The sequence below is a fragment of the Streptomyces sp. NPDC087420 genome, assembly GCF_044744165.1.
GTDB lineage: Bacteria > Actinomycetota > Actinomycetes > Streptomycetales > Streptomycetaceae > Streptomyces.
In genome coordinates, this window is sequence record NZ_JBIUXU010000002.1 from 341,634 (window position 1) to 455,423 (window position 113,790).

Genomic DNA, 113,790 nt, shown 5'->3' on the forward strand with positions numbered 1-113,790 from the left:
CAACACGGTCGCGCGGCTCGCGGTCGTTTCTCCCGTACGACCGGGCGGGCAGTCCCAGTTCATCGAGACACCGCTGCCGCCGGAGCGCGGCACCTCGCTCGCCCCCACGCGCGTCTGGGCACTCGAACACCTCGATCGCCCGCTCACCCTGGCCGACCTCGCCGGTCATGCCAGGACGAGCGTGCGCACCCTCAGCCGGCGCTTCCACGCGGAGACGGGGCTGACCCCGCTGCAATGGCTGCTGCACCGACGCGTCGACCGGGCCAGAGAGCTGCTGGAGACCACCGGGCTGCCCATGGACCAGGTGGCCAGGAAGAGCGGTCTGGGCAGTGCGGACTCCCTGCGCAAGCACCTGGTCGGCCGGGTCGGACTGACCCCCACGGCCTATCGCGCGAGCTTCAACAGAGCGCCCGCCGGGGCCTCCCGCTGAGACGGGCCGGCTACGCGTTCTTGTGCGCGGGGATGTTGTGGTTGATACGGAAGGTGTTGTCGGGGTCGTTGAGCGCCTTGACGCAGCGGAGCCGGTCGTACACGTCCGGTGCGTAGGCCTTGCGGTCGGGGGCCGGATCGCTCGGATCCATGCTGAGGGAGCCGAATGCGGTGAGGGGTTTCTCCGAGACGGTGTCCATCAGCACGGGAGCGGCCCGGCGCAGCGGGGCGATCAGCGCCTTGCCCGTGTCCTGCGGTCCCAGGTAGGACAGGCGCAGGGACACGGCGAGTTTTGCCCCGCAGGCACTCGGGAGGGGGGGCAGCAGCGGGGGGAGGCTGACAGGGCGACGCCGGAACTCATCTCGTCCGGAGCGGTCGTGGTGAAGCGCCGGTAGGCCGGATCGTCAGCTCCGCGCTCGCCCTCACCGACGACACCCGGTTCCACTACTGGGCGGTCGGCTACGCACAGGAGGACACCCCCGGCTACAGCCCGTTCTACGTGTCGTACGCCCACGTCATGCGCGAGGCATGGGCCTCGGGGCGGAGCTGGGTCGAACTGGGCCGGCGCAACCCGACCTTCAAACGGAGGTACGGGCTGGAGCCGCGCACTCTGCGGGCGTACGTCGCGGACGTGGCCGCGTAAGAGAGGACGGAAGCACGCGTACGGGTCCTCCGCGCCCGGCCGCGGACCTTTAGTGACTTTGATGGGCGGGCATCCCACCGGCATACGCGGCCCCAGGCCGTCTCTTTCGGATCTTGTTCGGATCTTGCCTGACCCGCGAGATCCGAAAGAGACGACCTCGGCCGGGAAGGAGAGGGACCGGGTATGGCCCGCAGCGCTCCCAACACTCTCCTCGCCGCGCTGCTCGTGGAGGCCCGGTGGAGTGCCGGGGAACTGGCCCGCGCGGTCAACGCCCTGGGCACCGCGCACGCGTTGGAGCTGCACTACGACCGTACGTCCGTGGCGCACTGGCTCTCCGGATCCCGGCCGCGTCCGCCCGTACCCGACCTGGCCGCCGCCGCCCTCACCGCCCGTACCGGCCGTCTGATCACCGCCCAGGACACCGGGCTGACCCCGCTCGCCCGCGACCGGGGTCAGCCCCCGCAGGTCTGGCCCGGGCGCACCGATCCGGTGGCGCGGCTGGCCGCCCTCTCCCGCAGCGACACGGACCCCGCCCGCCGGGCCTTCCTCCTCCGGTCCGCCGACACCCAGCCCGCCTATCCGCTGACCACCGTCAACCGGCTGGCCTGGCCCGACAGACCCCCGGTCGCGGCGTCCTGGGCGGGCCGGTCGCGCCGCGCCACCACGGCGGACGTGCAGCGGCTGCGGGACATGACCCAGGTGTTCACCGACCTGACCGAGCATCATGGCGGCGCCCACGCCAGATCCGCGCTGGCGGCCTATCTCGCCGACGACGTCAGCCTGCTCCTCAAGCGCAGCGCCCCCGACCGGCTCCGCGGCGACCTGCTCACCGCGGGCGCCCAGCTCACCCACATCCTGGCCGCCATGACGGCCGACACGGGCCACCTCGGACTCGCGCAGCAGTACTACCGCACGGCCCTGAGCCTCGCCCACGCGGGCGGCAACCGTTCCACGTACGCGATCACCCTGCGTGCCATGAGCACCCAGGCGCTGCGCCTGGGCCACTACCGGCCGGCCCTGCAACTCCTGGACATCGCCCTACGGGCGGCGGGACCGGCCGCCCCGCCGGCCACCCTCGCCTTCCTGTACGTCCAGCGCGCGCTGGCCCGCGCCCACGACCGGCAGCGGCACGCCGCCCTCGGTGACCTCAGCGCGGCGGAGACCCAGCACGAACAGGCCTCAGGGCCGCCCGGCCCCTTCACCGCGTACCCCCGCGTCGGGCTCGACTACCAGCGCGCCCAGACCCTGCTCACCCTCGGGCGCGCGGCGGACGGCCTGTCGACGCTGCGGGACTCCGCCGCCCACCGCGCCCCCGGCCAGCGCCGGGCCTTCGCCCTCACCCAGGCCAGCCTCGCCGAGACGCTCCTGACCCTGGGGCACCTGGAGGAGGCGTGTGTCCACTGGCACGCCTTCCTCGACCACTACCCCCATCTGAAGTCCGTCCAGACCGAGCAGTCCCTCGCCCGGCTGCGCGCCCGCCTGCGCCCCTACCGCCGCCAGCGGCACGCCGCCGCCGTCTGGGACCGCGCCCGGCTCCTCACCGCCTCGCCGGGCGGCGGCGGATAACAGAACGGGACCGAGAAGATGAAGTACTGAGGGATCGTCCATGCCTTCTGTATATGCCAGACGCATAACTCCGGCGCCGTCTCTCGCACCGCCGCTCCCCAAGATCCACCAGGGAAACAATTCTGCTTGACCCACCTGCCCGCACCGCCAGGGGGTACGGCTCGACTTGCCGGTCGTCGGGAAGGGTGCAGCGGGGTGTCGGCGCAGGTCGGAGGGGCCTTTTGCGAGGGTGTGACGGCTGGTGCGGGGGATCGGCCCGGGGGCCGGTTGGACCGTACGAGTGGTGTTCATCCGAAGAACTGCGCAGCTGCGGCGTCGCTCCGTGGATTCCCGAGATGCGTACACATCATGAGGAAGGTATGTAGATCGACCAACCCGACATCGCACCATCGGAAAGCAGAAAGAGGGGTCATGGCCGCCATCAAGGTCAAGAAGTTGTGGGCCGTCTTCATCACCGCGTTCTTCGCGGTGCTCGCCTCCCTGGGACTCACGTCCCCCGCGACGGCCGCCGGCAGCGCCGTGGCGGCGCAGCCCGCCGAGCAGCCCGCGCCCGCGCCGGCTCCCGCCGTCGCCGTCGAGCCGCGCGGGCTCGCCGAACCCGCGCCTACGAGGGCGGTGTTGCCGGTCGCGCCGCCGCGGGGCCGGGCCCTGCCGCCCACCATCAAGCAGCGCATCACCGCCGAGGCGCACGGTTCCTCACCGTCGGTCCGTCACCTGCCCGCCGTCCTGCCGACGGAGACCGGGTCGGGCCTCGAGTCGAGTCTTCGGTCGGGCCCCGGGCCGGACAGGGCGTCGGAGCCGGGCGCGGACCGTACCCAGGAGAACGCCTACGCCGCCGGCGCGGCCCTCGTCGCAGCGTGAGGCGCCGGAAGCCTTTCGGTCTTCCGGCGCCCGCCATCGCCGCGGCCGAACCGCGTGATCAGCCCCGGTCGTCCCGGTCTTCACGCTTGTCCCGCTCGGCGGCCTCCGCCTCGGCCTGCTTCGCCTGGACCTCAGGATCCAGCGGGTCAACCGCCTCCCGGCTGCCGTCCACCGACGTCAGCGGCGCGCGGTCGGACAGCTCCGTGGCGGCCGGCGGTTCCACCAGCCAGTCCGGGTTAGCCTGCTTGTCCCACCACTTCCAGGCGGCGAAAGCGCCACCGGCCACCGCGCCGAGGACCAACAGGCCCTTGGCGAGACGTCCGGCCCTGGCCCGCCGCTGGTGCTTCTTCACCAGCTGTCGTACTTCCTTCGCGGTGATCTGTCCGCGCAGAGCGGCCAGCGCGGCCGCCGAACGCGCCGCGGCCTCCTGGGCCACGGGCTGTGCGGTGGCCACCGCCTGCTCGACCCGCGGCACCGTGTAGTCCGCCGCCTGACGGGCGGCCTTCCGGGTACGCGCCGCGGCCTGGTGCGCGGCGTCATCGAACTTTGGGGGCACATGGGGCGCCACATGGGCGCCGTACTGGATACGAGCTTGCTGAGCGGCCTTCGACACGGTCGGGGCCAGTCGTACACGCGCCTCGTGCGCGTACAACGCGGCCTGCTCCTTGGCCGTACCGGCGTAAGGCGCCACCGCTTCCGCGGCGTGCTGCACGCTCTCCTTCGCCGAACCGGTAGCGGCGCGCACGCTGTCCATGCGGGTCACAGGATCATCCTCCTCGGTGGCGTTCCGTATATCGCCTATCCACCCTTTTCGAGATCATGCCCGCTGGGCTCGGTCTCGGCATGCGATGCGGGCATCCGGGTCATGGAAGGCGACTTGGGTGATGCTCGGGCATTGCGGTCCTTTGGGACCTCGTGCACGACAATGCCACGCTTCGCTTCGGCATGCGCCTGTCCCGGCGGGACCTGGCGAGCCTTTTTTCGGCGTGAGTACTGCGCGTGTACTTTTCCGCGCCTGTCCGCCGAAGTGCCTCCGTACACCTGTGCCGTGCACCCGGCTCGTACCCGTCCGGTTCGTACCCCCGGTTCGTACCCCCGGTTCGTACCCCCCGCTCGTACCCCTTCCTCCGTGCCGTGTCTTCCGTGCGAGGATCGCGGGAGTCAGCGAAGACACACGGAAGGCAGATCGTGGCCGAGCAGCTTTACGCCACCCTGAGGACCAGCCAGGGGGACATCGAGATCCGGCTCCTGCCGTATCACGCGCCCAAGACGGTCAAGAACTTTGTGGAGCTCGCCCAGGGCGGGCGCGAGTGGATCCACCCGGCGACCGGCAGGAAGTCGAACGATCCTCTGTACGACGGCACGGTCTTCCACCGCGTCATGAGCGGATTCATGATCCAGGGCGGGGACCCGCTGGGCAACGGCACCGGGGGACCGGGGTACGAGTTCGCCGACGAGTTCCACCCGGAGCTGGCCTTCGACAAGCCGTACCTCCTGGCCATGGCCAACGCGGGCCCCGGCACCAACGGCTCGCAGTTCTTCATCACCGTGTCGCCGACCACCTGGCTGAACCGCAAGCACACTATCTTCGGCGAGGTCAGCGGCGAGGCAGGCAAGAAGGTCGTGGACGCCATCGCCGGTACGCAGACGAATCCGCGCACCAACCGCCCGTTGCAGGACGTCGTCCTCGAGTCGGTCGTCATCGAGAAGCGCTGACCCCGTCGGGAACCTTCGTGCCCTGTCCGTCCGTAGTGGTTACATGACGGGCCCGGCGGCCCGGCGCGCTCCGTGCCGGCCGCCATCAGCAGGCGGGAGGGGACCGATGGACCAGCCGCGCGAAGGCGTGCCCAGCTGCTACCGGCATCCTGGGCAGGAGACCGGTGTCCGCTGCACCCGGTGCGAGCGGCCCATATGCCCCGCGTGCATGGTCGACGCCTCGGTCGGGTTCCAGTGCCCGGAATGTGTGCGGGAGGGTTCCGGTACGGGGCAGCCGCCGGCCGCCGGCCGGCCGCGGACCGTCGTCGGCGCGACCGTCGCCCGCGACCCCCGGCTGCTGACCAAGATCCTGGTCGCCCTCAACGTCGTGGTGTTTGTCATCGCCTGGCAGAGCGCCGGCTTCGTCAACCGCTTCGACCTGGTCGGCGCGGCCTTCGACCCGGAGCTGGGCCACCAGGTGGGGGTCGCGGACGGGCAGTGGTACCGGCTGGTCACGGCGGTGTTCCTGCACGAGCAGGTCTGGCACATCGGCTTCAACATGCTGAGCCTGTGGTGGATCGGCGGACCGCTGGAGGCGGCGCTCGGCCGCGCCCGCTACCTCGCGCTCTATCTGATCTCGGGACTGGCGGGCAGCGCACTCACCTATCTGCTGGCCGCGCAGAACGCTCCCTCGCTGGGCGCGTCCGGTGCCATCTTCGGGCTCTTCGGCGCCACGGCCGTCCTGATGCGCAAGCTCAACTACGACCTGCGGCCCGTCATCGGACTGCTCGTGGTGAACCTCATCTTCACCTTCAGCATCCCGGACATCGCCTGGCAGGCGCACATCGGCGGCCTGGTGGCGGGCACCGTCGTGGCCGTCGGCCTCGTCCACGCGCCCCGGGAACGGCGGGCCCTCGTGCAGTACGGGACGGCGGCGCTGGTGCTGGCGGCGACGCTCGCGATCATCGTGCTCCGTACGGCCGTACTCACCTGAGAGCGCGGCCGCCGCTCCACGGGCCGAGTTGTCCACAGTGCGTGTCGGATCTTGTGCATGCTGTGGGGAACATCAGTGCCCCTTGTCGCTGATGTGGGTCTGACCAGCAACGACAAGGGGCGGCTGTGGAGCGGGAACGGCGGACGCAGTCACACCGGCGTCAACATTCCGCGGAGTTATCCACAGATCTTCTGACCTTTTCCCCTGCTGTGGACAACGCTGTGGATAAGCCTGGGGAGAGCTTGACGCCCGGGGGGTGGAGCGGCTATTTCCACGGTGGAGCGGCTACTTCCACTGGGTGGAGACACCGAAGCCGATGGCGATGAAGCCGAAGCCGACCACGATGTTCCAGTTCCGGAAGCTCTCCAGCGGCAGACTGCCGTCGGTCACATAGAAGAGGACGATCCAGACCAGGCCGATCAGGAACATGGCCAGCATGACCGGAGCCACCCAGCTGCGGTTCGTCAGCCTTATGTTGGTCGCCTGCTTCGCGGCCGGCGGCGGCGTGAAGTCGGCCTTCTTGCGGATACGTGACTTCGGCACGAGGAACTCTCCTGTCGATGCGCTGCGTGACCGCGCAGGGGACTGAAACGGGGTGCCGGGCGGGGAACAGGGGGAACGCTGCCTCCCCAGGCGTCCGTTAGCGTAGTGCTTCCGTGGCGTCTAAGGAGATAAGGGTACGTTGAGCAATTCCGCCGACTCTCCGCCAGGGGCCCCCGAGGGGACTCCCGGGGGCGCGCCAGAGGGGCCGCGCCGCCGCCTGGTCCCCCGGCCGGTCAGGCTGCTCACGGCCGCCGTCTTCGCCCTCGCCGGCCTGATCTTCGTGACCAGCTTCAACACGGCCAAGGGCACCAACATCCGTACGGACGCCTCGCTGCTCAAGCTCTCCGACCTGATCCACGAGCGCGACCGCAAGAACGCGGACCTGGGACACTCCACCGCGGAGGTACGGCGTGAGGTCGACGCCCTCGCCAGCCGTGACGACGGCTCCACCGAGGCCGAGGACGCCCGGCTGCGCGCCCTGGAGAACGCCGCGGGCACCGAGGCGCTCACCGGCTCCGCCCTCACCGTCACGCTCGACGACGCCCCGCCGGACGCCACCGCCAACCCCGGCTACCCCGAGCCGCAGCCCAACGACCTGGTCATCCACCAGCAGGACCTCCAGGCCGTCGTGAACGCCCTGTGGCAGGGCGGGGCCCAGGGCATCCGCGTGATGGACCAGCGGCTGATCTCCACCAGCGCGGTGCGCTGCGTGGGCAATACGCTCATCCTCCAAGGACGCGTCTACTCGCCGCCGTACCGGATCACCGCCGTGGGCGACCAGGAGAAGCTGTCCAAGGCCCTCGCGGACTCCCCGGCCATCCAGAACTACCAGCTGTACGTGAAGGCGTACGGCCTGGGCTGGCAGGTCGACGAGCACAAGCGGGAGACCCTCCCCGGATACACCGGCACGGTGGACCTCCACTACGCGAAGCCCACCGGATAGGGCGGGGCTCCGGCGGAGCCGGAGACGGGCTTCGCCGGAGCCGGAGACGGGCTCCGCCGGAGCCGGACAGTCCGTTACGTGGCGGGTCCGCGCCGCGTTCACGGCGGCCGCTGTGACGAACGGCAAACTCGAACCTCCGTACAGCTGGCCGGTGCACCGCCCATGTGTCCCCGCCGCCCTTTAGTCTGTTGCTGTACCGGCTGGTGCGGTACCGAACGGAAGGGACAGCATGTACGGCTGGATCTGGCGGCATCTGCCGGGCAACGTGTGGGCGCGGGCGGCCATCTCGCTCGTGCTGGCGCTGGCAGTCGTCTACGTGCTCTTCCAGTACGTCTTCCCGTGGGCGGAGCCCCTGCTTCCGTTCAACGACGTGACGGTCGACGGATCGGGGTCGGCCGGATGAGCGCCCGCATCCTGGTCGTGGACAACTACGACAGCTTCGTCTTCAACCTCGTCCAGTACCTGTACCAGCTCGGGGCCGAGTGCGAGGTGCTGCGCAACGACGAGGTCACCACCTCGCACGCGCAGGACGGCTTCGACGGCGTCCTGCTCTCCCCCGGCCCGGGGACCCCCGAAGAGGCCGGTGTCTGCGTCGACATGGTGCGCCACTGCGCCACGACCGGGGTGCCCGTCTTCGGCGTCTGCCTCGGTATGCAGTCGATGGCGGTGGCGTACGGAGGTGTCGTGGGCCGTGCCCCCGAGCTGCTGCACGGCAAGACCTCGCTCGTCACGCACGAGGGCCAGGGCGTCTTCGCCGGGCTGCCGTCGCCGTTCACCGCGACCCGGTACCACTCGCTGGCGGCGGACCCCGCGGAGCTGCCGGCGGAGCTGGAGGTCACGGCACGGACCGCCGACGGCATCATCATGGGCGTACGCCACCGTGAACTGCCCGTGGAGGGCGTCCAGTTCCATCCCGAGTCGGTGCTCACCGAGCACGGCCACCTGATGCTGGCGAACTGGCTGGCGCGGTGCGGGGATCCGGGTGCGGTCGGCCGGTCGTCGGGCCTCGCACCGGTGGTGGGCAAGGCGCTCGCGTGACGGCACTCCGCCCGGAACACGACGCGGGCGGCCCGGGGGCCCCGTACGCGCGCGAGGAGGCCGTCGATGCCGCGGCTGTCGAGGCCGCGGCGGCGGAGGCCGCGCTGAGGGCGGCGGTGGGCGGCCTGGCGGACCCGCTGAACGATCCGCTTCCGGGGCAGGCGCCGGGTCCGGTTCCGGGCCCGGTCCCCGGTCAGCCGTCGGGCCGGCCGGGGTCGGGCGGTGGGACGGCGGCTCCCCGGGCGCGTCAGGGCCGTCACCGGGGGCCGGAGAGCCGGCAGGAGGCGGGGCGGGCTCCTGTTGTCCCAGAGGCCCTTGGGGCCGCCGGACAGGCTCCTGTGGCCCCCTCGGCCCCTTCCCTCTCCTCTGCCCCGGTGGGGCCTTCCGTCTCCGCCGCCGCACCGGTGTCCGTACCCCTGACGCCCGAGCGGCCGGTGGCCGATCAGGGTCAAGGCAAAGGTCAGGGTCCGGAGTCCGTACGGGAAACCGCGCCCGCCCCCGCGACGCCCGCCCCCGCGTCCGTACCGGGAGCGCTGGACGAGACCCTCATATCCGGGCCCCTCCCCTTCATCCCGCCGGTCCGCACCCCGGCCGACCTTCCCGACGACGCGACCATCGGCCTCCGTACGGACGATCTGCGCCGCGCGACCGCGGCACGGTCCGCCGAGTCCGCCACCGCAGGCCAGGAGCGGGGCGGGCGCGCGGAGCGCCGTAAAGCCGCCAAGGGCGGCCGGGGACGCAGGCGTCAGGAGCCGGGGGCGGCCGAGGCCGAGAACGGCCCCGGGACGGCCGCGCACGGGTCCGCGCCGGCCAAGCCGCTCTCCCGCGTCGAGGCCCGCCGCGCCGCGCGCGCGGCGAAGGACAGCCCCGCGGTGGTCGTGAGCCGTGTGGTCGGCGAAATGTTCATCACCTTCGGCGTGCTGATGCTGCTGTTCGTCACCTATCAGCTCTGGTGGACGAACGTCCGGGCCGACCAGTACGCCGGCAAGGAGACGAACAAGATCCAGGACAGCTGGGCCAAGGGTCGCAAGCCCGGGGTCTTCGCCCCGGGCCAGGGCTTCGCCATCATGCACATCCCCAAGCTGGACGTCGTGGTGCCGATCGCCGAAGGCATCAGCAAGTCGAAGGTCCTCGACCACGGCATGGTCGGGCACTACGCGGAGGGCAAGCTCAAGACGGCGATGCCGGAGGACAGGCAGGGCAACTTCGCGGTGGCCGGCCATCGCAACACCCATGGCGAGCCGTTCCGTTACATCAACCGGCTGCAACCGGGCGACAAGATCATCGTCGAGACGCAGGACGCCTACTACACGTACGCCATGGCCAAGGTCCTGCCGCAGACCTCTCCGTCCAATGTGAGCGTGATCGACCCGGTGCCCCCGCAGTCGGGGTTCGCGGCGCCCGGCCGCTACATCACGCTGACGACCTGTACGCCCGAATTCACCAGTACGTACCGGCTGATCGTGTGGGGCAAGATGGTGGACGAAAGGCCCCGCAGCAAGGGCAAGCCGGACGATCTCGTCGGCTGAGCCCGTCGGGGGGCCGACTGGACTTGGACGGGGGCGGGTGCGGTGGCAGCGAGAACCGAACACGACGAGCAGACCGGCGCACCACCGCCTTCGGGACCGGACGCGCCCGCCGCGCCGCCCGACCCCTCGCCGGGCCGGCGGCCCAGGAGCCGTCTCGCGTCGGTGGTCAGCGTCTTCGGCGAACTGCTCATCACCGCGGGCCTGGTGCTCGGCCTGTTTGTCGTCTACTCGCTGTGGTGGACCAACGTGCTCGCCGACCGCGAGGCCACCAAGCAGGGCAACGAGGTACGCGACAACTGGGCGCAGGGCGGCACGGGCACGGGCGGCGACGGCAAGCCCCCGGCCTTCGACCCGAAGGACGGCATCGGCTTCCTGCACGTCCCGGCGATGAACAACGGCGAAGTGCTCGTCAAGAAGGGCACGGAGGCGAAGGCCCTGAACAACGGGATCGCCGGGTACTACACCGACCCGGTCAAGTCGGCGCTGCCCTGGGACAAGAAGGGCAACTTCACGCTCGCGGCGCACCGGGACGGCCACGGGGCGAAGTTCCACAACATCCACCAGGTCGAGGTGGGTGACGCGGTCGTCTTCGAGACCAAGGACACCTGGTACATCTACAAAGTCTACAAAGAGCTGCCGAAGACGTCGAAGTACAACGTGAACGTCCTGCTCCCGGTCCCCAAGGAGTCGGGCAAGAAGAAGCCGGGCCGCTACCTGACCCTGACGACCTGCACGCCGATCTACACCTCGGACTACCGCTACATCGTGTGGGCGGAACTGGTCCGCACGGAAAAGGTCGACAAGAACCGCACCCCGCCGCCGGAGCTGCGCTGAGAGTCGCGTGGTAGCCGGATCCGTACGCGAGGAAGCCCTGGCCCCCCAACGTGGGGCCAGGGCTTCCTGGGTGTTCGACGCGACGTGCGGCGGTCAGTCCTCCGTACGGAAGGCGACTCCGGACGCTCCTCCGAAGAAGCCTCCGTCGTTGCCTCCGTCGCCGTCGCCGCCGCCGTTGTTTCCGCCGTTCTGGCCGGAGGGGTCGGCCACCGTGCGCAGGACGACGGCCGAACCCTTGTCGACCTGCGTGCCCTCGTTCGGGTCCACCTGCACGACGATGGCGTTGTCGTCCTGGGGTGAGTTCGGGGCGAACGTCGCGCTGAGCCCCTGGCTCCCGAGGATCCCCTTGACCTCGCCGACCCGCTTCGTCACCAGTCCGCCCGGGACGGCGACCTTCTCCTGCTGCGGGCCCTTGGAGACCTGGAGAGTGATCTGGGTGCCCTTGGGGGCCTTGGTGCCGCCCGAGGGGTCCTGTTTGATGACGATGCCCGCGGGCTGATCGCTGTCCACGTCCACCCGCTTGACGGTGAAGCCCAGCGTGTCCTCCAGCTGCGACTTCGCGGCGTCGAACTGCTGGCCGTTGGTCACATCGGGGACGTCGACCTGGGCCTGCTTGGCGATGGTCAGCGTGACCTCGGCGCCCTTCTCGGCCTGCGTGGCGCCCTCCGGGTCCTGCTCCAGGACCGTGCCGGGGTCTTCGTCCGACTCGATCTGCTTGGGGTCGCCGACCTTGAAGCCCTTGTCCTCCAGGAGCCGGGTCGCGTCCTTGAAGTCCTTGTCGGTGACGTCGGGGACCTCGACCTTCGGCGCGCCCTCCGAGACGACGACGTTGATCGTGTCGCCCTCGTTCATCTCGCCGGCCTCCGGGGCCGGGATCTGGCTGCAGATGGCGTTCTTGGGCTGGTCGCAGCGTTCGCTGCTGGACTGGGCGACCTTGACCCCGGCGTTGGCCGCCAGTGTCTCGGCCTCCGTGAGGGTCTTCCCGACGAGGGTGGGGATCGGCACCTTGCTCTTGGCGTCGTCGTCGCCGCTGAAGACCGCCTGGCCGATCAGGATCGCGCCGACCAGGACCAGCACACCGGCGACGATCAGCAGGATCGTCGACGTGTTGGACTTCTTGGGCTGGCGCCGCCGGCCGGGGCCGCCCCCGTCGTAGCCGCCTCCGCCGAAGCCCCCGTCGTTCGGGTTCATCGGGGGGAGCATCGACGTGGCCGGGTCGGCCGTGCGCAGCGCCGTGGTCGCGTGGTCCTCGGGGCCGCCGTACCCGCCGCCGTAGCCGACCGAGCCCATGGCGGCGGTCGCTCCGACGGGCTGGCCGTCGAGGCAGGCCTCGATGTCGGCACGCATCTCGTCGGCGGACTGGTAGCGGTAGTCCCGGTCCTTGACGAGGGCCTTGAGGACGATCGCGTCCATCTCGGGCGTGATCTCGGGGTCGTACACGCTGGGAGGCTGCGGCTCTTCCCGTACGTGCTGATAGGCCACCGCGACCGGGGAGTCCCCGACGAACGGCGGCCGGACCGCGAGCAGCTCGTAGAGCAGGCAGCCGGTGGAGTACAGGTCGGAGCGCGCGTCGACCTGTTCGCCCTTGGCCTGCTCCGGGGAGAGGTACTGGGCGGTTCCTATGACGGCGGAGGTCTGCGTCATCGTCATGCCGGAGTCGCCCATCGCACGGGCGATGCCGAAGTCCATGACCTTGACCTGGCCGGTGCGCGTGAGCATGACGTTGGCGGGCTTGATGTCGCGGTGGACGATCCCGGCGCGGTGCGAGTACTCCAGCGCCTGGAGGATCCCGACGGTCATCTCCAGCGTGCGCTCGGGCAGCAGCCTGCGCCCGGAGTGCAGCAGCTCACGCAGGGTCGAGCCGTCGACGTGCTCCATCACGATGTACGGGAGGGAGACGCCGTCGACGTAGTCCTCGCCGGTGTCGTAGACCGCGACGATCGCCGGGTGGTTGAGCGAGGCGGCGGACTGGGCCTCCCGGCGGAACCGGGCCTGGAACGACGGGTCACGGGCCAGGTCGGCCCGGAGCGTCTTCACAGCGACGGATCGGCCGAGCCGGGTGTCGTGCGCGAGGTACACCTCGGCCATGCCACCACGGCCGAGCACCGCGCCCAGCTCGTACCGGCCGCCGAGGCGACGCGGCTCTTCCATAACTGTTCCGGCCCTCTCCGTCAGTCCCGATCGCACCGGTGAGTGGTCTCCGGCGATGTGCTGTACGCGCCTACGCTACCGGGCACGCCCCGTGCGGTCCGCCTGTACCAGTCACCTGATACGCGACCGGTATCGCAATGTGCAGATATGGACGTGAGCCGTGACCGGCGTCACCTCTTGCTGTCGATGACCGCCTTCATCACGTCCTTCGCGATGGGGGCGGCGAGGCCGCCGCCCGAGATGTCGTCGCGGCTGGCGTCGCTGTCCTCGACGACGACGGCCACGGCGACCGGGGATCCGCCGTCGGTCTTGGCGTAGGAGATGAACCACGCGTACGGGTTCTTGCTGTTGTTCTCGCCGTGCTGTGCCGTACCGGTCTTTCCGCCGACCGTCACGCCGTTGATCTGGGCGTTCGTGCCGGTGCCTTCCTTGACGACCGTCTCCATCATCTGCTGGAGCATCTGCGCGTGCTCCTGCGTGAGGGGGCGGCTCAGCTCCTCCGGCTCGGTCTGGCTGAGCTGGTCCAGGTTGGGCGCCCGCAGCTGGTCGATCATGTACGGCTTCATCAGCTTGCCGTCGTTGGCGATCGCGGCGGCGACCATGGCCATCTGGAGCGGGGTGGTGCGGGTGTCGAACTGGCCGATGGAGGAGAGCGCGGTCTGGGACTCGTTGATCTTCTCGGGGAAGACCGACGCGTTGGCCCGGACCGGCACGAACTGCTCGGAGTTGAAGCCGAACTTCTTCGCGGTCTCCAGCATCTTGTCCGCGCCGACGTCCACACCGAGCTTGCCGAAGACCGTGTTGCACGAGTACTGGAGCGCCACGCGGAGCGTGGCGTTCTTGCAGGGGATGTTCCCCTCGTTCTCGAGCGGTCGTGTCGTGCCCGGCATGATGTACGGAAGGGGCGAGTCGGTCTTGTCGTCGATGCCGGTCACGACGCCGTGCTCCAGGGCCGCCGCCGCCGTGACCACCTTGAAGGTGGAACCGGGCGGGTAGGTCTCACGCAGCGCGCGGTTGAGCTTCGGCTGGTCCTTGTCCTCTTCGAGCTTGCTCCACGCTTCGCCGTCCTTGTCGCTGTTGCCGGCGATCGAGGACGGGTCGTAGCTGGGGGTGGAGGCCAGGGCGAGGATCTTGCCGGTCTTCGGGTCGATCGCGGCGACCGCGCCCTTCTTCGTCCCGAGGCCTTCGAAGGCGGCCTTCTGGGCGGCGCCGCTGAGGGTGGTGACGACGTCGCCGCCCTGCTTCTTCTCGCCGGTGAACATCGCCAGGGTGCGGTCGAAGAACAGCTGGTCGTCGGTGCCGGTGAGGATGCCGTCCTCCAGCTTCTCGATCTGGGTGGCGTCGAAGGCCTGCGAGGCGAAGCCGGTGACGGGGGCCCACATGGGGCCGTCCACGTAGGACCGCTTGTAGGCGAAGTCGCCGACCTTTGTCTTGACCGACCCCGTTATCGGCTTCCCGTCGACGATGATGTTGCCGCGCTCGTGCGCGTAGCGCTCGATCAGGACCCGGCGGTTGTACTTGCTGGAGTTCAGCTCGTCCGCGCGTACGTACTGGAGCCAGTTGTCACGGACCAGGAGCGCCAGGATCAGCAGGCCGCAGAAGATCGCGACCCGTCGCAGGGGTTTGTTCACGGTCGGACCACCTGGGTCATTTCGGCGTCGGGTGACGGGGCGGGGGCCGGCGCGGGCCTGCGGGCGGTGTCGCTGATACGGATCAGGATGCCGATCAGTGCCCAGTTGGCGATCACCGAGGAACCGCCGGCGGCCAGGAACGGCATCGTCATGCCGGTGAGGGGGATGAGACCCATCACGCCACCCGCGACGACGAAGACCTGGATGGCGAAGGCGCCGGAGAGGCCGATGGCGAGGAGCTTGCCGAACGGGTCGCGGGCGGCGAGGGCGGTCCGTACACCGCGCTCCACGATCAGTCCGTACAGCAGTAGGAACGCCATCGTGCCCGCGAGGCCCAGTTCTTCACCGACGGTGGCGAGGATGAAGTCCGAGTTGGCGGCGAAGCCGATGAGGTCGGAGTGGCCCTGGCCCCAGCCGGTGCCGAGCGTGCCGCCGGAACCGAAGGCCATCAGGGACTTCGCGATCTGCTCGCTGGCCGCGATCTTCCCGTACCCGGCGAAGGGGTCGAGCCAGGCGGTGACGCGGTCCTGGACGTGCGGTTCGAACGTGGCGACGCCCACCGCGCCGCCCGCGGACATCAGGAGGCCGAAGACGATCCAGCTGGTGCGCTCGGTGGCGACGTACAGCATGACCACGAACATGCCGAAGAACAGCAGGGAGGTGCCGAGGTCGGTCTCGAAGACCAGGATCAGGATCGACATGGCCCAGACGACCAGGATGGGTCCGAGGTCGCGGCCGCGCGGCAGGTAGAGGCCCATGAAGCGGCGGCTGGCCAGGGCGAGGGCGTCGCGCTTCACCATCAGGTAGCCGGAGAAGAAGACCGCGATGGCGATCTTCGCGAACTCGCCGGGCTGGATCGACTTTCCGGCGATCTTGATCCAGATCCGGGCACCGAACTGCGCGGGGAAGAAGACCGGGAGGATCAGCAGGACCAGGGCCGCGAACATGGAGATGTACGTGTACCGCTGGAGGATGCGGTGATCCTTGAGGAGCAGCAGGACGGCGACGAAGAAGGCGATGCCGAGAGCCGAGTACATGAGCTGGTTCGTGGCGCCGGGGACGAAGTTCTGCGTCGACTGGAAGAGCTTCGACTGGTCCAGCCGCCAGATCAGCACGAGGCCGAGACCGTTGAGGAGTGTCGCCAGCGGGAGCAGCAGCGGGTCCGAGTACGGGGCGAATTTACGCACCACGAGGTGCGCGATGCCCGCGAGCAGGCCGAGGCCGAGCCCGTAACCGAGCATCCCCGCCGGCACTTCGTCATTGATCGCGAGACCCACGTTCAGGTACGCGAAGATCGGGATGGCGACCGCGAAGGCCAGCAGGGCCAGTTCGGTGTTGCGGCGGCTCGGCGCCTCGATGGCGCCGATGGTGGTGGTGTTGGTGACAACGCTCATGGTGGTGAAGAGGCCCCCTCGGCCGCTACTGCTTCCCGCAGTTCGAGGCCACTTTCTGCTCCTCTTCCGAGAGGCTGGGGCCCGGATTGGGAGTGGCTTTGTCGGGCTTGGTGGTGTCGGTCGGACCGGTCGAGGGCTTGTCGGTCGGCTTGGTGCCGCCCACCTGCTCCTCGCTGTCGGCCACGTCGGCCGCCCGCTCGGCGGCGCGGCGCTGCTCGTCCTTCTTGCAGGCCGAGGCCTGGACGGCGAGCGCGTCGATCTTCTTGCCGGCCTCGCTCAGGTTGCCTTCGGTGATGGTGCTCTCGACCTGCTTGCGCTGGTAGTCGGGGAGGTACTTGAGTTCGATCTCGGGGTGGTCCTTGTGGACCTTCGAGAGCGAGACCCAGGCCAGGTCCTGGCTGATGCCCCGGTAGAGCGCGACATGCTGCTTGTTGGAGCCGACGTAGTACTGGGTCTGGGTCCAGCGGTAGCCGCCGTACAGGCCGCCGCCGACCACGGCGAGCGCCAGGACGACGTAGAAGGATCTCTTGGCCCACTTGCGGCCGCCGCCGGGTTTGACGAAGTCGTCGTCGCTGTAGGTCCCGTACCCGCCCTCGGGCGGCATGCCGCCGTAGCCGGGGTCGTCGCCGCTGCCGGGCGGGCCGAAGCCGCCGGCGGGCTGCTGCGGTACGGCGCGGCCGAGGCCGGCCGCGCGGCCCGCGGGGGTCTGCATCGCGGCGGCGTTCTCCGCGGCGCTGGGCGGGAGCTGGTTCTCGGCGACGGCGCCGACGACGACGGGCGTGTCGTTGAGCTGGGCGGCGAGGGTGTCGTTGGCGTCGACGTCCAGGACGTCGGCGACGATGCAGGTGATGTTGTCGGGCCCGCCGCCGCGCAGGGCCAGCTCGATGAGGGTCTGGATGGTCTCCTGCGGGCCCTGGTAGCCGGCGAGGGCCTCTTCCATGGTCTGGTGGGAGACGACGCCGGAGAGACCGTCCGAACAGATCAGGTACCGGTCGCCCGCCCGTACCTCGCGGATGGAGAGGTCCGGCTCGACGTGGTCGCCGCTGCCCAGCGCGCGCATCAGCAGGGAGCGCTGCGGGTGGGTGGTGGCCTCTTCCTCGGTGATCCGGCCCTCGTCGACCAGGCGTTGCACCCAGGTGTGGTCCTGGGTGATCTGGGTGAGGACGCCGTCGCGCAGGAGGTACGCGCGGGAGTCGCCGACGTGGACGAGGCCGAGGCGCCGGCCGGTCCACAGGAGGGCGGTGAGCGTGGTGCCCATGCCCTCCAGCTGCGGGTCCTCCTCGACCATCAGGCGGAGCTGGTCGTTGGCGCGCTGGACCGCCGTGCCGAGCGAGGTGAGGATGTCGGAGCCCGGCACGTCGTCGTCGAGCTGCACGAGGGTGGAGATCACCTCGGAGGAGGCGACCTCACCGGCGGCCTGGCCGCCCATGCCGTCGGCGATGGCGAGCAATCGGGGGCCGGCGTAGCCGGAGTCCTCGTTGCCCTCCCGGATCATGCCTTTGTGCGACCCGGCGGCGAAGCGCAGCGACAGACTCATGCGCACCTCGCCCGTCGGCTCGCCGGTCGACTGTCGCGCCAGCCGGTCTCGAGCCACACTGCCCACCCTCCGGTCGGGAGCCTGCTCCGGTCCGCTGTCGGGACCGCTGCGGCTCGCTCGCTCCGCTCGCTCATTGTCGTACTACTTCCGCAGCTCGATGACGGTCTTCCCGATGCGGATCGGTGAGCCCAGCGGAATCGGTGTCGGGGTCGTGAGCCGGGTCCGGTCGAGATACGTGCCGTTGGTGGACCCGAGATCCTCGACGATCCACTGGCCGTCACGGTCCGGGTAGATCCTGGCATGCCGGCTGGACGCGTAGTCGTCGTCCAGCACGATCGTTGAGTCGTGCGCGCGGCCCAGCGTGATGGTCTGCCCCTGGAGCGCGACCGTGGTGCCGGTCAGGATGCCTTCGGAGACGACCAGCTTGGTGGGTGCGCCGCGGCGCTGCCGGCCTCCCTGCTGCTGGCGTTGCGGCGGCGGGGCCGCCGCGGTCTGGCGTGCCTGTTGCGGTCTGGCGTCCGCGTTGCGGCGTGAGCCGCGCTGGGTGACGCGTGTTCCGAACAGGTCGCTGCGGATGACCTGGACGGCCACGATCACGAACAGCCACAGAACGGCCAGGAAACCTAGCCGCATGACCGTCAGGGTCAGCTCTGACATTGCCCCCGCTTCACCCTTCGGCTTGCCGGTAAACGATGGTGGAATTGCCCACGACGATCCGCGAGCCGTCGCGGAGCGTAGCGCGGGTGGTGTGCTGTCCGTCTACCACGATGCCGTTGGTGGACCCGAGATCCTGGATAGTCGAGGGCGTACCGACCCGGATCTCGCAGTGCCGCCGCGATACGCCGGGGTCGTCGATCCGTACGTCCGCCTCGGTGCTGCGGCCGAGCACGAGCGTCGCGCGGGAGATCTGGTGGCGGGTGCCGTTGATCTCGATCCAGCGTCTTACCTGGGTGCCCGGCAGTCCGCCGGGTCCGGCAGCGGGGCCCGGTCCGGCCGCGTGGCCGGGTCCTGGTCCCTGCCCCGGGCCTCCGGGCGGCGGCTGGTGGGCGCCGGGCGGGGGTGCGGCGGGCATGGGGGGCGCGGCGGCGGGCGGGTAGCCGTAGCCGCCCTGGGGGGCCGCGGGGGCGGGCCCCGAGGCCTGGGACGTACTCGACGCCAGGGTGCGGCTGCGCACCCGGTACAGGCCGGTGTCGAGGTCCTCGGCCTTCTCCAGGTGGACCTTGATGGGGCCCATGAAGGTGTAGCGCTGCTGCTTCGCGTAGTCGCGGACCAGCCCGGACAGTTCGTCCCCGAGCTGTCCGGAGTACGGGCTGAGCCGCTCGTAGTCGGGCGTGCTCAGCTCGACGATGAAGTCGTTGGGCACGACGGTCCGCTCGCGGTTCCAGATCGTCGCGTTGTTGTCGCACTCCCGTTGGAGGGCGCCGGCGATCTCTACGGGCTGGACCTCGGACTTGAAGACCTTCGCGAAGGTGCCGTTGACCAAACCTTCGAGACGCTGTTCGAAACGCTTCATGACTCCCATGGGGCACCTCCTCGGTCGTTGCTGTCCTGGTACTGCTTACTGATCGTATCCACGCGCCGGGAAATAGGCTGGTTCCCCATGTCCGCCCCGTTGATGAGTGTCACCTCTCACACGGATCGTAGAGGCGGCCTCCTGACAGTGTCCCGCACCCCGGGTGCACTGAGGAGGAGTGGGGGCCGCCCCCGTTCGTTCCCTGTTCCGGGACCGGCCCGGCCAAACAAACGGATGTGATTCGACCCCCTCCAGCGTGCTAATCTTCTCGATGTCGCCAGGAGCGCACACCAGCAGGTGAGGCACCGGACGGCACACCCAATGCGCGGGTGGCGGAATAGGCAGACGCGCTGGATTCAGGTTCCAGTGCCCGAAAGGGCGTGGGGGTTCAACTCCCCCCTCGCGCACAGCGGGACACCGACGGAAGGTGTCCGGTTGCACAGACGGAGCAGGCAGCATCATGATCATGATGCTGCCTGCTCCGTCGTTTCTGGGCATGAGGACGCGGACGATCGTCGGGCTGTCGGGGCCCGCTTGTCGTCCGCGTTTCGTTGTGGATCTTTGATCGTTCGGGACCGGGTCGTGCCCTGGAGCTCCCTTTGGTGTGAGCTAGATCTCAAGGTTTGTTGGGGCCCTCGGGTGCCGGGTGCCCCGTGGCTTGGTTGTGGGGCGGCGGCGGGGCGGTTGTTGTGGAGGGCGATGGCGTCGGCCCGGGCGGTGAGCTTGCGGCGATTGGCGGCGGCGAGTTGGAAGGCCAAGGCAAGAGGACGGTCTGGGCAGCGATGCGCGGATACGGCGAGTACCTCCTGATTCAAGGCGTTCGTGGGTCCTCAAGGAGCTTGAGGTCAAAGGTGTGTACGCGGTAGGCGCGGTCGGCATCCACTGTTCCGTAGGGCCGGCGGAACGCGCGTTCCACGTTCCCGAGGTTGATAAAGCTCTCCAGCCCCCATGCCGCGACCCGCGCGTGTTCCTCGACCTAGCGCTGCGGTGCCTACTGTGGGAAAACCCGCTGGACCTGTTGCAGGAGGTGCTGGTGGTCGGCATCCGTGTCTAAGAAGTCATCTCATTTGGATGACTCGGTAGAGTGTTGGCCATGGTGGGGATCGTTGAGCGGCTGGTGCCGGACGAGTTGTGGGAGTTGTTCCAGCGGGTGGTGCCGGCGGCACCGTCGCGCCCGCAGGGTGGTGGTCGGCGTCGGCACGGCGACCGGGAGGTGCTGGCCGCGATCGTGTTCGTGGCTACTTCAGGTTGTACCTGGCAGCAGGTGCCGTCGGCTTCGTTCGGCCCGTCCGGAGCGACTGCCCACCGGCGGTTCTCGGAGTGGTCGAAGGCCAGGGTGTGGGCCAAGCTTCACCGGCTGGTCCTCGACGAGCTCGGTGCCCGCGGCGAGTTGGACTGGTCGCGGTGCGCGATCGACTCGGTGAACATGCGGGCCCTGAAAAGGGGGACCTGACGGGTCCGAATCCTGTCGACCGGGGCAAGTTCGGCTCGAAGATCCACCTGATCACGGAACGGTCGGGTCTGCCCATATCCATCGGCATTTCCGGGGCCAATCTGCACGACAGCCAGGCCCTGATCCCACTCGTGAAGGGCATCCCGCGGATCCGCTCGCGCCGCGGCCGGCGACGGCGCATGCCCGGCAAGCTCCACGCCGACAAGGGCTACGACTACGCCCACCTGAGGCGATGGGTTACGCGAGCGCGGCATCACCCACCGCATCGCCCGCAAGGGAGTCGAGTCCCCGCAACGGCTGGGCCGCCACCGCTGGACCGTGGAACGCACCATGGCCTGTCTCGCCGGCTGCCGCCGCCTCCACCGACGCTACGAACGCAAAGCCGACCACTTCCTCGCCTTCACCAGCATCGCCTGCACCCTGATCTGCTACCGCAGGCTCACCAAATGAGATGGCTTCTAAGTCCATGGCGATCGCGCCCTGGTCGGTGGCGTGCAGAGCGACCTCCGCCATCAGATCGGTCTTGGCGACTGCCTATTTGAGTCTTCCCTTGTGCGGTCTTCCTATACTTGGACCAGGGTCGGCCCGGCCGCGCCGTCCTCGTCGCGCTCCTGTGGCACAGCGATCGGACTTGGCCTGACCTCAAACCAGATCGAGACCTTTGGGAGCGTATGAGGGGCCTCGGAGGACGCGCCTGTCGCCGCAGGTAGGGCGTCCTCTCTGGCACCGAGCCCGCCGCAAACCTGGAAGCCGTCAGCGCCCACCCTTCTCTTTCCGGCGCGGCGCCTCAAGGACAACTTGCAACCCGCCTTCGATTTCATACGTGACCCCCTGAGTGGCATGGTCCACGCCGGCGCCACTCGCGGATGGGCTCGTTGAGCGCGGTGTCACGGTGGCCACCGACATGAATACCGCTGCGCACAGCACTCCGGTCGCCGTCGTGAAGCGGGCCGCCGTGGCACGGCAATGCCTATCCGGCGGGCGCGCATCTATTCAAGCTTCTGCGGCAGCTCATCGAGTTGATCAACGAGACTCTTAAGGTGCAAATCGGCCTGAATGGCATGGAGGTAAGACTCCTGCAGGGGGTGTGGCCCGCGTCCTGTGCCGGATTCTCGCGCTCACCACTACGACAAGACCGAACAGCCAGTGAAGCAGTCACTGACCGCCTACGATCACTGACCGCAACGTCAGCCCTTGAACACCTATTCGTCTAGTCTGACGAACGTACCCGCTGATGCATCACCGTTGCCGCGATGCTACCGATGAACGGAGAGCCCAACTAAATGGCGAGAATCAGGCCGGACCAGCTCGTTGCCGCATCACACGTTATTGGCCAGAACCAGGTGAAGACTCGCCCGCGGTCGAACTTGCAGAAACTTCTGGTGCTCAAGTATCTGGGGCTCGACGCAGGCGGGGCGATCACCATCACCGCACAACAGATCATTACGGCGTGCGAGTACCTGTTCGGCGTCTCCGGGCACCCGTTGTACGGTTGGTTCGATCCGATCACCCAAGGTTGGCAGACCAACCAAGCTAACGGTGGCTGGCCTGTTGGAACTGTGTGGACCCAGATCCTTCGTCCCAGCCAAGGTATGCGCGACCTGATCAGCGTCAAAGCTGAGCGCGGCAGCGCCACTGTTAGCCTAACTAACAACTACCTCAACGCGTTGGGCAGTCAACTTTCCGGACAGGCTCTGCCTGAACGACAGATGGCGATCTGGTTGGCGCGGAATCGGGAAGATCTTGAGCCGGGACCTGTTGACGTCGCAGCCTTGATCAGGGAGATGAAGGCTCAGCTAAGGCTTGACAAAGCCGAAGCCGGACTACTGCTTCAAGACTTCCTTGTCGAATACGACGCAGTTGATGCAGTCGGGCACTGGAGCGGGGCGACTTTGGCGGCTCTTCTGCCGTCCCCTCCCCTGCAGCCAGCGGAACTCATCTCCATTCCTGCCACCGAGTCTCTGACAGCAGAGGAAGAGCCTGATTCTGAGGGATACGCCTGGACAGAGGAGTTCGCAAGAGTGGGGCTTCCTGATCATGACGTCCGGGCGCTCGTTGAACGACTCAGTAAGCTAGTTGCTGCGGCAGACTTGGTGCTGCCTGACGCAGACAATCTGCTCGAGCGCTGTGTCATTGGTCTGCTCACCGGGCATGTGATTCTTCAAGGACCACCCGGAACAGCGAAGACTAGACTTGCACGGATATTGGCTCGCGCCTTCCAGGCTACTTCAACTATGCGGACGGCGACCGCGGATTGGACGACCTACGAGGTCATCGGTGGTCTGCGTCCTATGCGTGACAGTACGTTGGCGCCGACATTGGGATACGTAACCGAAGCAGCACTGGACTGCGCCCGTGTTGTACGCGCAGCGGGCGAGAACGGACAGCAACAGGGCCTCGATGACGAAGTGAATCAGAGGGGGATTGCCAGCTGGTTGATCCTCGATGAGCTTAACCGAGCCGATATCGACCGAGCTATCGGTGGCCTGTATACCACACTCTCCTCGACAGACTCCGCCGACTTGGCCTCCACCCCGGTTGATCTGTCATTCGAAGAGGATCCGGACCGCAAACGCCTGTGGTTCCCAGGGCGATTCCGCATCATCGGAACCATGAATGACGTAGACACTTCGTATGTGAACTCGCTCTCTCAGGGACTCTCGAGACGGTTCCAGTTCATCTATGTAGGTGTCCCTGAAGAGGATCAGGTCAAGGCGGAGGTCAGTTTGTGTCGAAAGCAGGCGCAGGATTGGCTTAGCAATCAATATGAAGTCCCTTCCCTGTCTCCTCTAGAGGGTGCGGACCAAGAGGGAGAGGGAGGAGCCGTGGCGTATGTCGCCTTGGCGGAGAAGTTTGAGACGATCGAGACTCAAATTCGAGAGTTGATCACGTGGCTTCGTTACGAAAAGACCAATGAGGGTGAGCCGCTTTGTGGCTGGCCGCTGGGAAGCGCTCAGGTCCGAGACCTGTGGAAGGCGGTACTGCTTCGTGGGTCTGGTGCCGACAGTACCGTGAAGTCACTGATTCGAACCTTGGATGTTTGCTTCGCCGACCGCATTGTTCCGCAGATGGGAAATCTCCGGTCAACGCATGTTGCAGCATTCGCAAGTCACCTCAAAGAGCAATATCCCGATCTCGAAGAGACGCTTCGGGCTGTGAAACACCTCAGCAATACGCAGTCTGTTCGCTGAAGCTTTGATTTCGAGTAGCGCGAGGACGGGTCATGGAAACTGAGGGCGGCGCCGAAAAGTACGGCGGGTATCTGAGTGTCACGGGGCGAGAAGCGGCAATCTCTTCTGTTCTTTTGCTCCTCGGCTCCTACTTCGCTGGGGGAAGCAGTTTCTCTCTGGAGAACCAGTCGATTGGGCTTGATGCCACCGAAAAATATGAACAGAATGCCACGGATAATTTGGAGGGCTTGCGCTTGAGGGTGGCTTTGGCGAGCAGCGCTCGCTTGGCGGGAATTGTCAATGATATTCGGACCCGGTCAAATTTTCGCTATGCTGTACGACGCCACAATTCGATCGGGCACCTCAGCGGGCAACTAGATGTTCCTCGCTGGGCCATACGCCGACACGAGAGACGAGCGCCAGTTGTCTATCCGATCCGCAAAGTGCAGCGATCTTCCGCTACTCCTGAGAATATTCTTGCGACGTACGCCTTGCTCTGGTGTCAGGCCGAACTAGAGGACGCCCTAGCGGTTGCAGCGCCGCCAGATGGGGGGCCAGAGAGCGTGCGAGCTGCAGTGGCCTTCCGTGAACTGCTTGAACTTTCTCAGCAACCGCCGTTCTTTGACTGTCTCAGTAGTGCTCAACAGGTCGGCCAGCGGAGCTTGATCCAAAACCTTCTCGATCAAGTCGAGCGGCGCCTCGATGCCGGCCATGTATCAAATCCTGAGCCGTACCGCGAGCTCTCTTCCTGGATCGCTCTGAGCCTCCAGGTAAACCCACAGGAAACTGGCGGGGAGATAAACTGGGTCTTCTATGGTAAGAGTTTCGATTCGACTCTGTTCGAACTATGGTGCATGCACAATCTCGCGTCAACCATCAGTGATTCCCTTGGAACTCCTCGGATGGTCCCGAACATGCGCCAAGGTCGCTCGCTCCCGGTGTACGTGTGGGAAACGCTGACGGGGAAAATCGAGATCTACTACCAACGAAGCCTGCAAGCGTTTGTTGTGGGAAATGAATTGGTGTGGGCTGACACTTCTAATCAAAAGCCTCTCGGAGGCCGTCCCGACATGACAGTTCTCACCCGATTGAACGAGGGGGGCGAAAAAATGCCGGGCAGTACTGTCTATGTCGATCCCAAGCTCCGGCAACGCGGAAAGCCGACTGAAGAGATCTACAAAATGCTGGGCTACTTCAGTAATTCAGGAGATGAAGCAGCCGGCCGTGGTGCCATCATCTATTATGAACCGAATCTTTCGGTGGCGCCGATCTATCAGTATTCTAGTAAAAGCGGTGGGATGGTTCTGGCCTTGGGTCTGGATCCCTCCAAACAAGGTCATAACAAGCCGGCACTGCAAACTCTGGCGAACATGATCTTGGAGGCCCATGGAGTTCCTGATGGAGTACCCATCTCGGAATCTGACTCACAAGAGGAGGTGGAATCTGCGAGAGAGAGATTTCTGGTTGCCGAATTGGTAGCGCTGTGTGCACGGATTGGAAACGATGGTCTCCAGCAGTGGATGAATATGATCAAAATTGATCTCGCTGAATTCAACCTTCTATCCAATGATCACCAGAGATTTCTCGCCAGTGCACTTTATGCAGCCACGCTGTTGTCTTCCGACGCGGACTACTCAGGACCGGTAGTGGGATTTGGGAAGGCCGTCGAGGGGTGCCTCAGAGAGCGACTCCTTTTTCCTGTCTCTCAGATTCGTCCGGAAGTTGCCAGGAAACGAATGCTCGGTCAGGTCATCAGGATGATAAAAGAAGCAACGACGCTGAATCCATCCGATGCAGACAGTCGAGCCGTCAGAAACTATTTGCTCTCGAACAATGTTGACATCGCCGCACTGGCCCTGACGGTTCCTTATCTGGAATCGTTGAATGCCCTGAGAACGTCAGCAGCCCACCCGGATCCTGTCTCCCATCAAGACTGGGTCAACTGCCTTGCTCTGGTGCTTCGGGAGCCAGCTCATTTGCTGGAGGATCTCATCAGATTGCTGCCGTGAGTCCGATAGGCGCCAAGACTTTTTCGGGTGAAGATTCTTAAAATAGCAGGTCATCCGTATGCGAGGCCAGGTCAATGCCAAGCGCGGAACGACCCATTGCGTACGCAGTACGTAGTGTTGTCCCCGTGCCCATAAATGGATCGAGCACCACCCCACGATCCTGAGGAGCGTCGACGTGTACACAGCTCCGCTCCCAGCCCATTGAGCGGCGCTTCGCGAAGGTGAACTCTCTGAAGTAGCCGCCCAGCACTTTTTTCGCCTCGGCGGCCAAGGCACGAACCTCGGCAGAGTTTCGACCTGTGCCGTTCTGTACCTTCAGGGCCTTGCCGGCATCGGACACTCCAGTCGCTTGAATGGCCGCGATGTGGGCGGGTGTAAGTTTTGCCTCCTTGGCCAGCTGCATCGCCCTGACGGCCTGTGTGCGGGTCGGGTCGAGTTGGTCGCTGCGTTCAGTAAGTCGACGGAACGGGGCGCCGCAACTAGAGCAGACTGCAACGGGGCAGGCGAGTAGTACTGCACGGCGAACGATCTCGGTGGGAAATGGAGCAAGATGCTTCCCCATGTTCCTTTCAGGGTTAATCCACCAGATATCGCCAGGGTTCGACCCATTACCGACATCGTCAGAATATGCCAGGAGGTCGTAGTAGTACCTTGGGCGCGGGGTCAGGTGAATGATGTATTCATGACGGTTTGCAAGTCTGCTTTTCGCTGGCTCAGGCATTCCGCCAGCCTTGGCCCAGATGATGCGATTACGAATCTGCCATCCGTTGTCGATGGCTGCTGCTTCAAGTCGTCCCGGAATTCCTACGAGACTTTGATTTTTGTAGGTGTCGCCAACGTTCATGAAAACGGACCCTGTATGGCGAAGGATTCTGCGCCACTCCTTCAGGCAGTCCATCATGGCGTCGACGTACCCTTGGGGCTCCTTTTCCTGGCCGATCTGACCATCGACGTCGTAATCTCTCTTCTGCCAGTACGGAGGTGAGGTTACGATCAGATCTACACTTTTGTCATCAAAGGGTGTTTTCCGTGCGTCCCCTACTTCAACGCGCTGGTGCGGAAGATTGGCTGTAGGAAAGTGTGAGAGGTAGTCGGACGGTGGTTCTGGCTTTCGAGCTAGTGGAATATTCGGGAGGTGTTGAGAAGTTGCAATTTCCTCCATCGCGTCCATTTTATCCACGACTTCTGCGCTTTGATCCTGATCCCAGTTGGTGCGGGTGGAGTCCTCTAGCATCGCTGGTGCGGCTTCCTCTCCATCGACTGAATGTGCTTTTCGGGAGATCGATCCCGCGTATCGCATGGTCTGATCTCCGCAGTGGTCAGGCACTCCGGGTGCCCCCGGGTTTGCCCGAGTGTAGTGGGTGACGCTTTCGCCTGAGCGTTCGCATGTCCGGTTGCTGTGTCCGTTGGGTTCCAGGGAACAGCTCCAAGGTTGGGCGATTCATGCTGATGACATCGTCGCACCCGCCTCTGACAAAGAGGGGAGAACGTCCCCTGGTCTCCTGCCGCACCCCCTGATCAAACCCCTGGGATCGTAGAGCCGTTGGGTACGTGTCCCAGTCCTCGTGGCCGGCCCGGGTTCGTGTTCCTGGCTGATCCGACGAGTGGCTTGCCGCTGGCGGTGCTATCGCGCGGCCGGGGGTCGTTGAAGTCCGCGATCCACGTCATGCACTGGACCTTGCTATGCAGCCAGCGACACCCCGGGAACAGTCGCCGATGACGGTCTCGTGTCCACGACCGGCCGCTGGATGGCGCTCAACGGTCACCGGACGAAGGTCTCCGGTCTTAGGCACGGCCACGCGCACACGTATGCCATCGCCTGAAGTGGGACCCACCCCAGAATGAAGCGGACTCACGTCGGCGCCGGTTTGGCTAGCGCCCACTGCTCTACACCCTCGTGTGGCATGCCGATGCTGGCCCCAGCCCAGAGAGTTGGCTCGCGACCGCGAGTTGGCGGTGTGACCACCTGTCCCAGATGGATGTCCCTGCCCACTTCACGTGGCTCTACGTGGAGGGCTCATACGCAGTCTTGGCTGACCCTGTCGCTTCTGGGCTAATCGCATCCTGCTGAACTTCCGCAACATAACGTGTGGAGTCTCGACTACCGCAACCACGGTGAGTGAATCAGACTGAAACGCCTGAGGACTCCACCCATGTTATTTCAGTGCGAAGCCCTGGTGTCGTGTCGCTTCCCTTGGATCCGGCTTGAACCCTATGGAGGTGGCGGGGTGTGTGCGGAAGCTTCGCTGTGAGCGGGGTGCTGCCAAGGTGGGCGAGGCTTGACGCTGTGTGGCGGCGATCACTGGGTTCGCGCTCGCAGTCGTGGTGGGGCTGCCGGGCGGGCAGTAGGCCGGCCAGCGTCCTTTCTGGCCAACGCAGCTGTTGAGGTCGTTGCGTCCCAATGCGCGTCGGACAACGCTGGACCCACTTGCGGTGTGGGAAACGATCTACGAGAAACACGAATCAAGGCGTGATCGGCAGCTTTCGTCGTCGCCCCACAGGTATACGGACAGAACAGAGAAACCGAAGAGGGGGTCCTGGCCGGGGACGAAAGTCCTGGTGGGGCCCGCTTCTCGTATGTACGGGGGCGGGTTGGGCGTACGGCTGTTTCGTGCGTCCGAGCCGGGGGCTTCGGTGCTCGGGGCGTTGCTTCGTACGCGTGAGGCCGCTCACAGTGACGCATGTCACTGGGCGGCCCTCGCCCCACGAACCCGGCCCGGACGCCACGCCTTGGGTTGAGCTTAGGTTGAGCGCGTGACGAGCCTCGATCATCCGCAACTGTCCGGATTGGCGCGGAACCCAGTGGCCCCTCAGGACGTTCTGGTGCGCCTGGCCGCACACGCGGCTGGTCGGCGCGGGATGTCGCGGCGTCACGGGCGGCTGGCGGACGCCGTCGTCGAGGCGCTGTTGGCGCACGGCGACAGGCGCACCGTGGTGGGCCTTCACGGGGACCGGCTCTCTCCGGCGATGCGCCGCAGGCTCGCCGGCATCCGGATCGGGCGATCCGGGACGCGTACGCGGACTTCGTCCGCGACATGGTGGACAGCGCGGTGGCGCTCGGCGTCTACCACCTGGAGGAGGCATACGGCCGGCCTCGGACAGCGCGCGGGATCCGATGCTCCGCGTCGCGGTCGCGCGGAACTGATACGACCGGCCGGTCGCGGTGCAGGCACGACTGCTGGCCGATCCGGATCCGCTGGTCCGTGCCGCCGCGACCGAGGGCGAGCAGCCGGGTGTCCCGCCGGAATGGCGGGAGGGGTGCCTCGCCGACGTGGCAGTACGCGCGAACGTGGTCCGCTATGTCCCGCTCACCTGGGAGCAGTTCGAGCGACTCGTGAGGAGCGGGGACGCGGAGATCCTTCAGGCTGTCGCCAGGAACCGGCATCTGTCGGCCGGGATGGTTGCCCGGCTCTTGGACGTCGACGACCCGGTCGTGTGCGTCGCGGTGGCGCTCAGTCGGCACGTCGACATCGGAACCCGGGACCGGCTGTACGCACTCGTGGAGGCCGAGCGCGCGGAGGGAGCGTCGCGGCCGAGGTGGCGCTAGACTATAACTTAGCCGAACCGGGCTGGCTGCGCGAGGCGCCTCTCGAAGAGCGGCTGACCTATCTGGACTGCCAGTACCCCGTCTTCCGTCCTGTGCTGGCCTCCTGCCGCGACCTCCCGGAGGAGGCGCGGCGCTGGCTGGACGACGACCCCGACCTTCGGGTCCGGCGTGCTGCCGCCGCCCGGCCGGACACGCCGCCGGAGGTCCTGGAACGGCTGGAACGGCTGGTAGGTGCAGGCGGCGACATGTCCCACATCCGGCCGCCGCTCACCGACCATCCTCACTTCCCGCGCCAAGCGCTGCGTTCGTTCGCCGACGAGCGGAGCTCGGGCGTGCGCCTGGTCGGGTTCCGGGACTCGGAGCTGTCCGAGTACGGTTCTCCGGCAGCTCGCCCGCTCCGACGAGGCCTCGCTGCGCGGCGGGGTCGCCCGGCACCCCGGCGTCACGGACGAGCTGCTGGAGCGGCTGATGTCGGACCCGGACCACGATGTCGCCGACGAGGCCGCCGCCAACTCCGCGCTGCGGCCAGCCCGGATGCATCGCATCCTCAGCGCTGCGGCTTATGACTCCGGTGGTGACTTGGGACGGCACGCGACAGGCCTCACGTGGGGCGGGCCTCCCGGAGGTGCCGTGTTGTACGCCGCTCCGGGAGGCCCGCTCTTGTGCTGTTGCTCCGTGCTGTCGGTCTGTGCTGTCGCGCGTCAGGCCGCGTGGCGGGCGCCCAGGGCCTTGGCCTTCTGGATCGCCTCGTCGTGCGCCTTGGCGCGGGACGCCTCGGCGAGGGGGATGAGGTCGGCCATCTCCGGCTTCACGGGGGCCAGGGTCAGCTCCGGGACGATGAAGTCGATCTCGGTGACGCCGAGCATGGCGGTCAGGACCTTCTCCAGGTAGTTCTGGACGAACTCGAAGTCCGCGCGGGGGGTGCCGGCGGCGTACGAGCCGCCGCGGCTGGCGACGATCGTGAACGGGGTGTCGGTCACCGCGCTGTCGGGTCCCGTGTTGGAGCCCACGATGATCACCTGGTCGAGCCACGCCTTGAGGGTGGAGGGGATCGTGAAGTTGTACATCGGGGCGCCTATGAGGACGGCGTCGGCCTCCACGAGCTCGGCGGCCAGTTCGGCGCGCAGCGCGTGGTCCGCCCCCGCGCCGACGGACGCGGCGTCCAGGTGGGGGATCGGGGAGGCGGCGAGGTCGCGGTAGATGACCTTGCCCTCCGGGTGCTGCTCCAGCCAGGACTTCACGAAGGCGGCGGTGATGTCGCGGGAGGCGGAGCCCTGGGGGAAGAGGGCGGAGTCGAGGTGCAGAAGCGTGGCCATGACGGGTCTCCATCGGGCAGGGGTGGGGGTGGGCGCGCACAGGGCCGAGGCTCCGTAAGGAACCAAGTTTCTGTGCGTACCTATGGATAACATAGTCGCTTACTTTTTTTCACCCCGATCGGGAGGCGCCAGTACTCTGGGGGCATGGCGGAGCGGAACGCGGAGCACAGCGAGGACGCGTGTAGGAAGGTCGACGTGGGGATCACCCGCGTCTTCGAGCTGTTCGGCAAGCGGTGGACCGGCCCGATCGTTTCCGTGCTGATGCAGCGCGCGGTCCACTTCGCCGAACTGCGGCGCGCCATCCCGGGGATCAGCGAGCGCATGCTCTCGGACCGGCTCACGGAACTGGCGGCCGCGGGGCTGGTCGTACGGGAGGTCGACGACGGGCCGCCGCTGCGGGTCGCGTACCGGCTGACGGAGGCGGGGCAGGCGATGGAGCCCGCGCTCAAAGAGCTGAGAATGTGGTCGGAGTCATATCTGCGCGAGCCGCCGCCCGAGGGGCGCTGCGGGGGGAACTGCTAGGGCGGGGCGAGGTGTGGCGGGGCGGGTCTTCTCCCGCTTTTGTGGCCGGGAACGGGTGCCTGTCCGTAGTTGTCCACAGGGGGAGGCGGGCCGCTTCGCCCGGCGGTAACGTCGTGCTCGGTTGATGTTGGCCTGATTCGGCAGGAGCAGGCACGAGCACGTACGAGCACGGGGGAGGCGGCACGCCATGGGCGAAGCTCACAGGGACGGGCGTATTCCGGAGGTGTCCGGGTTCGCGCCGCGCGCGTCCGTGGCGGGGGCGCCCACGCCCAAGGCGCGGGGGCACGCGCTGCGGGCCCGGGTGCCGCGCTCCTCGCACGACTCCCTCGTCCTCGCGGCCGGGCGGCCCGACGCGCTGCGGGCGGTCGAGGAGTCGAGCCGCGGCCGGGTGCCGGGGCTGACGCCGCTGCGGGTGGGGCGGATGGCGGCCACCCCCTTCGCGTTCCTGCGGGGCTCGGCCGGGCTGATGGCCCACGACCTGGTGGGCACGCCGGTCACCGGCGTCGGCGCGCAGATCTGCGGGGACGCGCACGCCGGGAACTTCGGTCTGTACGGGGATTCGCGCGGCCACCTGGTCATCGATCTCAACGACTTCGACGAGACCGTCGTCGGACCCTGGGAGTGGGACGTCAAGCGGCTCGCCACCTCACTGGTGCTGGCAGGGCGCGAGGCGGGCGCGGACGAGGAGACGTGCCGGCGCGGCGCCTGCGACGCGGTGGGTTCGTACCGGCGCACGATGCGGCTGCTGGCGAAGCTCCCCGCGCTCGACGCGTGGAACGCGATCGCCGACGAGCGGCTGGTCTCGCACGCCGACGCGCGGGATCTGGCCGGCACGCTGGAGCGGGTCTCGGAGAAGGCACGCAACAACACGAGCGCGCGGTTCGCCGCCAGGTCGACCGAGGCCGTGCCGGAGGCCGACGGCTCGCCGGGCGCGGAGGGGCGCGGGGGCGGGTCGCGGCGCTTCGTGGACGCTCCGCCCGTCCTGCGGCGGGTGCCGGACGAGGAGGCGGCGGCCGTGGCCGCCTCGCTGGAGGAGTATCTGGGGACTCTGTCGGAGGACCGGCTGCCGCTGCTCGCGCGGTACGCGATCCACGACGTGGCGTTCCGGGTCGTCGGCACCGGCAGCGTAGGGAGCCGGTCGTACGTGGTGCTGCTCCTCGACCACCGCGGCGAGCCGCTGGTGCTCCAGGTGAAGGAGGCGCGCGGTTCCGCCCTGCTGCCGTATCTGCCGGCCGCCGGGTTCGAGGTGCCCGGGGTGACGCACGAGGGGCGGCGGGTGGTGCTCGGGCAGAAGCGGATGCAGGTGGTCAGCGACAGCCTGCTGGGGTGGACGACGGTGGCCGGCAGGCCGTACCAGGTACGGCAGTTCAGGAACCGCAAGGGGAGTGTGGATCCGGCCGCGCTGCCCGCCGACCAGATAGACGACTACGGGCGGATGACCGGGGCGCTGTTGGCGCGGGCGCACGCGCACAGCGTGGATCCCCGGCTGATCGCCGGGTACTGCGGCAAGAACGAGGAGCTGGACGTCGCGGTGGCGGCCTTCGCCGTCGCGTACGCGGACCGTACGGAGGCGGATCACGCGGAGCTGGTGGCGGCGGTCAGGAGCGGGCGGATCGCGGCGGAGCTGGGCGTCTGACGGCGGCGGTCACGGGCCGGGGCGGTGGCGGTGGTGGGGGGAACGGGCAGGGGCGGGTTCGATCGCCCGTACGCTGGACGGGTGATGCACGACGCCCCCGGGGAGCCGACGATCCGTAACGACGACGAGCAGGACGTACAGGACGCGACGAGCGTGTCGAGCGCGACGGCGGACGCGGCAGGTGCGGCCGAGGCCGCCGTGCCCCGGCCCGAGGCGCGGCTGGAGAAGGCCGTGCGCGCCGCCGAGCAGGCGCTCATCGAGTTCGAGATCGCGCTGGAGACCTTCCGGGTCGAGGTGGAGAACTTCTCCCGGCTGCACCACCAGCGGCTTGGGCCGATGTACGCCAGGCTCGACGAGCTGGACGCGATGATCGCCGAGGCGCGGGCCGCCCGTACCGGCGACCCGGTGGACGTGCGCAAGGCCGAGGAGGCCCGCGCGCTGGTGCAGCCCATGCCGGGGGTGGAGGAGCTGTTCCACGACTGGCTCGACTCGGAGGGGCTGTCGCCCGAGGCGGCGGCGATGCTGACCGACCAGCCCGTACGGCCGCCCAAGCGGGTCAGGCCGAGTGACGAGGCGCGCAAGCTCTACCGCGACCTGGCGCGCAAGGCGCACCCGGACCTGGCGCAGGACGACAACGAGCGGGCCAGGCGCGAGGAGTTCATCACCCGCGTCAACGCCGCGTACGGGCGCGGGGACGAGCCGCTGCTGCGGGAGCTGACCGAGGAGTGGGCGGCGGGACCCGCGCCCGAGGAGCACCGGCGCAGCGAGAGCGAGGAGCTCTACGCCAGGCTGGAGTGGCTCTCGCACCGCAAGGAGCTGCTGACGCTGGTCGCCAAGGAGCTGGAGGAGAGCGCCATCGGCGCGATGCTGCGGATGGCGCCCGACGACCCGGACCGGCTGCTGGAGGAGATCGCCGAGCAGTTGCTCGCGGAAGTCTCCGAGCGAGAGAGTCGGCTGGCGCAGCTGGCGCGGTAGGTTTCCGGAGTCGGGACCGGACAGGTAGATCAGACAGGTACGAGAGAAGGCGACACCCATGAACTTCGCCCCGCTGCCCTCCGTGGACGTCGCGGCGGTTCCGTCCGACGGTTTTGTGCTGGACGTCCGGGAGGCCGACGAATGGGCGGCCGGTCATGTCGAGGGCGCGCTGCACGTTCCGATGAGCGATTTTGTCGGCCGGTTCGGTGAGGTGACCGAGGCCGTGGCCGACGGGCGGAAGGCGTATGTGATGTGCCGGGTCGGTGGCCGCTCCGCGCAGGTCACCCAGTATCTGGTGCAGCAGGGCGTCGACGCGGTGAACGTGGACGGCGGCATGCTCGCGTGGGACGGCGCGGGGCGTCCGATGGTCAGTGACAACGGCGCCCCGGCGTTTGTTCTCTGACCGTGGAGTAATGGGGGACTGATCCGGGACCGCTCCCGGCCGGTGATCGAGGTGGGATGGATTCGTACGACCGTGAGGGTGTGAAGGCCGGGCCGACGCCCGGCGCGGGCATAGCCGGCCTCTCCCTTCCGTACCAGGTGGTGGCCGCGCTCGCCCTGGCGATCGTCGGGATACTGGCCTGCGTCCACCTCGCCATGGTCTTCCTGCACGTCGCCCCGTCCAACACGCTCACCAAGGAGCACGGCGCGGCCGTCGACAACTGGATCTATCCCGAGTTCGAGCAGAACTGGAAGCTCTTCGCGCCCAATCCCCTCCAGCAGAACATCGACGTGCAGGTGCGCGCCGAGGTGCGGGCGCCGGACGGCACGCGGACGACCACCGACTGGGTCGACCTCTCCGCCGAGGACGGCGCGGCGATACGGGGCAATCCCTTCCCGAGCCACATCGACCAGAACGAGCTGCGCCGGGGCTGGGACTTCTTCACCGGCTCCCACGACTCGGACAACCGTCCGCAGGGTCTGCGCGGCCGGCTGTCCGAGCAGTACCTGCGCCGGATAGTGATGCTGCGGCTGGAGGACCACCGGCTGGGCGGTCCTGTGCGGCGGATCCAGCTCAGGTCCGTCTCGACCACCGTGGACGCGCCCGTGTGGAGCAAGCAGAAGTTCGACATGCGGCCCACCTACCGGGTCGGCCCCTGGTGGGCCGTGACCTCCGCGGACCTTCCCGGGGGCGTACGGAACGGTCGTACGGAGGCGAGCGGGTGAGCGGGCAGCAGGTCGGCCAGCAGGTAGGGCGGCGGGCCGGGCAGCGGTACGCGTACGCCGTCCGGCGCGTCACGGGTACGGCTCTCGGGCCGTACCAGAGCGCGGTCGTCCGGATCGGGTTCGCCGGCACCTGGCTGCTCTTCCTGCTGCGTGAACTGCCCAACCGCCGGGAGCTGTACGGGCCCGACGGGCCGTGGAGCTGGACCATGGCCCAGCAACTGATCGCCAGGAACGGCGCGTTCAGCGGGCTGATGTGGTCGGACAGCGTGGTCTGGTTCGAGATCGTCTTCGCCGTGGCCGTCCTGTCGGCCGCGCTGCTGATGGTCGGCTGGCGCACCCGCACGATGTCGGTGCTGTTCATGTTCGGCGTGCTGTCGCTCCAGAACCGCAGCATCTTCATGGGCGACGGCGGCGACAACGTCATCCACCTGATGGCGATCTATCTCGTGGTGACCCGCTGCGGCCAGGTCTGGTCGCTGGACGCCCGGCGCGCGGCGCGGGCCGCCCGCGAGGCCGAGGCCGCTGACGGGGAGGCCGCTGACGGGAAGGAGAGGGCAGGCGCCGTACGGGACCGGGTGGGGCCCGTCCTGTGGGTCGTCATGGGCGCGTTGCTCCTCGTCGGGACGCTGACGGCGGACCGGTTCCGGATCGAGACCTGGCTGGCGGTCCTGTTCTGGGGCGCGTGGGCCGCACAGGGGCTGTGGTGGGTGACGGGCCGCTACGCGCCCGGCGGGCAGCCGCGCGCGCTGCTCGACGTCCTCGCGAACCTTCTCCACAACGCCGGACTGATGGTCATCATGGCCGAGGTCTGTTTTGTCTACGCCACCGCCGGCTGGTACAAGATCCAGGGTTCGCGCTGGCAGGACGGCACCGCGCTGTACTTCCCGCTCAAGCTGGACTACTTCACACCCTGGCCCGCGCTCTCGGGTGTCCTCGCCGCCAGCGGGGTCGTGGTGATGCTGGTGACGTACGGCACGGTGGTGGTCCAGGTGGCCTTCCCGTTCACGCTCTTCAACCGCCGCGTCAAGAACGTCCTGCTGGTCGCGATGATCCTGGAGCACGCGGGCATCGCGGTGCTGCTCGGGCTGCCGTTCTTCTCCCTGGCGATGATCGCCGCCGACGCCGTGTTCCTTCCGACGGCCTTCCTGTGGTGGCTCGGGGACCGGGTGTCGGGGCGGTGGCGCCGGCTGTTCCGCCGGACCACGGCCCTTCCCGGGCAGCGGGGCGAGCGGGAGGCGGAGCCCCGTACTCTCGTGGGGTGAGCAGCGAAGCACGGGTCGGGGACGAAGCCCCCGTTCAGTACGACGACGGGTTCGGCAAGGAGATCGGCGTCGGGCCCCATCCGGAGCCCTGGCCGCGGGGTGAGCGGTACGACCCCGAGCTGCTGGCCGGCGGCGACCGCCGCAACGTGGTCGACGGCTACCGCTACTGGACGCACGAGGCGATCGTCGCCGATCTCGACACCCGGCGGCACGACTTCCATGTGGCCGTGGAGAACTGGGGTCACGACTTCAACATCGGGTCCGTGGTCCGTACCGCCAACGCCTTCCTCGCGCGGGAGATCCACATCGTGGGGCGGCGGCGCTGGAACCGGCGCGGGGCGATGGTCACCGACCGCTACCAGCACGTGCGCCACCACCCCGGCACCGCCGAGCTGACCGCCTGGGCGGCGGCCGAGGGCCTGCCGATCATCGGGATCGACAACCTGCCGGGGGCCGTCCCGCTGGAGCGGACCGAGCTGCCGCGCCGCTGCGTCCTGCTCTTCGGCCAGGAGGGCCCCGGGCTGACCGAGGAGGCCAGGAAGCACGCCGCGATGGTGTGCTCGATCGCGCAGTTCGGCTCGACGCGCTCGATCAACGCGGGCGCGGCGGCGGCGATCGCCATGCACGCGTGGATCCAGCGCTACGCGGACGTCCCGGCGCCGCCCGCCTCCTGAGGCCGGCCGCCCGGCCCCGGAGAGCCGGCCGGGCGGACACTCCCTGAGGCCTCAGGCCTGGCGCCGGACCTCCACCACGCGGAAGCGGTTGGCCACGAAGGCCGCGTCGCACAGGGCGGCGTTCGCCGCCGGGTTGCCGCCGGAGCCGTGGAAGTCGGAGAACGCCGCCGTCTGGTTCACGTACACCCCGCCGGTGAGGTTCAGCGAGAGCTGCGCGGACTCCTCCAGGCAGACCTCCTCGACGGCGCGCTCGGTGGCCCCGGAGGTCGTGTACGCGCCGACGGTCATCGCGCCCCGCTCGCGCACGGTCCGCCGCAGCAGCTCCAGGGCGTCCTCCGTCGAGTCCACGGCGACCGCGAACGAGACCGGGCCGAAGCACTCGGACAGATACGGCACCTCCGCCTCGATGCCGTCCTCCCAGGCCTTGTCCCACGCCTTGCGCGAGCCGTCCGCCCGGACGATCGCGGGCGTACGCACCACGGCGTCCGGGAAGTCCGGGTGCGGGACCTCGCGGGAGGCGAGCGCGACCTCGCCGAGCGTGCCGGCCGTCGCCAGCCGGTCCTTCACCCCGTCGTTCACCAGGGCGCCGAGCAGGGCGTTGGCCCGCGTGTCGTCGCCCAGCAGGCCGTCCACCGCGGCGGCGAGGTCGGCGACCACCTCGTCGTACGACTTCTCGCCGACGTCGGTCGTGATGCCGTCCTTGGGGATGAGCAGGTTCTGCGGCGTGGTGCACATCTGGCCGCTGTACAGCGACAGGGAGAAGGCGAGGTTCGCGAGCATGCCGCGGTAGTTGTCGGTGGAGTCGACGAGGACGGTGTTGACCCCGGCCTTCTCCGTGTAGACCTGCGCCTGGCGGGCGTGGGTCTCCAGCCAGTCGCCGAACGCGGTGGACCCGGTGTAGTCGATGATCCTGATCTCGGGGCGGACGGCCAGCGTCTTGGCGATGCCCTCACCCGGACGCTCCACGGCCAGTGCGACCAGATTCGGGTCGAAGCCGGTCTCCGCGAGCACCTCGCGGGCGACCTTCACCGTCAGGGCGAGCGGCAGGACCGCGCGGGGGTGCGGCTTGACGAGGACGGCGTTGCCGGTGGCCAGGGAGGCGAACAGGCCCGGATACCCGTTCCACGTGGGGAACGTGTTGCAGCCGACCAGCAGCGCGATGCCGCGCGGGACGGCAGTGAAGGACTTCGTCAGCTCCAGGGGGTCGCGCTTGCCCTGCGGCTTGGACCAGTCCGCCACCGACGGGGTGCGGGTCTGCTCCGCGAACGCGTACGCCACCGCTTCGAGGCCGCGGTCCTGGGCGTGCGGCCCGCCCGCCTGGAACGCCATCATGAAGGCCTGCCCGCTGGTGTGCATCACCGCGTGCGCGAACTCGTGCGTCCGGGCGCTGATCCGCGCCAGGATCTCCACGCAGACCAGGGCGCGCGTCCCGGGCCCCGCGTCCCGCCAGGCGGCGGCGCCCGCGCGCATGGCCGGGAGCAGCACGTCCAGGTCGGCGTGCGGGTAGGTGACCTCCAGCGCCGGGCCGTAGGGCGAGACCTCGTCGCCCGTCCAGTCGTCCGTGCCGGGCTGGTCCAGCTCGAAGCGCGTGCCGCGCAGGGCCTGGAAGGCGGCGAGGCCGTCGGCGGGCGCGCTCTCGCCGTACGCCTTGGGGTGCTCGGGGTGCGGCGACCAGTAGGCGCGGGTGCGGATCGTGTCGAGGGCCTGGTCGAGCGTGGGCCGGTGCTTCTCGGAGAGCTGCTGGGGGCTGAGACGGGCGGCCATGAAGGACCAACTCCTCGTCGAGCTGGGCGGGAACAGGGGCATGAGCGAACAGTCAGAGCTAGAGTAACCGAACGATCGGTCGGGACAAGTGGGCCGGGCGAACCTGTGGAAAACCCTGCGTCCGGCGCCCGCTCATCTGTGGACAACTTATGCGGGAGGATTGCGTTCATGACAGCAATCGAGACGGGCCGTGTGGTCGCGGTCGTCGGCACCGGCACCATGGGCCAGGGAATCGCCCAGGTGGCGCTGGTGGCCGGCCACTCCGTACGGCTCCACGACGCGGTGCCGGGCCGGGCGGAGCAGGCCGCCGCCGCGCTCCTCGCCCGTCTCGACCGGCTGGTGGAGAAGGGCGGGCTCGGCCCGGCGGAGCGGGACGCGGCCCGGGCGCGGCTCCATCCGGCCACGCACCTCTCGGAGCTGGCGGACGCCGCGCTCGTGGTGGAGGCCGTCCTGGAGGACCTCACCGTCAAGCGGGCGCTGTTCGCGGCCCTGGAGGACACCGTCGCGGACGACTGCGTCCTCGCCACCAACACCTCCTCCCTCTCCGTCACCGCCGTCGCGGGCGGTCTGCGCCGCCCCGGGCGCTGCGTGGGACTGCACTTCTTCAACCCGGCGCCCCTCCTGCCCCTCGTGGAGGTCGTCGGCGGCTTCGCCACGGACCCGGAGGTCGCTCAGGACGCGTACGACACTGTCCTGGCCTGGGGCAAGACGCCGGTGCGCAGCGAGGACACCCCCGGCTTCATCGTGAACCGGATCGCGCGCCCCTTCTACGCCGAGGCACTGCGCGTGTACGAGGAGGGGGCCGCCGACGCCGCCACCATCGACGCGGTCCTGCGGGAGAGCGGCGGCTTCCGGATGGGCCCCTTCGCGCTGACCGACCTGATCGGCCAGGACGTCAACGAGTCCGTCACCCGGTCCGTCTGGGAGGCCTTCTCCTACGATCAGAAGTTCACACCGTCGCTGGCGCAGCGCCGGCTGGTGGAGTCGGGACGGCTGGGCCGCAAGTCCGGGCGGGGCTGGTTCCCGTACGGAGAGGACACCGGGGGCCGGGCCGAGCCGCACACCGCCGCGCCGGAACAGGCGCCCGCGTCCGTCTCCGTGCACGGCGACCTCTTCTCGGCGAGCGTCCTGCCCGAGCTGATCGCGGAGGCGGGCATCGGAGTCGTACGGAAGGACGACGCGGAACCGGACTACCCCGGCTGGATCGAACTCCCCGGCGGGACGCGCCTGTTCCTGTCCGACGGCTCGGCGGCCGACAACGCGGAGATGCCCGTGATCCACTTCGATCTCGCGCTGGACTACCGCACCGCGACACGGATCGCGCTCGCTCCCGCGTCCCGGGTGGACGAGGCGTCCCTCGCGCAGGCCGTCGGCCTGTTCCAGGCGCTGGGCAAGGACGTGAGCGTCATCGCCGACGTCCCCGGCATGATCGTGAGCCGTACGGTCGCGATGCTCGTCGACTTCGCGCTCGACGCGCGGGCGCGCGGCGTGGCGACCGGGGAGGCCGTCGACACCGCGATGCGCCTCGGCGTCAACTACCCGCGCGGGCCCATCGAGTGGGGCGCGGACCTGGGCGCGCGCTGGGTGCTGACCGCGCTGGAACTCCTGCACGACGAGTACCCCACGGGCCGTTACGCCCCTTCCCAGGCGCTCCGCCGCCTGGCCGCCGCGCTGGAGGACGACGCGTCATGACCACGCCCAAGCGGGACACGTACACGCCCGAGACCCTGCTGACCGTCGCCGTGCGGGTCTTCAACGAGCGGGGGTACGACGGCACGTCCATGGAGCATCTCTCCAAGGCGGCCGGGATCTCCAAGTCCTCCATATACCACCACGTGGTGGGCAAGGAGGAGCTTCTGCGGCTCGCGGTCAGCCGGGCGCTCGACGGCCTCTTCGGGATCCTCGACGAGGACGGGGCGACGCGGGGCCGGGCGGTCGAACGGGTCGAATACGTCGTCCGCCGTACGGTCGAGGTGCTGATGGCCGAGCTGCCGTACGTGACGCTGCTGCTGCGCGTGCGCGGCAACACGCAGACCGAGCGCTGGGCGATGGAGCGGCGCAGGGAGTTCGACCAGCGGGTGGCCGATCTGCTCAAGGACGCGGCGGCGGACGGGGACCTGCGGGCCGACATGGACACCCGGCTGGCCACCCGGCTGCTCTTCGGCACGATCAACTCGCTGGTGGAGTGGTACCGCCCGCAGCCGGCCGGCGGGTACGACCGTGAACAGGTCGCGGACGCGGTGGTACGGCTGGCCTTCGACGGGCTGCGCAGCGCGCGTACGAAGTAGGGGGCCGGGGACCCTGAGCCGGCCGCCTCCTAAAGAGGCGCGCGCGGGGGCGGGCCCTGGGACCCCGGGGTGCCCTGGTCCAGGTCCGTCTCCTCGAAGACCAGCAGGGTGCGGGTCGAGAGCACCTCGGGGATCGCCTGGAGCCGGGTGAGGACCAGCTCGCGCAGGGTCCTGTTGTCCGCCGTGTGGACCAGCAGCAGGACATCGAAATCACCGCTGACCAGCGCGATGTGGGTGGCGCCCGGCAGCCCCTGGAGCTGCTCGCGCACCGCGCGCCACGAGTTCTGCACGATCTTGAGGGTGATGTAGGCGGAGGCGCCCTGCCCTGCCCGCTCCTCGTTCACCCGGGCGCTGAACCCGCGGATCACGCCGTCGTCGATCAGCCGGTTGATCCGCGCGTAGGCGTTGGCGCGCGAGACGTGGACCCGCTCGGCCACGGACCGTACGGAGGCCCGGCCGTCCGCGCGCAGGATGCGCAGGATGTCGCGGTCTATCGCGTCCAGAGGACGCGGCGGCAGAGTGGCTGGTGGGGCGGTCGGCGGAAAGGCCGGTGGTGGGGTCGGCGACGGGGCCGGTACCGCGCCCTCGCCACCCTCCGCGCCGGACGCGCGGTCCGTGCCGTCGGCCATTTGTTCAGCTCCCATGTCTCCCCGCCTCTCCCCCATGGACGACCTGTGTCCATCCCAGGCCGCTCGGCACCGTTTGTCCACAGGCTGAGGGCGTGTGTAGCCAAATTGCCGCCACGACCGAACAATCGGTAGGTGAGGCGTGCCACATCCCGGCACCCCTGGTTCGTTTCCCACGAGGAGGTGCACGCGTGAAGAAGAGCAGTACTTCGGTTCAGGAACTGCCGGGTGCCGCCGTCCGCCGGGCCACCCCGCCCCCGGCGTGGCAGCCGCGTACCGACCCGGCCCCCCTGCTCCCGGACCCCGAGCCGTTCCGCGTGCTCGGCACGCCCGCCGCGGCCGGCGCCGACCCCGCGCTGCTGCTGCGGCTCTACACCGAGCTGGTCCGTGGCCGCCGGTACAACACGCAGGCCACGGCCCTGACCAAGCAGGGCAGGCTCGCGGTCTACCCGTCCAGCACCGGCCAGGAGGCCTGCGAGGTCGCCGCCGCGCTGGTCCTGGAAGACCGGGACTGGCTCTTTCCCAGCTACCGCGACACCCTCGCGGCCGTGGCCCGCGGGCTCGACCCCGTACAGGCCCTGACGCTGCTGCGCGGCGACTGGCACACCGGGTACGACCCGCACGAGCACCGCGTCGCGCCCCTCTCCACGCCCCTGGCCACCCAGCTGCCGCACGCGGTGGGCCTGGCGCACGCCGCCCGCCTCAAGGGCGACGACGTGGTCGCGCTCGCCCTGGTGGGCGACGGCGGGACCAGCGAGGGCGACTTCCACGAGGCGCTGAACTTCGCGGCCGTGTGGCGGGCTCCGGTCGTCTTCCTGGTGCAGAACAACGGCTTCGCGATCTCCGTACCGCTCGCCAAGCAGAGCGCGGCGCCCTCCCTGGCCCACAAGGCCGTCGGATACGGGATGCCGGGCCGCCTGGTCGACGGGAACGACGCGATCGCGGTGCACACCGTCCTCGCGGAGGCCATGGACCGGGCCAGGCGCGGCGACGGGCCGACCCTGGTCGAGGCCGTGACGTACCGCGTGGAGGCCCACACGAACGCCGACGACGCGACGCGCTACCGCGAGGACGGCGAGGTCCAGGCGTGGCGCGCGCACGACCCCGTGAAGCTGATGGAGCGCGAGCTGCTGGAGCGCGGGGTCCTGGACGAGGACGGCATCAGGAAGGCCGCCGAGGGCGCCGAGGTGATGGCCGCGCGGCTGCGGGAGCGGATGAACGCCGAGCCGGCGCTCGACCCCATGGACCTGTTCACGCATGTCTACGCCGAGCAGACCACCCAGTTGGCGGAGCAGGCGGCGCTGCTCCGGGCCGAGCTGGAGGCGTCGGCGGATCCGGCGCCCTCCGGAGACGGCCGGAACGCCGGGGAAGCGGCGGGTGAGCGGCGATGACCACCACCGCGGTGAAGCCCGCCACCATGGCGTCGGCCCTCCAGCGCGCGCTGCGGGACGCGATGGCCGAGGACCCGTCCGTCCACGTCCTGGGAGAGGACGTCGGCACGCTGGGCGGGGTCTTCCGGATCACCGACGGCCTGGCGGCCGAGTTCGGCGACGACCGCTGTACGGACACCCCGCTCGCCGAGGCGGGCATCCTGGGGACGGCCGTCGGCATGGCGATGTACGGGCTGCGGCCCGTGGTCGAGATGCAGTTCGACGCCTTCGCCTATCCGTCGTTCGAGCAGCTCATCAGCCATGTGGCGAAGATGCGCAACCGCACACGCGGGGCGATGCCGCTGCCGATCACCGTGCGGGTACCGTACGGCGGCGGGATCGGCGGGGTCGAGCACCACAGCGACTCCTCCGAGGCGTACTACATGGCGACCGCCGGGCTCCACGTCGTCACACCGGCGACGGTGGACGACGCGTACGGCATGCTGCGGGCCGCGATCGCCTCCGACGACCCGGTGGTCTTCCTGGAGCCGAAGCGGCTGTACTGGTCGAAGGCGCAGTGGTCGCCGGACGAGCCGGCCGCGGTGGAGCCGATCGGACGCGCGGTGGTGCGGCGCCGGGGCACGAGCGCCACGCTCATCACGTACGGGCCCTCCGTGCCGGTCTGTCTGGAGGCGGCCGAGGCGGCCCGCGCCGAGGGCTGGGACCTGGAGGTCGTCGACCTGCGCTCGCTGGTGCCGTTCGACGACGAGACGGTGGCCGCTTCCGTACGGCGTACGGGCCGGGCGGTGGTGGTCCACGAGTCCACCGGCTTCGGAGGACCCGGCGGGGAGATCGCCGCCCGGGTCACCGAACGGTGCTTCCACCACCTGGAGGCGCCGGTGCTGCGGGTCGCGGGATTCGACATCCCGTATCCGCCGCCCATGCTGGAGAAGCACCATCTTCCCGGCGTGGACCGGGTGCTGGACGCGGTCGCGCGGCTCCAGTGGGAGACGGAGAGCTGATGGCCCAGGTGCTCGAATTCAGGCTGCCGGACCTCGGGGAAGGACTGACCGAGGCGGAGATCGTCCACTGGCTGGTGGAGGTGGGCGACGTGGTCGCCATAGACCAGCCCGTCGTGGAGGTCGAGACGGCCAAGGCGATGGTCGAGGTGCCCTGCCCGTACGGAGGTGTGGTCACCGCCCGCTACGGCGAGGAGGGCACGGAGCTGCCCGTCGGGGCTCCGCTGCTGACCGTCGCGGTGGGTGCGTCCGAGCCCGCCGCCGACGGGGGGCAGGGCCCGGAGCAGGCCGCTGCTCCGGACGCGCCGGCCGCCGACGAGGGGTCGGGCAATGTGCTGGTCGGGTACGGCACGGGCGCGCCCGCCGCGCGCAGGCGCCGGGTCCGCCAGGCGTCCCCGGCGGTCCCTTCCGTCCCTGTCGCACCGGCCGTGGCGTCCGTGCCCGCGCCGGCGGCCGTCGGGGGGCACGTGAACGGGTCAGCCGGTCCCGCCGGTCCTGTCGCGGTCGTGTCGCCGCTCGTCCGCAGGCTCGCGCGGGAGAACGGCCTCGATCTGCGGACGCTGACGGGTTCGGGGCGCGAGGGTCTGATCCTGCGCTCCGACGTCGAACAGGCCATCCGCCGGGCGGCCACGGAGACGGCGTCCCCGGCCAACGCCACCGCGTCCACGGACGCGGTGGGATCGACCGGAGCCGTGCCGGACGCCGTCCGGGTGCCGCTGCGGGGCGTACGGGGCGCGGTCGCGGACAAGCTGTCCCGCAGCCGCCACGAGATCCCGGACGCCACCTGCTGGGTGGACGCGGACGCGACGGAGCTGATGGCGGCCCGTACGGCGATGAACGCGGCCGGCGGCCCGAAGATCTCGCTCCTCGCGCTGCTCGCCCGGATCTGTGTCGCGGGCCTCGCCCGTCACCCGGAGCTGAACTCCACGGTGGACCTGGCCGCCAGGGAGATCGTGCGGCTGCCCGACGTGCATCTGGGCTTCGCCGCCCAGACCGAGCGCGGGCTGGTCGTCCCCGTCGTACGGGACGCGCACGGCCGTAGCGCGGAATCCCTGAGCGCCGAGTTCGCCCGGCTGACGGAGGCGGGCCGGTCCGGGACGCTGACACCGGGCGACCTGACCGGCGGGACGTTCACGCTCAACAACTACGGGGTGTTCGGGGTCGACGGCTCGACGCCGATCATCAATCACCCGGAGGCGGCGATGCTCGGGGTCGGCCGGATCATCCCCAAGCCCTGGGTGCACCGGGGCGAGCTGGCCGTCCGGCAGGTCGTCCAGCTGTCCCTCACCTTCGACCACCGGGTGTGCGACGGCGGCACGGCGGGCGGCTTCCTCCGTTATGTGGCGGACTGCGTCGAGAACCCGGCGGTGCTCCTGCGGACCCTGTGAAAGAAGTCCGGGCCCCGGACGGGGGTCTTGTGCTCCGAACGGCCGATCGCGGATCGTGGACCGTCATACTTCTGTCATGACCGCGTATGACGCCATCGTGCTCGCCGGAGGCGCCGCCAAGCGCCTCGGCGGGATCGACAAGCCCGCCGTGCGTGTCGGTGGCCGTGCCCTGCTCGACCGGGTCCTGGCGGCCTGTGAAGGGGCCGGCAGCACCGTCGTCGTGGGCGGCCGGCGCCCGACGGTCAGACCCGTGCGCTGGGCGCGGGAGGACCCGCCGGGCGGCGGGCCGCTCGCCGCGCTCGACGCGGGGGTGCGGCGCGTCGAGGCGGACACCGTGCTCGTCCTCTCCGCCGACCTGCCGTTCCTCGGCGCCCCGACGGTCGACCGGCTGATCGAGGCGCTGGACACCAGCGGCCGGGAGGCGGCGCTGCTCATCGACGCCGACGGGCGGGACCAGCCTCTGGTCGCCGCCTATCGCGCCGAGCCGCTGCGCCGTGAACTGGCCCTGCTGGCCACCGAGCACGGGAACCTCACCGGTCTGCCCCTGCGTCTGCTGTCGCACGAACTCGACCTCGCCCGCGTCGATGCCGATCCCTTCGCCTCGTTCGACTGCGACACCTGGGAAGACATCTCCACGGCCCGGGCCCGTATCAGAGAGCATGGGACCGTGCTGGACGAATGGATCACCGCAGTCAAGGACGAACTCGGCATCGAGCTGGACGTCGACATCCCTCTCCTTCTGGACCTCGCCCGTGACGCCGCGCACGGCGTCGCCCGGCCCGCCGCCCCGCTGACGACCTTCCTGGTCGGGTACGCGGCCGGCCGGGCCGGCGGCGACGGCCCCGAAGCGGTCGAGGCGGCGACCCGCAAGGCGGTGGCGCTCGCCCTGCGCTGGGCGGACGAGGCGGCCGGGACCGACGGTCCCGCCGGAGACGCCGGAGGCGCCAAGGGGGCCGACGCCGGATGACCGCCCAGGACCGCGAGGTCGAGGGCGTCGAGGAGGCCCTGGCCCTGGTGGCGAGGGGGCAGGCCCGCTCGCACCCGACGCCGCGCGCGCACCACCCGCACGACCCGCAGGACGGGTGCGTACCGCACCCCCAGCCGCCCGGCGAAAGCGGGGTGGCCGACGGCGGTGCGGCCGGGGGCGGCCGGCGGCACGGTACGGAGTGGGCCGACGCGCGCGCCCTCGCCGGGGCTTCGGGGCGGGCCGCCCCGGCCGCGCGGGCCCGCCGCGTGCGCCTCGAACACGCCCTGGGCGAGGTGCTCGCCGAGGCGCTCGTCGCACTCACCGACCTCCCGTCGTTCGACACCTCCGCCATGGACGGCTGGGCGGTCGCGGGTCCCGGCCCCTGGGCCGTCAGGACCCCGGAGGGCGCGCCCGTACGGGGCGACGCCGCCGAGCGGTCCGGGATCCTCGCCGGACACGGCGCGTCCGTACCGCTTCCCGACGGCACCGCCGTACGGATCGCCACCGGCGCGCGGGTACCGCCCGAGGCGACCGCCGTGATCCGCAGCGAGCACGCCCGTACCGACACCACCGGCCATCTCCACGCCGAGCGCCCCGTCATCCCCGGCCAGGACATCAGGTCGCGGGGGCAGGAGTGCCGCTCGGGCGAGCCGTTGCTCCCCGCCGGGGCGCTGGTGACACCCGCCGTGCTGGGCCTGGCCGCCGCCGCCGGTTACGACGAGCTGCTGACCGTCCCCCGGCCCGCCGTCGACGTGCTGGTGCTCGGCGACGAGTTGCTGATCGAAGGCCTCCCCCGCGACGGGTTCATCCGGGACGCCCTGGGGCCGATGCTCGCGCCCTGGCTGCGCACGCTCGGCGTCGAGGTGATCGCCACCCGCCGGATCGGTGACGACGAGGACGACCTGTACCGCGCGGTGACCGAGTCCAAGGCCGACCTCGTGATCACGACGGGCGGTACGGCCGGCGGCCCGGTCGACCATGTCCACCCCGTGCTCCGGGCCGCTGGCGCCGAGTTGCTGGTCGACGGGGTCGCCGTACGTCCCGGCCACCCCATGGTCCTGGCCCGGCTGCCCTCGGGACGGCATCTCGTGGGGCTGCCCGGCAACCCCCTCGCCGCCGTCTCCGGACTGCTGACGCTCGCCGAACCCCTGCTTCGCGCACTCGCCGGCCGCCCGGCGCCCCCGCCGTACCGAGCGCCGCTGCGCGAAGACGTGCAGGGCCACCCGTACGACACCCGCCTCGTCCCGGTGGTCCACCGCGACGACGCGGTCGTGCCGCTGCACTTCAACGGTCCGGCCATGCTGCGGGGCATCGCCGCCGCCGACGGGCTGGCGGTCGTCCCGCCGGGCGGCGCCCGGCCCGGTGACGACGTCGACATCCTCGACCTGCCCTGGACCGCTTCGACCGACGGCGGGTGTTTCACGTGAAACTTCCCGGCCATGACGCCATAGCCAGGAACGCCGACGAGCATCTGGTCACTGCCCGCGTGGCACTGCCGCGTCAGCAGGTCCAGCGACCGCTCCGCCAGGTGACCCGCCGGCTGGTGATGGCCCTGGTGGTGTTGTTCGTGACGGTCTTCATCGTCTGGATCGACAACAAGGGCTACCACGACAACTCGGACGACTCGGTCGACTTCCTCGACGCCGTCTACTACGCGACCGTCACGCTCTCCACGACCGGTTACGGCGACATCGTCCCGTACAGCGACAGCGCACGGCTGGTCAATGTGCTGCTCGTGACCCCCCTGCGCGTGCTGTTCCTCATCATCCTGGTCGGCACCACTCTTGAGGTCCTCACGGAACGCACCCGTGAGGAATGGCGGCAGAACCGCTGGAGGTCCCACTTGCGCGAGCACACGGTCATCGTCGGATACGGCACCAAGGGGCGGTCGGCGATACAGACCCTGTGCGCCACGGGTCTCAGGAAGGACCAGATCGTCATCGTCGACCCGTCGGCGAAGGTGATCGAGGCCGCCAACGCCCAGGGGTTCGTCGGAGTCCTCGGCGACGCGACCCGCAGCGAAGTGCTGTTGCGCGCCGAGGTCCAGAAGGCCCGTCAGATCGTCATCGCCACCCAGCGGGACGACACGGCGGTGCTGGTCACGCTGACCGCGCGTCAGCTCAACCGGTCGGCGAAGATCGTCGCCGCCGTCCGGGAGGAGGAGAACGCGCCGCTGCTGCGCCAGTCCGGCGCCGACGCGGTGATCACCAGCGCCAGCGCGGCCGGCCGGCTCCTCGGGATGTCCGTGCTCAGCCCGATGGCCGGCACGGTGATGGAGGACCTGATCCAGCAGGGCAGCGGTCTGGACCTCATCGAACGGCCCGTCATAAAGGCGGAGGTGGGGCGGAGCGTACGGGAGACGGAGGACCTGGTGGTGAGCGTGTTGCGCGGGCACCGGCTGATCGGTTACGACGATCCGTCCGCGAGCCCGCTCCAGCTGACCGACCGGCTGATCACCATCGTGCGCGCCCAGAACCCGACGGATCCGGAGGCCGGGACCTGACCGTCGCGGACGAACACCCGCCCAGGGGGCGGGGAGTAGCCTCACGGCCATGCATGCGATCACGATTCCGGAACCCGGTGGCCCCGAGGCGCTCGTGTGGGCCGAAGTCCCCGATCCCGTCCCCGGCGAGGGCGAAGTGCTCGTCGACGTCGTGGCGAGCGCGGTCAACCGCGCCGATGTACTGCAACGGCAGGGCCACTACGACCCGCCGCCAGGATCCTCGACCTACCCCGGCCTGGAGTGCGCGGGCCGTGTGGCGGCGCTCGGCCCCGGCGTCACCGGGTGGGCCGTCGGGGACGAGGTGTGCGCCCTGCTGGCCGGCGGGGGATACGCCGAGAAGGTCGTCGTCCCTGCGGGCCAACTGCTGCCCGTACCCACGGGGGTGACCCTGGCGGAGGCCGCCGCGCTTCCCGAGGTGGCCTGCACGGTCTGGTCGAACGTCTTCATGCTCGGCCGGCTCACCGCCGGTGAGACGCTGCTGCTGCACGGCGGCGGCAGCGGGATCGGCACGATGGGGATCCAGGTCGCCAAGGCGCTCGGCGCCCGGGTCGCGGTGACGGCGGGCGGCCCGGAGAAGCTGGCGCGCTGCAAGGAGCTGGGCGCGGACATCCTGATCGACTACCGCGAGCAGGACTTCGTGGCGGAGATACGGAAGGCGACGGACGGAGCGGGCGCGGACGTCATTCTCGACATCGTCGGCGCGAAATACCTCGCCCAGAACGTGAAGGCGCTGGCCGTGAACGGCCGGCTCGCGGTGATCGGGATGCAGGGCGGGGTGAAGGCCGAGCTGAACATCGGTGCGCTGCTGAGCAAGCGCGGCACCATCACGGCGACCTCGCTGCGGGCCCGCCCCCGGGCGGAGAAGGCGGCCATCGTCGCCGCCGTACGGGAACACGTCTGGCCGCTCGTCGCCGAGGGGCGCGTCCGTCCGATCGTGGACCGGACGCTCCCGATGGCGGAGGCGGCGGAGGCACACCGCGTGCTGGAGTCCAGCACCCACGTGGGCAAGATCCTGCTGATCGCGCCGACGGCCTGACCTGGCGGAGGGCGGCCTGACCTGGCGCTGGGGCCCGGCACCCTTCTGAGGGTGCCGGGCCCTGCGCGTGCCCCAGAGGTCCTAGAGGTAGGGACCCGAGCGGATCGCGCCGTGGCCCTGTTCCTCGTCGTCCTCCTGCACCGAGCCCGGCGGGAGGGCGCGGCGCATCTGTTCGAGCTGGGCCCTGGCCGCCATCTGCTGGGCGAACAGCGCCGTCTGGATCCCGTGGAAGAGGCCCTCCAGCCACCCCACCAACTGGGCCTGCGCGATGCGCAGCTCCGCCTCGGAGGGGATGGCCTCGTCGGTGAAGGGGAGGGAGAGCCGCTCCAGCTCCTCGACGAGCTCGGGTGCGAGCCCGTCCTCCAGCTCCTTGACGGAGCTGGCGTGGATCTCCTTGAGCCGTACCCGGCTCGCCTCGTCCAGAGGGGCCGCGCGGACCTCTTCGAGCAGCTGCTTGATCATGCTGCCGATGCGCATGACCTTCGCGGGCTGTTCGACCATTTCCGTCACCGGGATCTCACGGGGCTCGTCGTCGGTTCCACCGCCGCCGAGCGCCGTCCCGTCCTGTCCCACCACCAGGACATGAGGGCTCTCCTGCGACCGTTCGTTCCTCGACATTTCCATGTATTCATTGTCTCGCACCCGGCCTACGTGGCCGCGCGGCGGCCCAGTGTTCCGTGGGAGCGGGTGACCACGGCCGCCAGCAGGGCCGCGCCCACCGGGACCGCGATCAGCAGGGCGGCCAGCGTCCCCCACGGGACGACGATCGGGACGTGCGGCACCACGGCGTCGGTCAGCCCGTCGGTGAGGGCCTGCCGGTAGCGGTTCTCCCCGTCCCGCCGCTCGGTCAGCCGGAGCGCGACGGCGGGGAGCAGCCCCGCGGCGGTACCGAGCAGGACGCCCATCCCCGCCACCAGCCCGCACTGGAATCCGCTGAGCGTCCTGCGGACCCGGGACGGCGCGCCGACCGCGGCGAGCGTCTTGAGGTCGGCCTCGGCGTCGGCCTGCGCGAGACCGGTGGCGATCCCGGCGGCACCGATGGTCACCAGCCCGGCGAAGACGCCCAGGGCGAGGAGCACGATGTTGTTCTCGCCGACGTAGCCCTTCTCGATGTCCAGGTAGGCGTTGGCGCCGAAGGCGTCGAGATCGGAGGTGAGCCGCTGCTCCTGTGCGCCGCTCGGCATCTCGGTGGTCGAGTAGTACCCGCCGAGCGGGACGACCCCGAAGCCCGCCGCCTTGGCCGCGCCGGCCGGGATGATCATTTTGATGCCGTACGCGTTGGGCTTGCCCGGAACCTCGTGCGCCGTGAACTTCTTGACGTCGGCCGGCAGTTCCTTGTCCTGCTCCCTGGCCTTGTCGGCCGCGCGGGTATCGGGAACCAGCCGAATCCCGATCTTTCCCTCGGTGTCGACGTTGCGCGCGTCGAACGACAGGATCTCGCCCGCCGCCAGCGCCTTTTCGGCCCCGGGGTCCTTGATCCCGAACACCTGGAGGAGCGCGGCGTCCCCGACCACCACGTCACCCGAGGCGGGGTAGACGGTCCCGTCCTTGCAGCGGGAGTCGGCGCGCAGTTTCAGGCGCTCGGCGGCGGTGAACTCCTTGTTCGCGTTCTCCTCCTTCCACAGCGGGCACTGGTTCGCGTCCGGTACGACCACCTCGGCGGTCCCGCAGCCCTTGCCCGTCGTGTCGGACGCGCAGCGCGGGGGACCGACGACGAGGCCGTCGATCTTCGCGGACACCGCGACGGGCAGCTCCCGCTGTACGGCGGCGCGGGCGGCCGGCACGTCCCGGCCGCCGTCGTCGCTGATGGCGAGCGAGACCGCGCCGTACGGCAGGTCGGCGACGTACGCGTCCCGGTTCTGGGCGTCGCTGCTCGCGGTGTACGTGGCCACCGCCACGGTCCCCGCGACCGCCGCCAGGACGGCGGCGACGGCCGGAGCCGTACGACCCCGGTTGCGTACGGCGTCCCGCAGCGCCAGCCGGGGCGAGAGCGGCAGCCAGCGGCCCACCCTGCCGAACAGTCCCACCAGGGCCGGGGTCATCGCGACCACCCCCAGCTCGGCGAGGGCGCTGCCGCCCGCGACGATCACATAGCTGTCCGACACGGTCCACCCGTACAGCGCGATCGCCGCGCCGATCGCGATCGCGACCAGGCCCACCGCCGGCAGCACCCGGTTGCTCCGGCGGATGCCGCGCCGGCCGGTGAGGGACGCCAGGACCGTCTGGCGGGACGCGGTCACGGCCGGGACGATGGCGGCGAGCAGACCGGTGAGCACGGCGAGTGCCGCGATCCCGAGCAGTTCGAGCGGCCGTACGTCGAAGCTGCCGAAGCGCTGGCCCAGATAGCTCTCCAGGACCGGTCGCAGGGCGAAGGTGAGGGCGACGCCGAGGACGGTGCCGACCACCGCCGCGACGGCCCCGATGACCAGACCGCCGCCGAGGACGATGGCCCGGATGTGGCGCCGGTCACCGCCGTTGGCCCCGACGAGGCCCAGTTGGCGGCGCGAGCGGCGGGCGCCGACGGCGAAGGCGGGACCGGCCAGCAGGCAGATCTCCAGCATGGCGAGGCCGACCACCGTGCCTGCCGCGGCGAGTGCGGCCGGATCGGTCGCCGCGTTTTCCCGGTATCCGGTCCATTCGGACCTCTGGTAGAGCGGCACGTCGGCGTCGGCGGGCGGCGAGAGGATCACGGCGCGCGAGACGACCACCACGCCCTTGGTGTTGGCCTGCTGGACCATGTTCCACGTGAAACCACCCGGAACGGAGACCAGTTGGGTGGTGTCCGGGGCCGAGCTGTCCAGCCCCTGGTCCTGGAGGGCCTGGTTCAGCGGCGCGAGCAGCGTGCCGGGGAGTGCGTTGATCTGGGCGGTGTTCAGTTCGCCGGGCAGTTCGTAGGCACCGACGATCTTGTAGGACGTGTCGAGCCCGCGTGCGGTGAGCTTCGATCCGACCCGCAGTCCGCTGGTCTCCAGGAACTGGGTGGTCGCGGCGACCTCGTCGGCCCGGGCCGGGAAGCGGCCGTGGTCCAGGCGCAGGATCCCCTCGGCCGCCCGGTCGGTGGCCTTCAGCTCACGGACCTGGGCCTGGAGCAACCCATGAGTCGTACGGAGTTTCGCGCTGCCGGCCGAGTCCGTCAGCGTGGTGGCACCGGCCGGAAGTGCCTTCCTGAGGTCGGTGCCACCGTCCGGCCACCGTCCGTCGCCGTAGTCCTTCACGGGGGAGTAGTCCGTGCCCTTGGGCCCTTGGAGGAGGGGTATCCCGCCGAGCCCCGGATCGGTGAGCCGGGCGTCCGCGTGACCGAGTTCGCGCGTCAGGGTCTCCTGCGGGGAGAGCTCGGCGCTCCGTACGGTCAGATCCACGGCGCTGACCCCGAGGATGGGGAGCGCGATCATCGCGAGGACGAGGAAGCTGCGGCCCTTGAAGCGCCAGGCGTCGCGGCGGGCGATGCGCAGGGCGGCGCGCCAGGAGTGGAACCAGGTGATCACAGGTCGGCCGCCTGACCGGTGAGCAGGGAGTCCGCCTCGCTGCGGATGGTCTGGTCGACGACGGAGCCGTCCCGCAGGAAGACGACCCGGTCCGCCCAGGCCGCGAAGCGCGGCTCGTGGGTGACCAGGACGCCGGCGGCGCCCGCGTCGCAGCGGCTGCGCAGCAGGGCGAGTACGGATTCCCCGGTCTCGGAGTCCAGGGCGCCGGTGGGCTCGTCGGCGAGCACGAGTCTGCGGTCGCCGACGAGGGCGCGGGCGATGGCCACCCGCTGCTGCTGCCCGCCGGACATCTCGTCGGGGAAGCGGTCGGCGAGCTGGTCGAGGCCCATCTCGTCCAGCGCGGCGAGGGCTTCGACCCGTGCCTTGCGGGCGGAGGTGCCGTCCAGCTCGCGGGGGAGCGCGATGTTCTCCGCCGCGGTGAGGGCGGGGATCAGGTTGTAGTCCTGGAAGACGTAGCCGATGCTGCGGCGCCGCAGGGCCGCGAGCCGCTTGCGGTCGACGGTGGTGATGTCCGTTCCCTCGACCACGACGCGCCCCGAGGTGGGGTGGTCGAGGCCGCCCGCGATGGTGAGCAGCGTGGACTTCCCGGAGCCCGACGGGCCCATGACGGCGACGAGTTCGCCGGGGAACACGTCGAGGTTGATGCCGCGCAGCGCGTGCACCTCGGTGGCTCCGCTGCCGTGGACGCGGGTCAGTTCCTGGAGCCGCAGCACCGGCTGCTGCGGTGCATGGGGTGTTTTGGGCATGGGTGGATCCCCCTCGGTGCGTACGCGGTCGTGTGCGCGCGTACGAATGGTGAGCTGAAGACGACGGGACGGGCGGCGGTGCGCCCGGAACGGGTGAGGTGAGGTGCGGTCAGCGGCGGCGGCCCCGGCGGGTGGGGGCGGTCGCGGTCGGTTCCGGGGGCGTCGGCGCGGCGGGCGCCGCGGAGACCTCCGCCGGGGCGGCGGGCGCCTCCGGGACGGGGTCGACCGCCTTCTCCTGGAGCATCGCCAGCCGGATCAGCCGTACCTCGCAGTGGTCGAGCCACCTGGCCTCGGCCTCGGTCTGGAAGATGAGCTGGTCCAGGACGAGCAGCCACGCCACCTCGTCCCGGTCGGCCGGAGTGCTGTCCAGGCTCTGGGCCTTGAGGCGGGTGTAGTCCTGCATCGCCTGGATGGTGTGGTGGCGCTGGGACTGGATGACTTCCCGGATGTCGACGCCCGGGGCGCCCACCGCCATGGCGAGCTTGATGGCCAGCTCGTCCCGGGGCGGGCTGGTGCGGTCGACGGGCCTGCGGAACCACGACCGCAGCTCGCTGCGGCCCGGTTCCGTGATCACGTAGAGCGCGTGGCCCGCCTCGTCCTCGCCGTCCTGGGTGACCATGCCGTCCCGCTCCAGGCGGTTCAGGGTCGTATAGACCTGGCCCACGTTGAGCGGCCAGGTGGATCCCGTACGGGACTCGAACTCCGTACGGAGCTGGGAGCCGTAGCGCGGGCCGCGTTCCAGGAGGGCGAGAAGCCCGTGGCGAATCGACATACTCAGTATGTATACCCGGTAGGTCGTCGGCCGCAAGCGACCTGAGAGGGACCTCACGCGTCAGTCGTGAGAGGGATACGGCCGGTGACAGCGCAGGGACAGACCTGGGACGGAGTCGCGGGAACCGGATCAGCGGCGGCGGAGCCGCAGGCCGAGAAAGCCGAGACCGAGGCCGATCAGCGTGATGCCGGTCCCCAGGGTCAGGATCGCCACCGGCTCGGCGACGGGCTCCGGGAACGCCCTCGCGCCGGGTTCGCGGGCCGCGGCGGGCGGCGGGGACACCGCTCCGCCGGACGGGGCCGCCGAGTCCCGCGGCTTCTCGGCGGCGCCGTCGGAACCGTCCGTCTTCCGGGGCTCCGACGGGCGCGGAGACGTCTCCCCGCGGCGCGGGCGCCCGGAGGGGGCCGACGGGGACGCGGAGGGCCGGGGGCGGGACGTACGGGAGGGCCCGGTGGGCGAGGGGGACGGGGTGAGGGAGGGGGACGCGGGGGCCGGGCTGTCCGGCGGGGCGGTGGAATCCGGGACCGCGCTGCCCTCCGGCAGGTCCTCCGGCAGGTTCTCCGGGATGTCCCCCGGCCGTGAGACCTCGGGCCCCGTCGGCCTGCCGGGCCGGGAATGCCCCTCCCCGGCCTCCCGCCCCGCCAGGGACACCGTCGGGTCGGGGGAGACCGAGGGGCCGGCGGACGGGGAGGCGGATTCCTCGGCCCGCGCGAGCGGCGCGGCCAGCAGCAAGGTCGCGACCGCGAGAGCGCAGTGGGTGCGGAGCCTGGGCATCACGGACCCAGCGTCACATGGAGTGACAACTCCGGCATCCCGGGCGAGCAGCCTCCCCCGTAAGGACTACGTGCAGGACCGGGCGCGGGACCGGGCGGGGGACCGGGCGCAGGACCAGGCGCGGGAGTATGCGCGGGACCGGGCGCAGCACTACGCCCGGGACCGCGCTACTGCGCCGACCCCGAAGCGAGCCTCAGCGTGAACGTCACCGTGCTCGGATCGACGCCCGTGCCCTGCGTCGGGTACTGCTCGATCACCGTCTCCTTGGCGTACTGGCCGTTCTGGACCGTCGTCGGCTGCTCGTACTTCCAGTGGGCCGCGTTCAGGCACTTCTTCACGGAGAGGATGTCCTTGTACCGGAAGTCCGGCACGGAGATCTTGCTCGGGTCCGACGGATCCTCCTGCGGATCCGTGCACTTGTCCTCGTCGATGGTCCGGCTGCGGTCCGGCGCCCGGTAGCCGTCCACCGCCGGGCCGCCGCTGGCGGTCGGTCCTGCCTCGTTGCCGCCGCCCTGGTTGTCGCCACCCATCGACAGGGCCGTGATCAGCCCGCCGATCGCCAGCAGCGAGATGACGATCGCGCCCACGATGACCGGCACGTTCCGCTTGCCGCCGGTGCCGCCGGTGCCGCCCGTGCCTCCCCCGGCCTGCTGCGGAGAGATCCCGTACGGCGGCGGGGTGTGCTGCCCCGGGTTCTGGTACGCGGCGGCCTGCGGGTACCCGTAGCCGGGCCCGGCCACATGAGGCGCCGGGGACGGCGGCCCGTACGCGCCCGGGTGCTGAGGGGGCTGGGGCTGCTGAGGCTGTGTCTGATGCGCCGGCGGCTGGTACGGCGTCTGCACGCCGTACGGCCCCGGCGCCTGCGCGGACTGGTCGACCGGCGGAAAGACCGCCGAGCTGACTCCCGCGCCGCTGTGGGGCGCCGCGCCCTGGATGATCACCGGCGCGCCCGTCGGCCCGGCCGGCAGCACCCGCCGGCACTCGGCGCTCATCGCGGCGGCGCTCGGGAAACGCTCGTTCGGGTTCTTCTTCAGCGCCCGCGCGACCAGCGCGTCCATCGCGGGCGACAGGGACCGGTTGATCGAGGACGGCGCGACGGCCTCCTCCTGCACATGCGCGTACGCGATCGCCAGCGCCGAGTCCGCGTCGAACGGCAGACGGCCCGTCAGCAGCTGGAAGAGCATGACGCCGACCGAGTAGAGGTCGGAGCGCGCATCGACGCCGCGCCCGAGCGCCTGTTCGGGGGAGAGGTACTGCGGGGTGCCGACGACCATGCCGGTCTGCGTCATCGACGTGACACCCGACTGCATGGCGCGCGCGATGCCGAAGTCCATCACCTTGACCACGTCACGCCGGTTGATCATCACGTTGCCGGGCTTGATGTCCCGGTGGACCAGCCCCATCTCGTGGCTGGCCTCCAGCGCGGCCAGCACGTCCGCCGTCACGCCGAGCGCCCGGTCGGCCGGCATCGCGCCGTGCCGCGCGATGTCCGCCTGGAGGAGCGAGCCGAGCGGCTGCCCCTCCACGTACTCCATGACGATGTACGGCATCATCGCGCCGGTGCCCCCGGCGGCGCCGTTCTCGAAGAGCGTGTCCTCGCCGGTGTCGAAGACCGACACGATGTTCGGGTGCGACAGCTTGGCGACCGCCTGCGCCTCGCGGCGGAACCGCTCGCGGAACGACTGCTCGCGCGCCAGTTCCGTATGGAGGGTCTTGATGGCGACCTGGCGGTCGAGCGCCGAGTCGTAGGCGAGGTAGACGGACGCCATGCCGCCTTCGCCGAGCAGGTCGCGAAGCTGGTACCGGCCGCCCGCGACCGAACCGCCCGCATAGCGGCCCCGTGCGCCGTCCTGGCTCATGACTGTGCTTCCCCCTCGGCGCGTCGGCACATGGGCGGCGCTGACGCGCCGACGCCGTGACGCCGGCGCGATGGTGCCGGTGTTCGATCCCGTTGTCCCGCGGTGACGCGGTAACGCGCCAAGTCTGCCCCAGGCCTCGGACACGTCAAGCCGGGTGCCCGATCCGTGACCGTAAGCACGACAGAGCGTCTCGGAAGCGTTACCGGAGCCACCTGTAATTTGCGTGGCCCCGTCCGTACGGGTTTCATGACCGGTCCATCCTGAACCGGCGTGTCACACGAAGGCTGTAGCGTGACGTGGCATAGCACTCCCGATAATCCCCGTACCCCTGAAAATCCCCGAACCACCGCGGGCCGCGCTGGCGGACTTGACGCGGACAGAAACGACGGCGAGGACTGATGGCACCCGAACCGGAAGCAAGCGGCGGCGGAGTGTCGGATGCCGCGGACTCCTGGGGCGAGGGCGGACTGGTCGGCGACGGCCGTTACCGGATGACCCATCGCCTGGGCCGCGGCGGTATGGCCGAGGTGTTCGCGGCCGAGGACGTACGCCTCGGGCGCACCGTGGCGGTGAAGCTGCTCCGGGCCGATCTGGCCGAGGACCCCATCTCCAAGGCCCGCTTCACCCGTGAGGCGCAGTCGGTCGCCGGGCTCAACCACCACGCGGTGGTGGCGGTGTACGACTCCGGCGAGGACGTCGTCAACGGCCAGGTCGTGCCGTACATCGTGATGGAGCTGGTCGAGGGCCGCACGATCCGCGAACTGCTCATGGAGGCGGAGGCCCCGCCGCCCGAGCAGGCGCTGATCATCGTCTCCGGTGTGCTGGAGGCCCTGGCCTACTCGCACCAGCACGGCATCGTGCACCGCGACATCAAGCCCGCGAACGTGATCATCACGCACAGCGGCGCGGTCAAGGTCATGGACTTCGGCATCGCGCGTGCCCTGCACGGCGCGCAGTCGACCATGACACAGACCGGCATGGTCATGGGCACGCCCCAGTACCTCTCCCCCGAGCAGGCGCTGGGCAAGTCCGTCGACCACCGCTCCGACCTGTACGCGACGGGCTGCCTGCTGTACGAACTGCTCGCGCAGCGGCCCCCGTTCACCGGTGAGACGCCGCTCTCCGTCGTCTACCAGCACGTGCAGGACATCCCGGTGCCGCCCTCCGAGGTCTCCCCGCTGGCGCCGCCGGAGCTCGACGGCATGGTGATGCGCTCCCTCGCGAAAGAACCGGACGACCGGTTCCAGAGCGCCGAGGAGATGCGCGGGCTCATCCAGTACGGCATGCAGATGCTCCAGCAGCAGGGCAGCCACACCCACACCTGGAACACCGGCCCGGTCGACGCGCACGGCGGGGGCACCCCGCCGATGGGCATGGCCGCGACGACCGCGATGGGGCATCCGCCGCACGGCGAGACCTCGCAGCGCCCGATCCTGCCGCCGATGAACCCGAACGACGGCGCGTACGTGAACAGCCACGGCGGCCAGGGCGGTGGCGGGCGCGGCAAGATGCTGCTGTTCGTCGCGCTGGCGCTGGTCGCGATCGTGGCGGGCGTCGCCTTCGCGGTGCAGGGCATGGGCGCGAAGGACAACAGCGACAAGAACCCGAAGCCCAGTGTCTCCCCGAGCGAGTCGGCGCCCAGCGACAAGCCCACGCCGAGCGAGTCGGAGACGGAGGAGACCGACGAGCCCGACACGTCGTCAGGCGGCCAGCAGCAGCCGGACTACACGCCTCCGCGCAAGCCGACCCCGTCGCTGACCCCCTCCGACGAGCCGTCGGAGACGCCGTCCTCGCCGGACACCGGCACGGACGCGGGCGGCACGGAGGGCGGTACGACGGACGGGGGCACCACGGACGGCGGCAGCACCAACGGCGAACCGTCGGGCGGGCCTTCGGAACCGGCGACGACCGGTGACCCCGGCGCCACCGACGGTGGCGCGGCCGCGGGTGCGGACGCCGGGGCCGTGGCGGGTACGGAAGGCGCTACCACCCCCTGACCCCGCACACCCGCACCGCGTGAGGCGTTCGCACCACCGCGCGTTCACCGCACGTTCACCGCGCGTTCGCGTCACCCCGCGAACGCCTCACGCACCGCCTCGTACTCCCTCGTCCACCACACCACCAGGGCCGACACCGCGGCGAACTGCGGGTCGGCCCTCCGGTCGTCCAGCTGGTAGCGCCACCGGAGTATCCAGAAGTCATTGAGCCGCTCCCACCACACCCGGTGCACGGCGGCGGCCAGTTCGGCGGAGCCGGCCCCGGTCGCTTGCCGGTAGCCGCGCGCGTAGGCCCGTACCTTCGTCAGGTCCAGCTCACCGGTCGGCTGTACGAAGAAGATCGCCGCCGCCCGTACGGCCTCCTCGGCGCGCGGCTGCACGCCCAGCCGGTCCCAGTCGACGATCGCGGCCGGCTCGGCGCCCCGGTAGATCAGGTTCAGCGGGTGGAAGTCACCGTGCACCCATCCCGTGGCCGGTTCCGCGCCCGGTGGCGGGCGCCGGTGGGCGTGCCGTTCCAGCAGGGTCCGCCGCTCGGTCAGGCGGTGCTCGGCCAGTTCGTCGAAGGCGTTGCGGGGGGCGTGGTGCCGTGCCAGGGCGAGGAGTTCGTCGATGAGCGCGAAGGTCGAGGCGGGGTCCTGGCTGTCGTACGTGAGGGCGTGGGTGAGGGCCACCGGGTCCGCCTCCATCACCTGCTCCAGGCCGGTGTGGACGAGCCCCAGGAGCGCGCCGAGGCGCTCCGATCCGGCGCGGGTCAGCTGGGCGCCGTTGCGGTGGCGCCCCTCGATCCAGGGGTGGAGGGCGAAGCAGTGGCCGCCGATGACGGTGACGGTCCCGCCCGCGGTGTTCTCGACGGCCTCGGCCACCGGCACGCCGAGACCCGGTAATCGCCGGGTGGCACGATGTTGGCGGGCGACGGCCTCGTGGTCGCCGTCCAGGTGGTGCTTGAGGAAGTAGGAGCCCCGGGTGGTCGCCAGCCGGTAGCCGCGGTTCAGCAGCCCCTGGGCGACGGGTTCGCAGGAGAGCGCCTCGCCCGCGCCGCGGTAGCGGCGGAGCAGCGCGCCGACGGGCGGACGCGAGTGAGCGGTGGGCTGGGGAGCGGGTGGGACGAACGTGATGGAGGGGATCGCCGAGATCGCGGCGGGCACAGCCATTGCATATGAGCGCAGCACATGTCAGATGTTAGATCACACTGTGTGCTGGGTCTGTCGCCCTGCGGAGTAGTCGAGCGTGTGTACGGAGAAGAACTGCGGCGTCAGTCGCATATACGCCGGTTCGTAGGGTTCGCCGTCGATCAGGGCCGGGATCGGACCGAACAGCTCCAGCTCCCCGGGGGTCGGTTCGATGATCTGTGCGGTCCCCGTGAGCTGCACCGACCAGAGGTCGGAACCCTCCACGTTGAAGTTGTCCGCGCCGAACGCCACCACGCCGCCCGCACAGGCCCGGTGGTAGCCGTGGCCCGCGTGCATCCGCAGCAGCACGTCCCCGTCCGCCACGACGTGGCGCGCCGGCGCGACGAACGGCATCGCTCGCATCGTCGTCGACACCCGTCCGTACGAGACGAGCGTGAGCAGCTCCAGTGCGCGGAGTTCCTGGGTCGTGGTGGGCATGCCCTCCACTCTCCGTCACCGCGCACCCCCCTCACCAGGGGAGGCAGCCCCCGATGCCGCGGGACGTTGGTCCCGAAAGGGCCTGCTCGCACCGGGCGGAATCGGGGCGGATCAGTGCCTTTCGGCCTGGAGGCGTGCCACGTACGCGGCGGCCTGCGAGCGCCGTTCCATGCCGAGCTTGGACAGCAGGCTGGAGACATAGTTCTTGATCGTCTTCTCGGCGAGGTGCAGCTGCTCGCCGATGGCGCGGTTCGTCATGCCCTCGCCGATCAGGTCGAGGATCCTGCGCTCCTGGTCCGTCAGGCCCGACAGTTTGTCGTCCGGCTTGGGGCCGCTGCCGTCCCGCAGGCGCTGGAGCACCCGGGCCGTCGCCACCGGGTCGAGCAGCGAGCGTCCCGCCGCGACGTCCCGTACCGCGTTCAGCAGTTCGTTGCCCCGGATCGCCTTGAGCACATAGCCCGAGGCGCCGGCCATGATCGCGTCGAACAGCGCCTCGTCGTCCGAGAACGACGTCAGCATCAGGCACTTGATGTCCTCGTCACGCGAGCGGATCTCCCGGCAGACCTCGACCCCGCTGCCGTCCGGCAGCCGTACGTCGAGCACCGCCACGTCCGGACGGGTGGCGGGGATCCTCGCCATCGCGTCCGCGGCCGTGCCCGCCTCGCCGACCACCTCGATGTCCGCCTCCACGGAGAGCAACTCGAAGACACCGCGGCGGACGACTTCGTGGTCATCGACCAGGAATACTGAGATTTTTCCGTCTTCACCCACATAAATCAGTCTCACACACTCGCCCTCCGCCTGCCCTTCCCTGGCACGGATCCGCCGGGATAACGTGCCGTTGTTCCGGCGGCCTGCAAGGCTGTGACCAGTAGGTGTTTCCGACTTCTTTCGATTTACTTGGATATCCGAGCAAAATCGCAGGTCACAAGGGGTTTCGCGGGAATGCCGCCCACTGGGTAACGTGCCTCTGACAGGGCGCTCGCCGGGGCAACTTGTCACGCCGATCCCGGCCGGACCGCACCCACCCTGTGCGGACGGACGGAAGCGGCGAGCCGCACTGGTTCCCGGCGGATCCCGGGGGCCGGACAGACGGAGGAGCACGCACGTGACCGTGGAGAGCACTGCCCCGCGCAAACCGCGACGCAGTAGCGGCACCAAGCGCACCAGCGCCAGGAGGACGCCGCAGCAGCAGAGTTCCGAGCCCCAGCTCGTACAGCTGCTCACCCCTGAGGGTGAGCGCGTGGAGCACCCGGAATACGAGATCGACCTGACCCCCGAGGAGCTGCGGGGCCTGTACCGGGACATGGTGCTGACCCGGCGCTTCGACGCCGAGGCCACCTCGCTCCAGCGCCAGGGAGAGCTCGGGCTGTGGGCGTCGCTGCTGGGGCAGGAGGCCGCCCAGATCGGTTCTGGCCGCGCCCTGCACGACGACGACTACGTCTTCCCGACCTACCGTGAGCACGGGGTGGCCTGGGTCCGCGGGGTCGACCCGACCAACCTGCTCGGCATGTTCCGCGGCGTGAACCACGGCGGCTGGGACCCGGGCACCAACAACTTCCACCTGTACACGATCGTCATCGGCTCACAGACCCTGCACGCCGTCGGTTACGCCATGGGGGTGGCGAAGGACGGCGCCGACAGCGCCGTGATCGCGTACTTCGGCGACGGCGCCTCCAGCCAGGGCGACGTCGCGGAGTCGTTCACCTTCGCCGCGGTCTACAACGCGCCGGTGGTCTTCTTCTGCCAGAACAACCAGTGGGCGATCTCCGAGCCCACCGAGAAGCAGATGCGGGTGCCGCTCTACCAGCGGGCGCAGGGGTACGGCTTCCCGGGCGTCCGGGTCGACGGCAACGACGTACTGGCCTGTCTGGCGGTGACCCGCTCCGCGCTGGAGCGGGCGCGCCGGGGCGAGGGGCCGATGCTGATCGAGGCGTTCACGTATCGGATGGGTGCCCACACCACGTCCGACGACCCGACCAAGTACCGCGCCGACGAGGAGACGGAGTCCTGGCGGGCCAAGGACCCGATCCTGCGGCTGCGCCGCCTCCTGGAGCGGGAGGGGCACGCCGACGAGGCCTACTTCACCGGTCTGGAGGAGGAGAGCGAGGCGCTCGGCAAGCGGGTACGCGAGGCGGTACGGGCCATGCCGGACCCCGACCGTCTGGCGATCTTCGACCATGTGTACGCGGACGGGAGCGCGCTCGTGGACGAGGAGCGCGCGCAGTTCGCCGCGTACCAGGCGTCGTTCGCCGATTCAGCCGACTCCGCCGAGGGGGGTAAGTGATCATGGCCGTACAGAAGCTTCCTCTCGCGAAGGCGATCAACGAATCGCTGCGCAAGGCCCTGGAGACCGATCCCAAGGTCCTGATCATGGGCGAGGACGTCGGAAAGCTCGGCGGTGTCTTCCGGGTGACGGACGGGCTCCAGAAGGACTTCGGCGAGGGCCGGGTCATCGACACCCCGCTCGCCGAGTCGGGCATCGTCGGCACGGCGATCGGCCTCGCGCTGCGCGGCTACCGCCCGGTCGTCGAGATCCAGTTCGACGGTTTTGTCTTCCCCGCGTACGACCAGATCGTCACGCAGCTCGCCAAGATGCACGCCCGCGCGCTCGGCAAGATCAAGATGCCCGTCGTGATCCGTATCCCGTACGGCGGCGGCATCGGCGCGGTCGAGCACCACTCGGAGTCCCCCGAGGCGCTCTTCGCGCACGTCGCCGGATTGAAGATCGTCTCGCCCTCGACGTCCTCGGACGCCTACTGGATGATGCAGCAGGCCATCCTCAGCGACGATCCGGTGATCTTCTTCGAGCCGAAGCGGCGCTACTGGGACAAGAGCGAGGTCGACCCCGAGGCCATCCCGGGCCCGCTGCACAAGGCGCGGGTCGCGCTCACGGGCTCCGATCTCACCCTGGCCGCGTACGGCCCGATGGTGAAGGTCTGCCTGGAGGCCGCGGCGGCGGCGGCCGAGGAGGGCAAGTCGCTTGAGGTCCTGGACCTGCGGTCGATCTCCCCGATCGACTTCGACACCATCCAGACGTCGGTGGAGAAGACCGGCCGGCTGGTCGTGGTGCACGAGGCGCCGGTGTTCTACGGCTCGGGCGCGGAGATCGCCGCTCGCGTCACGGAGCGGTGTTTCTACCAGCTGGAGGCCCCGGTGCTGCGCGTCGGCGGCTTCCACGCGCCGTATCCGCCGGCGCGCCTGGAGGACGAGTACCTCCCGGGCCTGGACCGGGTGCTCGACGCCGTCGACCGCTCGCTCGCGTACTGAGGAGTGCCGTGACCATGACTGCTGACACGTCGACGCGCTATCGCGAGTTCAAGATGCCCGACGTGGGCGAGGGACTCACCGAGGCCGAGATCCTCAAGTGGTACGTACAGCCCGGTGACGTCGTCACCGACGGCCAGGTGGTGTGCGAGGTCGAGACCGCGAAGGCGGCGGTCGAACTGCCCATCCCGTACGACGGGGTGGTGCACGAGCTGCGTTTCGCCGAGGGCACGACCGTCGACGTCGGGGAGTCCATCATCACGGTGGACGTGGCGCCCGGGAGCGGAGGGGCGGAGCCGGTGGCTCCGGCTCCGGCGTCCGCTTCTGACGCGTCCGCTTCCGACGCGGGCTCGGGCTCCGCTTCCGGCTCCGCCGGCACCGGTACCGCCGCCTCCGCCGGTCGTACGCCCGTCCTCGTCGGGTACGGCGTCGCCGAGGCGTCCACCAAGCGCCGCGCCCGCAGGGGCCCCGCGACCTCGTCCGTCCCCGAGCAGGGGGCGGCGGCCGCCGCCGTGCAGGCGGAGATGAACGGATACGCCCCCGCGCCGGCCGTACCGGTCCAGGAGCCCGCGCGGACCCGGCCGTTGGCCAAGCCGCCCGTGCGCAAGCTCGCCAAGGACCTCGGCGTGGACCTGGCGACGATCACCCCGACCGGACCCGACGGGGTGATCACCCGCGAGGACGTCCACGCGGCGACCGCGCCGGCGGAGACCGTCGAAGCGCCCGCCCCTGTACCCGCCGCCGCTCCTGTGGCGGCCCCCGTCCCGGCGGCCGGCGCGCGGGAGACCCGTATCCCCATCAAGGGGGTACGGAAGGCCACGGCGGCGGCGATGGTGGGCAGCGCGTTCACCGCGCCGCACGTCACGGAGTTCGTCACCGTCGATGTGACGCGCACGATGAAGCTGGTCGAGGAGTTGAAGGCCGACAAGGAGATGGCGGGCGTGCGGGTCAACCCGCTGCTCCTCATCGCCAAGGCCCTGCTGGTCGCGATCAAGCGCCACCCCGAGGTGAACGCGACCTGGGACGAGGCGCGCCAGGAGATCGTGGTCAAGCACTACGTGAACCTGGGCATCGCCGCCGCGACCCCGCGCGGTCTGCTCGTCCCGAACATCAAGGACGCGCACGACCAGACCCTGCCCCAACTGGCCGCCGCGCTCGGCGACCTGGTGTCCACGGCCCGCGAGGGCCGGACGACCCCGGGGGCGATGCAGGGCGGCACGGTGACCATCACCAACGTCGGGGTCTTCGGCGTGGACACCGGGACGCCGATCCTCAACCCGGGCGAGTCGGCGATCCTCGCCGTCGGCGCGATCAAGCTCCAGCCCTGGGTGCACAAGGGCAAGGTCAAGGCCCGCCAGGTCACCACCCTGGCGCTCTCCTTCGACCACCGCCTGATCGACGGCGAACTGGGCTCCAAGGTCCTGGCGGACATCGCCGCGATCCTGGAACAGCCGAAGAGGCTGATCACCTGGGCCTGACGGCACCGGAACACAGGCGGGCCGCGGACGTTCGATGTCCGCGGCCCGCTGTACGTATGCGTCAGCGCGCCGGATCGCGCCACATCGGATACAGGCTCGGCCCGTCCGGCAGGTCCGTCGTGACGTCCAGGTGCGCGTAGCCCAGACGCGCGTACAGCTTCGCGCTGCGCGCGTTGCTCGCCTCCAGGTACGACGGCACGCCCCGCCGGTCGAGGTCGTCGAGGCGGTCGGTCAGCAGGGCCGTGCCGAGACCCTCGCCCAGCCGGTCCGGCCGTACGGCGACGAACGGCAGGTACTGGTGGTTCGTGTGGGTCGGGTGGTTGGCCGTGGACCGTGCGTCGAACGCCCCGATCCGTTCCGCGTGGTACGCGCCGAGCGTGGGCTCGTACAGCGACCTGAGGTCCGGCTCGTCGTCGTGCGCCGTGACGTCGACCGGCAGCCAGAGCGCCACCGCCGCGCGGTCGGCGGTCGTCCAGATCGCGCCCTCGGCGAGCGTCAGCTCCACGAAGGGGCGGAAGAAGCCCGGGTGCAGCCGTGCGCGGTCGGCCTCGTCCGGGAAGATCCAGGTGCTCACGGGGTCCTTGAGGAACCCGGTCGAGAGGACCGACGTCACCTCGTCCGCGTCGGCCTCGTCCGCCCGCACGATGGATACGTTCGACATTCCGGTCATCCCTCTTCGTCGTGAGGGGGCGGGCCCACCGCCGTGGCCCCGCCCCCGTACCGGTTCGCGATCAGTGGATCGGCGCCCCAGTCAATCAGTCGTGCGATCAGTCCTGCCGCGCGGTCAGTCCTGCTGGGCGGAGGCCGGCAGGGTGCGCAGCTTCATCGTCTTGGCGGTCTTCGTGCCGAAGCCGTAGTCGAGCAGCTTCGCGGCGTCCGCGTAACGGTCCGAGCCGTTCAGGACCACACCCACCAGCGTCTTGCTGCCACGCGTGGCGGCGAAGACCAGGCAGGGGCCCGCGGCGGTGCCGGTGCCCGTCTTGATGCCGATGGCGCCCTTGTAGGAGCCGAGGAGCTTGTTCGTGTTGTACCAGGTGTACGTGCGCTTCTTGCCGGTGCTCGTCGTCGCCGGGGCCACGTACTTCGTCGCCTTCACGACCGCGCGGAAGTTGCTGTTCTTCATCGCGTACTGCGCGATCTTCGCGAGGTCGCGGGGGGTCGTGTAGTTGTTGCCGGCCGCCGAGATGCCGTCGAAGGAGTCGAACTTGGTGTTCTTGAGCCCCAGCGACTTGGCCTTCGCGTTCATCTTCGAGATGAACGACTTCTTCCGGGCCGCGACGGTGCTTCCCGTGCCGTACGTGTCGGCCAGCGCGTACGCCGCGTCGCAGCCGGAGGGCAGCATCGTCCCGTACAGGAGCTGGCGGACCGTCACCTTGTCGCCGGTCCTCAGGTCGGCGGTGCTCGCGCCTTCCTTGGTCACGTAGTCGCGGTACGCCTGCTTGACGGTGACCTTCTTGTTGAGGTCGACGCCCTTGGTGCTCAGCACCACGGCGGCCGTCATGATCTTCGTGGTGCTGGCCATCTGGCGCTTGGTGTCGGGGGCCTTGCTGAAGACCGTGGCGCTGGACGAGTTGTTCAGCAGGAAGGCGCCCTTGCCGCCGACCGTCGGTTTGGTGGCGGCCTGCGCGGAGGAGGCCAGGGGGGAGGCGGCCAGCAGGAGGCCGGCGCTGAGAGCGACCACGGCGGCCTTGCGTATGCCCGGGAGGGTGGATATCAAAGGAAACGCTCCGAGTTCGCGAATGCGTTGAAAAGCGAAGTGTGCGGGCCCTTTTGAAAGAGGGGTCCAGAGATGTGACTCCTGAGGATCCCCCAGGGATGTACAAGGCGCACGAGTTTGCGAATGTTTGGTGTTCGGCGGAACGCGGCGGAGGTGGCGGCGGGGCCGGGGCCGGGCGGGGGCCGGGCCGAGCGTGGTCCGCCATGCGGACGGAGGTTCTGTTGCACCTCTGTTGTATCTAAGCTGTGCTCATGCCTTCCGCCGCCCCCGTCAAGCAGTCCCCCGTGAAGCAGCCGCCCGCCGCCGACCGTGTCTACAGCCACATCAAGCAGGCCGTCCTCGACCGCCGTTACGAGGGCGGCACCCTCCTCACCGAGGGCGAACTCGCCGAAGCCGTCGGGGTGTCCCGCACCCCTGTCCGGGAAGCGCTGCTCAAGCTGGAGGTGGAGGGGCTGATCAAGCTCTACCCCAAGAAGGGCGCGCTGGTCCTCGCCGTCTCCGTGCAGGAGATCGCCGACGTGGTCGAAACGCGGCTGCTGGTCGAGGAGTTCGCCGTACGGAAAGCGGTACCGGCCTCCGCCCGGCTGATCGCCCGGCTGGAAGAGGTGCTGGAGGAGCAGCGCGAGAAGGCCAGGATCGGCGACCTCGCCGCCTTCGCCGTCACGGACCGCTGCTTCCACGCGGAGATCGTGCGCCACGCGGGCAACGAGATCCTGTCGAAGCTCTACGACCAGCTCAGGGACCGGCAGTTGCGGATGGGCGTGGCCGTGCTGGAGGCCCACCCCGAGCGGGTCGCCAAGAGCATCGAGGAGCACGCCGAACTCCTCGCCGCAGTCAGGTCCGGCGACGCCGAGGGCGCCGCGCGGAGCATCCGCCGCCATGTGAGCCGCGTCAAGGTGCTGGTCCGGGGTGAGGACCGGTGAGCGCCGCCGCCGTCAGCCTGCCGGGCGACCCGCCGGGCGGGCGCCGCGCCCTGCGCGTCTGGGGCATAGGCGTCGCGGTCTACTTCGTCGCCGTCATCTTCCGTACGAGCCTGGGAGTGGCCGGCCTCGACGCGGCGGACCGCTTCCACGTCAACGCCTCCGCCCTCTCGACCTTCTCGATCCTCCAACTCCTCGTCTACGCGGGCATGCAGATACCCGTCGGCCTGCTGGTCGACCGGGTCGGCACGAAGCGGATGCTGACGTTCGGCGTGGTCCTCTTCACCGTCGGCCAGCTGGGCTTCGCGCTCTCCACCTCGTACGGTACGGCCCTCGCCTCGCGCGCCCTGCTCGGCTGCGGCGACGCGATGACGTTCATCAGCGTCCTGCGGCTCGGCACCCGGTGGTTCCCGGCCCGGCGCGGGCCGATGATCGCGCAGGTCGCCGCGTTCTTCGGGATGGCGGGCAACCTCGTCTCCACCGTCTTCATCTCCCGTACCCTGCACGGCCTCGGCTGGACCACGACCTTCGCGGGCAGTTCCCTGGCGGGGGTGGTGGTCCTCGTCCTGCTGCTGCTCTTCCTCAAGGACCACCCGGAGGGCCACGAGCCGCCGCCCTCCCAGCACGCCGGAACGGTCTACGTACGCAAGCAGATAGCCGAGTCCTGGCGCGAACCGGGCACCCGCCTCGGGCTGTGGGTGCACTTCACCGGACAGTTCCCCGCGATGATCTTCCTGTTGCTCTGGGGCATGCCGTTCCTCGTGGAGGCGCAGGGCATGTCCCGCGCCTCCGCCGGCGAACTCCTGACCCTGGTCGTGCTCTCCAACATGGTGGTCGGGCTGGTGTACGGGCAGGTCATCGGCCGCCACCACGAGGCCAGGATCCCGCTCGCCCTCGGTACGGTCGGCGCGACGGCGCTGCTCTGGGCGGCGACCCTCGGCTACCCGGGCGCGCACGCGCCGGTGTGGCTGCTGATCACGCTCTGCGTGGTCCTCGGCGCCTGCGGTCCCGCGTCGATGATCGGCTTCGACTTCGCCCGCCCCGCGAACCCGCCCGAACGTCAGGGCACGGCCTCCGGAATCGTCAACATGGGCGGTTTTGTCGCCTCGATGTTCACGCTGCTCGCCGTCGGCGTCCTGCTGGACGCGACCGACGGCGACTACCGGATCGCCTTCTCGTCCGTCTTCGTCCTCGAAGCGCTCGGTGTGGTGCAAATCCTGCGCCTGCGGGCGCGTACGCAGCGACGGGAGCGGGAGCGGCTGGTGGCGAGCCGGGTGGAGGCCGTGCACGTACCGGCATGAGGGCGGTGAGGGGGCGTGCGGGGCCCCGCCGACCGTCCGCCGTAACCGATCCGCCGTCGGCGCGTGACCGCCGGCGCGTGGCCCAGGCCCGTAACCCCTAGCGCGTGACCGCGAACTCCCGCAGGATCGCCGCCGCCAGCTCCTGGTCGCCGTCGATCTTCACGCGGTCCGCCACCGCGTTGTACCGCACCCGGCCGCACGCCAGCCGGTAGTACGTCTCCCAGTCCAGCGCCAGCGTCACCAGCGGGCCGAGCGAGGGCGAGCCGTCGATCGAGCCGCGGCCCTCCGCGTCCACCCGGACCGTCCGCAGGAACTCCAGCGGGCCGTGCACATCGATGACCACCGCCGAATTGGGCGGCAGGCCCGCGTCCTTGGCGATGACCTTCGGCAGCGCGGCCAGCAGCGCGTCCCGTGTCACATGGGCGCCGGGGGAGTCGAGGTTGCCCGGCCGGTTCAGGGTCGTACGGAGATCCTGCTCATGGACCCAGACGTCGAACGCCCGCCCGCGCAGGGCGGTTTCGAGGGTCTGCTCCTTGCCGAGAGGGGCCCGGACCATCGTGTCGGGCGAGCGGGTCTCGTTCCGCAGCTGACGGTTGCGGCGGATGATCGTGTACTCCAGCTCGGCGGTCATCTCCGGCGCGGTGTGGTGCCGCCGCACGTCGACCTGCATCTCCATGTACCGGGCGAACTCGTTCTGCACGTGGTAGAGATCGCGCGGCAGCGAGTGGATCGGACGTGGGTCCCCGAGCATTTCAGATTCCATGCCGATGACATGCGAGACGACATCTCGTACGGACCAGGCTGGGCACGGTGTGCGCCAGTTCCATTCACCCTCGGCGAGCGGCTGCACCAGCTCGACTATGGCCTCGATGGAGTGGGTCCAGGCATCGGCGTAGTTTTGAAGGCTGGGATGGACGGTCACGGGACCCCTCGGCGGTTCTGCGGTACGCGGGCTGGCTTGCTTGCGGGCTGGCTGCGGGCTGCGGGCTGCGTGGGAGGCTCGGCAGCTAAGTTACGCTGCCCGATGGCACCCCGGCAGTGCTTTCGTGTGACGATCGTAGGCCCGTGTTGACGGCTCGAATGCCAGGACGGTGGTACTGTGCGCGCCTCTCTCCTCCAGATCGCAGTAGACCCGGACGAATCGGTCGAATCCCGCAGGCGGCGGGTGGCGGCGCTGGTACGCAAACAGCGCGGCGCGGACCTGGTGGTGCTGCCGGAACTGTGGCCCATGGGGGCATTCGCGTACGAACTTTTTGCCACGGAGGCGGAAACGCCGGACGGGCCGACGTTCGAGGCGATGTCGGCGGCGGCGCGTGACGCGGGGGTCTGGCTGCACGCGGGGTCCATCGTGGAGCGGGTCCGGGACGGGGGTTCCGACCGGCTCTTCAACACCTCGCTCGTCATTTCCCCCGCCGGCGAGCTGGTCCGTACGTACCGCAAGATCCACCGCTTCGGCTTCGACAAGGGCGAGGCGACGCTGATGGACGCGGGCTCCGAGCTGGTCACCGTGGCGCTCCCCGACACCACGACCGGCGACACCACGACCGGCGACACCACGATCGGCCTCGCCACCTGCTACGACCTGCGCTTCCCCGAACTCTTCCGGGGTCTGGTCGACGCGGGCGCGCAGGTGCTCGTCGTCCCGGCCGGCTGGCCCGCGAGGCGGCGCGCGCACTGGTCGCTGCTGGCGCGGGCCCGCGCGGTGGAGAACCAGTCGTACGTCCTGGCCTGCGGGACCGCGGGGACCCACGCGGGCGTGGAGCAGGCGGGGCACAGCGTGGTCGTGGACCCGTGGGGCGAGGTGCTGGCCGAGGCGGGGAACGGCGAGGAGGTCCTGACGGTCGACCTGGACCCGGCGCGGGTGGCGTTGACGCGCGAGCAGTTCCCGGCGCTGAAGGACCGACGGCTGGGGCTGCCGGTCCCGCCGGTACGCGACTGAGCCTGCTCGTCAGGCCGTGGCCCTCAGCCCCCAGCCCTTTCTCACCCGTCCTCCCGCTCCTTCTCCGCCATCCGGATCACGCACACCGCCACGGCGAGGAGCAGGGCGTGGTCCGAGTCGTCCCGTACGACCTCGACGCCGTACGTCTCCCGTACCCGCAGCCAGCGGCGCGAGATGTCCGCCAGCAGCTCACCGTCGTACTCGACCGCGAACTCCCGGTCCAGGATCCGGCCGCTGACCTCCAGGTCGGTGCCGTCGGCGAGGCTCACCCGGTAGTGGTTGCGCAGCAGCGACAGCCGCTTCTTGCGGATGGTCGCGAGCGTTTCCCCGTCCCGCTCCAGCGTCATCGTGTCCCGCAGGCTGACCAGCTTCTGCCGCAGCGTGATCAGCACGCGCCCGTCGGTGTCCTTGAGCTCCAGCGTGTCGCGCAGGCGCAGCGCCTTGCCGTCGACCAGGAAGGCCTTGCGGCCGTCCTCGTCCTCGATCCAGTAGTCGTCGCCGATCGCGAAGATCTTGTCGCGCACGAGATATTTCATGCGGAACGCCTACCCGGCGACGACCGCGCCGTACCGGTGACGCACCAGAGTCACGGCCTCGTCCAGCTGTTCCCGTTCCGCGTCGGAGAGGGTGGGATTGGCGGCCCGCCGCTCCCGTACGTCCAGGAGGAGGCACTCGAAGGTCTCCCCTGAGTCCCCCGCCACCGGCCCGGCCGCCCGCAGCACCGCCACCAGCCCCGCCGCCGCGCCGTCCGCGAGGGGCGCGCCGCTCACCGCGACCTGCGCCAGGATCAGCGCGGACATCGCCAGGTCGAGGCCGGGAGCGCCCTCCTCGGTGTTGCTCCAGTCGATCACCACGGGTCCGTCCGGCGTGAGCATCACGTTGTCGGGGTGGAGGTCGAGATGCAGCACCCGGTCCCCCGGCCGCGCCCCGAGCCGCGCCGGCACCGTGTGCAGCCGCCGCAGCAGCCCGGCCAGCTCCGTCCCGGCCGCCTCGGGCGTGGTCTCGCCCCGCACCAGCGCCTCCAGCATCGTCGGCCCCGACAGCCGCTCCATCACCAGCTCCCGGGGCGCCTCGGGCCGTGGCGGCCTGACCCGCGGCACCGGATAGCCGTGCTCCCGCAGATGCCCCATGACCACCGCCTCGTGGCCGGCGTCCAGCCCGACCCGGTAGCGCCGCAGCACCCACCCCTCGCCGTACGCGTACACGTCCGCGCTCCTGCCGACCCCCAGCAACTCCCCAGTTCGCATCCCGAGAAGGTAAGCGGCACCCGCCCTCCCGGTCGAGAGGGTCCCCGGCCGAAATGGCACCCTTGACACATGAACGATGTTTCCCCGGCCCCGCGCCGTGTCCGTGTCCGCGCTCCCGAGCTGGTCGGGAGGGGTGGGTGGCTGAATACGGGTGACACCTCCTACACCCTTGCCGACCTGCGGGGACGTATCGTCGTTCTCGATTTCTGGACGTTCTGCTGCATCAACTGTCTGCACGTCCTGGACGAGCTGCGGGAGCTGGAGGAGAAGCACCGGGACACGGTGGTGATCATCGGGGTGCACTCGCCGAAGTTCGTGCACGAGGCCGAGCACCAGGCCGTGGTCGACGCCGTCGAGCGGTACGAGGTGCACCACCCCGTGCTGGACGACCCCGAGCTGGCGACCTGGAAGCAGTACGCCGTGCGGGCGTGGCCGACGCTGGTCGTGATCGATCCCGAGGGGTACGTCGTCGCGCAACACGCGGGCGAGGGGCACGCGCACGCCATCCAGAAGCTCGTGGAGGAGCTGGAGGCGGAACACGCGGCCAAGGGGACGCTGCGGCGCGGGGACGGGCCCTATGTGGCGCCCGAGGCCGTGGCCACGGACCTGCGGTTCCCCGGGAAGGCGGTCGTGCTGCCGGGGAGCGGGAACTTCCTCGTGTCCGACTCCACCCGGCACCAGCTGGTCGAGCTGGAGCCGGACGGCGAGACCGTCGTACGGCGGATCGGGACCGGCGGGCGCGGGTTCGGGCCGGATTCGTTCAGCGAGCCGCAGGGGCTCGCGCTGCTGCCCGACGGCACGGTGATCGTCGCCGACACGGTGAACCACGCGCTGCGTACGTACGACCCCGCCGGCGGGGAGATCAGGACCGTCGCCGGGACCGGGCGGCAGTGGTGGCAGGGCTCGCCCACCTCGGGGCCCGCCCTGGAGGTGGACCTCTCGTCGCCGTGGGACGTGGCGTGGTGGGCGGACCGGGTGTGGATCGCGATGGCCGGCGTGCACCAGCTGTGGACGTACGACCCGGCCACCGGCACCGTCGAGGTCGCGGCCGGCACCACGAACGAGGGGCTGGTGGACGGGCCCGCCGCCGAGGCGTGGTTCGCGCAGCCCTCGGGGCTCGCGGCGGCCGGGGACCGGCTGTGGGTGGCGGACTCGGAGACGAGCGCGCTGCGTTATGTCGAGCGGGCGCCGGACTCGGACGGCTTCGCCGTGCACACGGCGGTCGGCACCGGCCTCTTCGACTTCGGCCACCGCGACGGACCCGCCGAACAGGCCCTGCTTCAGCACCCGCTGGGGGTCACCGCGCTGCCGGACGGCTCCGTCACGGTCTCGGACACGTACAACCACGCCCTGCGCCGCTTCGACCCCGCGACGGGTGAGGTGACGACGCTCGCCACCGACCTGCGCGAGCCGTCGGCCGCCGTGCTGGCCGGCGAGGACATCGTCGTGGTGGAGTCCGCGCGCCACCGGCTGACCCGGCTGAGGCTGCCCGACGAGGCCGTACGGGTCGAGTCCGTCGCCCACCGCACGCAGCGCGCGGCCACCGAAGTCGCCCCGGGAGCCCTCCGGTTGGACATCGTCTTCACGGCGCCGTCCGGCCAGAAGCTCGACACCCGTTACGGCCCGTCGACCCGCCTGCTCGTCTCCGCGACCCCGCCCGAACTGCTGGCGGAGGGCTCCGGCGCCGGCACGGACCTCCACCGGGCGCTGGTGCTGGCCGACGGGGTCACGGAAGGCGTGCTGCACGTCTCCGCCATGGCCGCGTCCTGCGACGACGACCCGGCGAACGAGTACCCGGCGTGCCATGTCCACCAGCAGGACTGGGGCGTTCCGGTACGCGTGAGCGGCGAGGGGATCTCACGGCTCGCGCTGGTCCTGGCCGGCATGGACGACGACCACCCGGAGACGGCCGGCTGAGCCGGCGCGGACGCCTGACGGGGGCTCGGAGCAGCCCCCGGGTCAGGGCCCGGGGTCGGGGCCCTGGTCAGAAGCCCCTGCGGTCGTCCTGCTGCACCACGGTCGGGGTGACTATGGCGCGCCTGCGCCGGGCGATGCTGGTGAAGGTGGCGATGCCGATGATGCCCACCGCCATCATGATCAGCCCGACCAGGTCGAGGTTCACGCTGTCGGAGTGCCAGTCGGTCGCGAACGTGAGGATGGCTCCCACGCCGATGAGTGCGATACATCCGCCGATGCCCATGAATTCCGCCTCCTGTTGACAGTTGGCCGTTCCGGGCCTGTGCCTCGGGTACCCCGGTCCGGAACAGCCATGCGGGCGGCGGAAGTTCGTCTTCCAGGCGCGGATCCCGGGCTCAGTCGCCCAGGAAGGCCACCAGCGCGTTGGCCAGGAGGTACGGGTCGTCGGCGCCGCACAGTTCGCGGGCGCTGTGCATCGACAGGATGGCCACGCCGATGTCGACCGTCTGGATGCCGTGCCGGGCCGCGGTGATCGGGCCGATCGTCGTGCCGCACGGCATCGAGTTGTTGGAGACGAACGACTGCCACGGCACCCCCGCCTTCTCGCAGGCCGCGGCGAACACCGCCCGGCCGCTGCCGTCCGTCGCGTAGCGCATGTTGACGTTGACCTTGAGGATCGGGCCGCCGTTGGGGCGCGGGTGGTGCGTCGGGTCGTGGCGGTCGCCGTAGTTGGGGTGCACGGCGTGGCCCGTGTCCGACGACAGGCAGACCGTACCGGCGAAGGCCCGCGCGCGGTCCTCGTACGTACCGCCCCGGGAGAGCACGGAGCGCTCCAGCACCGTACCGAGCAGCGGGCCGTCCGCGCCGGTGTCCGACTGCGAGCCGTTCTCCTCGTGGTCGAAGGCGGCGAGGACGGGGATGTGGGGGAGGGAGCCGCCACCGGGGCCGGCGACGGCGGCCAGGGCGGCGGTCGCCGCGTGCACGGACAGGAGGTTGTCCATCCGGGGTCCCGCCACCAACTCCTCGTCGCGGCCCAGGTACGAGGGGCGTTCGATGGCGTGCGGCATGAGGTCCCAGCCGGTGATGTCGCCGGCCTCGACACCGGTCTCCTCCGCCACGAAGCGGATCAGGTCGCCCTCCTCGGGCTCGCCGAGCCCCCAGATCGGCTGCATGTGGCGCTGTCTGTCGAGCTTGAGGCCCTCGGTGTTGACCGACCGGTCCAGATGGACGGCGAGCTGGGGGACCCGCAGCAGCGCGCGGTCGACGTTCACGAGCCGGTTCGAGCCGTCGCGCAGGGTGATGCGGCCCGCCAGTCCGAGGTCGCGGTCGAGCCAGGTGTTGAGCAGCGTTCCGCCGTAGATCTCGACGGCGATCTGCCGCCAGCCGTACGAACCGGTGTCGGGAAGGGGCTTGACCCGCAGGTTCGGCGAGTCGGTGTGCGCGCCGACGATCCGGAACGGGGTGTGCGGACGGGCGTCCTCCGGTACGAACCAGGCGATGATCGCGCCGCCGCGCAGGACGAACTTCCCACCCGTGGCGCCGTCCCAGGCGTCCGTCTCCGCCACCTGCCGAAAACCGGCCTTCTCCAACCGCTCCGCAGCGTTGGCCACCGCGTGGTACGGCGAAGGGCTGGCCGCGAGGAAGGACATGAGGTCGTCGGTGTGGCCGCGGTCGAAGCGGGCGGAAGTGCTCATGGGGTTCACCATAACGACGGGGCGTGACAGTGGGATCGCCACAGGTTGTTACGGGGGGAATGCGGGGTGGGTACGGGGCCGGGGAGCCGGTGGTGAGTGGTGGGAGGACCCCGGACGCGCCGCAGGACGCCTCCCTGGGAGAGGCGTCCTGCGGGTCGGCCGGCCGGGGTGTGCCCCGATGCGCTCAGAACGCCGATTCGGGCAGCTCCATCAGGGAGTTGTCCACCGACTCGGCGAGCGTGCGCTGCGCGGAGACGCCGGGCAGCACGTTCGCCGCGAAGAACTTCGCCGCCGCGATCTTGCCCTGGTAGAACGCCACGTCCTTCGCCGCCGCCGTCTCCAGCTTCTCCGCCGCGACGGCCGCGCCGCGCAGCAGCAGGTACGCGACGACCACGTCACCCGAAACCATCAGCAGGCGTGTGGTGTTGAGGCCGACCTTGTAGATGTTCCTGACGTCCTCGCCGGTGGCGGTGAGGTCCGCCAGCATCCGGCCGACGATCGCCTCCAGGTCGACGGCGGCCTTGGCGAGCGCGTCCCTGGCCGGCGCCAGGTCCGTACCGCCCGTGGAGACGGCGAGGAACTTCTTGATCTCCTCGGCGAGGGTGTTCAGCGCCTGGCCCTGGTCGCGGACGATCTTCCGGAAGAAGAAGTCCTGGCCCTGGATGGCGGTGGTGCCCTCGTAGAGCGTGTCGATCTTGGCGTCCCGGATGTACTGCTCGACCGGGTACTCCTGGAGGTAGCCGGAGCCGCCGAACGTCTGGAGCGACTGCGCGAGCTGTTCGTACGACCGCTCGGAGCCGTACCCCTTGACGATGGGCAGCAGCAGGTCGTTGAGGCCGGCGAGCGCCTTGACGTCCTCGCCCGAGGCCTCCTTGAGGGCGATCTCGTCCTGCACCGACGCGGTGTACATGACGAGGGCGCGCATGCCTTCCGCGTACGCCTTCTGCGTCATGAGCGAGCGGCGCACGTCGGGGTGGTGCGTGATGGTGACCTTGGGCGCGGCCTTGTCCATGAACTGCGCGAGGTCGGGGCCCTGGACGCGCTCCTTGGCGTACTCCAGCGCGTTCAGGTAGCCGGTGGAGAGCGTGGCGATGGCCTTCGTACCGACCATCATCCGGGCGAACTCGATGATGCGGAACATCTGGCGGATGCCGTCGTGCCTGTCGCCGATGAGCCAGCCCCGGGCGGGGCGGCCGTCGCCGAAGGTCATCTCGCAGGTGTTGGAGGCCTTGAGGCCCATCTTGTGCTCGACGTTGGTGGCCTTCACGCCGTTGCGCTCGCCCAGCTCGCCGGTCTCCCAGTCGAACTCGTACTTCGGTACGAGGAAGAGGGACAGGCCCTTGGTGCCGGGTCCCGCGCCCTCGGGGCGGGCGAGGACGTAGTGGAGGATGTTCTCCGACATGTCGTGCTCGCCGGACGTGATGAAGCGCTTCACGCCCTCGATGTGCCAGGTGCCGTCGTCCTGCTGGACGGCCTTCGTGCGGCCCGCGCCGACGTCCGAGCCCGCGTCCGGCTCGGTGAGGACCATCGTGGAGCCCCACTGCCGCTCGACCGCGAGCGAGGCGACCTTCTTCTGGGCCTCGTTGCCCTCCTCGAAGAGGATACCGGCGAAGGCCGGGCCCGACGCGTACATCCACACCGCCGGGTTGGCGCCGAGCACCAGCTCCGCGTAGGCCCAGATCAGGGAGCGGGGGGCCGTCGTGCCGCCGATCTCCTCGGGCAGGCCCAGCCGCCAGTACTCGGCGTCCATGAACGCCTGGTAGCTCTTCTTGAAGGCCGCGGGGACCGGGGCGGTGTGGGTCTCCGGGTCGAAGACGGGAGGGGTCCGGTCGGCCTCGGCGAAGGACGCGGCCAGATCGTTCTCCGCCAGGCGGGCGATCTCGCCGAGGATGCTCTTGGCCGTCTCCACGTCCATCTCCGCGAACGGACCCGTGCCGTAGAGCTTGTCGCGCCCGAGGACCTCGAAGAGGTTGAACTCGATGTCGCGGAGATTCGACTTGTAGTGCCCCATGGCGACTGCTCCGTAAGGCTCGGGGAGGCGGATTCCTCAGACATGTACCAGTGAGTGGCTCCGATGATGCTACCCATGGGTAATAAGATGCAACCCCGACCGGACTTCTGTGACGAGGTCGACCGGGGGGCGCTCGGGGGCATCGGGGGCATCGGGGAGGCGCCGGGAAGCATCGGGAGGCATCCAGAAGTGGACCGGGCCCCTGGGGGCGCTGATTCTCAGTACTCTTGCGGTCATGTACGGCTACGACCAGACCCCGGGCGCTCAGCAGCAGTACGCGCACCCGCAGCAGCAGCAGCCGCAGCAGCCGATGGGCGGTGTCGGTGTCGGCGGGTACGGCGAGCAGCCCCTGTATCCGGAACCATCACCTCCGTCGCTGGGTGACGCCGTGCGGGCGTTCACGACGGGGTCGTTGTCGGCCGAGGACTTCCAGCAGATCTTCGCGACGTCGAAGGTCTACTGTCCGCGCGGCGACAACCCGGGGTTCCTGGCGCTGCACAACACGCAGCAGCCGGTGATCCCGATGTTCAGCACGCTCAAGGAGCTGCGCCGGTACGCGGGCAAGGAGTCGAAGTACTTCGTGATCACGGGCGCGGAGGTGATCGACCTGCTGCCGACGGGGTACGGCTTCGTGCTCGACATGGAGGGGGACCACCGGATGGTGTTCGACGCGAAGGCGGTCGAGCAGATGGTGGACTTCGCGATGAGGCGGATGTACGGCTGACGTTCCGACGTCCGCCTCCGACTGTCCTGGGGCCCGTACCGACGCGGTACGGGCCCTTTCGCATGCCCGGGAATGAAAGCCTCCTTGCCAGATGTTCACCGTTCAACTAAATTGAGCGTTGACTTCATCGAGGAGGACCTCATGCCCGCAGTGACCGTCGAAAACCCGCTGACCCTGCCGCGCGTCGCTGCCCCCGCCGACGCCGTGGCCCGCCCCGTGCTCGCCGTCTCGACGGCGCCCGGCGGCTTCGAGGGAGAGGGCTTCCCGGTGCGCCGCGCGTTCGCGGGCATCGACTACACCCATCTCGACCCGTTCATCATGATGGACCAGATGGGTGAGGTGGACTACGCGCCGGGCGAGCCCAAGGGCACGCCGTGGCACCCCCACCGCGGCTTCGAGACCGTGACGTACATCATCGACGGCACCTTCATCCACCAGGACAGCAACGGTGGCGGCGGGACGATCATGAACGGCGACACGCAGTGGATGACGGCGGGCTCCGGCCTGCTGCACATCGAGACGCCGCCGGAGTCGCTGGTGCTGTCGGGCGGGCTGTTCCACGGCCTCCAGCTGTGGGTGAACCTGCCGGCGGCGGACAAGATGATGAACCCGCGCTACCAGGACATCCGCGGCGGCCAGGTGCAGCTGCTGACCTCGCCCGACGGCGGTGCGCTGCTGCGGGTGATCGCGGGCGAGCTGGACGGCCACGAGGGCCCCGGCATCACGCACACGCCGATCACGATGGTGCACGCGACGCTGCGGCCCGGCGCGGAGGTCACGCTGCCCTGGCGCGAGGACTTCAACGGGATCGCGTACGTGCTCGCGGGGCGTGGCGCGGTCGGTACGGACCGGCGGCCGGTCCACACCGGGCAGACCGCGGTGTTCGGGGCGGGCGGTTCGCTGACCGTACGGGCGGACGAGTCGCAGGACTCGAACACGCCTGACCTGGAGATCGTGCTGCTCGGCGGGCGTCCGATCCGTGAGCCGATGGCGCACTACGGGCCGTTCGTGATGAACAGCCAGGCGGAGCTGAAGCAGGCGTTCGACGACTTCCAGGCGGGGCGGCTGGGGACGGTGCCGGTCCCGCACGTGCAGTAAGTCCGCACGTGCAGTAAGCGGGGTCTGCCGGCCTCGGGTGCGGCGGGCGCGTCAGCCCGCCGGACCGGGGGCCGGCGTGGTCGGGTGGGCGGGTGAAGATGCCCTCGCCGTCGCCGCTGCTGCCCCGGGGTGCCTCGCGGTTCGCCGCCTGGTGCGGGGTGATCGTGCTGGCCGCCGCGGTGGGGGCGGTGGTGATCTGGCTGTCGCTGACGCTCAAGGCGGTGGTCACGCCGGTGCTGCTGGCCATTCTGGGCACGGCGCTGCTGGGGCCTGTGTACGGGTGGCTCGTCAGGCTGAAGGTGAACCGGTCGGTCGCGGCCTTTCTGACGTGCCTGTGTGTCGTGGTGGTGGTCGGCGGGGCGGGGTACATCGTCGTCAACGCGCTGGTCGACAACGGGAACCAGATCGTCACGTCGGTACGGGACGCGGCGAAGACGCTCTCGGAGCACTTCGGGTTCGCGGGGGCGTCGCTGGACGATCTCGCGAAGAACGCGAAGTCGCTGCTCTCGCGGTACGGGGCGACGGCGGCGTCCGAGGTGGTCAACGGGATCAGCCTGGTGGCGGAGCTGATCGCCACGGCGGTGCTGGCGCTGCTCCTGATCTTCTTCTTCCTGCGGGACGGGGGGCGGATCGCGCGGGCGTTCCGCTCGCTGGCGCCGGCGTCGACGGGGGAGACGGTCGAGGCGATGGCCCGGCACGCCTTCCGGGCGGTGGCGGGGTTCATGCACGGGACCACGCTCATCGCCCTCATCGACGCCGTCTGCATCACCGCCGGGCTGCTGATCCTGCGGGTGCCCGGGGCCATCGGGCTCGGTGCGCTCGTCTTCGTCGGGGCGTACATCCCGTTTGTCGGCGCGCTGCTCTCCGGCTCGGTCGCCGTCCTGGTCGCGATCGCCGACCGCGGCTTCGGCGTCGGGCTCTGGGTGCTGGCGGTGCTGGTCGGGGTGGAGGCGGTGGAGGGGCATCTGCTCCAGCCGCTGATCCAGAGCCGTACGGTCCAGATGCACCCGGCGGTGATCCTCCTGGCGATTACCGCGGGGGCGGGGACGGCGGGGATCCTGGGGACGCTGTTGGCGGTGCCGTTGACGGCGGCGGCGATGGGGGTTCTGTCGGAGGTACGGCTCCGGATGGGCCCGGGGGGCGGCCCGGACGACCCGGCTGCGGGGGGCCCTTCGGGTCCGGACGCCCCGGAGGCCCCCGGCGGAAGCGATTCCGCGGCCCCGGCCGCCCCTGACGACGCGGACCCCTCGGGCAACACGACGCGGCCTGCGGCCACGCCTCGTCCTCAATCGCCGGACGGGCTTGATAGGGCCGCCCCGGGTCGGGAATCTGCGGGCGAGGCGCCCGGTGGGATGGAGAGACCGGATCGGTGGCGTGGGCGGTTCAGGTGGCCTCGACGGCCCCAGCGGCCCGGGGCGGGCAAATCAAGCCCGTCCGGCGATTGAGGACAACACGTGGCCCCGGGGCCGCGTCAGGCGTTCGGCCGCGCGGAGTCGTCAGGCTCGTGGTCTCCGGACTCGTACAGCTCGAACCAGATCGACTTGCCCTCGCCCCGAGGATTCACCCCCCACGCGTCCGCCAGCACCTCCATCAGGATCAGCCCGCGCCCGCTGGACGCCAGTTCGCCGGGGCGGCGGCGGTGGGGGAGTTCGTCGTTCACGTCCGCGACCTCCACCCGCAGGCGGCGGTCGCCGCGTTCGCCCGCCGCCTCGGCGACCAGCAGCGCGTCGCCGTCCGTGTGGACCAGGACGTTCGTGACCATCTCCGAGACCATCAGCACCGCCGCGTCGACCTGCTCGCCGTCCGACCAGTCGTGCAGCAGGTCGCGCAGCTGCCGCCGCGCCCCCGAGATCCCCTCCGGCTCCGCCTGCGCGATCGTCAGCGCCGTGCGCCGCGGCGGCGGCTCCCGGTCGGCCCGGGGCTGTGAGCCGTCCCTCGCGAGCAGGACGAGCGCGATGTCGTCCTCCCGGTGCTCCGGGAGCGGCCCCGTCATGTAGTGGGAGCCGGGGCCGTGCACGACGCCCATCAGCGCGTCCGCCAGCTCCTCCAGGGACGACCCCGTGTCGCCCTCCAGCACGGGCCGCAGCCGGTCCCAGCCGGTCGCCAGGTCGTGGCCGCCGGTCTCGACGAGCCCGTCGGTGCAGAGCATCAGCAGCTCCCCCGGCTGGAGGGTGATCTGCGTCGTCGGATAGTCGGAGTCCGCCTCGATGCCCAGCGGCAGCCCGCCCGCCGTCTGCCGGATGAACGCGGTCCCGTCCGGCATGCGGAACACCGGGTCCAGGTGCCCCGCCCGCGCGATCTCCAGCGTCCCGTTCTCCGGGTCGACCTCCATGTAGAGGCACGTGGCGAAGCGGGGGCCGTTTCTCTCGTACTCCTCGTCCGTCATGGTGGAGTCCGGCGAACCGTCGCCGGCCATGGCGGAAGGCCCCGCGACCGTCCCCGTACCCCCGTCGTTCTCCGGCCCCGGGAACTGCCGCATCCCCGCGAGGAACCGCGACGCCCGGGACAGCACGGCGTCGGGCCGGTGCCCCTCCGCCGCATACGCGCGCAGCGCGATCCGCAGCTGCCCCATCAGCCCCGCCGCCCGTACGTCATGCCCCTGTACGTCCCCGATGACCAGCGCGAACCGCCCGCTGCCCCGCCCCTCCGCCTCGGTCGTGCCGCCCGGCAGCGGGATCATGTCGTACCAGTCGCCGCCGACCTGGAGCCCGCCGCCGGTCGGCACGTACCGCGCCGCCACCGACATCCCCGGGATGTCCGTGTTCAGCGTCGGCATCATCGAGCGCTGGAGCCCCAGCGACAGCTCGCGCTCGCTCTCGGTGACCCCCGCGCGCGCCAGCGCCTGCGCGAGCATCCGCGCCACCGTGTTCAGCACGGACCGCTCGTCGGGCGAGAACGCCACGCGGTTCTTGAAGGCCGCCATCCACGTGCCGAGCGTGCGGCCCGCGACGGTCAGCGGCAGGAAGGCCCAGGAGTTGCGCGCGAACGGCTCGATGCGCGGCCATATGTCCGGGTAGCGCTCCTTGTACGACTCCGCCGTCGGCAGGTAGATCGCCCGGCCCGTCCTGATGACCTCGGACGCCGGATAGTCGGAGTCGACCGTCAGGCTGGAGAAGTCGTCCGCGTCAGCCAACGTGTTCCCGAGGAGGCCGACGATCCGCAACGCCTCCTGCGACGGCGAGGTGCTGAAGACCGCGAGACCGTCCGGCGAGAAGCCCGGCATGGACAGCGACGACGCGACCCGCAGCACCTCGGCCGTCGAGCGGGCCTCCGCCAGCGCCCGCCCCGCGTCGAGCAGGAACGCCTCGCGGGACCGGCGCCAGTCCCCGGTGATCGAGCTGCCCTCGATGGCCGTGCCGGGACGCGGCTCGGCCACCTCCTGGAGGGTGCCGATCAGCTCGTACACCTGGACCCCGTCGGGCAGCGTCCTGACGACCGGCTTGGACCGCGCCCGTACGGTACGCAGCACCCGGCCCTTCTCGTTCATGATCCGCAGCCGGGCCTCGGCGAGGGTCCCCTCCGTGACCGCGAGGTTGACGATGCCCTGGATCTCGTTCCAGTCCACGGGGTGGAAATGGGAGCGCGCGCCCGACGCGGTGAGGGAGGCCGGTTCCGCGGGCAGGCCGAGGAGCCGGGCCGCCTCGGCGTCCAGGGTGACGCGGCCGGTCGCGTCGTCCCAGCGCCAGATGCCGGTCGCGATCGCGGCCAGGACTTCCTCGGTGCGCATTGTCACACTTTATGAACATCTGTAGAGCAAACGCCAATGAGGAGGCCTCAGCGGCGGGCGATAAGGTTGTGGCGGTCACCACCAGCGCTGCCAAACCACCATGACCCCGAGTTGCGAAGACTGGATGAAAGACGATGCATCGGTACAGGTCCCACACCTGCGGCGAGCTCCGCGCCTCTGACGTCGGCACCGACGTCCGGCTGAGCGGCTGGCTGCACAATCGCCGAGACCTGGGCGGCATCCTCTTCATCGATCTGAGGGACCACTACGGTCTCGTCCAGCTCGTCGCCCGTCCCGGCACCGCCGCGAACGAGGAGCTGTCCAAGCTCACGAAGGAGACCGTCGTCCGCATCGACGGCACGGTCTCCGCGCGCGGCGCGGAGAACGTGAACCCGGACCTCGCGACCGGTGAGATCGAGATCGAGGTCTCGGAGGTCGAGATCCTGGGCGCGGCGGGCCCGCTGCCCTTCACGATCAACACCGAGGACGGCGTCAACGAGGAGCGGCGCCTGGAGTACCGCTTCCTCGACCTGCGCCGCGAGCGCATGCACCGCAACATCATGCTGCGTACGGCGGTCATCTCCGCCATCCGCCACAAGATGACCGCGCTCGGCTTCAACGAGATGGCCACGCCGATCCTCACCGCGGCCTCCCCCGAGGGCGCCCGCGACTTCGTCGTCCCCTCCCGGCTGAACCCCGGCAAGTTCTACGCGCTGCCGCAGGCCCCGCAGCAGTTCAAGCAGCTGCTGATGGTCTCCGGCTTCGACCGCTACTTCCAGATCGCGCCCTGCTTCCGCGACGAGGACGCCCGCGCCGACCGCTCGCCGGGCGAGTTCTACCAGCTCGACGTCGAGATGAGCTTCGTCGAGCAGGAAGACGTCTTCCAGCCCATCGAGAAGCTCATGACCGAGCTGTTCACCGAGTTCGGCGAGGGCCGCGAGGTCACCTCGCCCTTCCCGCGGATCCCGTTCCGCGAGTCGATGGTCAAGTACGGCAACGACAAGCCCGACCTGCGCGCCAAGCTTGAGCTGAGCGACATCTCGGACGTCTTCGAGGACTCGGACTTCAAGGCGTTCGCCGGCAAACACGTGCGCGCCCTGCCGGTGCCGGACACGGCCGGCCAGTCGCGGAAGTTCTTCGACGGCCTCGGCGACTACGCCGTCGGCCTGGGCGCCAAGGGCCTGGCCTGGGTGCGGGTCGGCGAGGACGGCGCGCTGAGCGGCCCGATCGCCAAGTTCCTCACCGAGGACAACGTCAAGGTCCTCACCGAGCGCCTCTCCCTCGCCCCCGGCCACGCGATCTTCTTCGGCGCGGGCGAGTTCGGCGAGGTCTCCAAGATCATGAGCGCGGTCCGCGTCGAGGCCGCCAAGCGCGCCGGGCACTTCGAGGAGGGCGTCTTCCGGTTCTGCTGGGTCGTCGACTTCCCGATGTACGAGAAGGACGAGGAGACCGGGAAGATCGACTTCTCGCACAACCCGTTCTCGATGCCCCAGGGCGGTCTGTCCGACCTGGAGACGAAGGACCCGCTGGACATCCTGGCGTGGCAGTACGACATCGTCTGCAACGGCATCGAGCTGTCGTCCGGGGCGATCCGTAACCACGAGCCCGAGCTGATGATCAAGGCCTTCGAGATCGCCGGCTACGACCGGGACACCGTCGAGCACGAGTTCGCGGGCATGCTGCGCGCGTTCCGCCTCGGCGCCCCGCCGCACGGCGGCATCGCGCCGGGCATCGACCGCATCGTGATGCTGCTCGCGGACGAGCCGAACATCCGCGAGACGATCGCCTTCCCGCTCAACGGCAACGCCCAGGACCTGATGATGGGCGCGCCGACGGAACTGGACGAGTCGCGGCTGCGGGAGCTGAACGTGGCGCTGCGGAAGCCGGTCGCGAAGTCGGGCCCGGCCGAGTAACCGACTGCCGAGGCCGGGCCTGGCAGCGCGCGCGGGGAGCGCCGCCAGGCCGTCCGGCGGTGTCCGCTACTTGGACAGCGACTTGGCGAAGAGGCCGTAGAGCTGCTTGTGCGCGTCCTCCTGCGTCGGGTAGAGCACGAGGACCCGGATGGGCAGGTTGCCGCCCTGGGGGACCATGTGGACACCTTCGGGGGGCGAGCCGAGGAGGACGTCCCCGTTGGAGCCGTCGTCAATGATCATTCCCCAGAAGGTGCCGGCGAACTCCTTGTAGAGGACCGACCCGACCGGAAGCTGACCGAATCCGACGTTCCAATGAGTCACAGCCGATTCGCCGGCGTACATGGTGATGTCGTAGGAGTAGATGTACTTCTGGGTCTCCCCGTCCAGCCAGCTGGTATTGAACTTCTGCTCGACGGTGAGGTTCTTCTTCGCCGCGGTGAAGGTGACGGTGTCCGGGTCTGATTCCTGGCCGCCGCCGCCGACCGCCTTCGCCGTCACCGTGTGACTGCCCGTGCTCCATTCGCCTTCGTGGGTGAACGACCAGTTCTGACCGTTCACCTTGGCGCTGCCGATTTTGGTGCCCCCCTCATTGAGGTTCACCGACTCGGCGTGGAAGGCGACGCCGTCGATCGAGGCCGCGGTGTCGACTTCCGCGCCGTTCAGCGGCGACCTGATGTCCACGACCGGGCTCGGGAGCGTGACGTAGAAGCGCAGATACGCCTTGCCCGAGGTCACCTCGTCGCGCTCGGCCACGGCGGTGAGGTCCTGCTGCCCGAGGGACCAGTCGGCGTCCGGGGTGTACTCCCACTTGCTGTCCGTGACCGGGCAGGTGCTCAGCAGCTTGGCACCCTCGTAGAGCAGCACCTTCTGTACGTCGGAGGCGGCTGTGCCCTGGACGGGCTGGCGGCGCTTCTCGGTCGGCGCGCCGGCCGTGGGAGCGGTGAAGACCGGGGGCGGCACGGGCTTGGCGAAGGCGAGGGCGGATTGGGCCTGATCGTTCCATGTGCCGGTCGCGCTGCCGGACAGCGGGATCGCCGTCATGTCGTCGATCGACGTGCCCGCCTTGACGGGCAGCTGGCTGCCGCCCTGATTGGTGCGCGTGAAGAGGATGTTGTCGATGGTGGTGTTGTTGACGACGGCGCTCACGCCGTCGTCACTCTGGTCGAATCCGTAGTCGCTGAAGTTGTTCGCCGTGCCCTTGGCGGGAATGACGAGAATCTTGTCCCGCGTTCCGCCGTCGTTGTAGTTGATGTCGGCGAACAGTGAGAAGGCGTCCGCAGGTGCCTTGTCCTTGCCGCGGCCGTGGATGACGTACGGCCCGTCCTGGGCGCCGGTTCCGTTGTTGACTGCCATTTTCAACCTCGCTGTGTCAGTGCTGGATTTTCCGTCGCGAGTTCGTCTCGCGACCCGGGTTGCCCTGCTTACGCGTTTTGCTCCGTCGATGCCGCGGGCTTGCCATAACGCTCGGAAAGCCTGCCGAATTTGTACCGAAAGGCCAGAGACGGGCTGTAAGTGGACTGGAATGGCTCGTAAGGCGGTTGCACCATCCACTGGACTGTCATGGTGGTCGCTGAGAAGTAGTCGCGTGCCCGGTTGAAGAAGTACTCTTCCCCGTAGGGTGACCAGTCGCTGTATGTCCGTGACCAGTGGTCCGGACCGACTTGGTCCGGCACCGGCAGGCCGGCGTTCTTGAATTCGGTGATCTTTGCCGATACGTCATTCTCGCCGAGGGACAGCAGGAAGACCCACAGGTTGAAGAGGAACCAGAGGACGTCACCGCCAGGGTCGCTTTGCAGCATGATCTGCACCTGGGTGGTGAACCGGCCGTCCATGATCGCGCTCTCAAGGTGTTGCCGTGCTTCGGCGCCTTGATCCGAACCAATTGCCTCTTTGAGTGCCAGAGTGGTTGGTTCGTACTTGTTCTGCAGAACCCATGCGTACGTCTCCATGGCTGCCGCCTGGACGTACCCCTTGAGCTGGCCGATCCAGTTCATGAAGTCGGAGCTGGCGGTCAGTTCGGCCGAGGGCGCATCTGGAACTTCGCCCAAATTGAGCCGAACGGCTTCCAACAGAAAATAAGCCGGAAGCCACATCGCCGTGTAGTCATTTGGAAGGTATTTCCTGAAGATGTTCCGGAGAGGAGCCAGCTGATCATATTTCTCACCCACATGGGGGAAGAGGAGTTCTCCGTATAAAAGGGGTTCGGCGCCACCATGGAAGGCGCCTTGCCTCGATCCTGCCCATTTGCCCTCTCCCGGGGGTGACTCGGACCATCCCACAAGCCCACATAACGGTTTACTGCTCGATTCGAAGAGCAGATCGCTGTGCAGTTTGACAGCGGGCGCGGCTTTGCTGTGCCCGGGCATGGTGTCGATCAGCGCGCACAGTTGGCCGGACAGGTCGTCGGAGCCGCCGGCTCTCTCACGGATGGTCCCTTTGAGGGCGGTGCCCAATTGCGCCAGGATGTCGTCCGACAGCTTCACGACGCCTTGGCCTCGATGGTGAACGCGGCCTCGGTGCTGCCCAGGTTGTTGGTGGCGACCATGGTGTACGTGGTCACGGGGAATTCGGTGATGGTGTCGTCGGCCCTGATGGCGCCGGTATCCGCGTCGAGCTTCATGAAGGAAGGCAGCCGGCCGTCCTTGATCTTGAAGGTCATCGGCTTGCTGCCGCCTCCGAGCACGGGGGTGTAGGTGACGGACTGGGTGTTGGTGAGCACGACGATGTCGTCCATGGTCATGGCTTCGGGGGCGCGGCCGGCCATGGTCAGCGTCCAGGTGGTGCCGCTCTCCTCGACCAGACGCACGCCGCTGGAACTGTTGAGAGCGAGGTAGCCCTTGGCGGCGGAGGGGCTGTACGAGCCGCTCGCATCGGCGTAGACCGGCTGGAGCGTGAACGGCAGGCTCTTGAGGTTGTCGTCCTTGGTGAGGGTCGCGTCGTCGGTGACGTGGGCGAGCCAGTACTGGGTGACGGCATCCGGGGTGGGCTTGTCCTTGGTGGACTCGTCGGCGAAGACGACGGTGTCGTTCTTCATGACGGTGAGGTACTGCCTGACCAGGGTCTTGCCCTTGCCGACGAGGGCGGTGAAGCGGGTCAGGCCGAGACCGTTGGTCTCCGGACCCCACACGACGGCACCGGTGTTGTCCGCCGGGCCGGGGGTGATGGCGCCGTCCTGCCCGGCCACCAGGAACTTGTTCCCGTTGCTGAGCTGGGCTCCCAGCATCTCAAGGTCTTCCTGCTCCTTGAGGTTGTAGCTGATGGCGTAGTCGATGGCCGAGCCGTGGGAGCGAGTGGTCAGGCCGGCCGGTTCGGCGTACTTCCTGATCCATTCGTCGACGGGGTTCGGCGGCGTCTTGTACATGGCGAACAGGGCGAGGACCAGACCGGCGAGGGCGCACGCCACGGCGAGGACGTCGATGACGGGGATGATGACCGCGATCGCCGCCTCGCTCAGGACGGAGGCGAGGAGGTACTCGCCGACCAGGGCGAAGAGAGCGAGGGCTCCGCTGACCAGGGAAAGGACCTGGGAGGCGATCTCCATCGGGCTGCCGCCGCGGGTCAGCTCGTAGATGCTGAAGGCCATGCCGGTGATGATGAAGAGCGGTCCGATACGCGTGGCCAGGAACTTCGTCAGACTGTTGCCCATCATCCGGGCGAAGAACGAGGCCTCCTCCGCCGCGGCGGCGTCCTCGGCCACGCCCCCGAGCCAGCGGGCGAGACTGCTGCCCATTTTGCTCATGGATTCGCTGAGGGCCTCCGGCTGACCCCCGAGGGTTGCCCAGGCGAGTGTCTTCATCCGCTGCCAGGCGCTCAGTCCGTCGGCCGTGAAGATCGCGTAGACCTTGACACCACCGGTGACGACGCTGCTCAGTGCTTCGGTGCCGAGCTGGACCGTGTTGGTGATGATCTCCGCCCGCTGCTCGGCGTTGAGATTCTTCCAATCACGGTACGGGCCGAGCATGTTGAAGACGACCAGACCGCTCATCCCGCTCGCGAGGATGGTTCCGAAGAACTTGCCGAATCCCTTGAACGCCGACTTCGTCATGTGCTCCGGGTACCACTTGTCGACGAATTCCGCGGCGACCTTCCCGAAGGGAAGCAGTACGTTCTTGGTTGAAGCCGCACGCTGCATGGCGGTCACTGAGCTCTGGATGAAGTGCGTCTGGCTCTCCTCGGCCAGGAGGGCTTTGAGAGTTTCGGCGTGCTTCCTGATTTCAGGATTCTCTGACGCGAGGTTGGTCTCGACGAACTTCTTCAGATACTCCAGGATCAAGTCGTAGTCGGTGGCTTTGCCGTAATAGCTGATGGACTGGAGGAGGAATACGCTCGACAGGACGGTCTGGAGGGATTCGAAGTACTTGCGGGCGAAGTAGCCGCTGCTGTCCAGTGCGGTGAGAAGCGTGACGTTCTGCTGCACCATGAGAGTCAGCGCCGCCTGGTCCCGGCTGGGATTCGTCATGAGGGCCTGCAAGTTGGCCCAGGTGCGCGGGTGGGTGAGCCGACAGTAGGCTCCGAAAGCCCAGTAGCGTCCCGACTTTCCGTTCTGTCCGGCCTCTTCGATGAGCGTCTTCATCTTCTGGCGCTCCGGCCCGGTGAGCGTCGAGCATGTGTCCATCGCCTTGAGCCAGCCCTCGACGTAGCCGTCGATGTCTTTGCCCTGCTGGACGGTGTGCTTGCTCTGGTCATCCAGATACTGCTGGAAGAGAGGGTTCTTGAGCTTCCAGTGGTATGCGAAGAGAAGGCTGCTGTGCCCGCGGTAGATGTCGTTGACCGCGACCTGGTCCTTGAGCCACATGGCCGCCCGGGGGCCGTTGAGCTTCCTCTCGTTGTCCGCGGTCCCCCCGGCCAGACCCTGCGCCAGCACGCGGGTGGACAGGGACTCGTACCAGGGCCTGGCTTCCTTCCCCTTCACGCGTGTGGCCAGCACCGTGGCGAGTTCACCCGTGGCTGTGGGCTGCTCCATGCCGGGGAAGAGCGTGGACCACTGGTCGCTGGGGACGCAGCAGCTCATGAGGGTGTGAAGGTCTTCGCGGACCCCTGCCTGCACATCGTCCGACCACTCACCCTTGGTGTTCTTGCTGTAGGGCGTCATCACCATCAAGGTGTTGATGTCGAGGTCGCCGCTGCCCGCCACGGCGTTGTCGTCGGCCGGGAGAGCGAGTCGCGCGGAGAGAGCGGGATACCGCTGCGCCTGCGCCACCACGAATGCCCTGACCTGAGAGCCGGCCATCCGGCAGGCGGACAGGCCGTCCTCACTGGCCGTGGAACCGTCCACCGAGAACGACAGCATGCCGTTCCGCGGCAGCCCGGTCGCACTGCGCGCGGCGGCGGACAGGTCCTTCCAGACCAGTTGCCGGCCCCGGACGAACGCCTGGGCGACGGGCTTGTCATCGGCATACAGCCTGCCCCCGAAGACACCCAGCACCGAAGGAGCCGTTCCCTCGCCACCCCGCAGCCGGTAGTAGCCGCTCACGACAGGGTCGACATAGGTCCCCTTGAGCCCGTACACCGTGCCCGTGGCGTCCGGGGCGCCGACCAGGATGGCGCCGGCCAGCGTGTCCACCGATGCCGGCTGATCGCACTGCAACCGGTACGGATACAGCGGTGTCTCATCGGGGCAGCTGTCCCCCGTCACAGCACCGGAGTTCATGGCGAAGTTCAACTTGTAGATAAAACTTCCGCCATGGCTGACGCCTGCGTCGATTTCGAAGGAAAAGTCCGTCCCCTTCTCTCCAGGATTCCAGGTGCAGTCCTCGCACCGCAGATCGCTGAAGTTTGTCCCCGTCGCGGTGGGATCAAATTTTCCGCCGCTTGAATCGACAGAGTAATCAAACCGGAGCACATCATCACTGCTCCACGTGGCTTTCTTCCACTTGTCGGATTCCACGTCCCAGGTCAGGCCAAGGACGATCTTTCCCTGCGTGAGCAACTGCGCTCCGGCATCACGCGAAATGTCACAGACGAACGCCGTCTCGGTGATGAGTTCGACGCCGACGTCGCTGCCCAGCCTGCCCAGGATTCCATGGCCGGACCTGTGGTCCCCGCCGAAGAGAATCCGCCCCCCGCCGTACGGTCCGCTCCAGGACAACGCCTTGCTCTGTTCGTCGAACGACCACATGTCACGCTGCACCGGCACCCGGTCCAGCAGTAACTGGTCCGCCTGCACGTCGTTCTTCACCGGCCGCAGCAGGGTGACTGTCGCGGGGGCCCGCCCCTGCTCTTCCGTATCGGCCTTCACCTCGAACGTCAGCGCTTTCGGCCACGCCTCGTCCGCCGCGATGCGTGGCTCCTCAGGGAATGCCTCGTCCTCAACGGTCGGCTTCGCCTCGGTCATCACCATCGTCGGAAATCCATTCGTTTGAGAATTGCCCAGGAATGTTTGACTGGAAAATCATCGGCGGACCTGTGCGCCAAATGCGGCGGCTTTGAAGTTACATGCTGAAGCCCGGCCGAGTTTCAGGGGAATGTGCGTCCGACACGAAAGAGTGAAGCAGAAACGTTATGGTGGTAGGTGCGTTTAGCCCGCTTGGTGCGGCCCGGCTCATCCGCGCGGTCTTCGGTATTTCCTCGGGCTGGATGAGTGAGCGCGACCCGTGGGGAAGAGGTGTTTGGCGGGGTCTGTCGCGGCGGCGCGGGCGGTGTCGGACGCGGGTCGCCACGGCCGGGGGCCGTCGGGGTTCGGGCGGCACCTGGAGTGCCATCGAGCGATTTTTCCTGTGATGAGTCATTTGTCACCTATGGTGACCCGGAGTGCTGGTCGAGAGATCCCGGAATCCGAGAGACCCCTGGAAGGCGACATGAAACGCGCGTCCACCTCTTTGCTCCTGGCCGTCGGACTGCTGCTCGGCGGCCTGCTGAGCGGCTGCGGCGGCGGCACGGCGGGCAGGACCGAGGGCGGCACGGCGGGCGGCGCCGTCATGAGCGGGAAGGACGACCCGGGCGGTACGGGAGCGGGCGCCGCCGGTCCCCTCGCCCAGCGGGCCGCCGCCGAGCACCGGGGCGCCGCCGTGCTCCGTACCGACGTACCGGCGGAGATCCCCGGCCTTGGCCCCAAGACCCGCGCCGGCCTCCCCGAGGACAGCAACCAGGCCGTCGTGGCGATCGGCCGCTCCCGGAACTCCAACCGCTCGACCGTCCTGGTCTACGAGCGGGACCCGGAGGCGGGCTGGCAGGTCGTGTCGGGCCCGTGGCCCGCCCACAACGGGCTGCGGGGCTGGACCGACGACCACGACGCGGGCGACCGGCGCTCGCCGATCGGGGTGTTCGGGCTCACGGACGCGGGCGGCGAACTGCGCGATCCGGGGTCGAGACTCCCGTACGACCGCTCCTCGGACTACGCGATCTCCGGCACCGGCTTCGAGGACGAGCCGCTGGAGGGGTCCTTCGACTACGTCGTCGCCATCAACTACAACCGGCGCCCCGGCCACACCCCCCGCCACCTGGGCCGCCCCCTGGGCGAGGAGAAGGGCGGCGGCATCTGGATCCACGTGGACCACGGCGGTCCGACGCAGGGCTGCGTCTCGCTGGCGCGCCCGCGCATGAAGGAACTGCTGCGGACGCTGGACCCGGGGAAGCGGCCGGTGGTGGTGATGGGGGACAAGGCGTCCCTGGCGCACTGACCTGCCGGGTGTCCGTGAGCGACGGCAGGCCCGGAACCGTACGGTCCCGGGCCTGCCGTTCCACGGAGGTGGTTACGCGGGCTTCTCCTCCAGGCGGGGGAAGAGCACCGCGCCCTTCGTCACCGTCGTACCGACCGCGAGGCGGCCCCAGTCCGCCGCGTCCTGGACCCGCTGGTCCGCGAGCGCGCCCAGCGACTCGGCGGCGCCGAGGGAGTCCCACAGCTTCTGCGAGGTGTCGGGCATGACCGGGTTGAGCAGGACGGCGACCCCGCGCAGGGCCTCGGCGGCCGTGTACAGGATCGTCGCGAGGCGGGCCTGGCCGGCCTCGGACGTGTCCTTGGCGACCTTCCAGGGCTCCTGCTCGGTCAGATAGCCGTTGACCTGCTTGACGAAGTCGAAGACCGCCGCGATACCGCCCGCGAAGTCCAGCTCCTCACCGATCCTGCGGTCCGCCTCGGCGAGGGCCTTGGCAAGACCGTCCCGTACGGCCTGCTCGGCGTCGCCCGGCGCCGTCGCCTCCGGCAGCTTGCCGCCGAAGTACTTGCCGACCATCGCGGCGACGCGCGAGGCGAGGTTGCCGTAGTCGTTGGCCAGCTCGGAGGTGTAGCGGGCGCTGAAGTCCTCCCAGGAGAACGACCCGTCCTGGCCGAAGGCGATGGCCCGCAGGAAGTACCAGCGGTAGGCGTCCACGCCGAAGTGCGAGGTGAGGTCCTGCGGCTTGATCCCGGTCAGGTTCGACTTGGACATCTTCTCGCCGCCGACCAGCAGCCAGCCGTTGGCGGCCACCTTGCCCGGTACGGGCAGACCCTGCGCCATCAGCATCGCGGGCCAGATGATCGCGTGGAAGCGCAGGATGTCCTTGCCGACGAGGTGCACGTCGGCGGGGAACGTGCTGTCGAACTTCTCCTGGTTGGCGCCGTATCCGACGGCCGTCGCGTAGTTGAGCAGCGCGTCGATCCACACGTAGATGACGTGCTTCTCGTCCCACGGCACCGGGACGCCCCAGTCGAACGTCGAGCGGGAGATGGAGAGGTCCTGGAGGCCCTGCTTGACGAAGTTCACGACCTCGTTGCGGGCGGACTCGGGCTGGATGAAGCCGGGGTTGGCCTCGTAGTGCGCGAGGAGCTTGGGGCCCCAGGCGCTGAGCTTGAAGAAGTAGTTCTCCTCCTTGAGGATCTCCACCGGTGTCTTGTGGATCGCGCACAGCTTGACGCCGTCGGGGTCCTCGATCAGCTCACCGGGGAGCTTGTACTCCTCGCAGCCCACGCAGTACGGGCCTTCGTACCCGCCCTTGTAGATCTCGTCCTTGTCGTACAGGTCCTGCACGAACTCCCGCACGCGGTCCGTGTGCCGCTTCTCCGTCGTACGGATGAAGTCGTCGTTCGCGATGTTGAGGTGCTCCCAGAGGGGTTTCCAGGACTCCTCGACGAGCTTGTCGCACCAGGCCTGCGGGGTGACGCCGTTCGCTTCCGCGGTGCGCATGATCTTCTGACCGTGCTCGTCCGTGCCGGTGAGGTACCACACCTTCTCGCCGCGCTGGCGGTGCCAGCGGGTGAGCACGTCCCCTGCGACGGTCGTGTAGGCGTGGCCCAGGTGAGGAGCGTCGTTGACGTAGTAAATGGGGGTGGTGACGTAATACGCCTTCCCACCCTGCTCTTCGGATCCAGTGGCCGCCATGGTCGAAATGGTATAGGGCCGGTGGTGGTGGCTTCACATCCATAAAGTGGACCGCCGCCGGTCGCGCGTGGTGACGCGGGGCCGGCGGCGTTTCGTTGGTGCGTGTTCGGTCTCGCTTACGGCTTCGCGGGCTTCCAGCCGGCGAGGAGGTCCCGGTAGAGGTCGGCGTCGGGGACCTCGCGGGGGGTGGGGCCCGCGTGCGTGAACCCGACGTGGTCGAGTCCCAGCCTGCGCAGGAAGTCGAACGCCTTGGAGTCGTGCTCCCCGAAGGCCACGAAGGCCCAGTGCAGGGGCTTGCCCGCGGCGTCCACGAGGGCCTGGCGGGCGGGCTGCTTGGCGTCGGGGGCGCCGTCGGTCTGGAAGACGACGAGAGCGGGGTCCGTCGTGCCGGACTTCTCGTAGTGCGCGACGACCTCTTCGACGGCGCGGTGGTAGCTGGTACGGCCGAGGCGGCCGAGGCGCGCGTGGGTCTGGTCGACGACGTTCTCGTAGGAGGAGAGGGAGAGGTCGGCGGTGCCGTCGATGTCGGTGGAGAAGAAGACGGTGTGGACGGTCGTGTTCTCGTCCCCGAGGTGGGCGGCGAGGGCGAGGGTCTGCTCGCCGAGGTGCTGGGCGCTGCCGTCCTTGTAGAACGGCCGCATGGACCCGGACCGGTCGAGAACGAGATACACGACGGCGTGGGCTCCTTCGAGCCCGTGGGTCCGAAGGGCGTCGCCGGCGGCGGAGTGGTGGGCGAGGAGCCCTGCGGGGAGGGTGCCCGCCGTGTTCGCCGTGTTCGCCGTGTCCGCGAGGGCGACGGGCGCCGGGGCCGTGACGTCGGCGACCGGTTCGGTGGCGGGGTTGTCGACGAACAGGACGGCCGGCTCGGTCCCGATGGGCGTGGCGCCGCCTCCGGCGACCGCCTTGACGGGGGCGTCGGCGATGTCCACGGGGGCGGACGTTTCGGCGGCGGTGTCGTCGTTGTTCAGGGCGATCGGGTCGGTCGCGACCGGTGCGGTGTCGGGGGTGCTGTCCACCGCGACGGGCGCGGGCGCGGCGACCGCCTCGATGTCGTGGTCCGCGTCGGTTGTCGGTTCGTCAGTGGCCTCGGCCACGGGCGTCGTCGCGGCCTCGGGAGCCGCCGGTACCCCTTCGGCGGCGGTGTCGTCGGTGTCCAGCGCGATCGGCTCGGTGGCGACCGGGGTGGTGTCCGTGGTGCTGTCCACCGCGAGGGGCTCGGTCGTGGTGACCGGCTCGACGGCGGGGTCCGCGTCGGGCGCCGGTCCGTCAGCGGCCTCGGCCACGGGGGTCATCGCGGCCGCAGGCGCCGTCTCGGTCTCGGCGGCGAGGTCGTCGTCGTTCAGAGCGATCGGTTCGCTCGCGACCGGCTCGGTCGTGGTTGCGTCGGCCTCGGGCGTCGCGAGGACGGCCTCGGCGGGGTCGTGCTGCGGGGCGGTGGTCGCGGTGACCGTCTCGACGGAGGTGCCCGCGTCGGCCGTCGGCTCGGCGGTCTCGGTGTGGTCGTCGCTGTCCAGCGCGACCGGCGTGGTGTCGGCGACCTCGCCGTTGTCCGCTGCGGCGGGCGCGGGTGTCGTTCCGGCGGCCCGGTCGCCGTCGTTCCGGGACTCGGGCTCGGCCACGGGTGCCGTTTCGGCCTCGGCCGTCGGCGCGAGCGGCGTGGTGTCGGTCGCGCCGGCGTCTGCCGCGTCGGTGTTCTCGGCGGGCGCCGCCTCGGCGGTGGGGTCGTCGCTGTCCAACGCCACCGGGTCCGTCGCCTCGGCGACCGGCTCGGTCGTGGTGGTGGCGGGCGTCGGCTCCGTGGCCGCCTCGGCCTCCGTCCCCGCCGTCGACCCAGACGGCCCCGTCGACTTCTGGGTCGGGAGCGTCGGGGTCGGCTGGGGTTCCTGGGGGCGGGTGGCCTGGGCCGGGACCGTGGGTTCCGGCTTCGGGGGGCGGGGGTTGTCGAACGCCGCCGCCACCAGTTCCGCCGCCGCGTCCTCCGGCGACGGGGTCTTTCGCGCGGGCGCGGGCGCCGTCGTAGCCTGGCTCGCGACCGACGCCGAGGCCGAGGTTGAGGCCGACGCCGTCGCTGACGCCCTCACCGGCTCCGGCGCGGAGACCGGCTCCGGCGCCGACACCGGCTCCGGCGTGGACACCGCTTCCGTACGGTCGGCCTGGGGCGGGACGGACGCTGCCGACGACTCGGGACGCTCCTCCGCACGGTCGCGTCCGAACACTTTGCGCAGCAAGCTCCGAATGCCCATGGGCGAGGCCTTTCAGATGAGTTGGGTGCGTGCCCGCCCCCGGGAAAGCGGCATCCCTGGCCAGGGCGGATACGTAAGGTTAGCGGCCGCCCCCGGCGATCTTCGGCAGGGTCGTACCGGGCGTCGGACCCGGCATCCGATCGGGTGAGCGATCGGCGGCCAGAGGTGTGCGCGGTCAGCGTCAGCGTCAACGTACCTCCCGGCTACGACAACCCCACCATCAACACCATCAACACGTGGTACGGCCATGGGTCCGCCATGACCATCCGGCCGCCCCGCGTTCATCCGGCCTTCACCCCCGCGCCGCCACCGTGGTGGCCGCCGCACCTAGCGTCACCGCCGGGACATCCCGACACCTTGTCGGATTGTCAGGGCGAGGGCCGGCGGCCCGGTGACCTGGCCGGCGACGCGACCACGTGCGAGTTCACGCACCAACGGAGGGGTAAAGTGCGCAAATTTCTGCCGCTGATCGGCTCATCGTCACACCCGGGCGGGCGTTCCGCCCTCACCTGCCGCTACCGCTGCGGCGACGCCTGCTTCCACGAGGTCCCGAACAAGTCCGACAACGAGTACCTCGGCGACGTCATCGCCGGTGCGCTGTCGAGACGTTCCCTCGTGCGCGCCGCCGGCCTCGTGACCGTCGCCGCCGCCACCGGCACCGCCCTCGCCGTCGGCACCGGCGACACCCCGGCCTCCGCCGCCGCGGCCACCGGCGGCAAGGGCCACGGCAACACCGGACACGGCAACAGCCCCGACGGCGCCCGCGGCCTCCGCTTCACCCCCGTCGCGCCCAACCTCGCCGACCAGGTCACCGTCCCCGCCGGCTACAGCCAGCACGTCGTCATCCGCTGGGGCGAGCCCATCCTGCGCGGCGCCCCCGCCTTCGACCCGGACAAGCAGACGGCCAGGGCCCAGGCCGGCCAGTTCGGCTACAACAACGACTTCCTGAGCCTCCTCCCGCTCAAGAGCGAGCGCGGCCGCCAGGTCCTCGTGGCCAACCACGAGTACACCGACGAGATCCTGATGTTCAAGGGCTACAACGCCGCCGCGCCCACCCGCGAGCAGGTCGAGATCGCCTGGGCCGCGCACGGCCTGTCCGTCGTCGTGGTCGAGGAGGACCGCGGGAGCGGCAAGCTCACCGCCGTCACCCGCCACCAGCTCAACCGCCGCCTCACCGCGACCAGCGAGTTCCGCCTCACAGGCCCGGCCGCCGGCGGCGCGCTGCTCCGTACCTCCGCCGACCGTACGGGCACCAAGGTCCTCGGCACGCTCAACAACTGCGCCGGCGGCACCACCCCCTGGGGCACCACGCTCCACGGCGAGGAGAACTTCAACCAGTACTTCGCCAACGCCTCCAGCACCACCGACCTGCGCTACGGCATCGGCACCGGCGCCACCGAGCGCAAGTGGGAGCTGTTCGACAAGCGCTTCGACGTCAAGCAGGAGCCCAACGAGGTCCACCGCTTCGGCTGGGTCGTGGAGCTGGACCCGTACGACCCGGAGTCCACACCCCGCAAGCGCACGGCGCTCGGCCGCTTCAAGCACGAGGCCGCGCAGCCGCGCCTGACGGCCGACGGCCGCCCCGTCGTCTACATGGGCGACGACGAACGCTTTGACTACTTCTACAAGTTCGTCTCCTCGAAGCGGATGCGCAAGGGCGGCAGCCGCGCCGACCACGCGTACAACCTCACGCTCCTGGACGAGGGCACGCTGTACGTCGCCAAGCTCAGCGGCGACTCCCCGGCGGGGGAGTTCGACGGTACGGGCAAGCTCCCCGCGGACGGCGAGTTCGACGGCTCCGGCGTGTGGATCCCCCTCGCCACCGGCGACGTCTCGCACGTCCCTGGCATGACCGCCGAAGAGGTGTACGTCTTCACCCGCCTCGCGGGCGACAAGGTCGGCGCCACCAAGATGGACCGCCCCGAGGACGTCGAGCCCTCACCGCGCACCGGCCGCGTCTACATCGCGCTGACGAACAACACCGACCGCGGCAAGGCGGGCAAGGCGGGCCCCGACGAGGCCAACCCCCGCAACGCCAACAAGCACGGCCAGATCCTCGAACTGGCGGAGAACTGGGACGACCCGGCGGGCGACGGCTTCGCCTGGCGGCTCTTCCTGGTCGCGGGCGACCCGAAGGACCCCGCGACGTACTTCGCGGGCTTTCCCAAGGACAAGGTCAGCCCGATCTCCTGCCCCGACAACGTCGCCTTCGACCCGCACGGCAACCTGTGGATCTCGACGGACGGCAACGCGCTGGGCACGCACGACGGGCTGTTCGGCGTCGCGACGCAGGGCGAACGGCGCGGTGAGCTGAAGCAGTTCCTGACCATGCCGAACGGCGCGGAGACGTGCGGGCCGATCGTCCAGGACCGCCGTGTCCTGGTCGCCGTGCAGCACCCGGGGGAGATCGACGGCGCGAGCGTCGAGAAGCCCGCGAGCGCGTGGCCGGACGGGCCCGGCAGGATCGTCCGTCCGTCGGTGGTCGCGGTGTGGCGCAAGGACGGCCGGGACATCGGCGTCTGACCGGCCGGCCTGACCCGCCTGACCCACCCCGGGGTGGCGCCGACTCGGACCGGCGCCACCCCGGTCGTACACGCTCCACAAAGATGGCCGCACGTCAGCCCTCCAGCCGCGCCGTCCTGAACGCCGTGAACTGTTCCGCCGCGTCCCCCGTGTACGACCACGGCACCCGCGCCGCCCGCGAGCCCAGCAGCTCGAACAGCGCCCGCGCCTCGTCGTCCAGCCCCGCGTAACAGGCCGCGTGTGTCAGGTAGTTCAGCTCCCCGACCTCCTCCGGCACCACGGGCCCCGCCGCCCGCCATCCGATCCAGCGCTCGAAGGTCCTGCGCACCTCGGTCACCGCCAGCTCGTGGTGCCAGTGCTGGCCGAAGTCCCGTACGGGCCGCCGCCCCCGCCCCGCCTCCGCGACATGGCGGAACTCCTCCACCCGCGCGATCTGCACCAGCACCGACAGCGAGGACCCCGGCGGCGCCGCGCCCGCCGCGTCGCGGGCGAAGTCGTACATCCGGCCGTGCGTGCCGTGCCACCGCGCGGAGAAGTACCGCAGCAGCTGCACATGGCCCTCCATGTTGTACGGGTCGCGCCGCCGCATCTCGTCCCACCAGCGCCGCAGTTCGCCCTGGGCGATCCCGCCCTCGTACAGCCGGGCGACCGTCAGCAGCGAGACCCAGGGCATCGGGTCGTCGGGGCTGGCGTCGGCCGCGTCCAGGCAGGTCAGGACGGCGCCGTCGAGCCGTGCCTGGTCGACGCCGATGCCGCGGCCGGCCGCGATCGCCTGGTTGAAGACCCGTACGACCTCGGTCGCCGCCCGCAGCACCGCCGCGTCCGGGCTGTCCGGTTCCGCCGCCCGCCAGGTCTCCACGGCCGAGCTGCCCGCCGCCGCGTGGGACAGGATCCGCTGGCGGTGCGTCCGGCGCGGCCAGTCGGTGCCGGTGGCGCGCAGGAGGTCACGTACCCCCTGCCAGCGGCCGATGACGATGTCCTGGCGCGCCTCGGTGAGCGGCAGGTCGCCGAAGTCCGGGTCGAAGTCGGGCGCGCTCTGCTTCCCGGATGTGCGGCCCCTCCCCGGCGTGCGGCCCTTGCCGGGGGCGCGGTGACGGTGTTCCGCCATGGCTGCGGTCCCCGTCCCCGTCAGAAGTCGGTCGACAGGGACTCGCCGGACCGGCCGGACCGGTCGGGCCGGCCGGCGGCGGAGTCGGCGTACGGCTCGTGGGGGTCGTCGGGCACCCGCGCGGCGTCCAGTTTCGCGGGGCGGTAGTACGCACTGCCCTTGCGCCAGTACCAGATCATGGGCGCCAGTCCGACGGCCAGGCCGCCGATCCCGATGGTGATCGCGGTCGCGGTCAGCTCGCTCAGCGACTCGAAGAAGATCCAGAACATGAAGAGCGCGCCGAGCAGCGGCCAGAGCACCCCGAAGAAGAAGTCGCCGGGGGAGCGGAACATCACCTTGCGGTACGCGACGACGGCCGCGATGCCCGCCAGGCCGTAGTAGACCGCGATCTGGAGCGAGATGGCGGTGACGGCGTCGGAGAGGATCTCGGTGACCGAGCCCAGCGCGCTCGCCGCCGCGAGCAGGGCGAACGCCACGATCCCGACGGCGGTGATGGCGACCCAGGGCGTGTTCCACGTGCGGTGGACCCGGCCGAGCGCGGACGGCATCGTACGGTCCCGGCCCATCGCGAACAGCGACCGGGTGACCTGGATGAGGGTGGTCTCCAGCGTCGCGACGGTGGACAGCATCACGGCCACGATCAGCAGCTTGCCGCCGACGCCGGGCCAGATGGCCTCGCCGAGGACGCCGAGGACGTTGGCGCTGCCCGCCATGATCTGGTCCTCGGTGAGGATGACGTTGACGGCGATCGTGAACGCCTCGAAGAGGAGGAAGACGATGCCGATGCCGACGAGGGCGGCGAGCCCGGCGGTCCTGCGGCTGTTGCGGGTCTCCTCGCTGAGGTTGCTGGTGACGTCCCAGCCCCAGTAGTAGAAGGCGGCGACGAGGGCGCCGGAGGCGAAGCCCGACGGGCCGTCGAAGTGGCTGAACCCCAGCCAGGACCAGTCGAAGGCGACGGCGGCGCCGTGGTGGGCGAGGGCGGCCAGCACGAACATCAGGAGCAGGGCCAGCTCCACGCCGGACAGCAGCAGCTGGGCCCGTACGGTGAGCCGGGCGCCGCCCAGCACCACCAGCAGCATGATCAGGAACCAGCCGCCGCCGACCAGCAGCGCCAGGCCGGTGTTGTTGGCGAGGCCGGTGTCGAAGAGCGCCAGGGTCATCGCGCCCGCGGGCAGCGAACCGGCGACCATGAAGATCGTGGTGGAGACGACGAGCGCCCAGCCGGAGAGGAAGCCGAGCGCGGGGTGGAGCGTGCGGCCGACCCAGGAGTACGCGGCGCCGGCGTTCGCGTCGAGCCGGCCGAGGCGGCCGTACGCGAGCACGATGCCGAGCATGGGTATCGCGCAGTAGAGGAGCGCGGCGGGGGCGGCGAGTCCGACGGAGGCGACGAGGACGGCGGTGGTGGCGGCGAGCGAGTAGGCGGGCGCGCTGCCCGCGACCGCCATGACGATGGTGTCGAACGTACCGAGGACATTGGGCTGGAGCCCTCTGCCGGAGTTGCTGCGCATGGCGTTCACTGCTTCCGGAAGTGCGTCGTGCCGCGGTGGGAGGCCCCCGTGTCCTGCGCGCTGTCCTTCACTGGCACGACATGTGTCGGCATGTCAGAAACAGATCTTTTTCTACGGATCGGTCCGGCCGCGAAAATGGAAGATCGAGCGCATAGTAGCCGCGAGTGCGCGGTGAGGTGCCACGGATGCGTTGCGGACTTGTTGCGGTGTCCGGAGCCGTCCGGGGGCGGCGGGGTCTCGCTACGCTGGAGCCATGGCTTCTACGGCTGAGGTACCGGACGGGGACGGGGCGGCGTCCGCCGGGGTGGGCGTCGGCGTCGGCGCCGGCTCGGCGCGGGCGGACACCTGGATCTGGTCGGTACGGCTCACCAAGACCCGCTCCCAGGCGGCTGCGGCGTGCCGGGCGGGGCATGTCCGCGTGAACGGCGAGCGGGTCAAACCGGCGCACGCGGTTCAGGTGGGCGACGAGGTCCGCCTTCGGCACGCGGGGCGTGACCGGGTGGTGGTCGTCTCGCGCGTCATCCGCAAGCGGGTGGGTCCTCCGGTGGCGGCGGAGTGCTTCGTGGACAACAGCCCGCCCCCGCCGCCGAAGGAGTTCGTGGCGCCGATCGCCACGCGCGACCGGGGAGCGGGCCGCCCCACGAAGCGCGAACGCCGCGAGATGGACCGCCTCCAGGGCCACTGAGCGCGAGGGCGTCGCGTTTGGTGGGGCGGCCGGTGGGTCTGCGCGGGCGGTGACCGCTGCGGGTCACTGTGTCCTCAATCGCCGGACGGGCTTACAGGGGCCGCCCCTGTGCCTCTCTGCGGCTCGCGGCGGGCAGATCAAGCCCGTCCGGCGATTGAGGACAACAGGGACCCGCAGGTCACCACCCCGCACCGCACCCCACGGCCTGACTCTTCGTCACCCTTGTTGTACGGAAAGTAAAACGGGTCTTCGAAGGGAAGGTCCCTTCCATGAACCTCGACGGCGACCCCCGCCCCCCCTACGACCGCACCGTCACCTTCCGGTTTCCGCGCCACCCCCGCAGCGTCCCCCGCGCCCGGGACGCCCTCCGGAGGTGTACGGGGCTCACCGGCGACACCGCCGCCATCGCCGCGCTGCTCCTCTCCGAGCTCGTCACCAACGCCCTGCGCCACGGCAGCCCGCCGGGACGGCAGATCGCCGTCACCCTCCACCGCACCGAGGGGCTGCTCAGGCTGGAGGTCGAGGACGCCGGCGACCGCCTGCCCCGCCCCCGTACCGCCGAACCCGACCTGGACGACGAGTGCGGCAGAGGCCTCGCCCTCGTCGCCGCGCTCGCCGACGACTGGGGGGTGGCTCCACGGCGCGGTCCCGGCAAGTGCGTGTGGGTGTCGCTGAAGGTGTCGGGCGACACCGGTCTCACATGGGGCGGACCCGGCCTCACGTGAGGCGACACCGGTCTCACATGAGGCGACACCGGCCTCACGCGAGCGTCGTCTTCCGCCCCGGTGAGGCGATCGCCTTCGCCGCCCCGACCTCCTGCCGCAGCGCCGCCAGCACGCTCTCCTCCCCGTCCCCGGCCCGCTCCCCCCGTACCTCCACCAGCACCTCGCTCGACCGCAGGCGCACGGCCATGTCCGTCAGCTGGTCCGCGATATCCGCCGTCTCCGCCCGGGCGGGCGCCGGGGCGCCGTACGAGACACGCACGCGCGCGGCCGTCGTCGCGTCGACGATCCGTTCCGTCGCCACGACCAGCGGCCACCAGGCCGCCGCGCGCCTGCCGATGGGCGGCGGTTCGGTCAGCGCGCGCTGGAACTCGGTCCGTACGGTCGACAGGTCGCGGTAGATCCGGCGCCGCGTCCGCTCCACCTCCGCCTGGTCGGCGGCCTTCCCCGTCGCGTCGGGCATGCCGAACGCGCGCCTCACGTAGTCCGCCGTCTCCTCCACCGCGTCCGCCAGCCGGTGGCCGAGGCGGGTGTGCCAGCTCTCCGGCCACAGCAGATAGCCCGCGACCAGCACGATCGCGCACCCGATCAGGCTGTCCACCAGCCGTGGCGCCACGAGGCCGAAGCCCTGGCGGTTGAGGACGTCGGAGATCAGCAGGATCACCGGTGTGATGGCCGCCGTCTGGAACGCGTACCCCTTCGCCGACACCGCCGGGATGAGCGGCGCGAGCAGCGCGACGACCAGGACGTCCCACCAGCCGATCGGGACCTCCGCCAGCACCACCCCGGCCACGACCAGCCCGACCGCCGTGCCCAGCGCGCGCAGCACCGCGCGGGAGAAGACCGAACCGAAGTCCGGCTTCAGTACGAAGGTGACGGTCAGCGCGACCCAGTAGGAGCGCTGTACGGGGATGACCGCCACCAGCGTCTGCGCCAGGCCGATACAGAGCGCGAGGCGCAGCCCGTACCGCCAGGACGCCTCGGAGAACAGGACGTTGCGCGTCGCGCGGCGGACGCGGACGGAGAGGGCCGCCGGGCGGCCGAGCCGGTCGTCCATGGTGGCGGGGTTCCTGGGATCGCCGTCCGCCTCGTGCACCACCGCCGCGACGTGCCGCAGCGCGGTGTCGACGGCGCGGTCGGACGCCGTCCTAGGAGGCGGCAGGTCCAGCACCCCTTCGCCGGTACGGCCTTCGGCGACCAGGTCCGCCAGGTGCCGTACGGCCGCCATCACCTCGGGCGGCCTTCGCCGTCCCCGCAGGTGCGCGGCCTCGACCAGCGGGATGATCACGTTGAGCTGCGCGAGCAGCCGTACGAGCGGTCCGCGCCAGCCGTGGTCGCCGGCGCGGCGGGCGAGCAGGAGGTCGTACGCGTGGTTCAGGGCGAGGGTGACGGCCCGGCGGCGGCCGTCGAACTCCGGGTCCGGCGCGGCGGAGGCCTCCAGCAGATCGGCGGTGGCGCGGTACGTCCCCGCCACCGCCGCCCGCTCCGGTACGCCGACGCGGAACGGCCAGGCCAGCAGCGAGAGGGCGAGGACGAACAGGCCGCCGAGCACGATCAGCAGCGGTGGCTTCCACCACGGGTCGGGCAGCGCGAGGCCGGCCCCGACGACGGCGTTGAGCAGGAGCAGCAGCCCGGCGAACGACGCCACCGCGCCGATGGACGAGATCATGCCCGACACGAGCGCGACGAGGGCGAGGACGCCGACGGCGGTCCACTCCTGCCCGAAGACGAGCGAGCCGAGCGTGACGCCGACCGCGGCGAAGAACTGCGGGACCGCCACGTGCAGGATCCGCATCCGGTACGCCTCGGCGGTGTCGGAGAGGACACCGTTCAGGGCGCCGAGCGCGACGAGCGCCCCGTACGCGCGCTGGTCGGTGGCGAAGCCTACCGCCAGGGGGACGGCCAGGGCGACGGAGGCGCGGGCCACGGCGGGCCAGCGGACGGGGGCGGGCTGGGGGCGGAGGTTGTCGAGCAGCCAGGCGGGCGGGGAGAGCCGCGCGGCCGCGGCGGCGGCCCTGCGCCGCGCGACGGCACCGGGGTGGCGGGACGGGTGCCGCGGTGGCTGGTGCGGCGACTGCTGCGGCGGGTGCCGGGGCTTCGGGTTCTCTCCCATGGCGGTCAGCTTCGCCTATCGCCGCCCCGAGCCGGACACTCCCTACCCCTGATACCCCTCCACCTCGCTCGCGGGGCGCACCGCCGCGTCGTCCGGGTTCTCCCCGTACTGCGACTTGGCGCGGCGCTGGCGCAGCAGGTCCCAGCACTGGTCGAGCTGGACCTCGACCGCGCGGAGCCGCTCGCGGTCCTCGGCGCCGAGGCCGAGGTGATCGGTCGAGCGGTCGCGCAGCGCGCGTTCCTCCGCGACCAGGTCGTTGATGTTCTGGAAGATCTGGTTGTCGCTGCTCTGCGGGGTGCTCATGATTTCGATCCTCGCAATCCCCGACCACAAGCGCACCTCGGTGCTCCTTATTTTGCGTCCTGTTCCCCGTGCAGCTCCAGGCTCACCAGCAGCGACCGGTGGTCGGTGTCCGCGAGGTCCAGGAAGCGGGCGTCCCGTACGGAGAAGTCGTCGCTGACCAGCACATGGTCGATCTGCGCGCCCAGCGGTCGCGGCGCGTCCGACGGCCAGGACGGGGTGCGCCCCGCGCCCCCCAGCGCAGCGCTGTCGAGCAGCCCGCCCGCGTCGAGGACGTCCCGGAACGCGGCGTGGTCACGCGTGGCGTTGAAGTCGCCCGCCAGGATGACGGGCCCCCGCCGGTGCGCGGCGGCGTACGCACGGACCCGGCCCAGTTCCTCCCGCCAGTCGTCGACCCCGCCGGGGACGGGCGGCAGCGGGTGGGCGAGCTGGAGGCCGACCGTACGGCCGCCGATCCGCGCGTCCGACCCGGGCATGGCGAGCGCGCCGTCGATGCCGGCCGTGTCCGTCAGCGGGAAGACGGAGAAGATCGCGGACCCCTCGGCGCCGCTCGCCTCCACGACGTGGCGGTACGGGTACGCCGAGCGCGGGATCTCCGTGTCCAGCAGCCGCGCGCAGATGAACTCGCACTCCTGGACGAAGACCAGGTCCGGCTTCTCCCGGCGGATCGCCGCGATCAGTCCGAGTGTCGCCTGCCCGAACTCGACGTTGGAGGTGAGCACTTCCACCCGCGCGAGCGCCGGACCGCGCGGCCCGGTGGCGCCGGTCTCGTACGGCCGCACGAACCACCCCGTCCCGGCCAGCAGCACCAGCGCCCAGACCACCCCGGCGCGCCAGCGCAGCAGGGCGGTGAGCAGCAGGGCGGCGCCGGCGGGGACGAGGAGCCAGGGGAGGAAGGCGAGCAGCTGCGGTACGGGGGTGACGGCGTCCACGCCGGCGGCGCGGCAGGCGACGAGCAGGGTCGCGGCGGCGAGGAAGAGCGCGGTGGCCCAGATCAGGAGGCGCTGGTGGGCCGGGCGGGCGGTGGGCGGCGCGGCGGAGGGGTGGCCGAGCTGGTGCGGGACGACGGTGTCGCTGCCCGTGCTGTCCAAGGGGCCGGCCTCTCGCTCGGGTGGGCTGTCGCTCGGGTGGGCTGTCGCGGCTATCGCCCGGTGGGGCACGCCGTGCCGTACCGGGCACGCATACAGGGACAGTAGCCAAGAGGCTGCTGTCCCCAGGTATGCCCGTAGTGACGGACGATCGGTTGACGGTAAATCAGTTGGTACGGCTCCGAGGTGTCACCGGGTCTGAGGTGAGGTCACCCGGTCCGTGGTCAGCGCCCAGATGATGAACGCCGACAGCGCCATGCCCACGACGGCCCAGACCGGCTGGTAGAAGAGGAACATGAACTGGGCGACCAGGTTCACCATCGCCAGTCCGATCCCCACCCAGCGCGCGATCCTCGACCCGGCGAGTATGCCGAGGCCGACCACCGCGACCAGGATGCCGAGCCCGATGTGGATCCAGCCCCACGCGTCCAGATTGAACGCGTAGGCATAGCCGGACACGCCGTTCAGGACGTTGTCCGACCTGACCGCCACGACGCCCTGGAGGATCTCCGTGGCACCCGCGACGAGCATCAGGATGCCCGCGAAGAAGCTTCCGCCCAGCCCGAGGTTCGCCGTCCTTCCCGCGTGCATACCGGTGCCTGCTCCGGTCCCGGTACCCATGCCAGTTCCGTTGCTCGCGCTCGATCCGTTGCCCATGCCCGTGTGGGGGGGCCTGTGTGCTGTGTTCTGGCTCATATCCCCACCATGCGCCAAATGGCTCAAAAGGGAAATTTGGGGCGAATGGATCGGCATAAAGATTAAGTAAAGCGCCCGGTGGGGCGGTGTGCGGGGCGGCGCTTGAGGCGGCCCATGAGGCGGCCCTTGAGGCGCCGCGGCCACAGTCGGCCGGCCCTCCCCGTTCCCAGGAACCAGCAGACGACGGCCACCGCGAGCCCCGAGGCGAGGACCACCCAGGACGTCGTACGGAGTGAGGAGGTCAGCGCGTCGTACACCGCGGCCGCCGCCGCCCGGTCGCCGTCGTCCGGCAGGCCGTCGAGCGTGTAGCCCCGTACCGCTCCCACGGCGAGGAGCAGCAGCAGCCCGCCGGCCGCGAACCCGGTGCCGGCCACCACCAGCGCCCGCCGGGCCCGCCGCCCCCGCCCCTCCCGGCGGCGGAACGCGGCCCCCGCCACCGCCAGGGCCGCGACGGCCAGTGTCCCGACGGCCGGCCAGACGCCCGCGGTCCGCAGCCCCTGCACCACATCGCGCCGGCCGCCGAGCCCGTCGGCCTTGAGGACGGTGATCTCCGTGTGCCGTACGGGAATCCGGTCGGCGAACGGCACCCCGTCGTCCCGCAGTTGGCGCTTCACCTGCTCGGTGACGGGCGCCAGGTCGAGGGTCACCGCCTTGTCGGTGTCCTCGGTGAGGACCTGGTTCGCGGCGGACTGCGCGGCCAGGCTCGCCGTCCGCCACGCGGCCCGGAAGGAGGCGGTGGTGGTGAAGGACCGTACGGCGTCGTGGAGCAGGTCCCGTACCTCACCCTCCAGCGGACCCACGTCGATCTGACGCATCGCCTGGTCGGTGATGCGGTCGGCCACGGCGTCCCGCACGGCGGGGTCGGAGGCGAGCGGCGCCATGGTGGTGACGAACCGGTCGCTGTCCCCGATCTCCAGCTCGGACCAGGCGGCGAGGGAACTCACCGGGACGAGCACCGTCAGCAGGACGATCAGGGCGGCGGCGGAGACGGCGGCGAGGGCGGTGGAGAACGGGGAGGAGGGGCGGGCGGGGAGGGCGGGGCGGGTATGGGAGGAGAGGGTCCGCACGTCTCAAGGGAACGCGGCGGGGCGGGGCGGCGCGACCGGTGCGCCGCCGACTCAGTGAGGGGACTCGGTGAGGGGACTCAGTGAGCGGACTCGGTGGGCGGACTCGGTGAGCCGACTCAGTGAGGGGCGGCGGAGCCGGGGTCCCGGGGCGTGTCCTCGAGGGTTTCGGTCGACGGGCAGCCGAGGTCCGGGTCCAGGGCCCGCAGGACGCGGTGGCTGATGTCGCGCAACTGGTCCAGCTGCTCCGGTTCCAGGGCGTCGACGACCAGGGACCGTACGGCCTCGACGTGCCCGGGAGCGGTGGCGACGACCTTGTCCCAGCCCTCGTCCGTCAGGACCGCGTTGGTGTAGCGACCGTCGGCCGCGCAGGGCTCGCGGCGCAGGTAGCCGCGTTTCTCCAGGCGCTTGACGACGTGGGAGAGCCGGGAGAGCGAGCCGTTGGAGAGGATGGCGAGGGTGGACATCCGCAGGGTCCTGTTCTCGGACTCGGAGAGGGCCGCGAGCACCAGGTACTCGAACTGATTGAGGCCCGCGTCCCGCGTCAGCTGGCTGTCGAGCGCGGCCGGCAGCTTGAGCAGCATGGCGCTGTAGGCCTTCCAGGCGGAGAGCTGGCGGTCGTCCAGCCAGCGTGCTTCTTTGCGTTCCCCCTGGCTCGCGTCATCCATGGGATCGAGCGTACCGGATCACTTGACGCTTCAAGTGATCCGTTCTACGGTCACGCATGACGCTTGACTTGAAGCTTCAAGTCAAGCGTCTCCCGCCGCACCAACCGTTCCGTCCCGTCCCTCCCTCTCCCCTCCTCTCGGAAGTCCCTGATGAACATCACCCTGTGGATCGCCGCCTCCGTCCTCGCCCTCCTCTTCCTCGCCTCCGGCGCGGGCAAGGCGCTCCAGCCCAAACCGAAGATCGTCGAGAGCAGCGGCGCCTGGGCCGAGGACTTCTCGCCCGCCGCGCTCAAGTTCATCGGGGTGGTGGAGGTGCTCGGCGCGATCGGGCTGATACTCCCGGCCGTCCTGGACATCGCGACCGTCCTGGTGCCGCTGGCCGCCACCGGCCTCGCGGTGGTCATGGCGGGGGCGGCCGTCGTGCACGGCAGGCGCGGGGAGACCAAGCACGTCGTCTTCAACGTCGTCCTGCTGGTGGTGGCGGCGCTGGTGGCGTGGGGCAGGTTCGGCCCGTACTCCTTCTGAGTTGCCGGTCGCGGGTGGCTGGTGTGCCCTGGAGTGGTGGGGGGCGCGAGGGGAAGGAGCCTCCTGCCATGGCACACGCAGCAATCCGCACCCGGCCGCACATCTCGCTCCGGGGCTGGGGACCGCCGCTGCTCTTCGGCGCGGCGTACGGCATCTACGCGCAGTTCATCGCGCGCAGCGGCGGAGCCGCCAACTTCGGTCAGCTGGCCCTGGCGCTGGCGTCCGGGCTGGTTCTCACCGGTCTGATCTACGGTCTGGTACGGGTCCAGCACCTGCTGATACGCGAACTGCGCGCCGGCGCCTGGGGCGTACTGGTCGGCTGTGCGATCGGCTTCCTGTACAGCCTGACCCAGCACAGCGTGCTGCTGTCCTCGGGGATCGGTCTGACGTTCGGGGTCAGTACGACGCTGGTCACGTTCTACCTGTTCTACATGCGGGAGCCCTGAGGGCTCCCGTACCTCCTGAAAAATTCTCGCGGCCCGCCAGATGAGTTCTGGCGGGCCGCGAGGTCTTTACCAGTGCTTGGGTTTTCCTCCGCAGGACAACACAGATCACGACAAGGACTGGTGATGACAACAACAGATCTCGCGATCGAGACCCGGGAGCTGGTGAAAGTCTTCGGTGAGCACCGCGCCGTGGACGGCATCGATCTCGCCGTGCCGGCGGGCACGGTCTACGGGGTCCTCGGACCGAACGGCGCGGGCAAGACGACCGCCGTGAAGATGCTCGCCACGCTGCTGCGCCCGGACGGCGGCGAGGCGCGGGTGTTCGGCAAGGACGTGGTGCGGGACGCGGACGCGGTCCGCGCGCGGGTCAGCCTCACCGGGCAGTACGCCTCGGTCGACGAGGACCTGACCGGCACCGAGAACCTGGTGCTGCTGGCGCGGCTCCTCGGGCACGCGAAGGTCGCCGCGCGGGCCCGTGCCGGCCAACTGCTGGAGGCCTTCGGGCTGACGGAGGCGGCGGGCAGGCAGGTGAAGAACTACTCGGGCGGCATGCGGCGCCGTATCGACATCGCCGCGTCCATCCTCAACACGCCGGACCTGCTGTTCCTGGACGAGCCGACGACCGGGCTCGACCCGCGCAGCCGTAACCAGGTGTGGGACATCGTGCGGGCCGTGGTCGCGCAGGGCACGACGGTCATGCTGACGACCCAGTACCTGGACGAGGCGGACCAGTTGGCGTCCCGTATCGCCGTGATCGACCACGGGAAGGTGATCGCGGAGGGCACGAAGGGCGAGCTGAAGGCGTCGGTCGGCGCGGGCTCGGTCCATCTGCGCCTGCGGGACGCGGAGCGGCGGCCGGAGGCGGAGCGGCTGCTGACGCGCGCGCTCGACGCGGTGGTCCAGCTCGACGCGGACCCGCTCGCCCTGACCGCGACGGTCACGGCCCACGGCAGCGAACAGGGCGCGGCGGAACGGGCGGCGCGGGCGCTGGCGGAGCTGGCGCGCGCGGGGATCACGGTGGACAACTTCTCGCTGGGGCAGCCGACGCTGGACGAGGTGTTCCTGGCGCTGACGGACAAGCCGCTCGACGTGACGAAGGCGGGGGCGGCGGCATGACCACCAGCACGGCGGCCACGAACGACATCGAACTGACCACCCCGGGGCGGGAGGATCTGGCCGCCCTCCTGGTGAACAAGGACCGCCCGCCGCGCCCCGGCGCGCTCTCCGCGTCGCTGACCTTCGGCTGGCGCGCGATGCTCAAGATCAAGCACGTGCCGGAACAGCTCTTCGACGTGACGGCCTTCCCGATCATGATGGTGCTCATGTACGCGTACCTCTTCGGGGGTGCGCTGGCCGGCTCCGTCTCGGCGTACATCCAGTTCCTGCTGCCGGGCATCCTGGTGATGAGCGTCGTGATGATCACGATGTACACGGGCGTCGCGGTCAACACGGACATCGAGAAGGGCGTCTTCGACCGCTTCCGTACGCTCCCGATCTGGCGCCCCGCGCCCATGGTCGGCTATCTGCTGGGCGACCTCGTCCGCTATGTGATCGCGTCACTGGTGATGCTCGCGGTCGGCATGGCCATCGGCTACCGCCCCCACGGCGGCCCGCTGGGCATCCTGGCGGGCCTGGCGGTGCTGCTGGTCTTCGCGTTCTCGTTCTCGTGGCTGTGGACGATGTTCGGCCTGCTCCTGCGCAGCGAGAAGTCCGTCATGGGCGTGAGCATGATGGTGATCTTCCCGCTGACGTTCCTGAGCAACGTCTTCGTGGACCCGAAGACCATGCCGGGCTGGCTCCAGGCCTTCGTGAACAACAGCCCGGTGAGCCACGTGGCGACGGCGGTACGAGAACTGATGGAGGGCGACTGGCCGGCGGCGCACATCGGGTGGTCGCTGGGGTGGTCGGCGGGCCTGCTGGTGGTGTTCGGGGCGGTGACGATGCGGCTGTACAACCGGAAGTGAGACAGGGCGGCCGCCGAGAACCGCTCACGCCCGCTTGACCTTCCTCCGTGGGGAAGCACCAGCATCGGTGGGGCCGGGCGGGGAGCCCGGCACGAGGAGAGAACGTGCCGGGCGGCGGTACGAACGTGCCGGGCGGTGGCGCGGCCGGGCCGGCCGGCGGCGCGGCCGGGCCGGCCGGCGGTGCGCTGACGATCGGCGCCTTCGCCCGCGCGTCCCGGCTGTCCGCGAAGGCGCTGCGCCGCTACGACGAGTTGGGGCTGCTGCGACCGGCTCGCGTCGACCCGTACACCGCTCGGGATCCGCCACGCGTCCCGGTCCGACCGGGGGCTGGTCCGGGCGACCAACCAGGACACGGCGTACGCGGACGACGGCCTGTTGGCGGTCGCCGACGGGTACGGCGCGGAGGGGGCGCGGGCCAGTTCGGCGGCCGTCGACGCGCTGAAGTCGCTCGCGATCGGGGAGGGGATCTGCTCAACGCGCTGACGGAGGGGGTGGTCCGGGCGAACGAGAAGGTCGGAGCGGTGGCCGGCGGGGCCGGCGGTGGTGCGGAGAGCGGGTCCGGTACGACGCTCACCGCGATGCTGTGGACCGGTTCGCAGCCGGCGCTGGTGCACATCGGCGACACCCGCGCGTATCTGCTGCGGGACGGGGAGTT

93 protein-coding genes, 1 tRNA gene and 3 pseudogenes (2 of these 97 running past the window's edge) are annotated in these 113,790 nt (G+C 70.0%); 53 read left to right on the top strand and 44 right to left on the bottom strand.

The genetic code is table 11. From position 1 onward, the window contains the following. Window positions 1-430 carry the 3' end of a GlxA family transcriptional regulator gene (locus ACIO1C_RS05020; RefSeq protein ID WP_401858728.1) on the top strand. It extends 512 nt beyond the left edge of the window, so only the last 430 of its 942 coding nucleotides appear in the window; its start codon lies off the left edge, out of view; the stop codon is at window positions 428-430. A gap of 10 nt (window positions 431-440) precedes the next feature. Here the strand turns inward: ACIO1C_RS05020 and ACIO1C_RS05025 are convergent, their stop codons facing one another. Continuing rightward, entirely contained in the window at window positions 441-713 is a 273-nt protein-coding gene (locus ACIO1C_RS05025; protein WP_401858731.1) for a BBE domain-containing protein, read from the bottom strand. Window positions 714-829: 116 nt separating this feature from the next. On the opposite strand from ACIO1C_RS05025, the gene ACIO1C_RS05030 reads away from it, so the two are divergent. From ACIO1C_RS05030 to ACIO1C_RS05040, 3 genes are all read left to right on the top strand, one after another. Further along, a complete protein-coding gene (locus ACIO1C_RS05030; protein ID WP_401859119.1) occupies window positions 830-1,072 on the top strand; it encodes a GNAT family N-acetyltransferase in 243 nt (80 codons plus the stop codon). 183 nt (window positions 1,073-1,255) lie between these two features. Beyond that, window positions 1,256-2,638 (top strand): hypothetical protein, encoded by a 1,383-nt coding sequence (locus tag ACIO1C_RS05035; protein ID WP_401858733.1) that lies wholly within the window; start codon window positions 1,256-1,258, stop codon window positions 2,636-2,638. 411 nt (window positions 2,639-3,049) lie between these two features. Further along, window positions 3,050-3,499 carry a DUF6344 domain-containing protein gene (locus tag ACIO1C_RS05040; RefSeq protein WP_401858735.1) on the top strand — a complete coding sequence of 150 codons (450 nt, stop codon included), beginning with the start codon at window positions 3,050-3,052 and terminating at the stop codon, window positions 3,497-3,499. A gap of 58 nt (window positions 3,500-3,557) precedes the next feature. Here ACIO1C_RS05040 and ACIO1C_RS05045 read toward each other — a convergent pair whose 3' ends face one another. After that, window positions 3,558-4,262: a DUF5324 family protein gene (locus tag ACIO1C_RS05045; protein ID WP_401858738.1), complete on the bottom strand. Its 705-nt coding sequence runs from the start codon at window positions 4,260-4,262 to the stop codon at window positions 3,558-3,560. Window positions 4,263-4,687: 425 nt separating this feature from the next. Here ACIO1C_RS05045 and ACIO1C_RS05050 point away from each other — a divergent pair, with 425 nt between their 5' ends. Next, window positions 4,688-5,215 (top strand): peptidylprolyl isomerase, encoded by a 528-nt coding sequence (locus ACIO1C_RS05050; protein ID WP_401858741.1) that lies wholly within the window; start codon window positions 4,688-4,690, stop codon window positions 5,213-5,215. Between the two features lie 106 nt (window positions 5,216-5,321). Continuing rightward, complete coding sequence (locus ACIO1C_RS05055; RefSeq protein WP_401858744.1) at window positions 5,322-6,188, top strand: rhomboid family intramembrane serine protease; 867 nt, start codon at window positions 5,322-5,324, stop codon at window positions 6,186-6,188. A 285-nt stretch (window positions 6,189-6,473) separates the two neighbouring features. Here ACIO1C_RS05055 and crgA read toward each other — a convergent pair whose 3' ends face one another. Further along, window positions 6,474-6,731, bottom strand: a complete 258-nt coding sequence (crgA, locus tag ACIO1C_RS05060) for a cell division protein CrgA (protein ID WP_161312913.1) — start codon at window positions 6,729-6,731, stop codon at window positions 6,474-6,476. 139 nt (window positions 6,732-6,870) lie between these two features. Between crgA and ACIO1C_RS05065 the strand changes: the two genes are divergently transcribed. The 5 genes from ACIO1C_RS05065 (at window position 6,871) to ACIO1C_RS05085 (ending at window position 11,075) form a co-directional block, all read left to right on the top strand. Next, the gene (locus tag ACIO1C_RS05065) at window positions 6,871-7,674 is read left to right on the top strand and encodes a DUF881 domain-containing protein (RefSeq protein WP_401858747.1); all 804 of its coding nucleotides are present in this window, start codon (window positions 6,871-6,873) and stop codon (window positions 7,672-7,674) included. Between the two features lie 229 nt (window positions 7,675-7,903). Next, window positions 7,904-8,077 (top strand): hypothetical protein, encoded by a 174-nt coding sequence (locus ACIO1C_RS05070; RefSeq protein ID WP_202534728.1) that lies wholly within the window; start codon window positions 7,904-7,906, stop codon window positions 8,075-8,077. Beyond that, window positions 8,074-8,712: an aminodeoxychorismate/anthranilate synthase component II gene (locus ACIO1C_RS05075; protein WP_401858752.1), complete on the top strand. Its 639-nt coding sequence runs from the start codon at window positions 8,074-8,076 to the stop codon at window positions 8,710-8,712. Before ACIO1C_RS05070 ends, ACIO1C_RS05075 begins: the two co-directional genes overlap by 4 nt. Continuing rightward, on the top strand, window positions 8,709-10,241 hold the full coding sequence (locus ACIO1C_RS05080) for a class E sortase (protein WP_401858755.1): 1,533 nt from the start codon (window positions 8,709-8,711) through the stop codon (window positions 10,239-10,241). The genes ACIO1C_RS05075 and ACIO1C_RS05080 overlap by 4 nt, the downstream gene beginning before the upstream one ends. A gap of 42 nt (window positions 10,242-10,283) precedes the next feature. After that, complete coding sequence (locus tag ACIO1C_RS05085) at window positions 10,284-11,075, top strand: class E sortase (RefSeq protein ID WP_401858757.1); 792 nt, start codon at window positions 10,284-10,286, stop codon at window positions 11,073-11,075. Window positions 11,076-11,168: 93 nt separating this feature from the next. Here ACIO1C_RS05085 and pknB read toward each other — a convergent pair whose 3' ends face one another. The 6 genes from pknB to ACIO1C_RS05115 form a co-directional block, all read right to left on the bottom strand. Beyond that, window positions 11,169-13,226: a Stk1 family PASTA domain-containing Ser/Thr kinase gene (gene pknB, locus ACIO1C_RS05090; protein WP_401858760.1), complete on the bottom strand. Its 2,058-nt coding sequence runs from the start codon at window positions 13,224-13,226 to the stop codon at window positions 11,169-11,171. Window positions 13,227-13,396: 170 nt separating this feature from the next. Further along, entirely contained in the window at window positions 13,397-14,857 is a 1,461-nt protein-coding gene (locus ACIO1C_RS05095) for a peptidoglycan D,D-transpeptidase FtsI family protein (protein WP_401858763.1), read from the bottom strand. Continuing rightward, on the bottom strand, window positions 14,854-16,251 hold the full coding sequence (locus ACIO1C_RS05100; protein ID WP_401858765.1) for an FtsW/RodA/SpoVE family cell cycle protein: 1,398 nt from the start codon (window positions 16,249-16,251) through the stop codon (window positions 14,854-14,856). The genes ACIO1C_RS05095 and ACIO1C_RS05100 overlap by 4 nt, the downstream gene beginning before the upstream one ends. 25 nt (window positions 16,252-16,276) lie before the next feature. Beyond that, window positions 16,277-17,845 carry a PP2C family protein-serine/threonine phosphatase gene (locus ACIO1C_RS05105; RefSeq protein ID WP_401858767.1) on the bottom strand — a complete coding sequence of 523 codons (1,569 nt, stop codon included), beginning with the start codon at window positions 17,843-17,845 and terminating at the stop codon, window positions 16,277-16,279. An 84-nt stretch (window positions 17,846-17,929) separates the two neighbouring features. After that, entirely contained in the window at window positions 17,930-18,445 is a 516-nt protein-coding gene (locus ACIO1C_RS05110; RefSeq protein WP_401858770.1) for an FHA domain-containing protein, read from the bottom strand. 10 nt (window positions 18,446-18,455) lie between these two features. Further along, window positions 18,456-19,310, bottom strand: a complete 855-nt coding sequence (locus tag ACIO1C_RS05115) for an FhaA domain-containing protein (RefSeq protein ID WP_401858773.1) — start codon at window positions 19,308-19,310, stop codon at window positions 18,456-18,458. 314 nt (window positions 19,311-19,624) lie between these two features. Here ACIO1C_RS05115 and ACIO1C_RS05120 point away from each other — a divergent pair. The 4 genes and pseudogenes from ACIO1C_RS05120 (at window position 19,625) to ACIO1C_RS05135 (ending at window position 25,933) form a co-directional block, all read left to right on the top strand. Beyond that, window positions 19,625-19,708: transfer RNA gene (locus ACIO1C_RS05120), tRNA-Leu, on the top strand. 686 nt (window positions 19,709-20,394) lie between these two features. Next, window positions 20,395-21,204, top strand: a pseudogene (locus ACIO1C_RS05125) (IS5 family transposase). 932 nt (window positions 21,205-22,136) lie between these two features. Then, entirely contained in the window at window positions 22,137-23,945 is a 1,809-nt protein-coding gene (locus tag ACIO1C_RS05130; protein ID WP_401858774.1) for an AAA family ATPase, read from the top strand. Between the two features lie 32 nt (window positions 23,946-23,977). Beyond that, window positions 23,978-25,933, top strand: a complete 1,956-nt coding sequence (locus ACIO1C_RS05135) for a hypothetical protein (protein WP_401858776.1) — start codon at window positions 23,978-23,980, stop codon at window positions 25,931-25,933. A 37-nt stretch (window positions 25,934-25,970) separates the two neighbouring features. Here the strand turns inward: ACIO1C_RS05135 and ACIO1C_RS05140 are convergent, their stop codons facing one another. Next, window positions 25,971-27,167: a DNA-methyltransferase gene (locus tag ACIO1C_RS05140; protein WP_401858778.1), complete on the bottom strand. Its 1,197-nt coding sequence runs from the start codon at window positions 27,165-27,167 to the stop codon at window positions 25,971-25,973. A gap of 1,929 nt (window positions 27,168-29,096) precedes the next feature. On the opposite strand from ACIO1C_RS05140, the gene ACIO1C_RS05145 reads away from it, so the two are divergent. Further along, complete coding sequence (locus ACIO1C_RS05145) at window positions 29,097-29,480, top strand: hypothetical protein (protein WP_401858779.1); 384 nt, start codon at window positions 29,097-29,099, stop codon at window positions 29,478-29,480. Between the two features lie 701 nt (window positions 29,481-30,181). Here the strand turns inward: ACIO1C_RS05145 and ACIO1C_RS05150 are convergent. Further along, window positions 30,182-30,796, bottom strand: a complete 615-nt coding sequence (locus ACIO1C_RS05150) for an FMN-dependent NADH-azoreductase (RefSeq protein ID WP_401858781.1) — start codon at window positions 30,794-30,796, stop codon at window positions 30,182-30,184. Between the two features lie 144 nt (window positions 30,797-30,940). Here ACIO1C_RS05150 and ACIO1C_RS05155 point away from each other — a divergent pair, with 144 nt between their 5' ends. The 7 genes from ACIO1C_RS05155 to ACIO1C_RS05185 all read left to right on the top strand — a co-directional run bounded on the left by ACIO1C_RS05155 (window position 30,941) and on the right by ACIO1C_RS05185 (window position 37,032). Beyond that, window positions 30,941-31,318 carry a winged helix-turn-helix transcriptional regulator gene (locus ACIO1C_RS05155; protein ID WP_401858783.1) on the top strand — a complete coding sequence of 126 codons (378 nt, stop codon included), beginning with the start codon at window positions 30,941-30,943 and terminating at the stop codon, window positions 31,316-31,318. A 187-nt stretch (window positions 31,319-31,505) separates the two neighbouring features. Next, window positions 31,506-32,954: a DUF2252 domain-containing protein gene (locus ACIO1C_RS05160; protein ID WP_401858785.1), complete on the top strand. Its 1,449-nt coding sequence runs from the start codon at window positions 31,506-31,508 to the stop codon at window positions 32,952-32,954. Between the two features lie 84 nt (window positions 32,955-33,038). Beyond that, on the top strand, window positions 33,039-33,929 hold the full coding sequence (locus ACIO1C_RS05165; protein WP_401859121.1) for a J domain-containing protein: 891 nt from the start codon (window positions 33,039-33,041) through the stop codon (window positions 33,927-33,929). 58 nt (window positions 33,930-33,987) lie between these two features. Next, complete coding sequence (locus ACIO1C_RS05170) at window positions 33,988-34,332, top strand: rhodanese-like domain-containing protein (RefSeq protein WP_401858787.1); 345 nt, start codon at window positions 33,988-33,990, stop codon at window positions 34,330-34,332. 56 nt (window positions 34,333-34,388) lie between these two features. Beyond that, complete coding sequence (locus ACIO1C_RS05175) at window positions 34,389-35,096, top strand: DUF5819 family protein (protein WP_401858788.1); 708 nt, start codon at window positions 34,389-34,391, stop codon at window positions 35,094-35,096. Next, entirely contained in the window at window positions 35,093-36,358 is a 1,266-nt protein-coding gene (locus ACIO1C_RS05180; protein WP_401858790.1) for an HTTM domain-containing protein, read from the top strand. Before ACIO1C_RS05175 ends, ACIO1C_RS05180 begins: the two co-directional genes overlap by 4 nt. Then, window positions 36,355-37,032, top strand: a complete 678-nt coding sequence (locus ACIO1C_RS05185) for a TrmH family RNA methyltransferase (protein WP_401858792.1) — start codon at window positions 36,355-36,357, stop codon at window positions 37,030-37,032. The genes ACIO1C_RS05180 and ACIO1C_RS05185 overlap by 4 nt, the downstream gene beginning before the upstream one ends. Window positions 37,033-37,083: 51 nt before the next feature. Here the strand turns inward: ACIO1C_RS05185 and paaN are convergent, their stop codons facing one another. After that, window positions 37,084-38,796, bottom strand: a complete 1,713-nt coding sequence (gene paaN / locus ACIO1C_RS05190; protein WP_401858793.1) for a phenylacetic acid degradation protein PaaN — start codon at window positions 38,794-38,796, stop codon at window positions 37,084-37,086. Between the two features lie 168 nt (window positions 38,797-38,964). Between paaN and ACIO1C_RS05195 the strand changes: the two genes are divergently transcribed. Continuing rightward, on the top strand, window positions 38,965-40,488 hold the full coding sequence (locus tag ACIO1C_RS05195; protein WP_401858795.1) for a 3-hydroxyacyl-CoA dehydrogenase: 1,524 nt from the start codon (window positions 38,965-38,967) through the stop codon (window positions 40,486-40,488). Next, entirely contained in the window at window positions 40,485-41,084 is a 600-nt protein-coding gene (locus ACIO1C_RS05200; protein ID WP_401858797.1) for a TetR/AcrR family transcriptional regulator, read from the top strand. Before ACIO1C_RS05195 ends, ACIO1C_RS05200 begins: the two co-directional genes overlap by 4 nt. A gap of 29 nt (window positions 41,085-41,113) precedes the next feature. Here the strand turns inward: ACIO1C_RS05200 and ACIO1C_RS05205 are convergent, their stop codons facing one another. Next, entirely contained in the window at window positions 41,114-41,728 is a 615-nt protein-coding gene (locus ACIO1C_RS05205; protein ID WP_401858799.1) for an Lrp/AsnC family transcriptional regulator, read from the bottom strand. A 173-nt stretch (window positions 41,729-41,901) separates the two neighbouring features. Here ACIO1C_RS05205 and pdhA (ACIO1C_RS05210) point away from each other — a divergent pair, with 173 nt between their 5' ends. From pdhA (ACIO1C_RS05210) to ACIO1C_RS05240, 7 genes are all read left to right on the top strand, one after another. Beyond that, complete coding sequence (gene pdhA, locus ACIO1C_RS05210; RefSeq protein ID WP_401858801.1) at window positions 41,902-43,101, top strand: pyruvate dehydrogenase (acetyl-transferring) E1 component subunit alpha; 1,200 nt, start codon at window positions 41,902-41,904, stop codon at window positions 43,099-43,101. Further along, the gene (locus tag ACIO1C_RS05215) at window positions 43,098-44,102 is read left to right on the top strand and encodes an alpha-ketoacid dehydrogenase subunit beta (RefSeq protein ID WP_401858803.1); all 1,005 of its coding nucleotides are present in this window, start codon (window positions 43,098-43,100) and stop codon (window positions 44,100-44,102) included. Before pdhA (ACIO1C_RS05210) ends, ACIO1C_RS05215 begins: the two co-directional genes overlap by 4 nt. Then, window positions 44,102-45,487, top strand: a complete 1,386-nt coding sequence (locus ACIO1C_RS05220) for a dihydrolipoamide acetyltransferase family protein (RefSeq protein WP_401858804.1) — start codon at window positions 44,102-44,104, stop codon at window positions 45,485-45,487. The genes ACIO1C_RS05215 and ACIO1C_RS05220 overlap by 1 nt, the downstream gene beginning before the upstream one ends. Window positions 45,488-45,563: 76 nt before the next feature. Next, window positions 45,564-46,454: an NTP transferase domain-containing protein gene (locus tag ACIO1C_RS05225; protein ID WP_401858805.1), complete on the top strand. Its 891-nt coding sequence runs from the start codon at window positions 45,564-45,566 to the stop codon at window positions 46,452-46,454. Continuing rightward, the gene (locus tag ACIO1C_RS05230; protein WP_401858807.1) at window positions 46,451-47,881 is read left to right on the top strand and encodes a molybdopterin molybdotransferase MoeA; all 1,431 of its coding nucleotides are present in this window, start codon (window positions 46,451-46,453) and stop codon (window positions 47,879-47,881) included. The genes ACIO1C_RS05225 and ACIO1C_RS05230 overlap by 4 nt, the downstream gene beginning before the upstream one ends. After that, a complete protein-coding gene (locus tag ACIO1C_RS05235; protein ID WP_401858808.1) occupies window positions 47,878-48,957 on the top strand; it encodes a potassium channel family protein in 1,080 nt (359 codons plus the stop codon). Before ACIO1C_RS05230 ends, ACIO1C_RS05235 begins: the two co-directional genes overlap by 4 nt. 49 nt (window positions 48,958-49,006) lie before the next feature. Further along, a complete protein-coding gene (locus ACIO1C_RS05240) occupies window positions 49,007-49,993 on the top strand; it encodes an NAD(P)H-quinone oxidoreductase (RefSeq protein WP_401858810.1) in 987 nt (328 codons plus the stop codon). A gap of 81 nt (window positions 49,994-50,074) precedes the next feature. On the opposite strand, the gene ACIO1C_RS05245 is transcribed toward ACIO1C_RS05240, so the two are convergent. From ACIO1C_RS05245 to ACIO1C_RS05270, 6 genes are all read right to left on the bottom strand, one after another. Next, complete coding sequence (locus ACIO1C_RS05245) at window positions 50,075-50,617, bottom strand: bacterial proteasome activator family protein (RefSeq protein WP_167030254.1); 543 nt, start codon at window positions 50,615-50,617, stop codon at window positions 50,075-50,077. A gap of 23 nt (window positions 50,618-50,640) precedes the next feature. Further along, complete coding sequence (locus tag ACIO1C_RS05250) at window positions 50,641-53,478, bottom strand: ABC transporter permease (RefSeq protein WP_401858812.1); 2,838 nt, start codon at window positions 53,476-53,478, stop codon at window positions 50,641-50,643. Continuing rightward, a complete protein-coding gene (locus tag ACIO1C_RS05255; protein ID WP_401858814.1) occupies window positions 53,475-54,224 on the bottom strand; it encodes an ABC transporter ATP-binding protein in 750 nt (249 codons plus the stop codon). The genes ACIO1C_RS05250 and ACIO1C_RS05255 overlap by 4 nt, the downstream gene beginning before the upstream one ends. 109 nt (window positions 54,225-54,333) lie before the next feature. Continuing rightward, entirely contained in the window at window positions 54,334-54,996 is a 663-nt protein-coding gene (locus tag ACIO1C_RS05260; RefSeq protein ID WP_401858816.1) for a PadR family transcriptional regulator, read from the bottom strand. Window positions 54,997-55,125: 129 nt separating this feature from the next. Then, window positions 55,126-55,773 (bottom strand): hypothetical protein, encoded by a 648-nt coding sequence (locus ACIO1C_RS05265; protein ID WP_401858818.1) that lies wholly within the window; start codon window positions 55,771-55,773, stop codon window positions 55,126-55,128. A gap of 164 nt (window positions 55,774-55,937) precedes the next feature. Next, complete coding sequence (locus ACIO1C_RS05270) at window positions 55,938-57,629, bottom strand: protein kinase (RefSeq protein ID WP_401858820.1); 1,692 nt, start codon at window positions 57,627-57,629, stop codon at window positions 55,938-55,940. Window positions 57,630-58,027: 398 nt separating this feature from the next. Between ACIO1C_RS05270 and ACIO1C_RS05275 the strand changes: the two genes are divergently transcribed. After that, window positions 58,028-59,626, top strand: coding sequence for a protein kinase (locus ACIO1C_RS05275; protein ID WP_401858822.1), 1,599 nt, complete (start codon window positions 58,028-58,030; stop codon window positions 59,624-59,626). Window positions 59,627-59,697: 71 nt separating this feature from the next. Here the strand turns inward: ACIO1C_RS05275 and ACIO1C_RS05280 are convergent, their stop codons facing one another. From ACIO1C_RS05280 to ACIO1C_RS05290, 3 genes are all read right to left on the bottom strand, one after another. Then, window positions 59,698-60,777, bottom strand: a complete 1,080-nt coding sequence (locus ACIO1C_RS05280) for a phosphotransferase (RefSeq protein ID WP_401858824.1) — start codon at window positions 60,775-60,777, stop codon at window positions 59,698-59,700. 33 nt (window positions 60,778-60,810) lie between these two features. Then, on the bottom strand, window positions 60,811-61,233 hold the full coding sequence (locus ACIO1C_RS05285) for a pyridoxamine 5'-phosphate oxidase family protein (RefSeq protein WP_401858826.1): 423 nt from the start codon (window positions 61,231-61,233) through the stop codon (window positions 60,811-60,813). Between the two features lie 111 nt (window positions 61,234-61,344). Beyond that, entirely contained in the window at window positions 61,345-62,004 is a 660-nt protein-coding gene (locus ACIO1C_RS05290) for a response regulator (RefSeq protein ID WP_401858827.1), read from the bottom strand. 337 nt (window positions 62,005-62,341) lie between these two features. Between ACIO1C_RS05290 and pdhA (ACIO1C_RS05295) the strand changes: the two genes are divergently transcribed. Genes pdhA (ACIO1C_RS05295) through ACIO1C_RS05305 form a run of 3 tightly spaced genes read left to right on the top strand, consistent with a single transcriptional unit; the run spans window position 62,342 to window position 65,978 of the window. Next, on the top strand, window positions 62,342-63,520 hold the full coding sequence (pdhA, locus tag ACIO1C_RS05295; protein WP_401858829.1) for a pyruvate dehydrogenase (acetyl-transferring) E1 component subunit alpha: 1,179 nt from the start codon (window positions 62,342-62,344) through the stop codon (window positions 63,518-63,520). Between the two features lie 2 nt (window positions 63,521-63,522). Continuing rightward, entirely contained in the window at window positions 63,523-64,503 is a 981-nt protein-coding gene (locus ACIO1C_RS05300; RefSeq protein ID WP_401858831.1) for an alpha-ketoacid dehydrogenase subunit beta, read from the top strand. A 14-nt stretch (window positions 64,504-64,517) separates the two neighbouring features. After that, window positions 64,518-65,978, top strand: a complete 1,461-nt coding sequence (locus tag ACIO1C_RS05305) for a dihydrolipoamide acetyltransferase family protein (RefSeq protein ID WP_401858833.1) — start codon at window positions 64,518-64,520, stop codon at window positions 65,976-65,978. A 61-nt stretch (window positions 65,979-66,039) separates the two neighbouring features. Here ACIO1C_RS05305 and ACIO1C_RS05310 read toward each other — a convergent pair whose 3' ends face one another. Both ACIO1C_RS05310 and ACIO1C_RS05315 read right to left on the bottom strand, forming a co-directional pair. After that, window positions 66,040-66,639, bottom strand: a complete 600-nt coding sequence (locus tag ACIO1C_RS05310; RefSeq protein ID WP_401858835.1) for a GNAT family N-acetyltransferase — start codon at window positions 66,637-66,639, stop codon at window positions 66,040-66,042. A 123-nt stretch (window positions 66,640-66,762) separates the two neighbouring features. Then, on the bottom strand, window positions 66,763-67,674 hold the full coding sequence (locus tag ACIO1C_RS05315; protein ID WP_401859123.1) for a D-alanyl-D-alanine carboxypeptidase family protein: 912 nt from the start codon (window positions 67,672-67,674) through the stop codon (window positions 66,763-66,765). A gap of 272 nt (window positions 67,675-67,946) precedes the next feature. Here ACIO1C_RS05315 and ACIO1C_RS05320 point away from each other — a divergent pair, with 272 nt between their 5' ends. Both ACIO1C_RS05320 and ACIO1C_RS05325 read left to right on the top strand, forming a co-directional pair. Beyond that, on the top strand, window positions 67,947-68,618 hold the full coding sequence (locus ACIO1C_RS05320) for a GntR family transcriptional regulator (protein ID WP_401858836.1): 672 nt from the start codon (window positions 67,947-67,949) through the stop codon (window positions 68,616-68,618). Then, on the top strand, window positions 68,615-69,916 hold the full coding sequence (locus tag ACIO1C_RS05325) for a nitrate/nitrite transporter (protein WP_401858838.1): 1,302 nt from the start codon (window positions 68,615-68,617) through the stop codon (window positions 69,914-69,916). The genes ACIO1C_RS05320 and ACIO1C_RS05325 overlap by 4 nt, the downstream gene beginning before the upstream one ends. Before the next feature lie 97 nt (window positions 69,917-70,013). On the opposite strand, the gene ACIO1C_RS05330 is transcribed toward ACIO1C_RS05325, so the two are convergent. Next, a complete protein-coding gene (locus ACIO1C_RS05330) occupies window positions 70,014-70,838 on the bottom strand; it encodes a maleylpyruvate isomerase family mycothiol-dependent enzyme (protein WP_401858840.1) in 825 nt (274 codons plus the stop codon). Window positions 70,839-71,015: 177 nt separating this feature from the next. On the opposite strand from ACIO1C_RS05330, the gene ACIO1C_RS05335 reads away from it, so the two are divergent. Next, window positions 71,016-71,855, top strand: a complete 840-nt coding sequence (locus tag ACIO1C_RS05335) for a carbon-nitrogen family hydrolase (RefSeq protein WP_401858842.1) — start codon at window positions 71,016-71,018, stop codon at window positions 71,853-71,855. A 41-nt stretch (window positions 71,856-71,896) separates the two neighbouring features. Here the strand turns inward: ACIO1C_RS05335 and ACIO1C_RS05340 are convergent, their stop codons facing one another. Both ACIO1C_RS05340 and ACIO1C_RS05345 read right to left on the bottom strand, forming a co-directional pair. Then, window positions 71,897-72,391: an LURP-one-related/scramblase family protein gene (locus ACIO1C_RS05340; protein ID WP_401858844.1), complete on the bottom strand. Its 495-nt coding sequence runs from the start codon at window positions 72,389-72,391 to the stop codon at window positions 71,897-71,899. Between the two features lie 9 nt (window positions 72,392-72,400). Next, window positions 72,401-73,102 (bottom strand): phosphotransferase, encoded by a 702-nt coding sequence (locus ACIO1C_RS05345; RefSeq protein WP_401858845.1) that lies wholly within the window; start codon window positions 73,100-73,102, stop codon window positions 72,401-72,403. Window positions 73,103-73,171: 69 nt separating this feature from the next. On the opposite strand from ACIO1C_RS05345, the gene ACIO1C_RS05350 reads away from it, so the two are divergent. After that, a complete protein-coding gene (locus ACIO1C_RS05350; protein ID WP_401858847.1) occupies window positions 73,172-75,019 on the top strand; it encodes an NHL domain-containing thioredoxin family protein in 1,848 nt (615 codons plus the stop codon). 67 nt (window positions 75,020-75,086) lie between these two features. Here the strand turns inward: ACIO1C_RS05350 and ACIO1C_RS05355 are convergent, their stop codons facing one another. The 3 genes from ACIO1C_RS05355 to ACIO1C_RS05365 form a co-directional block, all read right to left on the bottom strand. After that, a complete protein-coding gene (locus tag ACIO1C_RS05355; protein ID WP_401858848.1) occupies window positions 75,087-75,302 on the bottom strand; it encodes a DUF6458 family protein in 216 nt (71 codons plus the stop codon). Window positions 75,303-75,414: 112 nt separating this feature from the next. Beyond that, on the bottom strand, window positions 75,415-76,713 hold the full coding sequence (locus ACIO1C_RS05360) for a M18 family aminopeptidase (RefSeq protein ID WP_401858850.1): 1,299 nt from the start codon (window positions 76,711-76,713) through the stop codon (window positions 75,415-75,417). Window positions 76,714-76,897: 184 nt separating this feature from the next. Then, complete coding sequence (locus ACIO1C_RS05365) at window positions 76,898-78,724, bottom strand: acyl-CoA dehydrogenase (protein WP_401858852.1); 1,827 nt, start codon at window positions 78,722-78,724, stop codon at window positions 76,898-76,900. A 235-nt stretch (window positions 78,725-78,959) separates the two neighbouring features. Here ACIO1C_RS05365 and ACIO1C_RS05370 point away from each other — a divergent pair, with 235 nt between their 5' ends. The 3 genes and pseudogenes from ACIO1C_RS05370 to ACIO1C_RS05380 form a co-directional block, all read left to right on the top strand. Then, window positions 78,960-79,448 (top strand): SseB family protein, encoded by a 489-nt coding sequence (locus ACIO1C_RS05370; protein WP_401858854.1) that lies wholly within the window; start codon window positions 78,960-78,962, stop codon window positions 79,446-79,448. Window positions 79,449-79,589: 141 nt separating this feature from the next. Next, the gene (locus tag ACIO1C_RS05375; RefSeq protein WP_401858856.1) at window positions 79,590-80,546 is read left to right on the top strand and encodes a pirin family protein; all 957 of its coding nucleotides are present in this window, start codon (window positions 79,590-79,592) and stop codon (window positions 80,544-80,546) included. A gap of 98 nt (window positions 80,547-80,644) precedes the next feature. Then, window positions 80,645-81,724, top strand: a pseudogene (locus ACIO1C_RS05380) (AI-2E family transporter); the annotation flags it as partial. A 293-nt stretch (window positions 81,725-82,017) separates the two neighbouring features. Here the strand turns inward: ACIO1C_RS05380 and ACIO1C_RS05385 are convergent. Continuing rightward, window positions 82,018-84,273, bottom strand: coding sequence for a SpoIIE family protein phosphatase (locus ACIO1C_RS05385; protein ID WP_401858858.1), 2,256 nt, complete (start codon window positions 84,271-84,273; stop codon window positions 82,018-82,020). A 134-nt stretch (window positions 84,274-84,407) separates the two neighbouring features. On the opposite strand from ACIO1C_RS05385, the gene aspS reads away from it, so the two are divergent. Beyond that, window positions 84,408-86,186 (top strand): aspartate--tRNA ligase, encoded by a 1,779-nt coding sequence (gene aspS, locus ACIO1C_RS05390; RefSeq protein ID WP_401858860.1) that lies wholly within the window; start codon window positions 84,408-84,410, stop codon window positions 86,184-86,186. 66 nt (window positions 86,187-86,252) lie between these two features. Here the strand turns inward: aspS and ACIO1C_RS05395 are convergent, their stop codons facing one another. The 3 genes from ACIO1C_RS05395 to ACIO1C_RS05405 form a co-directional block, all read right to left on the bottom strand. Beyond that, window positions 86,253-87,539: an Ig-like domain-containing protein gene (locus ACIO1C_RS05395; RefSeq protein WP_401858862.1), complete on the bottom strand. Its 1,287-nt coding sequence runs from the start codon at window positions 87,537-87,539 to the stop codon at window positions 86,253-86,255. A 68-nt stretch (window positions 87,540-87,607) separates the two neighbouring features. Next, complete coding sequence (locus tag ACIO1C_RS05400; RefSeq protein WP_401858864.1) at window positions 87,608-88,669, bottom strand: hypothetical protein; 1,062 nt, start codon at window positions 88,667-88,669, stop codon at window positions 87,608-87,610. Further along, the gene (locus ACIO1C_RS05405; protein WP_401858866.1) at window positions 88,666-92,526 is read right to left on the bottom strand and encodes a hypothetical protein; all 3,861 of its coding nucleotides are present in this window, start codon (window positions 92,524-92,526) and stop codon (window positions 88,666-88,668) included. The genes ACIO1C_RS05400 and ACIO1C_RS05405 overlap by 4 nt, the downstream gene beginning before the upstream one ends. A gap of 457 nt (window positions 92,527-92,983) precedes the next feature. Here ACIO1C_RS05405 and ACIO1C_RS05410 point away from each other — a divergent pair, with 457 nt between their 5' ends. Continuing rightward, on the top strand, window positions 92,984-93,805 hold the full coding sequence (locus ACIO1C_RS05410) for a L,D-transpeptidase family protein (RefSeq protein ID WP_401858868.1): 822 nt from the start codon (window positions 92,984-92,986) through the stop codon (window positions 93,803-93,805). Between the two features lie 72 nt (window positions 93,806-93,877). Here the strand turns inward: ACIO1C_RS05410 and metG are convergent, their stop codons facing one another. Next, window positions 93,878-95,482, bottom strand: a complete 1,605-nt coding sequence (gene metG, locus ACIO1C_RS05415) for a methionine--tRNA ligase (RefSeq protein WP_401858870.1) — start codon at window positions 95,480-95,482, stop codon at window positions 93,878-93,880. A gap of 116 nt (window positions 95,483-95,598) precedes the next feature. Then, window positions 95,599-97,725 (bottom strand): VWA domain-containing protein, encoded by a 2,127-nt coding sequence (locus ACIO1C_RS05420; protein WP_401858872.1) that lies wholly within the window; start codon window positions 97,723-97,725, stop codon window positions 95,599-95,601. 447 nt (window positions 97,726-98,172) lie between these two features. Between ACIO1C_RS05420 and ACIO1C_RS05425 the strand changes: the two genes are divergently transcribed. Beyond that, complete coding sequence (locus tag ACIO1C_RS05425) at window positions 98,173-100,248, top strand: PhoX family protein (RefSeq protein ID WP_401858874.1); 2,076 nt, start codon at window positions 98,173-98,175, stop codon at window positions 100,246-100,248. 94 nt (window positions 100,249-100,342) lie between these two features. Here the strand turns inward: ACIO1C_RS05425 and ACIO1C_RS05430 are convergent, their stop codons facing one another. Both ACIO1C_RS05430 and ACIO1C_RS05435 read right to left on the bottom strand, forming a co-directional pair. Then, a complete protein-coding gene (locus ACIO1C_RS05430) occupies window positions 100,343-101,356 on the bottom strand; it encodes a hypothetical protein (protein ID WP_401858875.1) in 1,014 nt (337 codons plus the stop codon). Between the two features lie 20 nt (window positions 101,357-101,376). After that, window positions 101,377-102,864, bottom strand: a complete 1,488-nt coding sequence (locus ACIO1C_RS05435) for an APC family permease (RefSeq protein WP_401858877.1) — start codon at window positions 102,862-102,864, stop codon at window positions 101,377-101,379. Between the two features lie 253 nt (window positions 102,865-103,117). Between ACIO1C_RS05435 and ACIO1C_RS05440 the strand changes: the two genes are divergently transcribed. Together ACIO1C_RS05440 and ACIO1C_RS05445 are read left to right on the top strand one after the other, a co-directional pair. Further along, window positions 103,118-103,549, top strand: a complete 432-nt coding sequence (locus tag ACIO1C_RS05440; RefSeq protein ID WP_401858879.1) for an RNA-binding S4 domain-containing protein — start codon at window positions 103,118-103,120, stop codon at window positions 103,547-103,549. 269 nt (window positions 103,550-103,818) lie between these two features. After that, on the top strand, window positions 103,819-104,274 hold the full coding sequence (locus tag ACIO1C_RS05445; protein ID WP_401858881.1) for an ATP-binding protein: 456 nt from the start codon (window positions 103,819-103,821) through the stop codon (window positions 104,272-104,274). 34 nt (window positions 104,275-104,308) lie between these two features. Here the strand turns inward: ACIO1C_RS05445 and ACIO1C_RS05450 are convergent, their stop codons facing one another. From ACIO1C_RS05450 to ACIO1C_RS05475, 6 genes are all read right to left on the bottom strand, one after another. Continuing rightward, the gene (locus tag ACIO1C_RS05450; protein WP_401858883.1) at window positions 104,309-106,384 is read right to left on the bottom strand and encodes an FUSC family protein; all 2,076 of its coding nucleotides are present in this window, start codon (window positions 106,382-106,384) and stop codon (window positions 104,309-104,311) included. Between the two features lie 42 nt (window positions 106,385-106,426). Continuing rightward, window positions 106,427-106,687 (bottom strand): DUF2630 family protein, encoded by a 261-nt coding sequence (locus ACIO1C_RS05455; protein WP_327235507.1) that lies wholly within the window; start codon window positions 106,685-106,687, stop codon window positions 106,427-106,429. A 47-nt stretch (window positions 106,688-106,734) separates the two neighbouring features. After that, a complete protein-coding gene (locus tag ACIO1C_RS05460) occupies window positions 106,735-107,775 on the bottom strand; it encodes an endonuclease/exonuclease/phosphatase family protein (RefSeq protein ID WP_401858885.1) in 1,041 nt (346 codons plus the stop codon). Between the two features lie 186 nt (window positions 107,776-107,961). Then, window positions 107,962-108,393 (bottom strand): hypothetical protein, encoded by a 432-nt coding sequence (locus ACIO1C_RS05465; RefSeq protein WP_401858887.1) that lies wholly within the window; start codon window positions 108,391-108,393, stop codon window positions 107,962-107,964. A 137-nt stretch (window positions 108,394-108,530) separates the two neighbouring features. Then, window positions 108,531-109,535 carry a hypothetical protein gene (locus ACIO1C_RS05470; RefSeq protein WP_401858889.1) on the bottom strand — a complete coding sequence of 335 codons (1,005 nt, stop codon included), beginning with the start codon at window positions 109,533-109,535 and terminating at the stop codon, window positions 108,531-108,533. 116 nt (window positions 109,536-109,651) lie between these two features. Beyond that, window positions 109,652-110,200 (bottom strand): MarR family winged helix-turn-helix transcriptional regulator, encoded by a 549-nt coding sequence (locus ACIO1C_RS05475; RefSeq protein WP_401858890.1) that lies wholly within the window; start codon window positions 110,198-110,200, stop codon window positions 109,652-109,654. A gap of 150 nt (window positions 110,201-110,350) precedes the next feature. On the opposite strand from ACIO1C_RS05475, the gene ACIO1C_RS05480 reads away from it, so the two are divergent. From ACIO1C_RS05480 to ACIO1C_RS05500, 5 genes and pseudogenes are all read left to right on the top strand, one after another. Further along, a complete protein-coding gene (locus tag ACIO1C_RS05480; protein ID WP_401858892.1) occupies window positions 110,351-110,725 on the top strand; it encodes a DoxX family protein in 375 nt (124 codons plus the stop codon). 68 nt (window positions 110,726-110,793) lie between these two features. Then, the gene (locus tag ACIO1C_RS05485; protein ID WP_401858894.1) at window positions 110,794-111,171 is read left to right on the top strand and encodes a hypothetical protein; all 378 of its coding nucleotides are present in this window, start codon (window positions 110,794-110,796) and stop codon (window positions 111,169-111,171) included. 123 nt (window positions 111,172-111,294) lie between these two features. Then, window positions 111,295-112,287: an ATP-binding cassette domain-containing protein gene (locus ACIO1C_RS05490; protein ID WP_401858895.1), complete on the top strand. Its 993-nt coding sequence runs from the start codon at window positions 111,295-111,297 to the stop codon at window positions 112,285-112,287. Then, window positions 112,284-113,135 (top strand): ABC transporter permease, encoded by an 852-nt coding sequence (locus ACIO1C_RS05495; protein ID WP_401858897.1) that lies wholly within the window; start codon window positions 112,284-112,286, stop codon window positions 113,133-113,135. The genes ACIO1C_RS05490 and ACIO1C_RS05495 overlap by 4 nt, the downstream gene beginning before the upstream one ends. A gap of 185 nt (window positions 113,136-113,320) precedes the next feature. Beyond that, window positions 113,321-113,790: pseudogene (locus ACIO1C_RS05500) on the top strand (protein phosphatase 2C domain-containing protein) (its annotated part continues 340 nt past the right edge of the window); the annotation flags it as partial.

Excerpts from the sequence above, each read along its gene's own strand:
- ACIO1C_RS05150 (WP_401858781.1), bottom strand. The coding sequence starts at position 30,796 with ATGGCCACGCTTCTGCACCTCGACTCCGCCCTCTTCCCCCAGGGCTCC.
- ACIO1C_RS05395 (WP_401858862.1), bottom strand. The coding sequence starts at position 87,539 with ATGGCAGTCAACAACGGAACCGGCGCCCAGGACGGGCCGTACGTCATC.
- ACIO1C_RS05170 (WP_401858787.1), top strand. The coding sequence starts at position 33,988 with ATGAACTTCGCCCCGCTGCCCTCCGTGGACGTCGCGGCGGTTCCGTCC.
- ACIO1C_RS05455 (WP_327235507.1), bottom strand. The coding sequence starts at position 106,687 with ATGAGCACCCCGCAGAGCAGCGACAACCAGATCTTCCAGAACATCAAC.
- ACIO1C_RS05040 (WP_401858735.1), top strand. The coding sequence starts at position 3,050 with ATGGCCGCCATCAAGGTCAAGAAGTTGTGGGCCGTCTTCATCACCGCG.
- ACIO1C_RS05345 (WP_401858845.1), bottom strand. The coding sequence starts at position 73,102 with ATGCGAACTGGGGAGTTGCTGGGGGTCGGCAGGAGCGCGGACGTGTAC.
- ACIO1C_RS05245 (WP_167030254.1), bottom strand. The coding sequence starts at position 50,617 with ATGGAAATGTCGAGGAACGAACGGTCGCAGGAGAGCCCTCATGTCCTG.
- ACIO1C_RS05405 (WP_401858866.1), bottom strand. The coding sequence starts at position 92,526 with ATGGTGATGACCGAGGCGAAGCCGACCGTTGAGGACGAGGCATTCCCT.
- ACIO1C_RS05205 (WP_401858799.1), bottom strand. The coding sequence starts at position 41,728 with ATGGGAGCTGAACAAATGGCCGACGGCACGGACCGCGCGTCCGGCGCG.
- ACIO1C_RS05260 (WP_401858816.1), bottom strand. The coding sequence starts at position 54,996 with ATGTCGATTCGCCACGGGCTTCTCGCCCTCCTGGAACGCGGCCCGCGC.
- ACIO1C_RS05280 (WP_401858824.1), bottom strand. The coding sequence starts at position 60,777 with ATGGCTGTGCCCGCCGCGATCTCGGCGATCCCCTCCATCACGTTCGTC.
- ACIO1C_RS05100 (WP_401858765.1), bottom strand. The coding sequence starts at position 16,251 with ATGAGCGTTGTCACCAACACCACCACCATCGGCGCCATCGAGGCGCCG.
- ACIO1C_RS05075 (WP_401858752.1), top strand. The coding sequence starts at position 8,074 with ATGAGCGCCCGCATCCTGGTCGTGGACAACTACGACAGCTTCGTCTTC.
- ACIO1C_RS05475 (WP_401858890.1), bottom strand. The coding sequence starts at position 110,200 with ATGGATGACGCGAGCCAGGGGGAACGCAAAGAAGCACGCTGGCTGGAC.
- ACIO1C_RS05465 (WP_401858887.1), bottom strand. The coding sequence starts at position 108,393 with ATGGGTACCGGGACCGGAGCAGGCACCGGTATGCACGCGGGAAGGACG.
- ACIO1C_RS05350 (WP_401858847.1), top strand. The coding sequence starts at position 73,172 with ATGAACGATGTTTCCCCGGCCCCGCGCCGTGTCCGTGTCCGCGCTCCC.
- ACIO1C_RS05240 (WP_401858810.1), top strand. The coding sequence starts at position 49,007 with ATGCATGCGATCACGATTCCGGAACCCGGTGGCCCCGAGGCGCTCGTG.
- ACIO1C_RS05355 (WP_401858848.1), bottom strand. The coding sequence starts at position 75,302 with ATGGGCATCGGCGGATGTATCGCACTCATCGGCGTGGGAGCCATCCTC.
- ACIO1C_RS05035 (WP_401858733.1), top strand. The coding sequence starts at position 1,256 with ATGGCCCGCAGCGCTCCCAACACTCTCCTCGCCGCGCTGCTCGTGGAG.
- ACIO1C_RS05220 (WP_401858804.1), top strand. The coding sequence starts at position 44,102 with ATGGCCCAGGTGCTCGAATTCAGGCTGCCGGACCTCGGGGAAGGACTG.
- ACIO1C_RS05490 (WP_401858895.1), top strand. The coding sequence starts at position 111,295 with ATGACAACAACAGATCTCGCGATCGAGACCCGGGAGCTGGTGAAAGTC.
- ACIO1C_RS05430 (WP_401858875.1), bottom strand. The coding sequence starts at position 101,356 with ATGGCGGAACACCGTCACCGCGCCCCCGGCAAGGGCCGCACGCCGGGG.
- ACIO1C_RS05115 (WP_401858773.1), bottom strand. The coding sequence starts at position 19,310 with ATGGGAGTCATGAAGCGTTTCGAACAGCGTCTCGAAGGTTTGGTCAAC.
- ACIO1C_RS05195 (WP_401858795.1), top strand. The coding sequence starts at position 38,965 with ATGACAGCAATCGAGACGGGCCGTGTGGTCGCGGTCGTCGGCACCGGC.
- ACIO1C_RS05365 (WP_401858852.1), bottom strand. The coding sequence starts at position 78,724 with ATGGGGCACTACAAGTCGAATCTCCGCGACATCGAGTTCAACCTCTTC.
- ACIO1C_RS05165 (WP_401859121.1), top strand. The coding sequence starts at position 33,039 with ATGCACGACGCCCCCGGGGAGCCGACGATCCGTAACGACGACGAGCAG.
- ACIO1C_RS05440 (WP_401858879.1), top strand. The coding sequence starts at position 103,118 with ATGGCTTCTACGGCTGAGGTACCGGACGGGGACGGGGCGGCGTCCGCC.
- ACIO1C_RS05155 (WP_401858783.1), top strand. The coding sequence starts at position 30,941 with ATGGCGGAGCGGAACGCGGAGCACAGCGAGGACGCGTGTAGGAAGGTC.
- ACIO1C_RS05135 (WP_401858776.1), top strand. The coding sequence starts at position 23,978 with ATGGAAACTGAGGGCGGCGCCGAAAAGTACGGCGGGTATCTGAGTGTC.
- ACIO1C_RS05285 (WP_401858826.1), bottom strand. The coding sequence starts at position 61,233 with ATGCCCACCACGACCCAGGAACTCCGCGCACTGGAGCTGCTCACGCTC.
- ACIO1C_RS05305 (WP_401858833.1), top strand. The coding sequence starts at position 64,518 with ATGACTGCTGACACGTCGACGCGCTATCGCGAGTTCAAGATGCCCGAC.
- ACIO1C_RS05140 (WP_401858778.1), bottom strand. The coding sequence starts at position 27,167 with ATGCTAGAGGACTCCACCCGCACCAACTGGGATCAGGATCAAAGCGCA.
- ACIO1C_RS05420 (WP_401858872.1), bottom strand. The coding sequence starts at position 97,725 with ATGGGCATTCGGAGCTTGCTGCGCAAAGTGTTCGGACGCGACCGTGCG.
- ACIO1C_RS05340 (WP_401858844.1), bottom strand. The coding sequence starts at position 72,391 with ATGAAATATCTCGTGCGCGACAAGATCTTCGCGATCGGCGACGACTAC.
- ACIO1C_RS05175 (WP_401858788.1), top strand. The coding sequence starts at position 34,389 with ATGGATTCGTACGACCGTGAGGGTGTGAAGGCCGGGCCGACGCCCGGC.
- ACIO1C_RS05055 (WP_401858744.1), top strand. The coding sequence starts at position 5,322 with ATGGACCAGCCGCGCGAAGGCGTGCCCAGCTGCTACCGGCATCCTGGG.
- ACIO1C_RS05445 (WP_401858881.1), top strand. The coding sequence starts at position 103,819 with ATGAACCTCGACGGCGACCCCCGCCCCCCCTACGACCGCACCGTCACC.
- pknB (WP_401858760.1), bottom strand. The coding sequence starts at position 13,226 with ATGGAAGAGCCGCGTCGCCTCGGCGGCCGGTACGAGCTGGGCGCGGTG.
- ACIO1C_RS05215 (WP_401858803.1), top strand. The coding sequence starts at position 43,098 with ATGACCACCACCGCGGTGAAGCCCGCCACCATGGCGTCGGCCCTCCAG.
- aspS (WP_401858860.1), top strand. The coding sequence starts at position 84,408 with ATGCATCGGTACAGGTCCCACACCTGCGGCGAGCTCCGCGCCTCTGAC.
- ACIO1C_RS05320 (WP_401858836.1), top strand. The coding sequence starts at position 67,947 with ATGCCTTCCGCCGCCCCCGTCAAGCAGTCCCCCGTGAAGCAGCCGCCC.
- ACIO1C_RS05450 (WP_401858883.1), bottom strand. The coding sequence starts at position 106,384 with ATGGGAGAGAACCCGAAGCCCCGGCACCCGCCGCAGCAGTCGCCGCAC.
- ACIO1C_RS05360 (WP_401858850.1), bottom strand. The coding sequence starts at position 76,713 with ATGAGCACTTCCGCCCGCTTCGACCGCGGCCACACCGACGACCTCATG.
- ACIO1C_RS05275 (WP_401858822.1), top strand. The coding sequence starts at position 58,028 with ATGGCACCCGAACCGGAAGCAAGCGGCGGCGGAGTGTCGGATGCCGCG.
- ACIO1C_RS05225 (WP_401858805.1), top strand. The coding sequence starts at position 45,564 with ATGACCGCGTATGACGCCATCGTGCTCGCCGGAGGCGCCGCCAAGCGC.
- ACIO1C_RS05300 (WP_401858831.1), top strand. The coding sequence starts at position 63,523 with ATGGCCGTACAGAAGCTTCCTCTCGCGAAGGCGATCAACGAATCGCTG.
- ACIO1C_RS05310 (WP_401858835.1), bottom strand. The coding sequence starts at position 66,639 with ATGTCGAACGTATCCATCGTGCGGGCGGACGAGGCCGACGCGGACGAG.
- ACIO1C_RS05160 (WP_401858785.1), top strand. The coding sequence starts at position 31,506 with ATGGGCGAAGCTCACAGGGACGGGCGTATTCCGGAGGTGTCCGGGTTC.
- ACIO1C_RS05495 (WP_401858897.1), top strand. The coding sequence starts at position 112,284 with ATGACCACCAGCACGGCGGCCACGAACGACATCGAACTGACCACCCCG.
- ACIO1C_RS05480 (WP_401858892.1), top strand. The coding sequence starts at position 110,351 with ATGAACATCACCCTGTGGATCGCCGCCTCCGTCCTCGCCCTCCTCTTC.
- ACIO1C_RS05200 (WP_401858797.1), top strand. The coding sequence starts at position 40,485 with ATGACCACGCCCAAGCGGGACACGTACACGCCCGAGACCCTGCTGACC.
- metG (WP_401858870.1), bottom strand. The coding sequence starts at position 95,482 with ATGGCGGCCACTGGATCCGAAGAGCAGGGTGGGAAGGCGTATTACGTC.
- ACIO1C_RS05255 (WP_401858814.1), bottom strand. The coding sequence starts at position 54,224 with ATGCCCAAAACACCCCATGCACCGCAGCAGCCGGTGCTGCGGCTCCAG.
- ACIO1C_RS05110 (WP_401858770.1), bottom strand. The coding sequence starts at position 18,445 with ATGTCAGAGCTGACCCTGACGGTCATGCGGCTAGGTTTCCTGGCCGTT.
- ACIO1C_RS05375 (WP_401858856.1), top strand. The coding sequence starts at position 79,590 with ATGCCCGCAGTGACCGTCGAAAACCCGCTGACCCTGCCGCGCGTCGCT.
- ACIO1C_RS05230 (WP_401858807.1), top strand. The coding sequence starts at position 46,451 with ATGACCGCCCAGGACCGCGAGGTCGAGGGCGTCGAGGAGGCCCTGGCC.
- ACIO1C_RS05485 (WP_401858894.1), top strand. The coding sequence starts at position 110,794 with ATGGCACACGCAGCAATCCGCACCCGGCCGCACATCTCGCTCCGGGGC.
- ACIO1C_RS05270 (WP_401858820.1), bottom strand. The coding sequence starts at position 57,629 with ATGAGCCAGGACGGCGCACGGGGCCGCTATGCGGGCGGTTCGGTCGCG.
- ACIO1C_RS05385 (WP_401858858.1), bottom strand. The coding sequence starts at position 84,273 with ATGCGCACCGAGGAAGTCCTGGCCGCGATCGCGACCGGCATCTGGCGC.
- ACIO1C_RS05370 (WP_401858854.1), top strand. The coding sequence starts at position 78,960 with ATGTACGGCTACGACCAGACCCCGGGCGCTCAGCAGCAGTACGCGCAC.
- ACIO1C_RS05435 (WP_401858877.1), bottom strand. The coding sequence starts at position 102,864 with ATGCGCAGCAACTCCGGCAGAGGGCTCCAGCCCAATGTCCTCGGTACG.
- paaN (WP_401858793.1), bottom strand. The coding sequence starts at position 38,796 with ATGGCCGCCCGTCTCAGCCCCCAGCAGCTCTCCGAGAAGCACCGGCCC.
- ACIO1C_RS05410 (WP_401858868.1), top strand. The coding sequence starts at position 92,984 with ATGAAACGCGCGTCCACCTCTTTGCTCCTGGCCGTCGGACTGCTGCTC.
- ACIO1C_RS05070 (WP_202534728.1), top strand. The coding sequence starts at position 7,904 with ATGTACGGCTGGATCTGGCGGCATCTGCCGGGCAACGTGTGGGCGCGG.